Annotated in this window: 89 protein-coding genes and 3 pseudogenes (2 of these 92 running past the window's edge); 53 read left to right on the forward strand and 39 right to left on the reverse strand. The window is 73.1% G+C overall.

The features are described 5' to 3' along the window. Together ACQPW6_RS35390 and ACQPW6_RS35395 are read left to right on the forward strand one after the other, a co-directional pair. Positions 1-2,611, forward strand: partial view of a tetratricopeptide repeat protein gene (locus ACQPW6_RS35390; protein WP_433893812.1) — the 3' portion only. 746 nt of this gene lie to the left of the window's left edge; only the last 2,611 of its 3,357 coding nucleotides appear in the window; its start codon lies beyond the left edge, outside the window; it ends in the stop codon at positions 2,609-2,611. Between the two features lie 126 nt (positions 2,612-2,737). Beyond that, on the forward strand, positions 2,738-3,838 hold the full coding sequence (locus tag ACQPW6_RS35395; protein ID WP_433893813.1) for a hypothetical protein: 1,101 nt from the start codon (positions 2,738-2,740) through the stop codon (positions 3,836-3,838). Between the two features lie 36 nt (positions 3,839-3,874). Here ACQPW6_RS35395 and ACQPW6_RS35400 read toward each other — a convergent pair whose 3' ends face one another. Next, positions 3,875-5,347 (reverse strand): M1 family metallopeptidase, encoded by a 1,473-nt coding sequence (locus ACQPW6_RS35400; RefSeq protein WP_433893814.1) that lies wholly within the window; start codon positions 5,345-5,347, stop codon positions 3,875-3,877. Between the two features lie 336 nt (positions 5,348-5,683). Here ACQPW6_RS35400 and ACQPW6_RS35405 point away from each other — a divergent pair, with 336 nt between their 5' ends. The 3 genes from ACQPW6_RS35405 (at position 5,684) to ACQPW6_RS35415 (ending at position 10,517) form a co-directional block, all read left to right on the forward strand. After that, positions 5,684-7,597 carry a carbohydrate-binding module family 20 domain-containing protein gene (locus ACQPW6_RS35405; protein ID WP_433893815.1) on the forward strand — a complete coding sequence of 638 codons (1,914 nt, stop codon included), beginning with the start codon at positions 5,684-5,686 and terminating at the stop codon, positions 7,595-7,597. Positions 7,598-7,693: 96 nt separating this feature from the next. Beyond that, positions 7,694-9,445, forward strand: coding sequence for a glycoside hydrolase family 13 protein (locus ACQPW6_RS35410; RefSeq protein ID WP_433893816.1), 1,752 nt, complete (start codon positions 7,694-7,696; stop codon positions 9,443-9,445). A 31-nt stretch (positions 9,446-9,476) separates the two neighbouring features. Beyond that, positions 9,477-10,517 (forward strand): LacI family DNA-binding transcriptional regulator, encoded by a 1,041-nt coding sequence (locus ACQPW6_RS35415; protein WP_433894763.1) that lies wholly within the window; start codon positions 9,477-9,479, stop codon positions 10,515-10,517. A 124-nt stretch (positions 10,518-10,641) separates the two neighbouring features. Here ACQPW6_RS35415 and ACQPW6_RS35420 read toward each other — a convergent pair whose 3' ends face one another. The 3 genes from ACQPW6_RS35420 to ACQPW6_RS35430 are packed head-to-tail and all read right to left on the reverse strand — an operon-like array spanning position 10,642 to position 12,602. After that, positions 10,642-11,466, reverse strand: a complete 825-nt coding sequence (locus ACQPW6_RS35420; protein ID WP_433893817.1) for an SAM-dependent methyltransferase — start codon at positions 11,464-11,466, stop codon at positions 10,642-10,644. A gap of 40 nt (positions 11,467-11,506) precedes the next feature. After that, positions 11,507-11,737 carry a DUF397 domain-containing protein gene (locus tag ACQPW6_RS35425; RefSeq protein WP_433893818.1) on the reverse strand — a complete coding sequence of 77 codons (231 nt, stop codon included), beginning with the start codon at positions 11,735-11,737 and terminating at the stop codon, positions 11,507-11,509. Between the two features lie 4 nt (positions 11,738-11,741). Then, positions 11,742-12,602 (reverse strand): helix-turn-helix domain-containing protein, encoded by an 861-nt coding sequence (locus ACQPW6_RS35430; protein ID WP_433893819.1) that lies wholly within the window; start codon positions 12,600-12,602, stop codon positions 11,742-11,744. A 222-nt stretch (positions 12,603-12,824) separates the two neighbouring features. Here ACQPW6_RS35430 and ACQPW6_RS35435 point away from each other — a divergent pair, with 222 nt between their 5' ends. Together ACQPW6_RS35435 and ACQPW6_RS35440 are read left to right on the forward strand one after the other, a co-directional pair. Further along, entirely contained in the window at positions 12,825-13,250 is a 426-nt protein-coding gene (locus tag ACQPW6_RS35435) for an ATP-binding protein (protein ID WP_433893820.1), read from the forward strand. A 169-nt stretch (positions 13,251-13,419) separates the two neighbouring features. After that, positions 13,420-14,310, forward strand: coding sequence for a phosphotransferase enzyme family protein (locus ACQPW6_RS35440; RefSeq protein WP_433893821.1), 891 nt, complete (start codon positions 13,420-13,422; stop codon positions 14,308-14,310). A gap of 290 nt (positions 14,311-14,600) precedes the next feature. On the opposite strand, the gene ACQPW6_RS35445 is transcribed toward ACQPW6_RS35440, so the two are convergent. Next, positions 14,601-15,596 (reverse strand): aldo/keto reductase, encoded by a 996-nt coding sequence (locus tag ACQPW6_RS35445; protein ID WP_433893822.1) that lies wholly within the window; start codon positions 15,594-15,596, stop codon positions 14,601-14,603. 94 nt (positions 15,597-15,690) lie between these two features. On the opposite strand from ACQPW6_RS35445, the gene ACQPW6_RS35450 reads away from it, so the two are divergent. Together ACQPW6_RS35450 and ACQPW6_RS35455 are read left to right on the forward strand one after the other, a co-directional pair. Further along, positions 15,691-16,116, forward strand: a complete 426-nt coding sequence (locus tag ACQPW6_RS35450) for a MarR family winged helix-turn-helix transcriptional regulator (protein WP_433893823.1) — start codon at positions 15,691-15,693, stop codon at positions 16,114-16,116. Between the two features lie 89 nt (positions 16,117-16,205). Then, positions 16,206-17,138 carry an NADP-dependent oxidoreductase gene (locus tag ACQPW6_RS35455; RefSeq protein WP_433893824.1) on the forward strand — a complete coding sequence of 311 codons (933 nt, stop codon included), beginning with the start codon at positions 16,206-16,208 and terminating at the stop codon, positions 17,136-17,138. A gap of 57 nt (positions 17,139-17,195) precedes the next feature. Here ACQPW6_RS35455 and ACQPW6_RS35460 read toward each other — a convergent pair whose 3' ends face one another. Beyond that, on the reverse strand, positions 17,196-17,792 hold the full coding sequence (locus ACQPW6_RS35460; RefSeq protein WP_433893825.1) for an exonuclease domain-containing protein: 597 nt from the start codon (positions 17,790-17,792) through the stop codon (positions 17,196-17,198). After that, a complete protein-coding gene (locus ACQPW6_RS35465; RefSeq protein ID WP_433893826.1) occupies positions 17,789-18,967 on the reverse strand; it encodes a hypothetical protein in 1,179 nt (392 codons plus the stop codon). Before ACQPW6_RS35465 ends, ACQPW6_RS35460 begins: the two co-directional genes overlap by 4 nt. Positions 18,968-19,689: 722 nt before the next feature. Between ACQPW6_RS35465 and ACQPW6_RS35470 the strand changes: the two genes are divergently transcribed. After that, complete coding sequence (locus ACQPW6_RS35470) at positions 19,690-22,251, forward strand: polysaccharide lyase family 8 super-sandwich domain-containing protein (protein ID WP_433893827.1); 2,562 nt, start codon at positions 19,690-19,692, stop codon at positions 22,249-22,251. Positions 22,252-22,309: 58 nt separating this feature from the next. Here the strand turns inward: ACQPW6_RS35470 and ACQPW6_RS35475 are convergent, their stop codons facing one another. Continuing rightward, positions 22,310-22,879, reverse strand: a complete 570-nt coding sequence (locus ACQPW6_RS35475; protein ID WP_433893828.1) for a GNAT family N-acetyltransferase — start codon at positions 22,877-22,879, stop codon at positions 22,310-22,312. 637 nt (positions 22,880-23,516) lie between these two features. Here ACQPW6_RS35475 and ACQPW6_RS35480 point away from each other — a divergent pair. After that, entirely contained in the window at positions 23,517-25,187 is a 1,671-nt protein-coding gene (locus ACQPW6_RS35480; RefSeq protein WP_433893829.1) for a serine/threonine-protein kinase, read from the forward strand. Positions 25,188-25,315: 128 nt separating this feature from the next. Then, positions 25,316-25,612, forward strand: a complete 297-nt coding sequence (locus ACQPW6_RS35485; RefSeq protein ID WP_433893830.1) for a DUF4190 domain-containing protein — start codon at positions 25,316-25,318, stop codon at positions 25,610-25,612. A gap of 143 nt (positions 25,613-25,755) precedes the next feature. On the opposite strand, the gene ACQPW6_RS35490 is transcribed toward ACQPW6_RS35485, so the two are convergent. Next, a complete protein-coding gene (locus tag ACQPW6_RS35490; RefSeq protein WP_433893831.1) occupies positions 25,756-27,000 on the reverse strand; it encodes a hypothetical protein in 1,245 nt (414 codons plus the stop codon). A 195-nt stretch (positions 27,001-27,195) separates the two neighbouring features. Then, complete coding sequence (locus ACQPW6_RS35495) at positions 27,196-27,936, reverse strand: class I SAM-dependent methyltransferase (protein ID WP_433893832.1); 741 nt, start codon at positions 27,934-27,936, stop codon at positions 27,196-27,198. A 249-nt stretch (positions 27,937-28,185) separates the two neighbouring features. On the opposite strand from ACQPW6_RS35495, the gene ACQPW6_RS35500 reads away from it, so the two are divergent. The 10 genes from ACQPW6_RS35500 (at position 28,186) to dhaL (ending at position 37,571) form a co-directional block, all read left to right on the forward strand. Beyond that, the gene (locus ACQPW6_RS35500) at positions 28,186-29,088 is read left to right on the forward strand and encodes a S8 family peptidase (protein ID WP_433893833.1); all 903 of its coding nucleotides are present in this window, start codon (positions 28,186-28,188) and stop codon (positions 29,086-29,088) included. Further along, a complete protein-coding gene (locus ACQPW6_RS35505; protein ID WP_433893834.1) occupies positions 29,085-29,897 on the forward strand; it encodes a GAF domain-containing protein in 813 nt (270 codons plus the stop codon). The genes ACQPW6_RS35500 and ACQPW6_RS35505 overlap by 4 nt, the downstream gene beginning before the upstream one ends. 67 nt (positions 29,898-29,964) lie before the next feature. After that, a complete protein-coding gene (locus tag ACQPW6_RS35510; RefSeq protein WP_433893835.1) occupies positions 29,965-30,120 on the forward strand; it encodes a hypothetical protein in 156 nt (51 codons plus the stop codon). Between the two features lie 245 nt (positions 30,121-30,365). Beyond that, on the forward strand, positions 30,366-30,644 hold the full coding sequence (locus tag ACQPW6_RS35515) for a hypothetical protein (protein ID WP_433893836.1): 279 nt from the start codon (positions 30,366-30,368) through the stop codon (positions 30,642-30,644). Between the two features lie 99 nt (positions 30,645-30,743). Continuing rightward, positions 30,744-31,904: a radical SAM protein gene (locus ACQPW6_RS35520; RefSeq protein WP_433893837.1), complete on the forward strand. Its 1,161-nt coding sequence runs from the start codon at positions 30,744-30,746 to the stop codon at positions 31,902-31,904. Further along, entirely contained in the window at positions 31,901-33,085 is a 1,185-nt protein-coding gene (locus tag ACQPW6_RS35525) for a glycosyltransferase (RefSeq protein WP_433893838.1), read from the forward strand. The genes ACQPW6_RS35520 and ACQPW6_RS35525 overlap by 4 nt, the downstream gene beginning before the upstream one ends. 92 nt (positions 33,086-33,177) lie before the next feature. Next, positions 33,178-33,978, forward strand: coding sequence for a class I SAM-dependent DNA methyltransferase (locus ACQPW6_RS35530; RefSeq protein WP_433893839.1), 801 nt, complete (start codon positions 33,178-33,180; stop codon positions 33,976-33,978). 9 nt (positions 33,979-33,987) lie between these two features. Beyond that, entirely contained in the window at positions 33,988-35,403 is a 1,416-nt protein-coding gene (locus tag ACQPW6_RS35535) for an MFS transporter (RefSeq protein WP_433893840.1), read from the forward strand. Between the two features lie 359 nt (positions 35,404-35,762). Further along, complete coding sequence (locus tag ACQPW6_RS35540; protein WP_433893841.1) at positions 35,763-36,758, forward strand: dihydroxyacetone kinase subunit DhaK; 996 nt, start codon at positions 35,763-35,765, stop codon at positions 36,756-36,758. A 114-nt stretch (positions 36,759-36,872) separates the two neighbouring features. Continuing rightward, positions 36,873-37,571, forward strand: a complete 699-nt coding sequence (dhaL, locus tag ACQPW6_RS35545; RefSeq protein WP_433893842.1) for a dihydroxyacetone kinase subunit DhaL — start codon at positions 36,873-36,875, stop codon at positions 37,569-37,571. A 59-nt stretch (positions 37,572-37,630) separates the two neighbouring features. On the opposite strand, the gene ACQPW6_RS35550 is transcribed toward dhaL, so the two are convergent. Together ACQPW6_RS35550 and ACQPW6_RS35555 are read right to left on the reverse strand one after the other, a co-directional pair. Continuing rightward, entirely contained in the window at positions 37,631-38,323 is a 693-nt protein-coding gene (locus tag ACQPW6_RS35550) for an HAD family hydrolase (protein ID WP_433893843.1), read from the reverse strand. 146 nt (positions 38,324-38,469) lie between these two features. Next, positions 38,470-39,453 carry a ScbA/BarX family gamma-butyrolactone biosynthesis protein gene (locus ACQPW6_RS35555; RefSeq protein WP_433893844.1) on the reverse strand — a complete coding sequence of 328 codons (984 nt, stop codon included), beginning with the start codon at positions 39,451-39,453 and terminating at the stop codon, positions 38,470-38,472. A gap of 122 nt (positions 39,454-39,575) precedes the next feature. On the opposite strand from ACQPW6_RS35555, the gene ACQPW6_RS35560 reads away from it, so the two are divergent. Beyond that, positions 39,576-40,208 carry a ScbR family autoregulator-binding transcription factor gene (locus ACQPW6_RS35560; protein ID WP_433893845.1) on the forward strand — a complete coding sequence of 211 codons (633 nt, stop codon included), beginning with the start codon at positions 39,576-39,578 and terminating at the stop codon, positions 40,206-40,208. Positions 40,209-40,221: 13 nt separating this feature from the next. Here the strand turns inward: ACQPW6_RS35560 and ACQPW6_RS35565 are convergent, their stop codons facing one another. From ACQPW6_RS35565 to ACQPW6_RS35575, 3 genes are all read right to left on the reverse strand, one after another. After that, positions 40,222-41,412 carry an AAA family ATPase gene (locus tag ACQPW6_RS35565; RefSeq protein WP_433893846.1) on the reverse strand — a complete coding sequence of 397 codons (1,191 nt, stop codon included), beginning with the start codon at positions 41,410-41,412 and terminating at the stop codon, positions 40,222-40,224. A 108-nt stretch (positions 41,413-41,520) separates the two neighbouring features. Further along, the gene (locus ACQPW6_RS35570; RefSeq protein ID WP_433893847.1) at positions 41,521-42,792 is read right to left on the reverse strand and encodes an alginate lyase family protein; all 1,272 of its coding nucleotides are present in this window, start codon (positions 42,790-42,792) and stop codon (positions 41,521-41,523) included. Positions 42,793-42,809: 17 nt separating this feature from the next. After that, positions 42,810-44,009, reverse strand: coding sequence for a glycoside hydrolase family 88/105 protein (locus ACQPW6_RS35575; protein ID WP_433893848.1), 1,200 nt, complete (start codon positions 44,007-44,009; stop codon positions 42,810-42,812). 256 nt (positions 44,010-44,265) lie between these two features. On the opposite strand from ACQPW6_RS35575, the gene ACQPW6_RS35580 reads away from it, so the two are divergent. The 3 genes and pseudogenes from ACQPW6_RS35580 (at position 44,266) to ACQPW6_RS35590 (ending at position 54,093) form a co-directional block, all read left to right on the forward strand. Next, entirely contained in the window at positions 44,266-46,533 is a 2,268-nt protein-coding gene (locus tag ACQPW6_RS35580; protein WP_433893849.1) for an FUSC family protein, read from the forward strand. 228 nt (positions 46,534-46,761) lie between these two features. Beyond that, a pseudogene (locus tag ACQPW6_RS35585) lies at positions 46,762-49,116 on the forward strand (GH92 family glycosyl hydrolase); the annotation flags it as partial. A gap of 1,038 nt (positions 49,117-50,154) precedes the next feature. Further along, entirely contained in the window at positions 50,155-54,093 is a 3,939-nt protein-coding gene (locus ACQPW6_RS35590; protein WP_433893850.1) for a GH92 family glycosyl hydrolase, read from the forward strand. A gap of 113 nt (positions 54,094-54,206) precedes the next feature. On the opposite strand, the gene ACQPW6_RS35595 is transcribed toward ACQPW6_RS35590, so the two are convergent. Beyond that, positions 54,207-54,749 carry a hypothetical protein gene (locus ACQPW6_RS35595; protein WP_433893851.1) on the reverse strand — a complete coding sequence of 181 codons (543 nt, stop codon included), beginning with the start codon at positions 54,747-54,749 and terminating at the stop codon, positions 54,207-54,209. Positions 54,750-54,891: 142 nt separating this feature from the next. Here ACQPW6_RS35595 and ACQPW6_RS35600 point away from each other — a divergent pair, with 142 nt between their 5' ends. Continuing rightward, positions 54,892-55,560 carry a response regulator transcription factor gene (locus tag ACQPW6_RS35600; protein WP_433893852.1) on the forward strand — a complete coding sequence of 223 codons (669 nt, stop codon included), beginning with the start codon at positions 54,892-54,894 and terminating at the stop codon, positions 55,558-55,560. A gap of 1 nt (position 55,561) precedes the next feature. Continuing rightward, positions 55,562-56,914, forward strand: a complete 1,353-nt coding sequence (locus tag ACQPW6_RS35605; protein ID WP_433893853.1) for a sensor histidine kinase — start codon at positions 55,562-55,564, stop codon at positions 56,912-56,914. Between the two features lie 32 nt (positions 56,915-56,946). Here the strand turns inward: ACQPW6_RS35605 and ACQPW6_RS35610 are convergent, their stop codons facing one another. The 3 genes and pseudogenes from ACQPW6_RS35610 to ACQPW6_RS35620 form a co-directional block, all read right to left on the reverse strand. Continuing rightward, positions 56,947-57,480: a TerD family protein gene (locus tag ACQPW6_RS35610; RefSeq protein WP_433893854.1), complete on the reverse strand. Its 534-nt coding sequence runs from the start codon at positions 57,478-57,480 to the stop codon at positions 56,947-56,949. A 106-nt stretch (positions 57,481-57,586) separates the two neighbouring features. Continuing rightward, positions 57,587-58,841 (reverse strand): annotated as a pseudogene (locus ACQPW6_RS35615) (DUF692 domain-containing protein). Continuing rightward, the gene (locus ACQPW6_RS35620; RefSeq protein ID WP_433893855.1) at positions 58,838-59,752 is read right to left on the reverse strand and encodes a TIGR04222 domain-containing membrane protein; all 915 of its coding nucleotides are present in this window, start codon (positions 59,750-59,752) and stop codon (positions 58,838-58,840) included. The pseudogene ACQPW6_RS35615 and the gene ACQPW6_RS35620 overlap by 4 nt, the downstream one beginning before the upstream one ends. A 301-nt stretch (positions 59,753-60,053) precedes the next feature. Here ACQPW6_RS35620 and ACQPW6_RS35625 point away from each other — a divergent pair, with 301 nt between their 5' ends. Continuing rightward, positions 60,054-60,827, forward strand: coding sequence for a hypothetical protein (locus tag ACQPW6_RS35625; RefSeq protein ID WP_433893856.1), 774 nt, complete (start codon positions 60,054-60,056; stop codon positions 60,825-60,827). A 217-nt stretch (positions 60,828-61,044) separates the two neighbouring features. After that, on the forward strand, positions 61,045-64,479 hold the full coding sequence (locus tag ACQPW6_RS35630) for a glycoside hydrolase family 3 C-terminal domain-containing protein (RefSeq protein ID WP_433893857.1): 3,435 nt from the start codon (positions 61,045-61,047) through the stop codon (positions 64,477-64,479). A gap of 93 nt (positions 64,480-64,572) precedes the next feature. On the opposite strand, the gene ACQPW6_RS35635 is transcribed toward ACQPW6_RS35630, so the two are convergent. After that, the gene (locus ACQPW6_RS35635) at positions 64,573-65,277 is read right to left on the reverse strand and encodes a type 1 glutamine amidotransferase (RefSeq protein WP_433893858.1); all 705 of its coding nucleotides are present in this window, start codon (positions 65,275-65,277) and stop codon (positions 64,573-64,575) included. 147 nt (positions 65,278-65,424) lie between these two features. Here ACQPW6_RS35635 and ACQPW6_RS35640 point away from each other — a divergent pair, with 147 nt between their 5' ends. Then, a complete protein-coding gene (locus ACQPW6_RS35640; protein ID WP_433893859.1) occupies positions 65,425-66,474 on the forward strand; it encodes a chitinase in 1,050 nt (349 codons plus the stop codon). A gap of 32 nt (positions 66,475-66,506) precedes the next feature. After that, positions 66,507-67,313, forward strand: coding sequence for an alpha/beta fold hydrolase (locus ACQPW6_RS35645; protein WP_433893860.1), 807 nt, complete (start codon positions 66,507-66,509; stop codon positions 67,311-67,313). Between the two features lie 35 nt (positions 67,314-67,348). Here the strand turns inward: ACQPW6_RS35645 and ACQPW6_RS35650 are convergent, their stop codons facing one another. Together ACQPW6_RS35650 and ACQPW6_RS35655 are read right to left on the reverse strand one after the other, a co-directional pair. After that, positions 67,349-68,395: a hypothetical protein gene (locus ACQPW6_RS35650; RefSeq protein WP_433893861.1), complete on the reverse strand. Its 1,047-nt coding sequence runs from the start codon at positions 68,393-68,395 to the stop codon at positions 67,349-67,351. Continuing rightward, entirely contained in the window at positions 68,392-69,891 is a 1,500-nt protein-coding gene (locus tag ACQPW6_RS35655) for a flavin-containing monooxygenase (RefSeq protein ID WP_433893862.1), read from the reverse strand. Before ACQPW6_RS35655 ends, ACQPW6_RS35650 begins: the two co-directional genes overlap by 4 nt. Before the next feature lie 261 nt (positions 69,892-70,152). Here ACQPW6_RS35655 and ACQPW6_RS35660 point away from each other — a divergent pair, with 261 nt between their 5' ends. Continuing rightward, on the forward strand, positions 70,153-72,519 hold the full coding sequence (locus ACQPW6_RS35660) for a chitobiase/beta-hexosaminidase C-terminal domain-containing protein (protein ID WP_433893863.1): 2,367 nt from the start codon (positions 70,153-70,155) through the stop codon (positions 72,517-72,519). A gap of 90 nt (positions 72,520-72,609) precedes the next feature. Here ACQPW6_RS35660 and ACQPW6_RS35665 read toward each other — a convergent pair whose 3' ends face one another. Genes ACQPW6_RS35665 through ACQPW6_RS35675 form a run of 3 tightly spaced genes read right to left on the reverse strand, consistent with a single transcriptional unit; the run spans position 72,610 to position 75,257 of the window. Further along, a complete protein-coding gene (locus ACQPW6_RS35665; RefSeq protein ID WP_433893864.1) occupies positions 72,610-73,623 on the reverse strand; it encodes an NAD(P)/FAD-dependent oxidoreductase in 1,014 nt (337 codons plus the stop codon). After that, entirely contained in the window at positions 73,620-74,159 is a 540-nt protein-coding gene (locus ACQPW6_RS35670; protein ID WP_433893865.1) for an isoprenylcysteine carboxyl methyltransferase family protein, read from the reverse strand. Before ACQPW6_RS35670 ends, ACQPW6_RS35665 begins: the two co-directional genes overlap by 4 nt. Before the next feature lie 36 nt (positions 74,160-74,195). Further along, positions 74,196-75,257: a type III polyketide synthase gene (locus ACQPW6_RS35675; protein ID WP_433893866.1), complete on the reverse strand. Its 1,062-nt coding sequence runs from the start codon at positions 75,255-75,257 to the stop codon at positions 74,196-74,198. Positions 75,258-75,386: 129 nt separating this feature from the next. Here ACQPW6_RS35675 and ACQPW6_RS35680 point away from each other — a divergent pair, with 129 nt between their 5' ends. From ACQPW6_RS35680 to acs, 7 genes are all read left to right on the forward strand, one after another. Continuing rightward, complete coding sequence (locus ACQPW6_RS35680) at positions 75,387-76,253, forward strand: UbiA family prenyltransferase (protein ID WP_433893867.1); 867 nt, start codon at positions 75,387-75,389, stop codon at positions 76,251-76,253. Positions 76,254-76,701: 448 nt separating this feature from the next. Then, entirely contained in the window at positions 76,702-77,892 is a 1,191-nt protein-coding gene (locus ACQPW6_RS35685; RefSeq protein WP_433893868.1) for a sensor histidine kinase, read from the forward strand. Continuing rightward, on the forward strand, positions 77,889-78,656 hold the full coding sequence (locus ACQPW6_RS35690; RefSeq protein ID WP_433893869.1) for a LytR/AlgR family response regulator transcription factor: 768 nt from the start codon (positions 77,889-77,891) through the stop codon (positions 78,654-78,656). Before ACQPW6_RS35685 ends, ACQPW6_RS35690 begins: the two co-directional genes overlap by 4 nt. Continuing rightward, positions 78,653-79,090 (forward strand): hypothetical protein, encoded by a 438-nt coding sequence (locus tag ACQPW6_RS35695; protein WP_433893870.1) that lies wholly within the window; start codon positions 78,653-78,655, stop codon positions 79,088-79,090. Before ACQPW6_RS35690 ends, ACQPW6_RS35695 begins: the two co-directional genes overlap by 4 nt. Continuing rightward, positions 79,087-80,877, forward strand: a complete 1,791-nt coding sequence (locus tag ACQPW6_RS35700; protein WP_433893871.1) for a cation acetate symporter — start codon at positions 79,087-79,089, stop codon at positions 80,875-80,877. Before ACQPW6_RS35695 ends, ACQPW6_RS35700 begins: the two co-directional genes overlap by 4 nt. Positions 80,878-81,088: 211 nt before the next feature. Then, entirely contained in the window at positions 81,089-81,742 is a 654-nt protein-coding gene (locus ACQPW6_RS35705) for an acetate uptake transporter (RefSeq protein ID WP_433893872.1), read from the forward strand. Beyond that, on the forward strand, positions 81,739-83,730 hold the full coding sequence (gene acs, locus ACQPW6_RS35710; protein ID WP_433893873.1) for an acetate--CoA ligase: 1,992 nt from the start codon (positions 81,739-81,741) through the stop codon (positions 83,728-83,730). The genes ACQPW6_RS35705 and acs overlap by 4 nt, the downstream gene beginning before the upstream one ends. A 60-nt stretch (positions 83,731-83,790) precedes the next feature. On the opposite strand, the gene ACQPW6_RS35715 is transcribed toward acs, so the two are convergent. The 8 genes from ACQPW6_RS35715 to ACQPW6_RS35750 all read right to left on the reverse strand — a co-directional run bounded on the left by ACQPW6_RS35715 (position 83,791) and on the right by ACQPW6_RS35750 (position 89,847). Then, positions 83,791-84,738, reverse strand: a complete 948-nt coding sequence (locus tag ACQPW6_RS35715; protein WP_433893874.1) for an alpha/beta fold hydrolase — start codon at positions 84,736-84,738, stop codon at positions 83,791-83,793. Positions 84,739-84,928: 190 nt separating this feature from the next. Next, the gene (locus tag ACQPW6_RS35720) at positions 84,929-85,510 is read right to left on the reverse strand and encodes a DUF3618 domain-containing protein (RefSeq protein ID WP_433893875.1); all 582 of its coding nucleotides are present in this window, start codon (positions 85,508-85,510) and stop codon (positions 84,929-84,931) included. Continuing rightward, positions 85,507-85,935: a phage holin family protein gene (locus tag ACQPW6_RS35725; protein WP_433894764.1), complete on the reverse strand. Its 429-nt coding sequence runs from the start codon at positions 85,933-85,935 to the stop codon at positions 85,507-85,509. Before ACQPW6_RS35725 ends, ACQPW6_RS35720 begins: the two co-directional genes overlap by 4 nt. A 127-nt stretch (positions 85,936-86,062) precedes the next feature. Then, complete coding sequence (locus ACQPW6_RS35730; RefSeq protein WP_433893876.1) at positions 86,063-86,437, reverse strand: hypothetical protein; 375 nt, start codon at positions 86,435-86,437, stop codon at positions 86,063-86,065. A gap of 110 nt (positions 86,438-86,547) precedes the next feature. Then, entirely contained in the window at positions 86,548-86,958 is a 411-nt protein-coding gene (locus ACQPW6_RS35735; RefSeq protein ID WP_433893877.1) for a roadblock/LC7 domain-containing protein, read from the reverse strand. Positions 86,959-87,037: 79 nt separating this feature from the next. Then, positions 87,038-87,790, reverse strand: coding sequence for a transcriptional regulator (locus ACQPW6_RS35740; protein WP_433894765.1), 753 nt, complete (start codon positions 87,788-87,790; stop codon positions 87,038-87,040). A 68-nt stretch (positions 87,791-87,858) separates the two neighbouring features. Further along, entirely contained in the window at positions 87,859-88,260 is a 402-nt protein-coding gene (locus tag ACQPW6_RS35745) for a hypothetical protein (protein WP_433893878.1), read from the reverse strand. Positions 88,261-88,590: 330 nt separating this feature from the next. Next, complete coding sequence (locus ACQPW6_RS35750; RefSeq protein ID WP_433893879.1) at positions 88,591-89,847, reverse strand: kynureninase/PvdN C-terminal domain-containing protein; 1,257 nt, start codon at positions 89,845-89,847, stop codon at positions 88,591-88,593. Positions 89,848-90,457: 610 nt separating this feature from the next. Here ACQPW6_RS35750 and ACQPW6_RS35755 point away from each other — a divergent pair. After that, a complete protein-coding gene (locus ACQPW6_RS35755) occupies positions 90,458-91,459 on the forward strand; it encodes a beta-ketoacyl-ACP synthase III (RefSeq protein ID WP_433893880.1) in 1,002 nt (333 codons plus the stop codon). A gap of 105 nt (positions 91,460-91,564) precedes the next feature. Here the strand turns inward: ACQPW6_RS35755 and ACQPW6_RS35760 are convergent, their stop codons facing one another. The 3 genes from ACQPW6_RS35760 to ACQPW6_RS35770 form a co-directional block, all read right to left on the reverse strand. After that, positions 91,565-92,317 (reverse strand): TetR/AcrR family transcriptional regulator, encoded by a 753-nt coding sequence (locus tag ACQPW6_RS35760; RefSeq protein WP_433893881.1) that lies wholly within the window; start codon positions 92,315-92,317, stop codon positions 91,565-91,567. A gap of 86 nt (positions 92,318-92,403) precedes the next feature. Continuing rightward, positions 92,404-93,057, reverse strand: coding sequence for a hemerythrin domain-containing protein (locus ACQPW6_RS35765; RefSeq protein ID WP_433893882.1), 654 nt, complete (start codon positions 93,055-93,057; stop codon positions 92,404-92,406). A 419-nt stretch (positions 93,058-93,476) separates the two neighbouring features. Further along, positions 93,477-94,484, reverse strand: a complete 1,008-nt coding sequence (locus ACQPW6_RS35770; protein WP_433893883.1) for a phosphotransferase family protein — start codon at positions 94,482-94,484, stop codon at positions 93,477-93,479. 241 nt (positions 94,485-94,725) lie between these two features. Here ACQPW6_RS35770 and ACQPW6_RS35775 point away from each other — a divergent pair, with 241 nt between their 5' ends. The 7 genes from ACQPW6_RS35775 to ACQPW6_RS35805 all read left to right on the forward strand — a co-directional run bounded on the left by ACQPW6_RS35775 (position 94,726) and on the right by ACQPW6_RS35805 (position 103,023). After that, on the forward strand, positions 94,726-95,991 hold the full coding sequence (locus ACQPW6_RS35775) for a phosphodiester glycosidase family protein (protein WP_433893884.1): 1,266 nt from the start codon (positions 94,726-94,728) through the stop codon (positions 95,989-95,991). A 65-nt stretch (positions 95,992-96,056) separates the two neighbouring features. Continuing rightward, positions 96,057-96,476 carry an RNA-binding S4 domain-containing protein gene (locus ACQPW6_RS35780; RefSeq protein WP_433893885.1) on the forward strand — a complete coding sequence of 140 codons (420 nt, stop codon included), beginning with the start codon at positions 96,057-96,059 and terminating at the stop codon, positions 96,474-96,476. 3 nt (positions 96,477-96,479) lie between these two features. Then, a complete protein-coding gene (gene sigJ / locus ACQPW6_RS35785) occupies positions 96,480-97,361 on the forward strand; it encodes an RNA polymerase sigma factor SigJ (RefSeq protein ID WP_433893886.1) in 882 nt (293 codons plus the stop codon). A 109-nt stretch (positions 97,362-97,470) separates the two neighbouring features. Beyond that, positions 97,471-99,735, forward strand: coding sequence for a DEAD/DEAH box helicase (locus ACQPW6_RS35790; protein WP_433893887.1), 2,265 nt, complete (start codon positions 97,471-97,473; stop codon positions 99,733-99,735). Positions 99,736-100,095: 360 nt separating this feature from the next. Then, positions 100,096-101,289 (forward strand): acetyl-CoA C-acyltransferase, encoded by a 1,194-nt coding sequence (locus ACQPW6_RS35795; RefSeq protein ID WP_433893888.1) that lies wholly within the window; start codon positions 100,096-100,098, stop codon positions 101,287-101,289. Between the two features lie 130 nt (positions 101,290-101,419). Further along, positions 101,420-102,283 carry a metallophosphoesterase family protein gene (locus ACQPW6_RS35800; RefSeq protein WP_433893889.1) on the forward strand — a complete coding sequence of 288 codons (864 nt, stop codon included), beginning with the start codon at positions 101,420-101,422 and terminating at the stop codon, positions 102,281-102,283. Then, complete coding sequence (locus ACQPW6_RS35805; RefSeq protein WP_433893890.1) at positions 102,280-103,023, forward strand: 4'-phosphopantetheinyl transferase family protein; 744 nt, start codon at positions 102,280-102,282, stop codon at positions 103,021-103,023. The genes ACQPW6_RS35800 and ACQPW6_RS35805 overlap by 4 nt, the downstream gene beginning before the upstream one ends. Here ACQPW6_RS35805 and ACQPW6_RS35810 read toward each other — a convergent pair. From ACQPW6_RS35810 to ACQPW6_RS35820, 3 genes and pseudogenes are all read right to left on the reverse strand, one after another. Further along, complete coding sequence (locus ACQPW6_RS35810) at positions 102,989-104,041, reverse strand: LacI family DNA-binding transcriptional regulator (protein ID WP_433893891.1); 1,053 nt, start codon at positions 104,039-104,041, stop codon at positions 102,989-102,991. The genes ACQPW6_RS35805 and ACQPW6_RS35810 overlap by 35 nt on opposite strands. 130 nt (positions 104,042-104,171) lie before the next feature. Further along, positions 104,172-105,869: a galactose-binding domain-containing protein gene (locus ACQPW6_RS35815; RefSeq protein ID WP_433894766.1), complete on the reverse strand. Its 1,698-nt coding sequence runs from the start codon at positions 105,867-105,869 to the stop codon at positions 104,172-104,174. Between the two features lie 894 nt (positions 105,870-106,763). Next, positions 106,764-107,246 (reverse strand): annotated as a pseudogene (locus ACQPW6_RS35820) (discoidin domain-containing protein); the annotation flags it as partial. Positions 107,247-107,919: 673 nt separating this feature from the next. Here ACQPW6_RS35820 and ACQPW6_RS35825 point away from each other — a divergent pair. The 5 genes from ACQPW6_RS35825 to ACQPW6_RS35845 all read left to right on the forward strand — a co-directional run. Continuing rightward, positions 107,920-110,484, forward strand: coding sequence for a glycoside hydrolase family 3 C-terminal domain-containing protein (locus tag ACQPW6_RS35825; protein ID WP_433893892.1), 2,565 nt, complete (start codon positions 107,920-107,922; stop codon positions 110,482-110,484). A 253-nt stretch (positions 110,485-110,737) separates the two neighbouring features. After that, entirely contained in the window at positions 110,738-112,015 is a 1,278-nt protein-coding gene (locus ACQPW6_RS35830) for an alpha-L-fucosidase (RefSeq protein ID WP_433893893.1), read from the forward strand. A 330-nt stretch (positions 112,016-112,345) separates the two neighbouring features. Beyond that, complete coding sequence (locus ACQPW6_RS35835) at positions 112,346-113,542, forward strand: ROK family transcriptional regulator (RefSeq protein ID WP_433893894.1); 1,197 nt, start codon at positions 112,346-112,348, stop codon at positions 113,540-113,542. 327 nt (positions 113,543-113,869) lie between these two features. Continuing rightward, positions 113,870-115,306, forward strand: coding sequence for an aldehyde dehydrogenase family protein (locus ACQPW6_RS35840; protein ID WP_433893895.1), 1,437 nt, complete (start codon positions 113,870-113,872; stop codon positions 115,304-115,306). 10 nt (positions 115,307-115,316) lie between these two features. Further along, positions 115,317-115,343, forward strand: partial view of an ABC transporter substrate-binding protein gene (locus ACQPW6_RS35845; RefSeq protein ID WP_433893896.1) — the 5' end (the start) only. It continues 1,314 nt past the right edge of the window; 27 of the gene's 1,341 nt are visible here — the first part of the coding sequence; the start codon lies at positions 115,317-115,319; its stop codon lies beyond the right edge, outside the window.

The following is a 115,343-nucleotide window of genomic DNA, read 5'->3' on the forward strand; positions in this document are numbered from 1 at the left end:
GTTCAGGATCGCCTGGCAGTTCTTCTTCTTCCTGCGCACCGACCTCTACTACATGGTGAGCAGCGTGCTGGGCTGCACCGACCTGCACGAGGCGGCGGTCGCCCGGCTGCGCCGCCGGGCGAGCCGGCTGCTGCCCCGGGTGCGGCCGCCGGCCGCCGCCGAGGACTCCTGGTCGCCGCGGGACCGGGCGGTGGCCCGCTGGTACGCGCCCGCGATGGCCGCGGGTGTCGCCCTGCTGATCGGCTGGGCGGGGCTGGCCATCATCCCGGCGCTGGTGGAGTTCGGCCGCCGGATGGCCACCGGGCTGAGCGGCGGCGGCGCCGGCTTCCGGTTCTGGGACTCGGCCGGTTCGGCCACCGTGATCGTCGCGCAATTCGCCCTGCCGTTCCTCCTGCCGTCAGGGAAGAACGCCCACCGAGAGGAACGCCGCATGACCGACCCCGCCCTGCCGACCGCGACGGCCGAGCCCGCCTCCCCGACCGCGACGGCCTCCGCCGCCGCCCCGCACATCTGGCTCAGCGGCCCCGACCGCGGCGCACGCGCGAGCGCCGCCGCCGCGCTGCCGGGCGGGCGGCTGACCACCGTCGCCTGCCACCGGCGGCTGCGCGGGCCGTACACCGGGGCGGGCAACCTGCTGCGGACGATCGTGCCCGCCGTACCGGCCGCCGGCGCCGGGCTGATCTCCCGGCACGCCATCGAGATCCTGTCGGTGGCACCGGAGTTGCGGGACGTCGTGGACACCCCGCCGCAGACGCTCACCTCGCTCGCGTCACCCGAGGAACGCACCCGCTACTACTCGCCGCTGCGCACCCGCCGCATCGCCCACGGCATCACCGAGTTCCTCAACTCATGGGCCGAGCAGGCGAAAGCGGCCGGCGGCGGCCGGCAGACGCTGTTCTTCGACGACCTGGACGCGGCAGACCCGACCGACCAGGAGTTCCTGACGATCCTGCTGCGCCGGGCCAGGCCCGAGGTGCTGACCCTGGTCGTCGGCACCGGGGAGGCCGCAGAGCTGCCCGCCGAGCAGACCGCCGCATTGGAGCGGTACGCGAGCCGCACCCAACTGCCGCCCGCCGCACCTGAGTCCGACCCGCGCGACCGGCTGGACCTCCTGCGGGCCTTCGTCGCGAGCGACGGAACCAGCGACGACCCGGCGGAGCGCGCCGCCCACCAGGCCGCCGACCCGGCGGCCCGCGCCGAGCTGCACCGGGCCCGCGCGCTGGAGCTGGAGGAGTCGGAGAAGGACGAGCACGGGACGCTGCGGCTCGGCGCGATCCCCTACCACCGCTCGCTGGCGGGGCCGCCGACCGACGACGAGGGCCGCGCGCTGATGAAGGCGGCCGACTACTGCCTGCGGATGGGCTACTACGAGGCCACCGTCGAACTCGGCCGGCAGGGCAGGGCCGCGTTCGACCCGCGGGCGCAGGAGCGGCTGTTCCTGGTGGCCAGCGGCAAGACCGCCCAGGCGCTCGGCGCGCTCGGCCGCACCGACGAGGCCGAGGTGATCTACCGCGAGCAGCGCGTGCGGTTCATCGACCCGGTCGTCCACATGGTCTCCAGCTACGCCCTGTCCATGCTCTACACCCGCAGCCACCCCAAGGAGCTGCAGGACGTCAAGGTGGCCAGGGAGTACGTCAACAACGCGATAGCCATCGCCTCCCAGCTGCCCGACCCGGAAGAGCGCGCCTTCCACACCGTCTTCCAGCAGAACGGCCTCGCGCTGATCGAACTGCGGGAGGGCAACCTGGAGGAGGCGCTGCGGCTGGTCACCGAGGGCATGGCCCGGCTCGACGCCGAACTCGGCCCGGACGCGCGGGCGTTGCACCGCTCGGTGCTGCTGCACAACCGCGCCCAGGTGAACACCGGCCTCGGCCGGCTCGATGACGCGCTCGCCGATTTCGACGCGGTGATCGCCGTCGACCCCTACTTCCCCGAATACCACTGCGACCGGGCCGCGTTGCACCTGCGCCGCGGCGACGCCGCTGCCGCGCTCGCCGACTACGACCGAGCCGCCACCCTGACCCCGCCCATCCACGAGCTGTACTACAACCGGGCCGACGCCCGGCGCGCCGCGGGCGATCCGGACGGGGCGCTGACCGATCTGCGCTACGTACTCGACCTCGAACCCGACTACCTGGCCGCCCGGGTCAACCTGGTGTCGCTGCTGACCGACGCGGGGGAGGTCGCGGAGGCCGCCGAACTGCTCGCCGAGGGACTGCGGTTGCACCCTGGCGACGCGGACCTGCTCTGCGCGCGCGGCCTGATCGCCATGGAACAGGGCGAGTCGCGGGCGGCACGGGCCGACTTCGACGCGGCGCTGGCCGCCGACCCGCTGCGCTCCGCCGTGCTGGCCAACCGGGCCGTCCTGCACTTCGAGGCGGGCCGGCTCGCCGAGGCGATCGGCGACCTGGACCGGGCGCTCGACATCACCGGCGACGACCCCGACCTGCTCTTCAACCGCGCCTTCGTCCACCAGCACGCGGGCGACTGGGCCGCCGCCCGCGCCGACTACCTGCGGGCCGACGCACTGCCCGGGGCTGACCACGAGGAGATCGCCGCGGGGCTGGCCGTGTGCGAGGCCGCGGCGGACCCGGTGGCGGCCACCGGCTGACCCCGCCCGGTCGTGTCGGCCCCGGCCGGCACCGGCCTTCCACCGGACCGGAGTTCACCGCGATGACACCCTGCCGTCGCCCGAAAGGCTTTCGGGCGGCGGCTGTTCGCGGCACAATTCCCCTTCGTGACGATCACCGAGAAGCCACCGGAGACCGATACCGGTCCGGCGGCCATGATCCGCAGCCTCGTGGTCGGCGCCGTGGCCGGCGCGATCATCGCGGGGGTCGTCGTCGGGATCGTGGTGAGGAACGCCGCTCTGGGCGGCGGCGCCGGCGGGGTCTTCGTCCTGCTGGTCGTGGTGCTGACGCTGAGTTCGCGGTGGGACCGGCGGCACAACCCGAAGCCGCCGGCGGCGGAGAAGGTGCGGGCGCTGGCGATGATCGAGAGCCGGCGGGCCACCGACGGCGAGATGGCGGACGTGCCGATCCGCTTCGACCTGACCGTGGCGCCGGACGGACAGCCCGCCTACCGGGTGGAGTTCACCCAGCCGATCAACCTGGTGGACATCCCCGCCTACCAGGAGCGCCGGGTCGTGGTGGTCGAGTACCCCGCCGACAAGCCGTGGTCCGTCAGGATCGTCACCAGTCCGGATCCGGAGTGGGAGCGCCGGGCGGCGGTGGCGTCGATCGACTCGGCGCCGCCCTCCACGCTGGCCGAGGACACCAGCCGCACCGGCTCCTACTGCCTGCTCGGCTTCCTCGGGATCCTGCTCGGCGCGGCGGTCGTCATCGTGCTGTTCCGGGGAGACCTCTTCAAGGACGACGACGGGACCGCCGCCCACCGGCCCCCGTCGGCCGGCGCGCCCGGCTCGACGAGTTCCACCAGTTCGACGAGTTCGACGGTCGCGACGACCAGCGGCTCGCTGCTGGAGAACGGCCTGATGCGCACCACCGCGAACTCGATGATCAAGGCCGCGGGCACCTCCAGCGTCGTCACGTTCCGCATCGAGGAGCACCGCATGTCGGCCGACGGGGTGCCGGCCGGCGAGACGCCCGCCGAGCCGCCGATCGACCTGCGGACGGTGCCGTACGAGCAACTGCCCGGCCTGGTCAGGGATGCCCGGACCGGGCTCGGCCTGCAGGACCCCGGCGGGTGGCACATCGACATCGGCGACGGCGGCCGGACCGGCGGGATGCTGATCCGGGTCACCGTCTCCGACGGCCAGGACTCCGCCTCGCTGGACGCGGACGCGCGGGGCCGGGTCACCGCCCGCCACCCGCACTGAGCCGCGAACTTCCTCCAGCGGCTGCCACGGGCGCGGTCAGCCGTCGATCCGGTGCTGCGCCCAGAACGACGTGAGGTCGACGGGCGTCGCGGCCTGCGCCGCCGCCTTGAACTCGGCGGTGGTGGAGACCCCGTACCAGTGCGACTGGGCGTAGCCGCGCAGCAGTCCGGTCATGGCGGTGTCGCCGATCAGCCGCCGCAGGTCGTGCAGCGCGCACTTGCCGTAGCCGTAGACGACGGTCGAGTAGCGGTTGGGGTGGGCGTCCCAGTAGGCCATCGAGTCGGTGATCTTCTCGGCCGACGAGGCCCAGGAGACGCTGTTCCAGCAGCCGTTGCCGGTCTTGCCCTCGGCGAGGTCGGTGGAGTAGTCGGCGAACGCCTCGTCCAGCCAGGGGCTGTTGTACTCGTCGTCGCCGACGATCCCGTACCACCACTGGTGGCCGAGCTCGTGGGTCAGCGCGTTGGAGTCGACCAGGTCGAGCACGAAGCCGGGGTACTCCATCCCGCCGAACCAGAAGTCGTTGTCCAGCACCGCGTCCACCTCGCCGTACGGGTAGCCGCCGAACCGTCCGGCGTGCGCGTCGATCGCGGACTCGGAGACGTTCAGCATCGAGCGGGAGTCGGCGGCGCTGATGCCGCTCACCGCGTAGACGTTGACCTTGACGCCGGACGGCGAGGTGCCGGAGACCTTGCTGAACGGGCCCGCGGCCCAGGCGAAGTCGCGCACTTTTGCGGCCGTCGCTCGGGTCACCGTGCGTCCCGCGGTTCCCGGGGTGTCCACCGAGGTACCGGTGGCGGGCACCGACAGCGCGGTGGGGTGGTCGAGGGTCACCGAGTAGTCGGCGGCCAGCGAGTAGAACGACTCGCCGTTGTCCGTGTACGGGTCCAGGTGCCAGCCGGCGCCGTCCTTGACCGCGAGGACCGGCAGCGCGTTGCCGATCATGGTGAACTTCCCGTCCCGGCCGAACCGGTCGGCGCCGCTCGGCACCGTGATGGCCACGTCGAAGCCGACCGTGCCGCTCTGGCCCTGAGCCAGCGGCGCAGGCAGCGCGATCCTGAGCGCGGTGCAGCCGACCGACAGCGCGGACGCGGTGCCGCCGGTGACATGGCTGACGGTGATCGGGGTGGTCGGGCAGCTGCCGTGGTAGTTGTCCCACAGCCGCAGGTAGACCTCGGTCAGCGGGGTGGCGGAGGCGTTGGTGAAGGCGGCGCTCTCGTGCCCGGTCCAACTGGAGCCACTGGTATTGCTGGTGAGGCTGACGGTGTACGAGGGCGCGGCCGGTGTACGCGACGGGTCGAGGGCCGCGGCGGCGGCCGGCCCGGGGGCCGGGGGCGTCCGGTGCGTCGACGCGGGCGCGTGGCCGGTCGCGGGCCCATGGGCAGCGGCGGAGCCGCGCACCCCGAAGGCGGAGAGGTCCACGGGGGTCGCGTCCGCCGGTCCCGAGGCGGTGACCGCGGCGACGGCCAGCAGGGCGGCTACGCCGATCAGGGCGCGAAGTCGGTTGGTCATCGGATCCTCTCCGTAGCTTCGTGGCGGCCGCCGTGCGTCCGGGCCGAGGCTGTGCGGGATACGTCCCCTGCGTTCTACCCAGCGTGCGGCGGGGAGCATCCCAGAGTGAGCATCTCATCGCACGGACCGGCCGCCAACTTTGCGCAAGGAGGTGAAAGGCGTTGCGGAGCCCTTGACGCTCGCGCGCGGCGGGGAGGAAGGTCGGTGCGCGCACCGATGCCGCGAACGCGGTGACCGGGGCCGGATCCCAGGCGTGGGTGGTCCGGCCGTCCCGCGGTGCTGCCGTCTGTCCTGTTGTCGCTCCACCCCCCACCAGTCACATCAGGAGTCGCCACGATGCTTCCCCCCAACCCGCCGCCGGCCGGCGACCAGCCGCCGCACCCGTCCCGCCGCTCCCGGGGCTCCCGCCCCGCGGGGCGGCCAGGTCCGTTCCGCCGGATCCGGCCGGGCGGCCTCGTCGTCGCCGCCACGCTCGTCGCCGGCGCGGTGCTGCCGTTCACCCTGGGCGGTACCGCCCACGCCGGCACCGCCCACGCCGGCTCCGCCAACGGCGGCGACGTGATCGCCAACCTCTTCGAGTGGAACTGGAAGTCCGTCGGCACCGAGTGCACCGGTGTGCTCGGCCCGAAGGGCTACGGCGCCGTCCAGGTCTCGCCGCCGCAGGACTCCATCCGGCTGGCCGGCGGCAGCCACCCCTGGTGGGACGTCTACCAGCCGGTCGGCTACGACCTCAACAGCCGGATGGGCGACGAGGCCCAGTTCAAGGCGATGGTGACGGCCTGCCACAGCGCCGGGGTCAAGGTCTACGCCGACGCCGTGATCAACCACATGTCGGGCAACGACCAGCCGAGCACCGACTCCTACGGCGGCGACAGCTTCAACGTCACCGCGAAGAACTACGCCGCCGTCCCGTACGGCCCGGCCGACTTCCACACCTACCCGGCCGACTGCCCCAACTCCGGGATGGCGATCAACGACTGGAACAGCCAGCAGCAGGTGCAGGAGTGCGACCTGTCGAACCTGGCCGACCTCAAGACCGAGAGCGACAACGTACGCGGCAAGATCGCCGGCTACCTCAACAAGCTGATCGGCTACGGCGTCGACGGCTTCCGGGTGGACTCCGCCAAGCACATCAACCAGGCGGACATGGCAAACATCGAGTCCCGGCTGACCGACACCCAGTGGGGCGGGCGCCCGTTCGTGCTCCAGGAGGTGTTCCCCGGCAGCGGCGGCAACCTGGCGCCCGCGGCCTTCGAGAGCAACGGCAGCGTCATCGGCTTCGACTACGCCGACGCGCTGAAGGGCCAGTTCCAGGGCAACATCGCCAACCTCAGGACGTTCGGCCAGAGTTGGGGCCTTGAGCCGAGCAACAAGGACGGCTCCATGGTCACCAACCACGACACCGAGCGGGACGGCAGCACCCTGAACTACAAGGCCGGCACGCAGTACACGCTGGCCACCGAGTTCATGCTCGCGTGGGGCTACGGCACCCCGTCGGTCTACTCCGGCTTCGCCTTCAACAACTCCGACGACTCCCCGCCGGCCGGCTCCAACGGCGTGGTCACCGACACCAACTGCTCCTCCGGAGCCTGGATCTGCACCGACCGGGACCGCGGCGTGGCGAACATGGTCGGCTGGCACAACGCCGCCCAGGGCCAGCAGGTCGCCAACTGGTGGGACAACGGCAACAACGCCATCGCCTTCAGCCGCGGCGGCAAGGCGTGGATCTCGATCAACAACAGCGGCAGCGCCGTCACCCAGACCTTCGCCACCGGCCTGCCGGCCGGCAGCTACTGCGACGTGATCCACGGCGACCCGGCCGCCGGCTCCTGCGGCGGTCCGGCCGTCACCGTGGACGCGGCCGGCAACGCCGCCGTGACGGTGGCCGCGCACGATTCCGTCGCCCTGCGTGCCGGAGCCACCGGCAGCGGCACGACGACACCGCCCACCAACCCGCCCGGCACCGTCACCGGCAGCTTCCACGAGGCGAAGGCGGCGCCGTCGGGCCAGCGCGTCTACCTGGTCGGCTCGATCCCGGCACTGGCGAACTGGAACACCGGCTCGGCGATCCCGTTGAGCCTTTCGGGGCAGTCGGCCTGGTCGGGCACCGTGAACCTGCCGTCGAACACCTACTTCGAGTACAAGTACATCCTCAAGGACGGCGCGGGGAACGTCACCTGGGAGTCCGGCGGCAACCGCACCGCCAACAGCGGGGCCGGCGGGGTGACGCTCAACGACACCTGGAAGTAGCCGTAGGAGCCCGTTCACCAGCACCCTTGCAGTATTCTTCGCAAAGTATTGCAGGGTCAGAGCCGGCGGTACCAAGGGCTGAAGGGAATCCGCTCCATGAGCCAGCACCTCTCCGAGGCGCCTGAATCCGCCGCTCGCACCGAGGAGGGAGTCCGCGCGGAGAGCGAGATCCGCGCGGACTGGTGGCGGGAGGCGGTGATCTACCAGGTCTACCCGCGCAGTTTCGCCGACGGGAACGGCGACGGGATGGGCGACCTGCCGGGGATCACCGTCCGGCTGCCCTACCTGCGGGACCTGGGTGTGGACGCGGTGTGGCTGTCCCCCTTCTACGCGTCCCCGCAGGCCGACGCGGGCTACGACGTGACGGACTACCGGGCCGTCGATCCGATGTTCGGCACCCTCACCGACGCCGACGACCTGGTGCGCGAGGCGCACGCGCTCGGCCTGCGGGTGATCGTGGACGTGGTCCCCAACCACTGCTCTGACCAGCACGAGTGGTTCAAGCAGGCCCTTCGGGAGGGCCCGGGCTCGCCACTGCGGGAACGCTTCCACTTCCGGCCGGGCCGCGGCGAGCACGGTGAACTGCCGCCGAACGACTGGGAGTCGATCTTCGGCGGTCCGGCCTGGACCCGTACGGTCGGCCCGGACGGCACGGCGGGGGAGTGGTACCTGCACCTGTTCGCGCCCGAGCAGCCGGACTTCAACTGGGAGCACCGGGCGGTGCACGACGAGTTCCGCTCGGTGCTGCGCTTCTGGCTCGACCTGGGGATCGACGGCTTCCGGGTGGACGTGGCGCACGGCCTGGTCAAGGCCGACGGGCTGCCCGACATCGGCCACAGCGAACAGCTCGCGCTGCTCGGCACCGCGCCGATGCCGTACTTCGACCAGGACGGCGTGCACGAGGTCTACCGCGACTGGCGCCGGGTGCTCGACGAGTACCCCGGCGACCGGATCGCGGTGGCCGAGGCGTGGACGCCGACGATCGATCGGGCGGCCCGCTACCTGCGCCCCGACGAGCTGCACCAGGCGTTCAACTTCGAGTACCTGACGACTCCTTGGGACGCCGGGGAGCTGCGCGCGGTGGTGGACAGGTCGCTGCGGGCGATGGGCGCGGTCGGGGCACCGGCGACCTGGGTCCTCTCCAACCACGACGTGACCCGGCACGCGACGAGGTTCGGCAACCCGCCGGGCGCGGGCACCCAGTTGCGTGAGGCGGGCGACCGGGAGCTGGGTCTGCGCCGGGCGCGGGCGGCCACGCTGCTGATGCTGGCGCTGCCCGGCTCCGCGTACCTGTACCAGGGTGAGGAGCTGGGCCTGCCGGACGTCACGGACCTGCCGGACGAGGTGCGGCAGGACCCGTCCTTCTTCCGCGCCTCGGGCCAGGACGGGTTCCGCGACGGCTGCCGGGTGCCGATCCCCTGGTCGGGTACCGAGCCGCCCTACGGCTTCGGGCCCCGGCCCGGCGGCCCGAGCTGGCTGCCGCAGCCTTCGCAGTGGGCCGGGCTGAGCGTCGAGGCGCAGACCGGCGACCCGGCGTCGACCCTGGAGCTGTACCGGGCCGCGCTCGCGCTGCGCCGCTCCCACCCCGCGCTCGGCGCCGGCACCGCCGTGACCTGGCTGGACGCACCCGACGGCGTACTCGCCTTCCGGCGGGACGCCGCCGACGGCAGCGGCGTGGTGTGCGCGGTCAACCTGACCGGCGCTCCGGCGGCGCTGTCGGTGCCAGGACGTATGCTGCTTCGCAGTGACGCGGCGGTGAGCGCGGTGTCCGGCGGACACCGCGTCGAGGGGAGCTTCACCATGGGGGACACGATCGCTGCCGACACCGCCGTCTGGTGGGCGGTCTGAGGTGGCCTTCCGTCCGCTGGGCTCCGGTGGTGTGACCGCGCGGCTCGCCGACATCGCGGCTCAGGCGGGGGTCAGCGAGGCGACGGTCAGCCGGGTGCTCAACGGCAAGGCCGGGGTCTCGGCGGCCACCCGCGAGTCGGTGCTCGCCGCGCTCGACCTGCTGGGCTACGAGCGCCCGGTGCGGCTGCGGCAGCGCAGCGCCGGGCTGGTCGGGCTGATCACCCCGGAGCTGGAGAACCCGATCTTCCCGGCGTTCGCGCAGGTCATCGGCCAGGCGCTGACCCGGCAGGGCTTCACCCCCGTGCTCGCCACCCAGACTCCCGGCGGTTCGTCGGAGGACGAGCTGGTGGAGATGCTGGTGGAGCGCGGGGTGGCCGGGATCCTGTTCGTGTCCGGGCTGCACGCCGACTCCACCGCCGACACCGACCGGTATGCCAGGCTCCAGGGCCAGGGCGTGCCGTTCGTGCTGATCAACGGCTTCTCCGAGCGGATCGACGCCCCGTTCGTGTCGCTCGACGACCGCGGCGCGATGCGGCTGGCGGTGACGCATCTGGCGTCGCTGGGACACCGCAGGATCGGGCTGGCGGTGGGGCAGCGGCGCTTCGTGCCGGTGCTGCGGAAGATCGAGGGCTTCACGGCGGCGATGCGGGACGTGCTGGGGGTGCCCGCCGACGAGGCGGCCGGCCTGGTGCAGCACTCGCTCTTCACGCTGGAGGGCGGCCAGGCGGCGGCCGGAGCACTGATCAGCGCCGGGTGCACGGCGGTGGTCTGCGCGTCGGACATGATGGCGCTGGGAGCGGTCAGGGCGGCCAGGCAGCAGGGCCTGGCGGTGCCCGAGCAGGTGTCGGTGGTGGGGTTCGACGACTCGGCGCTGATCCCGTTCACCGATCCGCCGCTGACCACGATCCGGCAGCCGGTCGCCGCGATGGGGCAGGCCGCGGTCAACGCTCTGCTGGAGGAGATCGGCGGCACGCCCGCCCCGCACAGCGAGTTCGTCTTCCTGCCGGAACTGGTGGTCCGCGGCTCGACCGCGGCCTGCGCCGTACCGGCCGCCCCGCTGGCCTCGCCGTAACCGGCTGATCGGCTGACCGGGGCCCGGACCGGGGGGACCGGCTTGAGACAGAAAGAGGCGGGGACGGCCGGAATCCGGCCGTCCCCGCCCCCGTCCTGCCGCGTACGTCAGGGGAGCCGGCGCCTCAGCGCTTGAACCCCACGCCCCCGTACATCGCCACGTCGGTGTCGAGCACCTCGCCCTCGGTGCCCGGCACCGGACGCCAGCTGTGGACCAGCGTCAGGCCGGGGTCGACCACCTCAAGACCGTCGAAGAGCGGCCCGACCTCGGCCTTGGTGCGGTTCTTCACCGGAATACCGCGCTTGGCGTATTCGGCCAGCACCTTGGCGCCCGGCCTGGGGGTGTCCTCATGGACGACCGTGGAGAGCGCCAGGTAACTGCCGGCGGGCAGCAGCGCGAGATACCGCTTGACCAGGTCCCGCGCCTCCTGCTCGTCCATGATGTACTGGATCGCCGCGATGATCGAAAGCCCCACCGGCCGGCTCATGTCGAGCACCTCGGTGAGCTCCGGATTGGCGACGATCGCCTCCGGCTCGTTCATGTCGGCGTGGATATAGGCGGTACGCCCCTCCGCGCTGCTATGCAGCCGCGCTCCGGCGTGCGCGAGCACGATCGGGTCGTTGTCCACATAGACCACCCGGGCCCGCGGATTCACGTCCTGGACGACCTCGTGCAGATTCGGCGAGGTGGGAATGCCGGTGCCGACGTCGAGGAACTGGTCGACGCCCTGCTTGGCGACGTAACGGGCCGCCCGGTGCATGAACTTCCGGTTCTCGCGCATCGATATCCGCAGGCTCGGCCAGCCGGCCAGCATCTTCTCGGCCGCCGCCCGGTCCGGCGGGTAGTTGTCCTTGCCGCCGAGGATGAAGTCGTAGACCCGTGCCGAGTGGGCGACGCTGGTGTCGATCTCCGGCGGCGCGTGCTCGGCGGTCCGGTGAGTCCAGGCCATGTCGTCATTCATAAGAATTTCCCTCCGGTACAGCACATTGTCAGGAAGCCAACAGAACGGCCCGGCCCTCTTCCCAGCCCTGGGAGAAGACGTCGAGCTCGAATTGCGTGAAGATCAGCGCGGGCCCCTCGGGGTCGGTGGACTGGCGGACCGCGAAGCGCCCGTCCGGCAGCTTCCTGACCTCCACACAGCTACCACCGTTACTCCCGCTCCACGGTTTGTGCCAGCCGTCCGCCCCCAGCGCCCGGACGGCGTTGTCTATGTGCTTCACGGGCCTAGAGCTCCTTGCGAATATCACCGAGAAAATCCCCGGTGCGTTGTACCGGCAGGGCCATCACACACATACGGTCCAGGGCCTCCTGGAAGTTCGTGACGTCGTCGTATTCGTCGAGGTACACCGCGCCGACGAGGTTCTCGACGTAGGCGATGTCCGAGATCTCCTCGTGCGGGAAGCGGAAGACGTGGAACGACCCGTACATGCCTTCGTGCGCGCATACTCCGAACGGGATGATCTGCAGCTTGATGTTCGGCTGCGCGATCTTCTCGATCAGATGGTCGATCTGTGCGCGCATCACGTCGGGCGGCACCATCGGGCGGCGCAGAACCGTTTCGTCCATCACCACCCACAGCTCCGGCGGCTCCGTGCCGGTCAGCAGCTTCTGCCGCTCCATCCGGACGGCGACCCGGCGGGCCAGTTCCTCGTCCGCGTTGTGCAGGCCGGCGCCCAGCACGGTCTGCGCGTACTCCTTGGTCTGGAGCAGGCCCGGCACGTAGTGCGGCTCGTACGCCCGGATGAGGCTGGCCTCCTCCTCCAGGCTCACATACGCACTGAACCAGTTCGGCAGCGCGTCACGGTACCGGTGCCACCAGCCCGGCTGGTTGGCCTCCCGGGCGAGGGCCAGGAACGTCCTGGCCTCCTCCTCGGGAATCCCGTACTCCTCCAGCAGAGTCTTGACGTAGGGCAGCTTCCACTTGCCCTTGGCAAGCTCCATCCGGCGGATGGTCAGCGGGGCGACGTCCAGCGCCACCGCCGCGTCCTCGAACGACATACCGGCGCTCACCCGTAGGTCGCGCAGCCGTCTGCCCAGGACCATCAACCGGACGGTCGCGGCGCTCGACGACTGCGCCGCGGTCACCACCCGGCTCCTCGCACAGCATCCATGGAGAGGAGTGTGCCATCTCGGCGGTGATATCCACACCTCGGCTGCATCGCCGTGAAATTATCAAACTCGCACCCTTGCTCTCTGAGCATGTCGGGAGCATAGTGACTTGGTGACTGAGTTCACTGAGTCCACCGAACCGCGTCAACCGGTAGCAGGGCAGGACCGGGCGCCAGCCCCCACAGCTAGGGATCAGCCGTGTACCTCGCCGACATCAGGTTCCCGCGGGTGCCTTCCGCCGCGTATCTGACCTTCGATCTGCGGGCGGACCATGCGAACGTGGCCCGCGCGCGGCACCGGGTGCGCGCCCACCTGCTGGGCCGGCGGTATGACGAGGACACCTGCGAGACCGCTCTGCTGCTGGTCAGCGAGCTGTTCACCAACGCGGTACTGCACACGGCCAGCGCCACCATCGGCTGCGCGGTGCGGCAGATCGGCAGGCATCTGCGGATAGAGGTACGGGACGAGGGCGGCGCCGCCGTCCCCGAGCCCGGCACGGCCGGCATCGGAGCGGTGCACGGCAGGGGACTGGTATTGGTCGAGGCCCTGTCCGCCACCTGGGGAGTAGCCAGGGACGGCGGCGGCAAGACGGTGTGGTGCGACGTGCGGAACGGGACCGCGTGAGGCGCGGCCGGGCACAGCAGGGCAGGCGCCGGCCGCACGGCGGCCGCCGCAGGCCCGTAAGGCCGCGGAACACGGCGGCAGCAGCAAGGCCCGGGGCCCGACGGCCGCACAGACCGGAGCCTGACTTACCCGCCCAGGCACCGACCACCGCGTCAGAGAAGGCCAGCCGATGACGAGCACCCCGACCGAGACCGTGTACGCGCCGCTCACCGTCCCGCGGGACCTGCGGACCTTCGCACAGCACAACGTCGGCCTGCTCGCCGAGGTGGTGGAGTGCTCGGGACTTGCCGGCCGCTCGCGCGTCTGGCGGCTCACCAACCGGCAGGGCGACCGCTGGTACCTCAAGCAGCACCCCTCGGTGAAGATGCACTCCCGAGAAGTCGCCGCCTACGCCCAGTGGACCATCGCCCTCGGCCCCGGCCGGGCACCCCAACTGCGGGCCGCCGACCCGGCGTTGTCCGCGATCGTGGTCAGCCCGGTGCCCGGTGAGGTCGTGCACGGCCGGAGTCTGCGGGGGGCGGACGAACGCGAGGTCCACCGCCAACTCGGCGCCCTGCTGCGGTCCTTCCACTACGCGGCACCCGGCCGGCCGGCCGTCGCGGGCTGTCCGTCGCTCGGCGAGGTGGAGCGCAAGCTCGCCACCGCCCGGCCGCACCTGCGGCGCGGCGACGAGGTGCTGATCAGGGAGTTCGCCAGCCGGTTGATCACCCTGGTCCCGCTGCCGCACGTCCCCACCCACGGCGACGCGCAACTGCGCAACGCGCTGTGGGACGACCGGCGGCGGCAGTTGGCGCTGATCGACTTCGAACGGGCCGCGTACGCGCCCGCCGTGCGGGACATGATCCGGCTCGAATACGGCTGCTGGGACCACCGCCCGGACCTGCGGGAGGCGTTCTACGAGGGCTACGGCCGGGTCCTGACGGCCATGGAGACCGAGGCGCTGCACGCCATGGCGGCGCTCGACGCGCTCAGCGGCATCGCCTGGGGCCCGGGGGCCGGCGACCGCGAGGTGGTCGAGCGGGCCTACCGGACGCTGACCAGGCTGCGCGTCAACATCTGAGACTCTGATCGGCCGGGGCTGTGGGGGCCCGGCCGATGTTCGGCCTGAGCGGCCGAGCCGGTTCAGGGGGCCGGCTCGGTCGCGGAAGGCAGCCGGGGCCTGGCGCCGAACGCGCCGGGCTCTGCGGATCACGGCCGGTCGCGGGCACTCGCGGCCGGCCGCGGCCGTTCGGGGGCTCTTCTTGGCCGGGGGCTTGCGGGCCGTCCCGCACTTCGGGTCGTCCCGCACTTCGGGTCGGGCGCTTTGGGGTGGGGCGCTTTCGGCGGCTCTCGGGGGGCGGTCAACCGGCGTCAGTTCCAGGGGAGTCGGGACCGGTGCGCCCAGTAGTCGGCCGGCGGCTCGGCGAGTTCGGCGGGCAGCGCGGTGAGCCGGTCCTGCGGCAGGCCGGCGGTCGCGGCCAGCAGGTTGGAGGCCAGCTGGCCGGTGGTCGCGGCGCCGGACAGAACGACACCGGCCCAGGGCTGGGCCAGCGCCGCCGCCAGCGCGAGCGCGTCATAACTCAGCCCGGTGGCCTCGGCCAGCGGGCCGAGCACCCGGTCGAGCCCGGGCCCCGGCGCCGCGAGCCGGCCGTTGGCGAGTGCCTCCTTGACGACGATCCGGCGGCCGTCCCGGTGCGCGTCGGCCAGCGCCGGACCCGCTGACGGCTCCAGCGGATTCCAGGTGGCCTGCACGCTGCGGAAGAGCGGCTCGCCGTCCACGGTGACGGCCAGCGCCGCCCGGATCGCCTCGCCCTGCGCCGGGCCGCTGGTGGTCAGCCCGACGGTGACGCCCTCCGCGGCCAGCGCGGCGAGCCGGTGGTGCAGCGCGGTGTCGGTCAGCGCGCTGCTGTCAGGGGTGACCGAATGCACCTGGTAGACGTCCAGCCGGTCGCCGAACAGGGCGCGGGTCTCGGCGAGTTGCCGGTCGTAGGTGGCGGTGCCGTGGTCCTTGACCTCGTGCACCTCGGCCTGGACGTGCCAGTCGGCGGTGTAGGTGTAGCCCCACTTGCTGGAGACCACCGCGCCGGGGCGGTCGGCCGCGTCGAGCCACTGCGCGAGGAACTCCTCCGCCCGGCCGTAGGAGCGGGCGGCGTCGAAGTAACGCACGCCGTCGGCGTAGGCCAGGTCGAGCAGCTCGTGCGTACGGCGCCGCATCTCGTCCACCCCGCGGCCGGGCGGCAGGTCGCGGTCCCGGCCCAGGTTGATGTAGCCGGGGCGGCCCACGGCGGCCAGGCCGAGGCCGATCCGCCGGACGGCGGGGCCTGCGGAGCCGGTGTCGGCGGGGTCTGCGTGCGGTGAGGAGGTCACGGCGGCTCCCAGTGGTGCGATGGCGGCGATCGTGTTTAGTATAGCGCTAATATAGTAAGTGCTAATGTAGGACGAGGCCGGAAGGGGGCCCGTGGTGGACCTGCGGCGCCTGTTCGACGATCTGGTGCGGTTCGAGACCGACCTGTGGAACGCGCTGGACGCCCGGCTCCAGCAGGACTGCGGGCTGTCCATGGGCACCCTCGACGTGATGTCCGTCGTCGCCCGCACCCCGCTGTGCCGGGTCAACGACATCGCCGCCGCGCTGTCAATCACCGTCGGCGGCGCGAGCCAGGCCGTGGACCGGATATCGGCCCGCGGCCACCTGGAGCGGCGGCCGAACCCGTCCGACCGGCGCTCGTCGGTGGTCGAACTGACCCCGGGGGGAGAGGAGTTGCTGGCAGCGGCCGGGCCGGTCTTCGACCGGGAACTCGCCCGCTGGTTCCGCGGCCCGCTGCCCGAGGCCGAGCTCGACCGGCTCGGCGCGGCGCTCGCGGCGCTGCGGGCGACGCCGCCGGAGTAGGCCCGGCGGCCACCGAGCCCGAAGAGATCACCGGAAGAGATCGCCGGAACAGACCAGAAGGACCAGCAGACCAGAAGGAGAAGCAGCGCATGAACGCAACCACGGCGCGAGCCGTCCGGTACGACAAGTACGGCGGCACCGACGTGCTCTACGTCGCCGATGTGCCGATGCCCGTGCCCCCCGCCGGCGAGGTCGTCGTCGAGGTCAGGGCGGCGGGCATCAACCCGGGGGAGAGCGCGATCAGGTCCGGCGCCTTCCACGACCGGGCGTCCTCGGACTTCCCCTCGGGGCAGGGCAGCGACCTGGCCGGTGTCGTCACCGCGGTCGGCGAGGGGGTGACCGACTTCGCGGTGGGCGACGAGGTGCTCGGATACTCCTGGCGCCGCTCCAGCCACGCCACCCATGTCGCCGTGCCGGCCGGGCAGTTGATCCGCAAGCCGGCGGAGATCGACTGGCCGGTGGCCGGCTGCCTCTACATGGTCGCCGCGACCGGCTACGCCGCCGTCAGGGCGGTGGCCGCGGGCCCCGGCGACACGGTGGCCGTCTCCGCGGCGGCCGGCGGCATCGGCTCGTTCGTCATCCAGCTGCTGCGCGTCCGCGGCGCCCGCGTGATGGGCATCGCCTCGCCCGCCAACGCCGAATGGCTCACCGAGCACGGCGCCACCCCGGTGCCGTACGGTGACGGCCTCGCCGACCGGCTGACGGCCGCGGCGCCGGACGGCATCGACGCGTTCATCGACCTGTTCGGCCCCGAGTACGTGCAGCTCGCCGTCGACCTGGGTATCCCGCGCGACCGGATCGAGACGATCATCTCGTTCGCGAAGGCGAAGGAGCTCGGTACGAAGGCCGAGGGCAGCGGGGACGCGTCCACCCGTGAGGTGATGGCGGAGGTGGCGGGGCTGGTCGCGTCCGGCGAGATCGAGATCCCGATCGCGGCGACGTATCCGCTGGACGAGGTGGCGGAGGCGTTCGACCGGCTGGACCGGCGGCACACGCGGGGCAAGATCGTGCTGATCCCCTGAGGTGTTCCGGTGTTCCGGTGTCCCCGCGGGCCGGGGGCGTGCCGCCGCCGGGCGTCCTCAGCCGTGGGGGCGGGCCTCGGGGGCGTCCGGCCAGCCGCCGCGGTCCAGTACGTGCAGGATGAGCGCGGCGATGTTCCAGGCGTCGTCCTCGCCGCGGTGGTGGCGGCCCTCCAGCGGCAGCCCGGCGATCTCCAGCGCCTGATCCATGCCGGGCCGCTTCCGCAGCCCGTACGCCTCGGTGAACACGGCCTTGGCGTTGGTGTGCAGGCGCTCCGGCGGCTGCCCGAGCGGGTAGTCGACGCCGTCGGCCCGGCACTGCCGGACGAACTGCCGCCGGTCGTAGTCACCCCAGCTCGCCCAGGGGCGTTCCGCCGCCGCGTACTCCTCGACCAGGATCCGGCACGCCTCGGCGAAGCCCACGCCCTGATCCACCTCGGCCTGCGTCAGCCCGGTCAAATCGGTGCAGAATGCGCTGACTTCGGACCGTACCGGCCTGACCAGGACGCGATGCCGGGACACCCGGCGGCGGTCCGCGACGTCCAGGACGGTGAGCCCGATCTCGATGATCTCGCTCACCGCGCCGGGCGGCGGCTCTCCCGTCCAGCAAGTGGCTTCCAGATCAATGACGTTGAGTAGTGCGAGCCCGTCGGTCACTCACGGCAGGTTAGTCCCCTCGGTGCGGGCTCGGGGTCGTGCCGGGCCCGGTAGGGCGGGAACCTCGCCGGGTCGTCGAAGTCCTGGTCGGCGTCGGGCCAGCGCTTGCGCAGGGTGGCGGCGGTGCGGCGGACCCAGCCGGTGAGGTGGGGCAGCGCCCGGTAGGTCTCGGCGGTGCGCGCGGCGGCCTCCAGCGTGGAGACGAGCTGGAGCCGGCTGGGGTCGCCCGGCGGGCGGCCCTCCAGCAGGGCGAACCGGCGCAGCCGCACCAGCGCCCAGGACACGCTGGCGGCGGCGAGGCCGTCCCCGTACCGCCGGTCGTCCTCGGCTTCCGGGATGCCGAGGGCCAGGGCGCGGCGGTACGCGTCGGCGAGGCCGGTGATCGTGGGATCGCCGACGGTCAGCCAGGCCGGCCCCGGCACGTACAGGCACACGGCGTCGGCCAACGCGTGGGTGTAGCCGGCGAACTCGAAGTCGATGAGGCGGGCGTCGGCCGGGCCTGAGGCGTGCAGCATGACGTTGTTGGCTTCGGCGTCCCGGTTGCTCAGCGCGCTGAAGGGGCCGGGGGCGGCCAACTCAGCTGCTGCTTTCGCTAGTTCGCGGTTGACCTGGCCGCTCGGAGGGACGTCGAGCGCCACGGCGTGGTCGATGGCCCCCTGCCAGTCGGCGGCGAGCCGCACCGAGGGGTCCGGTCCTGCCTCGGCCCGGCGGGCGTTGTAGGTCTCGGCCCGCCCGGCGGTGGCCGCGCTCAGTGCGGCGCGGGCGCGGGCGAACGCGGCGAGCCGGTCGGCGTGCGGGGTCGCGCCGTCCCGTCGGAGCAGCTGGTCGAGCGGGACGCGGGGAGCGAGGTCCTCCAGGACGAAGAATCCGGCGGACGCGTCGGCGGCGATCACGCGCGGGGCGAGGCCGGCGCCGATGTCCTGCTCCAGGAAGCGCAGCGCGGCCAGTTCGGTACTCAGCCGCCACGAGGCGGTGCGCGCCTCGCGCTCACCGTGCGGCACCCACTTGACGACGACCGATCCCGGGAGCGCGGAACCGCCGTCCACCCGGACCCGGGCGAGGTCCCAGGGCTCCAGCCGCTCCCACCGGTCGACCCGCACCGCCGGGCCGTGCGGCCCCCTCAAGAGCCCCTGCAACGCGTCGACTTCGGGCTTCCCCCAGAGAGCATCCGGCACGCTCACACCCTACGAGAAATGCGATTGAGCGCTTCCGATACACCCCATCAGTCTCAGGGCCATCTGGCCCCGGTACGCGGCGGTGCCCGGCCTCCGACTCCTGCTTTCGGGGGTCGTCGCGGACGAGGACGAGCTGCTGCTTCTGCGAGAGGCGCTGCTCGGGGCGAAGCTCGCCGCGGGCGACTAGCTTCCCGCAGGGCTTTGCCCCGACTGCCGGTCCGCTGTGGCTTGTCGCGCAGTTCCCCGCGCCCCTTGTTGTGCGCCTCGTTCACGCGCTGCCCGCGCTCCGTTCCGGCCCGGCCCGGTGGGCGCCTGCGCGGCAGCGCCGTTTCCCTGAGGGCTCTCTGCGTCTGCGGCGCCGTCTGGGCTGGTGGCGCAGTTCCCCGCGCCCCTGATTGTGCGCGTCCCGGCGCGGTGCCCGCGCCGCTTCCGCGTTGGTCGTCACTCGGCTGCCGGTCCGCTGTGGCTGGTCGCGCAGTTCCTCGCGCCCCTTGTCGTGCGCGTCCGTCGGTGCCCGCGCCCTCGCGCCACTCCGCCGCGTCCTCCGGCTGCTCGCCGCGCCCCCGTCGCGCGGTGTCCGCGCGGTAGCGCCGGTTGCGTCTCGCGCTGTGGCCGCGGGGCTGTAGGGGATGTGGGGCTTGAAGCCGGGAGTAGTGACAGGCGGGGGCAGTGTTGCTTGAATGCGGTAAGCGCTTGCTGTCGAGGAAAACGGAGCGTTCACCGTGCAGATCTCGCGTCGTGTCCTGCTGTCCGCCGTTCCGGCGTCCGCTCTGCTCGCGGCTGTGGCGCCGCTGCGGGCCTGGGGGGCGGCGCCGCCGTCGGACGGGGGTGGGGGCGGGGATCAGGCGCGGCTGCTCGCGAACACCGTCGCGATCTTCGCCGGGACCGCCGACTCCAACGCCCGCGCCGACGTCGCCGCCAAGGTCGCCGCCATCGCCTCGACCGCGCGCACCCGGCTCACCGCCATGGACGGCGCCGGGGCCGGCGAGCTGTTCCACGGCGTCGCGCTCGGCACCAGCGACCCCAACCTCACCTCCTCGTTCCAGTACCTCTACGAGATCGCCCTCGCCACCCGCACGCCCGGCGACGCCACTGCCGGCCTGCGCGACGACGCGCCCACCCAGCAGCGGGTGATCGACGGCCTCCAGACGCTCTACGACACTTACTACGGCGACCAGTCGAAGGGGTACTACGGCAACTGGTTCAACTGGGAGATCGGCATATCGACGTATGTCAGCAAGACCCTGGTCCTGTTGAAGGACGTCATCGCCGGCTACAAGCCCGACCTCACCGCCACCTACGTCGCCGCGATGGACGCCTACCTCCGCAACGGCAAGGACGGCGACGTCGATCTGGACTCCCGCTTCCACACCGGTGCCAACCTCGCCGACATCACCACCAACCGCGTACTGCAGGGCGCGGTCCTGGACGACGACGCCCGGATCACCAAGGCGATCGCCGACCAGCTCACCGTCATGGCGGCGGTGGACCCGTACCACCTCCAACACGGCGTCACCGACGGCTTCTACGCGGACGGCTCCTTCATCCAGCACGCCTCGGTCGCGTACACCGGCTCCTACGGCACCGGTCTGCTGAGCCGGGTCGTGCAGACCATCAAGATCCTCGACGGCACCAGCTACGTGCAGGGCGACGACCTGGTCGGCGTCGTCCAGGGCTGGGTCGCGAACAGCTTCGCCCCGCTGATCTTCGAGGGCTGGATGCTGGAGAGCGTCAAGGGCCGCGCGGTGTCGCGGACCGGTACCGGGTACGCCGACGCCGCCGTCGTCATCGAGGCGACCGTCGACCTGTCCGGCTACGCGACCGGCGCCGACGCCACCGCGCTCGGCGGCTACGTCAAGTACCTGCGGCAGGTCACGCCGACCCCGCCCAACCCGGCCTCGTTCGTCTCACCGGTGAGCGTCGCCCGCTACGCCGACCTGCTCGCGGACACCGCCGTCCCGGCGCAGGACCTCGGCCCGGCCGCGCAGCACGCCGCGTTCAACGCGATGGACCGCACCGTGCACCGCCGCCCCGGCTACGCCTTCGCGCTGGCCCGCAGCTCGGCACGGATCAGCGGCTACGAGTACATGAGCGGCGAGAACCTGATGCCGTGGTTCCAGGGCGACGGCGCGCACTACCTCTACCTCTCCGGCCAGGACCAGACCCAGGCGTTCGGCGTGGACTACCTCACCACCGTCTCCCCGTACCGGCTCGGCGGCGTCACCGCGCCGGTGGAGGAGCGCAAGACGATCCCCGAGCTGTACGGCACGCAGTGGTACGACAACCCGGCGCTCGGCTTCACCTCGTCGTCGGACTCGCAGAACACCTACGTCTACTTCCCGCGCGCGCTCAACCAGTTCTCCGGTGGCGCGACCCTCGACGCCTACGGCACGGCCGCGTTCGTCCAGTCGAGCGACGTCGCCTACGCCGCCAAGCAGGCCGGCACCCTCCCCGCGGACTTCGTCGCCTACCGCAACGCGGATGCCACCAAGTCGTGGTTCATGCTCGACGACGAGATCGTGGTGCTGGCCGCCGGAGTCGGCGACGGAGCCGGGCGCGCGGTGACCACGACGCTCGACACGCGGATCGCCGCCCCGCAGGACACCGTCACCCTCACCGGGCGGCTGCGCGACGGGGCGCCCTGGTCGGGCGCGGGCCGGCCGCGATCGGCCCCGGCCTGGCTGCGCTACGCCGACGCCGGACAGGGCATCGCGATCGGATACGTCTTCCTCGACCGCCAACAGCCGGTCGCCACACTGGAGTCGGTCACCCGCAGCCGCCGCGTCGTCCGGCTGACCAACCCCGACACCGCCGTCACCAAGCAGGTCTTCTCGCTCGCCGTCGAGCAACCCGCCGGCGCCCGGCACACGTCGATGGCCTACGCGCTCGTACCGGGCGCGAGCGAACGGCAGTTGGCCTCGTACGGCCGCGGCGCGCTGTCGGTGCCCGTCAACACCACGGCCGTGCAGGCCGTACGGCACCACGGCCTCGGGCTGCTCGCCGCGAACGTCTTCGCCCCGGGCATCCACCACGCCGACCGGCTGACGCTCGACGGCCCCGGGTCGGTGATCCTGCGCGACGGCGGCCGGGACCGGGTGACGACGATCGCGGTGTCCGATCCGACGATGGGACGGGACAGGGTCTCGGTCGTGGTGCGGGGCGAGTCGCTGCGGGTGCGGTCGGCCGACGACGGCGTACGGGTCAGCCGGGTGCGCGGCGGGACCCGGATCGACGTCACCACCCGGCAGGCGTACGGGCGCAGCTTCCGGGCCGAACTGCACTGACAGTGGGCGGAGTTCGCGGGTCGGGGCCGACGGGCCCCGGTCCGCGGGCCGCTCAACCTCAGCCGGCGGGGGCCGGCTCCGGCGGTACGGCGAGGGCGGCGTCGGGCCAGGCCATCCGCAGCTTGTACGGGGTCCCGTTCAGCCGCTCCGGTACGCCACCGGGCGGCCCCACCTTCGTCTTCTGCACGCAACTGCCGCCCAGGGACTCGTAGAAGCGCTGGGCGGAGAGGTTCTGTTCGAGCACCCACAGGTACATGGGGCGCGCGGCGCCTCGGGCGGCGACAGCCGTGGCCGCCTGGGCCATCAGCGCGGTGCCCATGCCTGAGCGCCGCAGCGCGTTGCTGACGTGCAGGTTGTCCACGAGGCTGCCCCAGGTCTCGTCGTCGTCGAAGACGACATGGACGAAGCCGACGATTCCTCCGGTGCCCTCCGCGACGACCGTGAGGGTGTCGGCGTCCGCGGCGAGCCTGGCCGACCAGACCGCGCGGCGGTCGGAGAGGACGTCGCCGGCGAGGTAGGCGTCGGAGTAGGCGCCGCGGTAGTGGCGCCGCCAACTGTCCGCGTGCAGTTGCGCGATGCCCTCGGCATCACTCTGGCCCGCCGCCGTCCGAAACCGCGGTGCCGCCATGCGGCCTCCCTCCGCTTCGCGGGCCCGGGGGCCCGCTACGTCCTTTTACGCCGGCACGCTATGTGTGATGCCGGCGCCCCGTCCACGCGATTTCGGCTCACTGCCTGGGGTACGGCCCCCCGGCTGCGGACCCGTCGTGGCGTGTCGCGCAGTTCCCCGCGCCCCCTTCGGGGCCCCGCCGCGCGGGCTTGTGAGTGTTCCCCGGCCGCAGGAGCGTGGTGGCTGCTCGCGCAGTTCCCCGCGCCCCTGATCGGGCTGATCGCCGCCGTCACTGCGCGCCCGCCTTGTTGCGCCCCGTCAGGGTCGCGAGGAGCCACGGCGGACCGTCAGTCGGGAGCGAACCCCTGCCCGCGTGGCGGGTGCCCGTGAGGGGCGCGGGGAACGGCGCGACACGCCACAGCGGACCTGTACTCGGCAGCGAACCTGGAGTCGTACGGTGCGACCCCGAAGGGGCGCGGGGAACTGCGCGGCCAGCCACGGCGGACCGGCAGCCGGGAATGGGCCGCAAGGCGGACGGCGGGGCCCCGAAGGGGGGCGCGGGGAGACGCGGCGGGCTGAGGGAGCGGGGGCGCACAGCGCGAGCGTGTTATCTGGGAGTTGGCCGCTCAACCGGGAGCCGCTGCGGCATGATGACCGCATGGCAAGTGACGGGGGCGAACCCGCCCCCACAGGACCGTCGCGCGAGCTCGTCGCCGAGCGGTACCGCATCACCGCCAGGCTGGGCCGCGGCGGCATGGGCACGGTGTGGCAGGCCACCGACGAGCTGCTGCGCCGGGACGTCGCCGTCAAGGAACTGCATCTGCCCGACACGGGGTTGACGCCACGTCAGATAGCGCTGCGGCGCGAGCGGGCGCTGCGTGAAGCGCGCAGTGCCGCGCTGATCCGGCATCCCCACGTGGTCGTCGTCTACGACGTCGTGGAGCACGGTGGCCACCCCTGGATCGTGATGGAGCTGGTCGACGGCCGCTCCCTCGCGCACGTCCTGGAGGAGGACGGCCCGCTGACCGCCCGGGCCGCCGCCGAGGTCGGCGCCGCCGTCGCCGGCGCGCTCGGAGCCGCGCACGACCAGGGCATCCTGCACCGCGACGTGAAGCCGGCGAACGTTCTCATCGAGCGCGACACCGGCCGGGTGGTCCTCACCGACTTCGGCATCGCGCGGATGCCCGGCGTCGGCACGATCAGCGAGACCGGGGCCTTCGTCGGCTCGCCCGAGTACACCGCCCCGGAGCGGATGTCGGGGGAGGGGTCGGGGCCCGCGTCCGACCTGTGGTCGCTCGGCGCGCTGCTGTGTGCGGCCGTGCACGGCGAGTCCCCGTTCCACCGGGAGTCGATCGGCGAGATCGTGCACGCCGTCGCCTTCGGCCGGATCACCGCGCCGGAGGCGCTCGGCCCGCTGCTGCCGGTCGTCACCGGGCTGCTCGACCGGGACCCGGAGCGCCGGACGGGTGCCGAGGAGGCGCGCCGCAGCCTGCGGCAGATCGCCGGGAACGGCGAGCCGCCGACCCCCGAGCTGACACCGTCGATCGGGAAGGCGCCGACGCCCGCGGAGGGCACGGAACTTCTCCCGGCCGCCGGCGCCCCGGACACCCCGGCCCCTCGGGCGGCAGGCTGGCACCGCGGCCTCCTGCGGACCGCCGCCGTCGGCGCCCTGGTGGTGCTCACGGTGGCCGCCGCCGCGGCCGTCGGCACGCTGGTCAGCCACCGCGACGGGGGGAGCGGGCCCGCGGCGGCCGGCCGTACGACGACCTCGCCGCCCGCGTCCCCGAGCGGCTACGGGCCGCCGCCGGACGGAGCCTGGCCGGGCGGCCCGCCGCCCGGGGGTCCGCCACCGGGCGGTCCGCCGCCGGGAGCGCCCGGCACACCACCGCTGCCGCGCGGCTTCCACGTGGTCGACGACCGGACGGGCTTCTCCACCGTGCTGCCGTACGGCTATGTGCGCGACGCGAGGCCGCCGTGGGTCTACTACTGGTCGTCCGACCGGTCCATCCGGTTCGGCGAACGGGTCCGATCCGCCGACCCGCGCGGTGCGCACGCGGCGCTGAACGACCGGCTCAGGTCCGGCCCCGCCGAGTTCAAGGGCTACCGGGACGGCACCCTCACCGACACCCAGGAGCGCGGACAGGCCGCCACGGTCTGGGAGTTCACCTATGACGGCCTCGGCGACGGCTTCGGCGCCCGGCACGGCTTCGACGTGTACTGGGTGGAGGGCGGCCGGATGTACGACATCACGCTGACCGCGCCGATCGGGCAACTGGACTGGGCCCGGGGCGTGTTCGGCACGGCCCGCGCCACTTACCGGACGAGTTGAGGCAGCGCCCGGCTGGTGTGCGCGGGCCGTCCGCGGGCAGGCGGCCTGTGACGAGCTACCGCCGGCGGCAGCTTCGACTGGAGCTCACAGAAGGGCACTTGTGGCCGCCGAGCAAGGAAGGAAGCGGCATGACCACGGGCTACGGCAACTCGACGGATCCGGTCACCCGTACGCGGACCGGCACGAACGGTCTCGCGGTGGCCGGCCTGGTGTGCGGCATCGTAGGTGTCTTCATCGCGAACTTCATCCTCGGCCCGCTGGCCATCATCTTCGGCGGCATCGGCCTGAGCAGGTCCAAGCGCGGCGCCGGCGGCCACGGCATGGCGCTGGCCGGCGTGATCCTCGGCATCGTCGACATCGTGCTCTACGTCGTACTGATCGCGGTGGTCTCCACGCACGGCGGCTTCAGCTGGCACGCCGGCTGACCGACCGCGCCGCCGGACCCGCGTGACGCGCGAGCCGGCCGTTCGGGGCCCGGCCGGAACTCCGGCCGGGCCCTCGGCCGCTCCGGTGACGGTCCGGGTCGGTCCGGGTCGGTCCGGGTCGGGTCGGGTCGGGTCGGGTCGGGTCAGTCCAGCGTGGAGCCCGACACCTCGGGCTTGCCGGCGCCCAGGAAGAAGATGCCCGGGTAGCCGGCGGTGGCGAAGCCGTGGCTGGGGTTGCCGGTCAGGGACGAGGACGCGATGTCCAGGCTGCCGGTGCGGTCGTTGCTGACGAAGAAGAGCGCGCCGCCGCCCTCCTTGGCGTCGTTGTGGCTGATGACCGAACCGGCCACGCTCACCGTGTACTTGTTGCCGTCGGTGTAGACCGCGCCGCCGCTGCCGCCGCCCGGGGTGCCGCCGCGAGCCGGGTTGGCGCCGCTGCCCACGGCCGAGTTGTACGTCATGACGTCGTTGAGCAGCACCCACGACACCCCGATGCTGCTCAGCGCGCCGCCGTTCGAGCAGGAGCCGCCCTGGCCGGGGGCTCCGCCGAAGGTGCTGCCGGTGACGTAGACGGGCAGGCCCTGGTACTGGTCGAGCACCCGGATCGCCGCGCCGCCGAGGTCGGGTCCGGTGCGGTCGCAACGGTTGCGCACGAAACGGGAGTTGACGACCTTGAACCGGCCGCCGCGGACCAGGATCGCGCCGCCTCCGCCGCCCTCGGCCCGGTCGCCGGTGGAGTCGCCGTCGGCGAAGGTCAGGTTCTGCACGGTGAGTTCGGGTGTGCTCTGGTTCTGGCAGTGCGAGGTGGTCCAGCCCTGCGCCTGGTCGCAGGTGTCCATGTACAGGATCCGCCGCCGGCCCGCGCCGCTGAGCGTCACCTTGCCGCCGCCGTCGAGCACGACCCGCGGCCCGGCGGCGTTGCGCACCTTGGCGGTGGCGGTCATGGTGATCACGACGGGCCGCGGGCCGCAGGAGAACGTGATGACGCCGCCGGCCGCGACCGCGGCCACCACGGCGGCCGAAGTACAGCTCGCGGGCGTGCCGTTGCCTATGGTGCGGGTCGGATGCGCGGTGTCCACGGCCCGTGCGGCGGCCGGCACCTGCGCGTGCCCGCCGGGGTTGCCGGCGGCCGGTACGGGCGCGGCCGGGGTGACCCGCGGCTTGGCGGCGGGCCGGCGCGACGGCGTACGGCTCGGCCGGGCCGAGGCCGGCGCGGTCGAGGCGGCGGCCTCCCGGCTGGCCGGCGGCGCGGTCCAGGCGCTCGGCGTCCCGCCGGTCGGCGAGGCAGCGGCGTCGTGGGTGTCCTTGCCGGCCCCGCCGCACCCGGAGACCAGAGCGCCGGCGAGCAGCCCGGCGAGAACGGCAAGAAGGGGACGGGAGTTCGGCATCGCCCGATGCTAGTGCCTCTCCGGCAGACTCCACCCACTGCACCCGGCCCCCGGGGGCCGCCCCGCGCACGCTTGCTCGCCGGGTTGCCGAACGGCCCCTCGCGGCGTCCCGCGACCGGGGACGCCCCGGGCGGCCGGGCGCGGGGCCCGCGCCTCCTGGCGGTCGCGGTTCGCCGGGTTGTCGCCCAGGACCGTTCAGGCCAGCACCAGCAGGTCCATCCAACTGGTCGCGGGCCGCGCCGGATCGGCCTCGGCGGCGGCCCGCAGGCGGCGCATGCCGTCCGCGAACTCCTCGTCGGTGAGGCCCTTGAGCTTGGAGTCGGCGGCACGGCGGATGCCGGCGGCGAACTTCGCGAGCGTGGGGGCGTTGTCCTGGGGCAGCGAGTGCAGCGCCACCCGGCTGAACCCGGCGGCGGCGAACGCGGCGCAGACCTCGTCCACGGTCGGGTATGTCCGGATCGCGCGCCCGGTCTCGGGGAAGAACCGCACCCGCAGGTCGCCCTCGCCCCGGCCGGGGAACACATTGCGCACCAGCACCCGGCTGCCGGGCCGCAGCGCCCGGCGCAACTCCCGTGCGGCAGCCGCCAGATCGGGGATGTGGTGGATGACGGAGCCGAGCCAGGCCGCGTCCGCGGACCCGTCGGGCACCGGGAGCGCGTCGGCCCGGCCGTCGAGCACCTCGATGCCGGGGCCCGCCGGGATCAGGTCGCGCATCGCCGCGGCCGGTTCGACGGCCACCACCCGTACGCCGAACCAGTCGTGGAGGGCGGTGGCGAACGACCCGGTGCCGGCGCCGACGTCCAGCACCGTCATGCCCGGTTCGAGTGCGGCCTCCACGGCGATCGCGTCCCGCCAGGCCGTCAGGCCCTCGCGCGGGATCTCCCGTGCCGCCCGGTACTCCTCGGCTGTCCGCCGGTCGTACGCGATACCCGCCATGCCGTCGCCTCCCCCTGGTCACGCTGCCGCCCGCCCAGTAGATCATCGTCGCGGGCGCCGGGCGCGCCCGGGTTCCGGCACCGGGGCGTCCGGGGTCGCCAGGTGCCCGCGGCAACGATAAACCGGTCCGCAACCGGCTCTGAACCGGCGCCGAACCGGGCGGCGGCAGACTTCTCGCGCACCGCCGTTCTGCGCAGTCGTGTGCTTCGCGCCTGCTGCCGTCGTCGTCGGAGCCGGAAGGGGCGGCCTATGGACCCCGGCCTGGGGTCGCCCGTTCCGGGCCGTCCGCTCGCCCCGCCGGCCGCCGCCGAGCGTGAACTCCTCGCTCCCCGCCGCCGGGTGCGGTTCGCGCACGCCTCTGCCGGCGACGTGTTCGCCGCCGGGCGGGTCGCCGCACCGCAGCCGCTGGACCGGGAGTGGGCGTGGGGCGGCTCGACCGGCCGCGGCGTACGGGTGTGCGTCATCGACAGCGGCGTCGACCCGGCGCACCCCGCGATCGGCGCGCTCGCCGCCCGGTACGCGGCGGAGCCCGGCAGTTCGGCACCGGACGCGGCATGGGACCTGGTCCCCGACTCGCTCGGCGACGTGGCCGGGCACGGCACCGCCTGCGCCGGCATCATCAAGTCCCTTGCCCCGGCTTGCGAACTGACCAGCGTCCGCATCCTCGGCGCCAAACTCCGTGGCAGCGGCGAGGCGTTGACCCGGGCCCTGGAGTGGGCGGTGAGCGAGCGGTTCGCGCTGGTGAACGTCAGCCTCTCGACCCGCCGCGAGCAGCACAAGGAACGCCTGCACGACCTCGCCGACGAGGCGTACTTCGCCGGTGTGACGCTGGTGTCCGCCGCGCACAACAGCCCGGTGGACAGCTATCCGTGGCGCTTTCCCTCGGTCCTGTCGGTGGGCGCGCACGCGGTGCCCGACCCGGAGTACCTGGAGGCGAACCCGGCGCCGCCGGTCGACCTGTTCGCCCGCGGGGTGGACGTCGAGGCGCCCTGGACCGGCGGCGGGACCAGGCGGCTGTCGGGCAACAGCTTCGCCGCGCCGCACGTGACGGGGCTGTGCGCGCGGATCCTTGCGCGCCATCCGCAGTTCGCGACGGCGGAGTTGAGACATGTGCTGACCGCCACGGCCGACAACCTGGGGAGGCCCGGATGACCGGACCGCAGCCGTCACAGCAGCCGGGACCGTCGCACACCCCGCAGCCCCCCGGGCCGCCGGGGGCGCCGTCGGAACAGCCACCGCCGTCCGGGCCGTCGGACGAGATCCTGCGCTCCACCGTCCGCCTGGCCCGGCTGGCCTTCTCGGCCGCCGCCGCCTCGGTCTTCTTGCGCGACGAGGACCGCGGCCTGCTGGTGTTCGAGGCGTCCTCGGGCGTCGGCGAGGACCACCTGGTGGGCTCGGCGATCCCCGAGGGCCACGGCATCGCGGGCTGGGTGGCGGGCACCGGCGAGACCATGATCGTGCGCGGGGTGACCGAGGACGACCGCTTCGACCGCGAGTTCGCGCTGAGCACCGGGCTGGTGCCGGACGTGGTGATGGCGGTCCCGATGGAGCACGCCGGCGAGGTCATCGGGGTGCTCGAGGTGCTCGACCCGAAGACCGACGGCATCGGCGACCTGGACGCGATGGACCTGCTGGCCGAACTCGCCCACCAGAGCACGGCGGCACTGGTGCTGATCCTTGAACGCCGCCGCGCCGAGGCCGAGTCGGCCGCCCTCGCCGCACCCGCGCCGGCCGGTCCGGCCTCGTCCGATCCGGTCGCCCGGCTCCGGGCCGTCCTGGCCGCCGCGACCGGCCCGCGCGCCGCCACCGCCCGCACGCTCGTCGAAACGCTCGCCGATCTTCTCGAACAGCAGCAGCACGTCGATCACGAACAGCACGTCGATCACGAACAGCACGTCGATCACGAACAGCACGTCGATCACGGACAGCACCTCGATCACGAACAGCGCGACGGCCGCTGACCCCCACGGCCGGTACGGAATTCCGCTCACCGTCCGATTCCGCTTGTCAGAATACGAGGTTTGACCGATGAACTCTCCCGAGAAATTCGACGCGAACTACCCCGAGCTCTGCCCGTTGTGGCTCGACCCGACGGTTTCGGACGTGGAGGCGCACTCCGCGGTGGAGATCGCCACCGAACCGGTGGCCGACGCGCAGCCGCCCGAGGTGCACACCGAGGCGTAATCCCGCAGCACAGGCCGGTGCGGACGGCCGGTAGGAGCCGCCCGCGCCGACCGTGCGAGCGGCCGGTGGATTCCAGTGGCCCGGAAATCGGGCGGGTGCGGAGTGCGGCTCTTCCTATTCCCTTTCCACGGCCTGCCGGCAAGGCCGAAAACTGCCGTGTTGACGGTCTGTCTCACACCGGTTCATTCTCTGAGGGCGGGATGCGCCCGGCCTCCCGTAATTCCGTTCCTGCAATGGAGGATTCCATGGCCAGTGGAGCCGAGAAATACGAGGGCGTCGAGGTCATCTGCGGCGTGTACGACCCGAAGGAGGCCGCCTTCAGCGGTGAGGACGTGGAGGGCCACGCCGCCGAGCGGTTCGAGGGCGTCGAGGTGATCTGCGGGGTGTACGACCCCAAGGAGGCCGCGGTCAGCGACGACGTCCAGGGCCACGACGCCGAGACGTACGAGGCGCCCGGCGTCATCTGCGGGGTCTACGACCCCAAGGAGGCCGCCATGACCGAGGGCGAAGCGAAGGACCTCTAGGCCGCGGTCCCGTGCGTCGGCCGGGCGCGCGCCCGAGTGCCGCGCTCCCGGCCGTGATCGCCGCCCCCGGACCGCCTCTGACAGGAAGCCACGCAGACGATGAGAGTGATCGAAGGAAAGTCCGGCGTCTGGTATCTCGGCCCCGGCGCCACCCTGCTGCTGCCGAGCCGCTTCCACGACACCGCCGGCGCGCTGACCGCCGACGGCCGCGCCGAGCTGGCCCGGTCCGGGATCGAGCAGCCCAAGCCGGCGCGCCGCTACAACCTGACCGTGGTCACCTCGACCGCCTGCAACCTCGGCTGCCCGTACTGCTTCCAGAACACCGGGGCCGCGGCTCCCGGCCGGTTCGATCCGCCGCGGATACCCCGCCAGGTGCTCGACGGCCCGATGATCGACCGGATCGCGGACTTCACCAGGGCCCGGCTGCACACCGCGGGCCTGAACCGGCTGTTCGTCCTGCTCTTCGGCGGCGAGCCCCTTCTCAACCGCCGTGGCTGCCGAGAACTCCTTGTCAGGTTGGGCGAGTTGGCACCGCTCACCGCTTCCATGGTCAGCAACGGCGTACTGCTCACGGCCCGCGCCGCCCGCCAGTTGGAGGAGGTCGGCCTGCGGTCGGTCCAGATCACCCTGGACGGCCCGCGCGACCTGCACGACAGCACCCGCTTCACCCGCTCGGGGCGCGGCACGTTCGACAAGGTGCTCGACAACTGCGCCGCGGCGCAGCAGGCCACCGACCTGACGCTGTCGCTGCGGCTGAACACCACCGCCGACGGACTGCCGCTGCTCGACGGCCTGATCGACAGCCTCGCAGACCGCCTCGACCCCGCCAGGTGCACCCTGGACATCGCCCCGGTGCTCAACTACGCGGGGATGTTCGACTCGGTGATGGACCGGTCGGGCGAGGACGTGCGGACGCTGCTGAGCGCCTACGGCACCGCGCTGGACCGCGGTTTCGTCGTCGGCATGCCGGGCGGCGGCAGTTGCGGCTTCTGCGGCGAGCGGGACGGCGAGACCGGCGCCGTCATCAACGCAGACGGGACGCTCTACAGCTGCTGGGAGACGATCGGCAAGCCCGGCTACGAGGTCGGCAGTATCGACGACGGCTATCACGCCTACCCGGCCGAACGGTGGGTGAGCTGCGGGGAGTTCGCTGTCAGCGAGACCACGGCCGCGCAGTCGCAGGCGTTCGACGACGCGCTCACCGTCGGGCTGCTCGAACTGATCCGCGACCGCCGACGTTCGGCGGTGACCGTGTCGTGAGGGTCCTGCTGTGCCCGCTGAGCAGCCCCGGCTACCTGTACCCGGCGACGGCGGTGGCACTCGAACTCCAGCGAAGGGGCCACGACGTGGCGCTGTTCACCGCCGGCCAGGCGGCGCGGGCGGCCACCGCCGCAGGGGTGGCCGTCCTGCCGGCCGTCACCGAGCGCGATCCGCACGCCTTCGACGTCAGCCGGTGGTTCCGCGTCGGCGAGTCGCAGTACCGGGTGGTGAGGTCGGCCGCCCAGGCGGTGCGCCCCGATGTCGTGGTGACCACCGTGCTCGCGCCCGGCGCGCTGCTCGCGGCCGAGGCCCTCGGCCTGCCGGCCGTCGTGATCGGCCTCGCCTGCCACCTGTGGCCGCACCGGACGCCCGCCGAGGGTGCGGAGGCCGACGCGGAGGCGTCCGACACCGAGGACCGGCGGTGGCGGCTGGCGCAGACGCTCAAGCACCACCAGGACCTGCGCCGCCGGATCGGCCTGCCCCCGCACTCCCGCGGCGACGCCGTACGGCACCTGCGCGGCCGGGCCCTGCTCCTGCGCGGCCACCCGCGGCTCGAACCCAAGGGCGCCGAACTGCCCGACGGCGTACGGCACATCGGCCCGCTGTGGTGGGAGCCGCCGGCCGGCAGCGCCGAGCAGAAGGCCCGTGACGCGCTGGACCGGCGGCTGGACCAGGTCGGCAAGCCGGTCGTCTACATCCACCTTGGCCGCACGTTCGGCGGCGAGAGCCTGTGGGACTGGATCGACGCGGCCTTCACCGGCACCGGCCACCAGGCGGTGGTCGAGCTCGGCCGCACCGAACCGCGCGAACCCGCCCCGGAATCCAACGTGCTGGCGATCCGCCGGCCCGCGATGGCGCACCTGCTCCGCAGGGCCGAGGCCGTCGTCAGCAACGGCACCAGCGCGCCGGTACTCGGCGCGCTGCTGCACTCCCGGCCGCTGCTGCTGCGGCCGAACGGCGGGGAGCAGCGGCTGCTGTCCGCGGCCTGCCTGCGTGCCGGGGTGGCCGTGCCGCTGGACATCTCGCGGCCCGCCGCGGCCGGGCCGGGTTCGGCGGCCTCGCTCGACGCGCTGCTCACGGACGCCCGATCACGGTGCCGGGCGCGGTCGTTCGGTGCCGCGCTCGCCCAGACCAAGAGCGCCGCGCTGGCGGCGCAGGAGGTCGAGGACGCCGGCCGCTGACCCCCGCCCGGTCGCCCGGACGCGGCCGCCCCGCCGAAATCCGCGGCAGAAACCCGCCGCCGACACCCTGCCGCCGGACCGAGGAGAGCCACATGACCACCGCCGTCCCGCCGGACCACGCGGCCATCGCCTACGACGCCACCGCGCCCTTCTACGACGCCCTGTCCAAAGGCGACGACTACACCGTCTTCGGCGACATCCTGGAGGGCCTGATCAAACGGGCCGACCCGCCCGGCCGCCGGCTGCTGGACGCGGGCTGCGGCACCGGCCGCAGCACCGCCGCGTTCGCCGCCCGCGGCTTCGAGACCACCGGCACCGACATCAGCCCGGCGATGATCGCGATAGCCCGGCAGAAGCACCCCGGCATCGGCTTCCACGTCCACGACGTCAGGCTGCCGTTCACCGCGGCGGGCAGCCACGACGTGGTGCTGTGCATGAGCGACATCGCCAACTACCTCGCGGACTCCGGCCACTTGGCCTCGGCGCTGGCCGGCTTCGGGCAGGTCACCCGGCCCGGCGGAGTGCTGGTCTACGACGCCAACACCGCCTACGGCTATGCGCTGATGACCTCGCCGCACGTCTACGAGGACGACGGCCTGTACGTCACCATGCGCGGGCGGTTCCTGCCGGAGGAGGGCGACCCGGAGCGCTTCCGGATGGTGATGAACGCCTTCCGGCAGGACGGGGAACGGCCCGACCGGTGGACCAGGGACCGCATCGTCCACCTGCAACGGCACCACAGCCTGGCGGAGTTCACCGAGTACCTGGACGCGGCGGGCTTCGACCTGGCCGGTGCGCACGGCCTGGAGCGGGACGGCACCCTCGCCGACCACGTCGACGAGGACGCGCACACCAAGGGCCTCTACGTCGCCGTGCGGCGCGCCGGTGGCTGAGGAACCGACGTGATCAACCGTAACTTCACGCTGATCTGGGTCAGCCAGGCGCTCTCGGACGTGGCCAGCGAGATGACCTCGCTGGCGCTGCCGCTCGCCGTTCTCGCCGCGACCCGCTCGCCGGTGGACGCGGCGCTGGTCGCCACCGTCGTCGGCATCGCCCAACTGGTCGCCAGGCTGCCCAGCGGGCTGATCGCCGACACGTTCGACCGGCGGATGCTGATGCTGCTGTGCGACGGCGGGCGGGCCGTCATCGCCGTCCTGCTCGCCGCCGCGCTGGCCACGGGCCACCTGACGACCGCGCTGGCCGCCGGAGCGGCGGCGGCCACCGCGCTGTTCTCCGCGGTCTTCGCCCCGGCGGAGTCGGGGGTGATGCGGGCGTCGGTGCCGCCGGAGCGGCGGCGGGAGGCGATCACCCGGAACATCGTGCGCAGCAACATGGCGATCGCGGTCGGGCCGCCGCTCGGCGGGCTGCTGCTCGCGCTGGGCGCGCCGCTGGCGTTCCTGGTGGACGCGGGTTCGTATCTGGTGTCGCTGGCGCTGGTCTGGAAGGTGGTCTACCGGCATGTGGCGCGGCCGCGCAGCACCGAGAAGGCTTCGCCGCGGCAGCAGTTGCGGCTCACCGCGAGCGAACTGACCCTGGGATTCGGGTGGGTGTTCCGGCGGGCCGAGATGGTGATGCTGATCGTCTTCGCGGCGTACCTGAATCTGCTCGGCCGGGCGATCGAACTGCTCGCGGCGATCGGGGTGTCGGACGACGGGGCGCATCCGGTGTCGGCCGGTCTGGTGCTCACCGCCGCGGGCGTCGGGGGGATCGGGGGCGGGTTGTGCACGGGGTGGGTGCTGCGGCACTTGAAGCCTTCGGCGATTTTGGGGGGGATCGCGGGGGCGTGGCTGCTTTTGATGCCGCTGGCATCGTCGGGGGATCAGCTGATCAGTGCGGTGGCGGTGGGGCTGGTGGTGTTCTCGCTGCCGCCGATCGGCTCGCTGGTGTTCCTGACGATCACGGTGGAGACGCCGGCGCATCTTCAGGGGCGGGTGACGGCGGCGGTCACGCTGCTCGCGGTGAGCATCGCGTGGGCCGGGCCGGGGATCGCCGGCTTCCTGATCGCCGGGGTGGGTCCGCTGGCGGCGTCGATCGCGCTCGCGGCGCCGATGGCGATTCCGCTCCTGGCGTTGACCTTGAGTTCGAGGCTTCGCACGTCCGTGAACAAGGCGGGATCGTCGCCGCCCCCGGTTCCGGACCCGGCGCCCACGCCGGCGCCGGCGCCGGACGACGTGATGGCCCACGCCTACGCGGACGAGGCCGCGCCCCCGTTGCCGCCGGAAGAGACCAAGGAGTCCCTCCTCGCGGCACCCGAGCGCCGCACCCTGACCCCCTGGGCCACAGCTTTATCCCTGACGTCCCCCCACCCGCGCACCTGATCTTTTCCGCGCGCCGCCGTCGTGGCTGGTCGCGCAGTTCCCCGCGCCCCTTCGGGGCCCGTCCGTCGGTGGGTCGGCGCGGCGCCGTCGTGGTTGGTGGCGCAGTTCCCCGCGCCCCTGATGGGTTCCGGCCGTCACTATCGCGCGGCGCCGTCGTGGCTTGTCGCGCCGTTCCCCGCGCCCCTGACGGGGCCCCTCCGACCTCCGGCTACGGTCCTGCGCCCGCGCCCCCCGCAGGGGGAACGCGCTTGCGTTCGCGCCGCGGGAGCCGTGGCCAGGACTTGCCTCGGTCGGGGGGACCGCTCAGCATGAGGGCAGGAGATCGCCCCGCCGCTCTCCGGAGAGGTCTGGCACTGGACATGGGCCCCTACTTCGCGAACGGGATCGACGACCTCGTCGGTGAGGCCTTGGCGGGCTTCGCCAAGGCGCATGGCGGGATCGTCGACTGGGACGCCTCCGACGGGTTCGTCCGCGCGCTGCACCCCGCCCCCACCCGCCGGGTGGGCCTCGTGTCCGGGGGCGGGTCGGGGCACGAGCCCCTGCACGCCGGGTACGTCGGCGCGGGCATGCTCGACGCCGCCTGCCCGGGCCGGATCTTCGCCTCCCCGCACAACCGGCAGATCTTCGCCGCCTCCCGCGCGGTGGCCCGCGAGGACGGCGTCCTGCACCTGGTGAAGAACTACACCGGCGACAAGATCAACTTCGGCATCGCGGCCGAACGTCTGGCCCGCGAGGGCATCCCCTGCGAGCGCGTGCTGATCGACGACGACTTCGCCTCGGAGTCCGCCGAGGTCGCGACCGGCCGGCGCGGCACCGGGGCCACCGTCCTGGTGGAGAAGATCCTCGGCGCCGCCGCCGACACCGGCATGGGCCTGGCCGAACTGGTGGCCCTGGGCAACGACCTGGTGAGCCGCTGCCGCAGCCTGGCGGTGGCCTCCGCCGCGCACACCGCCCCGACCACCGGGCAGCCCGCGTTCGACCTGCCGGCCGGCGACATCGAGTACGGCGTCGGCATCCACGGCGAACGCGCCCGCCGCACCCTGGGCCGGATGCCACTGCACGAGCTTGTCGCCGAGATGACCGGCACCCTGGCCCGGGCGCTGAGCCTGGCCTCCGGCTCGCGGGTCGTCGTGCTGGTCAACGGACTCGGTGCCGTCACCCGTTTGGAGCTGTACGCGGTGCTGAACGAGGTCACCGCGCTGCTCGACCGCGACGGCACGGTCATCGAACGCTCACTGGTCGGCGACTTCGTCACGGCCCTCGACATGCGCGGCTTCTCGCTGACCCTGCTGGCGGCGGACGACCCGACACTGAAGCTGTTCGACGCGCCGGCCGCCACCCCGGCCTGGACCTGAGCCCCCGCCGCGACCACCTGCCGGAAGACCACCTGCCGGAAGACCACGCGCCGGAAGACCACCCGCCCGAGCCGTCCACCGCAACGTCAGAACCGCCGTCCGGGAGGCGAACCCATGCCCCAGCCATCCGCCACCGCCTTCACCGAAGCCTGGATCCGCCGGTTCGCGGCCTCCGCGTCGGCCACCGAGGCCGAACTGACCGCGCTCGACCAGCAGGTCGGCGACGGCGACTTCGGCACCAACCTGGTGGCGGGCCTGGACGCGACGCTGCGCCGGCTCGACGGGCAGGGCGAGCCGGCCGGGCGCAGCCCGCTGGAGTGCGCCGCCGACGCGTTCCTCGACGAGGTCGGCGGCACCAGCGGGCCGCTGTTCGGCCTGCTGCTCCAGGAGCTGGCCGCCGCCGTGGCTGAGGGCGGCGACCGGCTCGACCCGGCCGCGCTGGCGGCGGGCGCGGGCGGCGGGCTGGCCGCCATCCAGCGGGTGGGCGAGGCGCGGGTCGGGGACAAGACCCTGGTGGACGCGCTCGCCCCGGCCTGCGACGCGCTGGCCTCGTACGCGCGGGGTCAGGGGACGGACCCGGCCGAGGCGCTGGCGCGGGCGGCACAGGCGGCCTGGACGGGCGTGGGGGACACTGCCCGGCTGACCGCCCGCCGCGGCCGCGCCAGCTACGTCGGCGACCGCGCGGCCGGCGTGCCGGACCCCGGCGCGGTCGGCATCGGCCTGCTGTTCTCCGCCGCGGAGGAAACAGTCACCCGACTGGCCCCGTTTCTCACCGACGGCCCGGAGAACCCCCCGGAGCGCCGAACGGCCTGAGGGGGACGCCAGGCCGCGGCACCGGGACCACGCGGCCCGGACGCCGCCCGTCAGCCACCTCACACCGCCAGCCGCCTCGCGACCCGTTCCCCCGCCCACTCGAAGACGTGCGGCTCGTCCAGCGAGCCGACCCACAGGTCCACCCGCGCCGCCACCTCCTCGCCGGGCCAGGGGCCGACGCCCATCACCCGCATGCCGGCCGCCACAGCCGCCGACACACCGCACTCGGAGTCCTCCACGGCCAGCGTCTCGGCCGGGGCCGCGTGGCAGTAGCGGGCGGCGGTCAGGTAGACGTCGGGGTGCGGCTTGGGGCGGTTGCTCTCGTCGGGGACCACGATGTGGTCGAAGTGGTCCCGCAGGCCGGCCGTGCCCAGGCAGGACTCGACGACCTCGCGCGGGCAGTTGCTCGCGACGGCGAGCGGGGCGAACTTCGCCGCGTTCTCGACCAGTTCACGGGCACCCGGCATGGTCTGCGGGTGCCGTGCCACCAGGTCGAGGAAGTGGCCGAGCAGCGCCGTCGTCAGCCGCTCGCCGAGCTCCGGCCGGCCGGCCTCCGCGGCCATCAGCCGCCCGCATTCGGTGTAGTGCAGCCCTTTGCTGCGTTCGGCGAATTCGGCGCCCGGCCGTACGCCGTAATCGTCCATCGCGAGTTCGCGGGCGTCCTGCCAATGACGCTCGGTGTCCATGAGGGTGCCGTCGCAGTCGAACACGATGGCGGCCGGGGTCCAGGAGAGAATGCGATGAGAATTCATCGGGGGAGAGGTCCGTTCGGGAAATGACGGAAAGCGCCGGTGAGGCAGGCGCGTGCGCCCGGCGGACGGCATCGTCGAAAACACGTTTCGCCGGTGTCCGCCGAGAACATAACGAGCGTTACGTTATGAGTGGTCACGGAAGGTGGTCAAGCAAGCACGCCGTGTGATGTCGCGTGTCGCGGATAACCCAGCACCCCGTACGCGGTGCACTCACCGCCCTGCCGGATCCGGAAGACGCAGGTCATGTCGTGCGGGACGGACTCGACGCGGGCCGCCGGGGCGAACTCGGTGAAGCGCCCGGCCACCAGCCGGCCGGCCGTCGGGCGCAGCAGCCGGCCGTCGCTGGCCTCGGAGGCGGCCTGCCGGGCGGCTTCGAGCAGCACCATGCCCGGCACGTGGTCGGTGGCGTGGTCGAAGAAGAACGGATGCAGCGGGTCGGCCGGCGCCACCGACCACATGCCCGGTCCGGGGGCGGCCGCCATGTCCCGAGGGCCGCCGGCCTCGCGGGCGATCACCACGTCCCGCGGCCCGCCGACCGCCAGGCCGCCCGGATCCGGCCGGCCCGCGCCGTCGAGCGGAGGTCCGGTGAGCCGGGCGGAGAGCCGGTCCCCGCGCAGCGCGCCGTACCGGGACTCGCTCAGGAAGCGGGCGCCGCCGCCGGCCCGCGCGAAGGTCCGCCCGGCGGCCAGGTACCTGACGTCCAGCCGCATGCCGGTGGCGCCGCCGCCGGCGCCCCTGCGGACCTCGCTCACCGCGATCCGGCAGGTCACATCGGTGCAGCCGCTCTCGGCGCGCGGTTCGGCGCCGGGTTCGAGGGTGAAGTACAGATCGGTGATGAGCAGATGGGCGGTCGGCGACACGCCGAAATACCGCAGTGGAACGTAGATCCCCAGCTGCCGTAGCGTCTCCACCACCACGAGGGGGCTGTGCAGGTCCGCGCCGTCCCGCGGGAAGGTGACGTGCGAGCGCGGCCAGCTCGCCGCGGCCTGGAACCTGTCGGCGCCGTCCCGCCGGACATCGGTCAGCAGCACCTCGGCCACCGACGAGCGGTGCACCATCTCCCGGGCGACGGTGCGGGACCAGTTCAGCGGCCTGGCGGGCCAGGCGACATCTCCGACCGAAGATCTCATACGACAAGAAGAACTCACGGCGCGGAGATGCGCACGCGCATTGCCTTCGTGAATGCGGCCAGGAGGCACCTGGAGGCAGTAGATTTCCTGCCGTTGGCGACGATGGCGACCCCGGAGTGAACGTGCAGGTGCGAGCGGAGACAACACGCAGGTTTCTCTTGGAGACCGCGGCTCAATTGTTCGACGAACGGGGATATGCCGGCACCAGCATCAGCGATATCAGTACGCTGTCCGGCCGTACCAGCGGGGCGATCTACTTCCACTTCGCCAACAAGGAGAAGCTCGCGCTGGCCGTGGTCGAGGAGCACTTCGCCACCTGGCCGGAGCTGATCGGGCAGGCCAAGGCGGCGGAAGTGCCCGCGCTCGACCGGCTGGTGCTGCTCAGCTTCATCGTGGCCGAGGCGTTCCGGGAGAACGTGGTGGTCCGGGCCGGCGCCAGGCTGTGGATGGAGCGCAAGGCCATCGACACCGAGCTGCCGCCGCCGTTCGTCGGCTGGATCGAGACGGTCACCGAGCTGATGGAGGAGGCCCGCACCCAGGGCACGCTGGCCGCCGGGATCGACCCCGGCTCCGCCGCCCTCAGCGTGGTCTACGCGTTCTTCGGGCTGCACACCGTCTCCGACGCCCTGGAGCGGCGCCGGCACATCGAGTCCCGGCTGCACAACCTGTGGCTGCTGCTGCTCCCGGCACTCCAGGCGGAGCCCGGCCCGGCGGCACTGCTCGAACGGGTCGGGCTCGTCCGCGACCGCCTCTAGGCCGCGCGGCCTGTCACGGCGACTCGAACACCCGCGGTCCCGGCTGCGGGTGCAGCCGCCCGGTCCGCAGCAGCTCGCCGGGCGTGTCGAGGCCGGCCCGCAGCGCGAAGGCGGCGGGCTCGTCCAGCGGGCCGATGGTGGTCAGGCCGCCGGCCGACCGGACGGCGAGCAGCTCGGTGCCGCCGATCTCCTCGTGGTCCAGCAGGTCGGGGCTGTGGCTGGTGGCGATGACCTGCCGCCGGTCGCTGGCGTCGCGCAGCGCCTGGAGCAGTACCCGGGTGCCGGCGGGGTGCAGCGCGGTCTCCGGCTCCTCGATCGCCAGCGGGCCGTAGGCGCCGTCGGCGGCGGTGAACAGGCAGGCGAGCACGCCCAGCGCGCGCAGCGTGCCGTCGGAGACCGACTGCGCGGTGAACCGCCACGGCTTCGCCGACCCGGGCACGTCCTGGACGAACTCCACGGTCTCCCGGTCGCCGGTCCTCGTCCGGCTGACGCTGTGGACGCCGGGCACGATCTCCCGCAGATAGCTCTCGATCCTGGCCCGGTCCTCCCGGCCCGCCTTGCTCCGGCCGAGCCGGAGCAGCACGGCGGGCAGGTTCGAGCCGTCCCGGCGGACCGAGGTGCCGGGGTCGGGAGGCTGCGGCAGCCGCATCGCCTGCGGGCTGAGGTTGACCACGTTCATCGAGGCCAGGCCGCGCAGCACCGGGCCGAAGGCGGCCGACTCCCGGGCGCCGGACAGCAGCAGGTGCCGCCGGTCGGGCGCGGGCAGCCCGGCGGCGCCGGTGCTCTCCTTCAGCACGCCGTCGGCCACCCTGAAGGAGGCGTCCGCCCTGCCCGTCCCGTCGCCGGTCCACACCGAGCACTGCTCGCGTGTCACCCGGAAGCCGCCGCCGCGCACCGCCGCGACCTGGATCCCGTACTCGCCGCGCCGCCCCGCGCCCTGGAAGGACAGGTCGACGGTGAAGCGGGTCGGGTGCCCGGTGGACTTCCTGCGCACCTCGCCGATGCCGCCGCGGGCGGCCAGCGCCTCGTCCAGCGAGCCGCCGAGCGCGTCCGCGACCAGCCGCAGCGCGTCGAGGAAGTTGCTCTTGCCCGATCCGTTGGGCCCGACGAGGAAGGTGAGCCGGCCGAGCCGCACGTCGGCCGCGGCGATGCTGCGGTACTGCCGGAGCCGGACCCGGGTCAGCGAGAGGTAGTCGTCCTGCATGCGGCCAGTCTGTCAGGACGGCGGCCCGGATCGGCGGGAGGACCCACCGGCGGCCGGGTCACGGTGCGGGACCGTGACGGCGCGGCCCGGCCGCCGGCTGACCGCAGGTCAGTTCGGGTTCTCCGCGTTGGTCAGGGTCTCCCAGGCCACGAAGAGGTTGTTGGACCCGGCCGGCCGGTTGTTCTGGGTCAGCGTCTGGGTGTTGGTCATGGCCACCCCGCGGCGGGTGTGCAGCGCGTTGAAGCCGGTCTCGGTGATCGGGCCGAGTCCCTTGTTCACATGGCCGCCGCACAGCCAGCTCGGCGGCGCGGTGCCCAGCTCGTACTTGGACTGGAAGCCGAGCGCCTGCCGCAGCCGCTCGCCGACGTCGGTGCCGTACAGGTCGTCGCCCTGGATCCGGCTGGTCTCGGCGATGTGCGAGATGGCCGAGATGCCGTAGCCGGTGTGCGTGAAGTCGCGGCAGGTCTCCTGGGTGACGCCGTCCACGAAGGTGGACTGGCCCTGCCAGTACGAGATGATCTTCGCGGTGGTGTCCAGGTGCTGGCTCGGCACGGTCTTGGGCAGCGCGCCGTCCGCGGAGATGTAGACGTACGCGGCGGCCCGGGTGCGGAAGGTGGCCATCGCCTTGTCGTAGTCGGCCTTGTCGTCGAGGAAGACCGAGATGCCGACCGCCGCCTCCATCATCGACAGCTCCCAGTTGCCGTTGGAGTTGGAGCCGTTGATGATCTCGGGCAGGTAGACGTTGCGCAGCATGGTGGCGAACCGGCCGGAGTTGGCCCAGCCGCCGGTGTACGTGTACTTGATGATCTCGGCGGCCTTGGGCCAGGACGAGCCGGCCCAGCCGGTCTGCAGCGGCGCGTTGCTGTTGGTGTGCGACGTGATGGTGGCCGACCAGGCGTCCATCAGGGCGATGGACTTCTGCGCGTAGCGCGCGTCGCGGGTGACGTACCAGGCGAGCGCGTCGGTGTAGGCGGCGATCGCGTCCTCGCGCTCGTCGGTGCAGCCGTAGTTGGGGTTGGAGTACGAGCCGCACTCGACGGTGGCGCGCGGCTTGGGGGTGCGGGACAGCGAGGCGTAGCTGCTGCCCATCATCTGGTTGTACGCGCTCTTCCAGGGCTCGGCGCCCGCCTGCACCTTGGAGCGCATGAAGTCCAGCTGGGCGGTGTCGAGCACGACGCCCGGGTGGACGAAGGTGGCCGGTGCGGCGTCGGCCCGCTGCTGGCCGCCGGGCCAGCTCAGGAATCCGGTGACCAGGGCCGCCACCGCGCAGGCAGCGGTGGCCAGCAGCGCCGGTCGGCGGCCGCGGCGGTGCCGGGCCTTGGCGGGGGCCTGCGGGGGTATTGCGGGAGGCGTGGGGGAGCCGTCCATGAGGGTGACCATCCGTTCTTGTATGTGAACTACAGCGAAGCCAGCCGGGCGAGTTCGGTGCCGGCGAGGAGGAAGCCCCCCACGCCGAAGTCGGCGGTGCTGTCGTAGGTGACCGGCTGGCTGGAGTCCGGCCGGTCGCCGACCTTCTGGATGTAGCCGAGCACGCCGTCGGGGTGGACGGCGGTGGCCACCAGCCCGTTCCAGGCCCGCGCCGCCACCGGCAGGTAGGTCGCGCGGTCGGCCAGGCCGGCGCCGACCGCGTACGAGGTGGCGTAGCAGAAGAAGACCGTGCCGCTGGTCTCCGGGCCGGGGAAGTGCTGCGGGTCGGCGAGGTTGACGTTCCAGAACCCGTCGGAGCGCTGCACGGCGGCTACCGCCGTCACCAGCTTCTGCAGCGTGGAACGGTATTCGGCCGTGTCGGACCAGCCGGCCGGCAGCACCTTGAGGATCTTGGTGTGCGCGGCGGCCACCCAGCCGTTGCCGCGCGACCACAGCACCGGCTTGCCGGACGGCGACATGATCCCGCCGGGCAGGAAGTTCTTGTCCCGGTACCACAGGCCACGCGCCGGGTCGTAGAGCCCGGGGCCGCCCTCGGCGCTCTTGGTGTGCTGGTAGAGGCGGTGCATCTTGGCGTAGTAGCCGGTGTCGCCGCGCAGCGCGCCGAGCCGCGCGAAGCCCGGCATCGCCATGTGCAGCGCGTCGTCCCACCACCAGTCGTCGTTCTTGCCGACCTGGTCGGTGTACGTCATCCGGTGCAGGCAGCTCTCGATGGCGGTGAGCGCCGCCGGGTCGGACTCGGCCTCGTACAGGTCGAGGTACGCCTGCCCCGCGCACTGGTTGTCGGCGTCGCGGGTGCTGGTGCCGCCGTTGAGGCCGTAGCCGTGGTTCTGCGCCCAGGTGCGGGTGTAGGACAGGTAGCGGGTGTCGGCGGTCAGCCGGTACAGCGCCATCAGGCCGCTCATGAAGGTGGCGTTGGCCCACAGGTCGTCACCGGGGTTGCCGTGCGCGCCGATCCAGTGGTCGGCCACCCGGCGCAGGACGGTGGTGATCGCCGCCCTGGAGGGCAGCGTGGAGGACGGCGGCGCGGCGGCCCGCGCCGTACCGGTCAGCGACGGCAGGCCGGCGGCGGCGAGCGCGGCGGCGCCGGTGAGGAGGCGGCGGCGGCCGATCGGGAGCCGGCCGCCGGTGGGGGGTTGCCGGTCCTGCGGGTACTGGGGAGTGGAGGACATGGGGGGAGTGGGCCTTCCGTTGGGGGCGGGCAGCCGAGCTGGCGTTCAAGGGAGTGAACGCCGAACGCAAGTGTGACCAGAGACGCATCGGCGAAGATAGGACTGGACCAATGCCGAGTCAACCCCCCGCGCAGCCCGCGGAGACCGCCGGCCACGCCCGACCGGCCGCTGAACAGCGGCCGACCAGTCGTTGAACAACGGCACATTCGTGCCATGCTGGGCGTCATCGATCTTGGTGAGGGAACGCGGCAGTGCGATGACAGCGACACGGGCACGAACGGCACTGGCCGGACTCTGGGACCGCTACTCCGCGACCGACCCGGGGCTGCTGCGGCTGATGGCGGGACTGCGGACGGTCGGCTCCATCGGCCTGGCGCTGCTGGTCCTGTCCAGCATGAACACCGCCGTCACCCAACTGGTGGCCGGCGCGATGGCCGCGATGGTGTCCACCTTCGCCATCCGCGACAAGCGGGTGCGCGACCAGGCCGTCACCCTCGCGCTGGCGCTGCCCGCCGCGCTGGCCTCGGTCTCGCTCGGCGCGCTGCTCAACCCGCACATCGTGATCGGCGACATCTTCTTCATCCTGCTGATCTTCAGCGCCGCCTACGCCCGCAGGTTCGGCGACCGCGGCACCGCGCTCGGACTCATCTGCTTCCAGATCTACTTCCTCTCGCTGTTCGTCCACGCCCGCCCCTCCGACCTGCCCGGCCTCTGCCTCACCCTCGTCATCGCGTTCGCCTCCAGCGCCCTGATGCGCTTCGCGCTGGTGCCGGAGACCCCGGAGAGCACCCTCAAGCGGCTCGGCCAGGCGTTCAGGGCCCGCACCGCCCAGCTGATCTCCACCCACATCGAGCTGCTGAAGGCCGAACCCGAGCGGCTGGACGGCGCGGTGGCCGATCTGCGCCGCGACACCGCCCGGCTGCACGAGAGCGCGCTGATGATCCAGGGCAGGCTGGAGGAGGGCGCGCCCGACGAGGCGAGCGCCGACCTGCTGCAACGCCGGATCGCCGCCGCCGAGATCGCCGTCGAGCGGCTCGGCCTGCTGGCGCTGAGCATCCGCAGCGTCGGCCGCGCCGACACCCTGACCCTGCACCTGCCGGGCGTGCCGCTGGAAGTCGCCGAGCGGCGGATCGGCGACGAGGACGACGCCGTGCGGCAACTGCGCAGGGAGCTGCGCGCACTGCGCCGGCTGGTGGCCCGGCTCGCCGACCACGAGCAGACCGCCTCCGCCCGCCAGTTGCGCAACCGGCTGCTCGGCTACCGCGACGAGGAGAACGTGCCGCGCGCCTCGCCCCCGGTGCAGGACGCCTTCCGCGGCGTCGGCGAGGCGGCCCGCGCGGTGCTGGGCCTGCGGATCGCGGTGGACGGGCCGGGCGACGAGTCCGACGACACGCCCGAAACCGTGCGCTCCCGCGAGGAGTTCGAGGCCGAGGACCTGGCGATGACCGCCGAGGAGGCCCCGGCGAGCCGCACCGGCCTTGAGCGGCGCACCACCCGGGCCGCGTTCCAGGTCACCGTGGGCTCCGCGATGGCCGTGATCGGCGGCGAGTTCCTGTCCTCGCAGCGCTGGTACTGGGCCGTGCTGACCTGCTGGGTGGTCTTCCTCAACACCTCCTCCACCGCGGAGATCCTGGTCAAGGGCTACCGCCGGCTGATCGGCACGGTAACCGGGGTTGCGGCCGGGGTGCTGCTGGCCGGCGCCGTCGGCCGGCACACGGTCACCGCGTTCGCGCTGGTCCTGGTGCTGATCTTCGCGATGTTCTTCACCGCCCCGGTGTCCTACGCGCTGATGTCGTTCTTCGTCACCGCGATGCTCGGGCTGCTCTACACCCTGCTGCACACCTACAGCCTGTCCGTGCTGGAGCTGCGGATCGAGGAGACCGCGCTCGGCGCCGCCTGCGGCTTCATCGCGGCGGTGCTGATCCTGCCGGTGCGCACCGACCAGCACACCGACGAGCAGCTGGTCACCGTGCTGTCCCGGCTGCGGGACGTGTCCGGCGCCGCCGTCGCGCAGCTCAGCGGCGGCCCGGCGGTCGACCTGGTGGACATGGCCCGCGAGCTGGACACCGCCCTGGACAACCTGCGCCGCTCGACCAGCCCGCTGACGTACTCGATCACCCCGCTGCGGGACCGCCGCCGCACCGCGCGCTACCTGGTGGCGCTGCTGGAGACCGCCGCCTACCACGCCCGCGCGCTGGCCGCGACGGCCGAACTGGTGCCGTACAGCAAGAGCGTGGCGGCCGACCCGCGTCTTGCGGCGGTGGGGGAGCGCATCGCGCACAATCTCGACGTGCTGATCGAGCACGTGGAGGACGGCAAGGCCACCGCCGAGCTGCGGATCGGACCGAGCATCGCGTCCATGCTGGAGGGCTCGGGCTCGGCCCAGGTGCGCTCGGGCAGCGTCACCTTCCGGGTGCTGCGCCACCTCCAGCGGCTGGACGAGGGCGTGGTGGCGCTGCGCCGCCCGCTGGGAGCCGCGCTCGCCGACGAGGCGCGCCCGGCCACGGCCGCCAAGGCGTCCTGACGGCGCAGGCCGCCGGGGCGTCGTGGCGGTCGCGCTCCCACCGGCCTCGTCTGGGATGTCCGGATTGGGGCGTGAAGTGCGCGCGCCGCGCCGCGAATGGGCATTGACGCTGCGAGTTGTTCGGGCAAGGATGCCTCTCGTCCCCATGGCATGTCCGGTGCTGCCAGGCCCATTTGTACCCCGAATGTGCAGGATGCCTTGACAACGTTGTCAAAGGAGTAGGCCAGTATGGTTCCAAGAACGCAGCGCGGGAGAGCGGCAACGCTCGCGGTGGCCGCGGCCCTCCTCGCCGCCGGTACGGCGATGCTGCCCGCCCAGGCCGCGAGCGCCGCGGGCGGCGGCTCCGGCCCGACGGCGTCGAGCGATCTGACCCACCTGGTCAACCCGTTCATCGGCACTCAGAACGGCGGCAACACCTACCCCGGCGCCGAAGTGCCGTTCGGCATGGTGCAGCTCTCGCCCGACACCGGCCACAACACCGGGTACGACTACGACCAGGACCACATCCGCGGCTTCAGCGCCGTACACCTGTCGGGCGTCGGCTGCGGCCTCGGCGGTGACCTGCCCACGCTGCCCACCACCGGCGCGATCGGCTCCACCGACGACGCGAACTACGCGGCGCCGTTCAGCCACGCCGACGAGAGCGCGTCGCCGGGCTACTACAAGGTCACGCTCGGCACCGGCATCACCGCGGAGCTGAGCGCCACCGCCAGGACCGGCTGGCAGCGCTACACCTTCCCGGCCACCGGCCAGGCCAACGTGCTGCTCAACAGCGGCCAGGCGCTGCACAAGGTGACCAGCAGCAAGGTGACCGTGCTGGACGACCGGACGGTGCTGACCGCCATCACCGGCGAGGGCTTCTGCCAGGACACCACCCCGTACACGCTGTACACCGAGACCCGGTTCGACCGGCCGTTCGCCTCCTACGGCACCTGGAACGGCAGCACGGTCACCGCGGGCAGCCGCAGCTCCACCTCCACCGGGCTCGGCGGCGCCTACGCCCGGTTCGACACCACCAAGGACCAGCAGGTCACCGCGGTCACCTCGCTGTCCTGGACCGGCCCGCAGGGCGCGGCGAAGAACCTGGCGGCCGAGGGCCGCGGCACCTTCGACGGCACCGCCGCCAAGGCCAGGCAGGCATGGCAGGACCGGCTCGGCAAGGTGAAGGTGCAGGGCGGCAGCGACGAGCAGCAGCGCACCTTCTACTCCTCGCTCTACCGCTCCTTCCTCTCGCCGAACATCGGCAGCGACGTGGACGGCCGCTACGCGGGCTGGGACGGCAGGACGCACGCCGGCAACGGCTCGACGTACTACCAGAACTGGTCGCTGTGGGACACCTACCGCACCCAGGAGCAGCTGCTCTCGCTGCTGGCGCCGGCCGAGTCCAGGGACATGGCGCTGTCGCTGCTCGCGGTCGCCCACCAGAGCGGGCAGCTGCCGCGCTGGGGGTACGCCACCGCCGAGACCAACATCATGACCGGCGACCCGGTCACCCCGTTCCTGGTGGACGCCTACCGGCAGGGCCTGCTGAAGGGCCATGAGGAGGAGACCTACCAGGTGCTGAAGAAGCACGTGGACACCGTGCCGCCGGCCTCCTCGCCGGCCGCGGGCCGGCAGGCCGACCAGGAGTACCTGGCCGGCGGCTACGTGCCGTACGACCCCACGCACCCGGGCAAGCCCGGTGACAACGACTTCCAGCACGGCGCCTCCGCCACCCTGGAGTACGCGCTCGCCGACGCCGCCGTCGGCGGCATGGCCGACAGCCTCGGCCACCACGCCGACGCCAAGCGCTATCTGGCCCGCGGCCAGAACTACCGCAACCTGCTCGACCCGAGCACCGGCTTCTTCCGGGCCAGGGACACCGACGGCGCCTTCACCGGTCCTTCCGACCCGGCGGCCGGCGTCGGCTTCCACGAGGGCACCTCGTGGCAGTACATGTGGCTGACCCCGCAGGACATGCCCGGCATGGTGGGCCTGGTCGGCGGCGACAGCGCCGCCAACGCCCGGCTGGACTCGTTCTTCGCCTACGACCAGCTGCTGAAGGACCCGGCGGGCACCGCCAGGGACGTCTGGGTCAACGGCCCGTACTCGTACTACAACCAGGACAAGTACAACCCGCAGAACGAGCCGGACCTGAGCGCCCCGTACACCTACCTCTCCACCGGCCAGCCGTGGAAGACCACCGACGTGGTGCACGCCGCGCTGACCCTGTTCACCAACGCGCCGAACGGCGTGACCGGCAACGACGACCTCGGCACCATGTCGTCCTGGCAGGTGCTCTCCGCGATGGGCATCTACCCGATGGCGCCGGGCACCGACCAGTGGGGCGTGTCCACGCCGACCTTCAGCCGGGTCGATCTGACCCTGGACCGGCGGTACTACCCGCACGGCAAGCTGACCATCAGCGCCCCCGGCAGCAGCGACACCGACCGCTACATCCAGTCCGCCACCCTCGGCGGCCGGAAGCTGACCGACACCTACCTCACCACCGGTGACATCAAGGCCGGCAAGGACCTGGCGCTCGACCTCGGCACCGCGCCGTCCAGTTGGGGCACCGAGAAGTCCGCCGCCCCGCCGGCCCTCGACACGGTCCGCGACACCCAGCGCCGCACCGCGGCGGCGGTCTCGCCGGCCGCGCCCGGCCTGCTGTCCGGCGGATCGGCGGCCGACCTGACGGTCTCGGCGGTGCTCACCGCGCCGGGCCGGGCCTCGGGTTCGGTCTCGGTCAGCGTGCCGAAGCCGCTCACCGCGGACACCACGGGCACCTCGTTCTCGGTGGACTCCGGCACCACACCGGCCACCAAGGAGATCCACGTCCACGTCACCGCCCCGGCCGCCACGCCCGACGGCAGCTACCCGGTCACCGTCCGGGTGAAGCAGAACGGCGGCCCGACGGCGACCAGGACCGTACCGGTCTCCGTGACGACCGCGACCTGCCAGGGCAGCACCGGGTACTGCCCGGTGGACCTGTCCGCGCAGTACACCGTGGACGGGGTCAGCGCGGCCGGCGCCTCCGGCGCCGACTTCGACGGCACCGGCACCAGCTACCCGGCCGAGCAGCTGCCGGCGCCCGGCACCGGCGTGCTCGACGGGCGGGCCTACACCTTCCCCGACACCACCGGCAGCGCACCGAACTTCGCCACCGCGCACGGCCAGACCGTGCCGCTGGCGCAGCGCTCCTACTCGGGCCTGGACCTGCTGCTGGCCGCACACGGCGGCAGCGCCGGCGGCCAGGCCACCGTCCACTACGCCGACGGCAGTTCGGCGCCGGTCACGCTGACCGCCGCCGACTGGGCGGCATCGGGCCCGGCCACCGGCGAGGACACCGCGATCCACGCCGACAGCCGCTATGACTCCAAGGGCGCGCCCGACGGGGTCGCGGTCAACCTGTGGCACCTGACCGTTCCGCTCGACGCGGCCAGGACCGCCGTCTCCCTCACCCTGCCCGACAGTGCCGCACTGGAGCTGTACGCCGTCAGCGGGCACAACTCCTGATCTCCTGACGGGCCGCCACACCGGCCCGTCAGGTCACCCGACGGCGTCCCCGCCCCGTGCCGCCCCCGTGTACGGGGCGGGGACGCCAGGCACCGCGCAGAGCCGCAACCAGAAAGGCAGCACCACATGAGAAGTGGCCGAGCCAACCGCACCCTGGCGAGATCGTTGCTCGCCACCGCGGTTTCACTGGTCCTGACCGTCCCGGCGACGGCCTTCGCGCAGGCCGCCGACCGGCACGGCGGCGGCCCCGACTTCAGCACCTCGTTCGAGTCCGGCCAGACCCAGCCGACCTGGACCGACACCGCCGAGACCGACGCCCACGGCACGCCGAAGGTCTCCGGTGTCACCGCGGGCACCATCCCGGTGCTGCCCGGCAGCTTCAAGGACAAGATCGCGGCGGTCACCGCCAGCTCCGACAACCCGCCGAACGAGGTGGCCAAGAACGTCGCCGACGAGGACCCGGCCAGCAAGTGGCTGTCGTTCGCCGACACCGGCTGGGTGCAGTACCAGCTGAGCGCCGCCGCCACGGTGAAGAAGTACGCCCTCACCTCGGCCAACGACGCCCCCGAGCGCGACCCGAAGAACTTCGAGCTGCAGGGCTCCGCGGACGGCAGCACCTGGACCACGGTCGACACCCGGACGGACCAGAAGTGGAGCGGCCGGCAGAAGTCCAACATCTACGACGTCGCCTCGCCGGGCTCCTACCTCTACTACCGGCTGAACGTGACCGCCACCAGCGGTTCCAGCGGCATCGTCCAGCTGGCCGACCTGATCCTCGGTGACGGCTCCGCCGCCCCCACCCCCGTGCCCGGCATGACCACCTCGGTCGGCGCCGGCCCGGCGTCGGGTCCGAACGTCAAGCCGAGCGTCGGCTTCACCGGCCTGAAGGCCCTGGAGTACGCGGGCACCCACACCAAGTCCGGCGCGGTGCACGCCTGGAACAAGCTCTACCAGGTGCACATCCCGGTGCGGCGCGACACCCAGCTGTCGTACGACATCTTCCCCGAGCTCACCGGCGGGGACCTGAAGTACCCCAGCACGTACGCCTCCATCGACCTGCACTTCACCGACGGCAGCTACCTCAGCCAGCTGCGCAGGACCGCGAAGGACCAGAACGGCGTCGCGCTCACCCCGAGCGGCCAGGGCACGTCCAAGATCCTCTACGCCTCGCAGTGGAACGCCGTCGCCGCCTCGGTCGGCGAGGTCGCCGCGGGCAAGACGATCGACCGGGTGCTGCTCGGCTACGACGACCCGGCCGGCACCGTGGGCACCGACACCACCACGCAGTTCAAGGGCTGGATAGACGACCTCACCATCGGCGCCGCCCCGCGCGACACCGCGGCGACCTACGTGGACCACGTCGACACCCGGCGCGGCAGCAACGCCTCGGGCAACTTCTCCCGCGGCAACAACCTGCCGCTGACGGCCGTCCCGAACGGCTTCAACTTCTACACGCCGGTGACCGACGCGGGTTCGACCAGCTGGGAGTACTCCTACGCGGCGCAGAACAACGCGGACAACCTGCCCACCCTGCAGGCGCTCGGCATCAGCCACGAGCCGAGCCCGTGGATGGGCGACCGGGACCTGTTCCAGGTGATGCCCTCCGCGGCGAGCGGCACCCCTGACCTGGACCGCACCAAGCGCGCGCTGCCGTTCAGCCACGACGACGAGACCGCCCAGCCGGACTACTACGGCGTCACGTTCAAGAACGGCATCAAGGCGGAGATCGCGCCCGCCGACCACTCCGCGGAGTTCCGCTTCACCTTCACCGGTGACAACGGCGACCTGCTGTTCGACAACGCCAACAACAACGGCGGGCTGACCTTCGACGCCGCCAAGGGCACCCTGGACGGCTACTCCGACGTCAACACCGGCGGCGGCGAGGCCGCGACCCGGATGTACGTGCACGCCGAGTTCGACCGCACCCCGGGGACGGCCGCCAAGGTCACCGGGCAGGGCCGGGACAACGTCACCGGCTACGCGCAGTTCGACACCTCGAAGAGCAAGACGGTCACGATGCGGATCGCCACCTCGTTCATCAGCGCCGGCCAGGCGCAGAAGAACCTGGACCTGGAGATCCCGGCCGGCACCTCGTTCGACACCGTCAAGTACCGGGCCGCGCAGGCGTGGAACGCCAAGCTCGGCAAGGTGCAGGTGCAGGGCGCCAGCGACGACCAGCTCACCACGCTGTACTCGAACCTGTACCGGATGAACCTGTACCCCAACTCCGGTTCTGAGAACACCGGTACGGCCGCCAAGCCGGTGTACAAGTACGCCAGCCCGTTCTCCCCGGCGACCGGTCCCACCACGCCCACCGAGACCGGCGCGAAGATCGTGGACGGCAGCGTCTACGTCAACAACGGCTTCTGGGACACCTACCGCACCGAGTGGCCGGCCTACTCGCTGCTGGAGTCCGACACCGCGGGCAAGCTCGCCGACGGCTTCGTGCAGCAGTACAAGGACGGCGGCTGGACCGCCCGCTGGTCCTCGCCGGGCTACGCCGACCTGATGACCGGCACCAGCTCCGACGTGGCCTTCGCCGACGCCTTCGCCAAGGGCGTGGACAACTTCGACGCCAAGGCCGCCTACGAGGCCGCCGTCAAGAACGCCACCGTCCTCCCGACGGCCGGCGGTGTCGGCCGCAAGGGCCTGAACACCTCCGAGTTCAACGGGTACACCAACACCTCGGTGGACGGCAGCGTCTCGTGGTCGCTGGACGGCTACATCAACGACTACGGCATCGGCATGATGGCCGCCAAGCTCGCCAAGGCCCCGCACACCTCCAAGGCCGACAGCGAGCGCTACCAGGAGGAGTCCGCGTACTTCCTCGGGCGGGCGCAGAACTACACCACGCTGTTCAACAAGAACGTCGGCTTCTTCGAGGGCCGCACCGCCGACGGCTCGTGGCGCGTCCCGGACGCCCAGTACGACCCGCAGCAGTGGGGCAACGAGTACACCGAGACCAACGCGTGGAACTACGCCTTCACCGTGCCGCAGGACCCGAACGGCCTCGCCGCGCTCTACGGCGGCCAGAAGGGCCTGGAGAAGAAGCTCGACGCGTTCTTCGGCACCCAGGAGACCGCGGTCGGTGACGCCGGCGGCTACGGCGGCACCATCCACGAGATGATCGAGGCGCGTGACGTCCGGATGGGCGAACTGGGCCTGAGCAACCAGCCGTCGTTCGGCATCCCGTACATGTACGACTACGCGGGCGACCCGGCCAAGACCCAGGCCGCCGTCCGGCAGGTCCAGCAGCGGCTGTTCACCGGCGGCTCGATCGGCCAGGGCTACCCGGGCGACGAGGACAACGGCGCCACCTCGACCTGGCAGATCTTCAGCGCGCTGGGCTTCTACCCGCTCCAGGTCGGCAACGACAACTACGTGATCGGCTCCCCGCTGTTCACCAAGGCCACCGTCCACCTGGACAACGGCCGCAGCATCGTCGTCAACGCGCCGAACAACAGCGGCAGCAACGTCTACGTCCAGTCGCTGAAGGTCAACGGCAAGCCGTGGAACAAGGTCTACCTGACGCAGAGCCAGCTGGCGTCCGGGGCGCGGCTGGACTTCACGATGGGCTCCAAGCCGTCCAAGTGGGGCACCGGCAAGGACGCGCTGCCGCCGTCGCTCACCAAGTCCGGTGACACCCCGCAGGCGCTGGCCGACCTGACCGGTCCCGACCTCGGCACCGCCAGTGCCGGCGACGGCACCGACGTCAAGGGCCTGTTCGACAACACCTCGGACAGCAAGGTGACCTTCCCGACCGCCACTCCGGTGGTGGACTACGCCTTCACCGGCTCGCACGGCCAGAAGGCCACGTTCTACACCCTCACCTCGGGCAGCACCGCGGGCCAGGACCCCAAGAACTGGCAGCTCCAGGGCTCGACGGACGGCACGCACTGGAAGACGCTCGACAGCCGGTCCGGTGAGACGTTCGGCAGCCGGGTACAGACCCGGCCGTTCGAGATCGCCCACCCCGGTTCGTACTCCCACTACCGGCTGGCGGTGACCGCCAACAGCGGCGGCACCTCGACCTCGCTGTCGGAGGTGGAGCTGCTGGGACGCTGACGCAGGAGGAACAGTAGGGGCGGGACGCCGGTCGGCGTCCCGCCCCGCGCCTTTCACCCGAGCGCCTTCAGGGTGCCCCGTTCACCCGGGCCGGGCGGCCGGCGCGCTGGTGGTCAGGCCCGGCTCGACGGGGCCGTGCCCGCCGTGGTCAGGCCGGCGTGGCCGGCCGCGTCGGGAACCTGGACCAGGCCCGACTCGCCGCCGGTCACGACCTTCCCGGGCTTGCCGCCCTTGAGCGGCGGCAGCGGGGGCAGCTCGGGGCACTTGGTGTCGATCTTGCCCTTCGGCGCGAGCTTGCCGTTGATGTAGACCTTGCCGTTCACGATCTTGACGGTGGTCTTCGAGGACTTGCCCTGCGGGGCCTGCGTGCGGTGGAGCTGCGCCTTGCCGGTCACGACCCCGAATCCGAACACGGTCGGCGCGCCGCTGCCCGGGTGGCCCGCCTTGCCGCCCGGGGCCTTGTGGATGACGCAGACGAGGGTCGGGCCCCCGTGCTTCCCGCCCGGTGCCGGCTTGGCGACCGGAGCTGCCTTCGCCTGCTGGACGGGCGCGGGCCGGTCCGGGGCGCTGGTGCCGCTGGCCGACGCGGACGCCGCCCCGGTCAGTCCGAGGCCGGCCGCCACTGCGGCGCTGACGAGGATCCTGCTCTTCTTCATGCTGTGGTCACTCCCGTTGCCGGAACGCCAGGCCGGGCGGCCTGACATCCGGAAGCCTCGCCGGGGCAGGCTGAAGCCCCGCTGAGGACGGCGCGGCGGATCTTCATGTTCGCCTTAGGTGGCCGGCCGCACTCTGGTCGGCGTGCGCATTCTCGTGGTGGAAGACGAACGCAGGCTGGCCAGGCTGCTCAAGGACGGCCTCGGCAGGGAGGGATTCGCCGTCGACCTGGCCCACGACGGCGGCGAGGGGCTGTGGCTGGCCACCGAGCAGCCGTACGACGTGATCGTGCTGGACGTGATGCTGCCGGTCCTGCACGGCTACGCCGTCTGCGAGAAGCTGCGCGCGGCCGGCAACTGGACGCCGATCCTGATGCTCACCGCGAAGGACGGCGAGCAGGACGAGGCCGAGGCGCTCGACACCGGCGCCGACGACTACCTGAGCAAGCCGTTCTCCTACGTCGTGCTGCTGGCCCGGCTGCGGGCCCTGGTCCGCCGCGGGCTGCGGGAGCGCCCCGCGGTGCTGTCGGTGGGCGATCTGCGGGTCGATCCGGCCGGGCTCAGATGCAGCCGCGGCGATGTCCGGATCGCGCTGACGCCCAAGGAGTTCGCGGTGCTGCACTGCCTGGCACGGCGGGCCGGCGAGGTGGTGACCAAGTCCGAACTGCTGGCCTGGGCCTGGGACTTCGCCTACGACGGCGACTCCAACGTGGTCGAGGTCTACATCAGCGCGCTGCGCCGCAAGATCGACCGCCCGTTCGGGCTGACCACGCTGAGCACCGTACGCGGCGCCGGCTACCGGCTGGAGGCATGACATGGGCGTACGGCTTCGGGCCACCCTCGCGGCGACGCTGGCGCTCGCGGTGGCACTCGGACTCGCCTCCGTGGCGCTCTTCGCCGCGCTCGACGCCAGCGTGACCAACTCGACGAAGACCGCCGCGATCCAGAACGCGGACGACAAGGCGGCCCTGCTGGGCGGCCTGCAGGGCGCCGGGCAGGGGAGCGGGAAGCAGGGGGCCGGGCAGCAGGGGAGCGGCCTCGGAGGGAACGGTCTGCAAGGGAACGGCCTGCAAGGGGGCGGTCCGCCGCAGCTGCCGCCCGGTGCCGCAGCCGGTCCCGGCTCCGTGCGGCTGAACGTCGTGGACGGCGCCGGCGGCACCCAGCTGGTCGAGGCGTCCAAGACGGTCATCACCGAAAAGGGCCTCGTCCAGGTCAAGGGGCAGGCGTCCATGGCCCCGGCCAGGGCGGCCATGAACACCCTCACCGGGCTGCTGATACCCGGTGTTCCCGCGCTGCTCGCCCTGGTCGCGCTGTTCACCTGGCTGGCGGTCGGCCGGGCGCTGCGGCCGGTCGCCGCGATCCAGGCCAAGGTCGCCGACATCACCGCGCACGGCCTGCACGAACGGGTGCCGGAGCCGGACACGCGGGACGAGATCGGGGCACTGGCCCGTACCGTCAACGCCACCCTGGACCGGTTGCAGACCGCGGTCGGCGCGCACCGGCAGTTCGTCGCCGACGCGGCGCACGAGCTGCGCAGCCCGATGACGATCCTGCGCACCCGGCTGGAACTGGCCGGCACCGCCGACCGGCAGCTGGTCGACGGCGCGCTGGACGACGTACGGCGGCTCCAGTCGCTGACCGCCGACCTGCTGCTGCTCGCCCGGTTGGACGCCGGCGAGCCCGTCAGGGCCACCGAACTCGACCTGGCCCAGCTCGTCGCCGAGGAGGCCGACCGCCGGCGGCCGCGCCCGGAGATCAGGATCAGGCTGCGGCTGACCCCCGACCTGCTGGTCGACGGCTCCCCCGAACGGCTGCGCAGGCTGGTCGGCAACCTGCTGGACAACGCCGTCCGGCACGCGGCGGGCACCGTGGCCGTCACGCTCGCCGAGGAGGACGGCCACGCACTGCTCGACGTCGCGGACGATGGGCCCGGTATCCCAGCGGAGCACCACGACACCGTCTTCGACCGCTTCACCCGCCTCGACCACGCCCGGGCCCGCGACTCCGGCGGCTCAGGACTCGGCCTGCCGATCGCCCGCGACATCGCCCGCGCGCACCGGGCGAGCCTGCGGGTGGTGCCGGGGGAGAGCGGCGCCCGGCTGCGGGCGGTGTTCCCGCTGCGGTGCGCGGTGAGAGGTGGGCGGCAAGCCGCCGGCAAGGGCGGGTGAACCCGCTTCCCGGGGCCGGACCGGCGGTGCCGTCAGGAGGGCGCGCCGCCCATGGTGCGGGCGAACGTGTTCGGGTCGGTGTCGAAGCCGCGCAGCAGCGGGTGGAAGGCCCACTCGCCCGCCTCGGAGCGGACGAACTCGCCGACGACCGCCGCCGTGCAGTCGGCGACGGCGCTGAAGTCGTCGGCGGACAGCTCCTTGTAGCCGGCCACCACCTGGACGCCGGTGGCCGCGACGTCGCCGAACACCATCCGGCCGCCGCCCTGCTGGATCGCCACGCCGACCACCACCCGGCCGTACTCGGCGCTCAGCCGGTCGGGTTCGAAGGTCATCACCTCGTCGGAGCCCAGCCCCTTGCCGTCCTTGCTGTCCCGGTTCAGGGTGATCGTGCCGTCCGGTGCCAGCCGACGGCTGAAATGCACCAGGTACGCGGGCGCGCCGTGCGGGTCGTCCGCCGGGTAGGTCCCGGCGATCAGGTCGAGATCGCTGTCGGGCGCGCCCAGCGGGCTCGGATCCCAGCTCAGCCGCACCTCGACCTTGCCGATGTCCTTGTTGACGCCGCTCATCGGACCTCTCTCCTCACCGGGCCGTCCGCCGGCCCACTCCACCGACCCGTCCCGACCGCCGGTGCCGCCCACGTTGCCGCGCCCGGCGCCCGCTGTCCAGGCAGGTTCAGGCTGTTTCCGGCGCGGAGCGGCGCCGGCGGCCGAACAGCGCGGCCCGGGGCCTGCGGGGGAGCGCCTCGCGGTCGCGCAGATACGTCTCGAAGGCGGCGGCGTCGGCGCGGCTGCCGCTGCCGGCGGGCAGCGGGCGGGACCGGGCGTACGGGGTGAAGGCGGCCGGATAGCCGGCGCCGAGCGCGTCTGCCAGCCACCGGTGGTGCGCGGCGGCGGACCTGGCGCGCTTGGCGAGCAGCGCCTCCGCCTGCACGGCGAGCCGGCCCGCGTCGAACCCGGCCGGCGGCGGCGCCTGCGCGACCAGGGCGGCCAGCAACTCCCGCTGCGCGGCGGCCAGTTCGGCCCGCGGGTCAGCCGGCGGCACGGTCGGCCCGTTCGGTCCGGTCTCCCTGTTTCACGGCTGCCCGGCCTCCCCGCTCCACCGCCGCCCGGATCGCGGCCAGTTCGGCGGCGAGCTCGGTGTCCGGCGGGTAGTCGCCGTCCCGTTCGAGCAGCACTCCCGGCAGCCGGGCCCTGGCCGCGAGCTCGGCCAGCAGGTCGAGCACCGGCTCGGTCAGCGGGTGGGTGTGCGTGTCGTGCCAGACGCCGTCGCGCTCGATACCGCCCGCCACGTGGACGTAGCCGAGCCGCTCAAGCGGCAGCGCGTCCAGCACCTGATGCGGTTCGGTGCCCAGGTTGACCCGCGCGGTGTGCAGGTTGGCGACGTCCACCAGCAGCAACGCGCCGGTGCGCGCGGCCAGTTCGGTCAGGAACTCGCCCTCGGTCAGCTCGTCGCCGGGCCAGCCGAACAGCGGCGCGATGTTCTCCAGCGCCAGCGGCACCGGCAGCTGGTCCTGGGCGATCCTGACGTTCTCCGCGATCACCGCCAGCGCCTCCCGGGTGCGCGGCACCGGCAGCAGGTGCCCGGCGTCCAGGTCGGCCGCCCTGGTGAACGCGATGTGCTCGCTGACCAGCGGCGAGTCCAACGCCTGCGCGCAGGAGGCCAGATGGGCCAGCCGGGCCCGGTCGGGGCGCTCGGCGCCGCCCAGCGACAGCGAGACGCCGTGCGGGACCACCGGCTTCCCCGCGGCCCGCAGCACCGCCAGGGAGGCGGGCAGCCGGCGCGGGTCGAGGTTCTCCGCGACGACCTCGGCGAAGTCCACGCCGGGCAGCCGCTCCACCGTCAGGTCGATCTGCGGGCGCCAGCCGATGCCGTAACCCAGCGTCGGGGCAGGGGAGTTCGCGGGTCCTTCGAACGGCTGGGCGGTCATCCGCCGCACCCCCCGCAGCCGCCGCCGCACCCGCCGCCTCCGCCGTCGCCGCCACCACTGCCGCAGCTCGAACCGCCGCCGCCCGAGCCGCCGCCCATGGCCCCGTACAGCGCCGCCCGCAGGTCCGCGTCCGCCACACCCGTGGCGCCGAGCGCGGCCACGCTGAGCACCGCGGCCGGTACCACCGCGGCGGTCAGACCGCTCGCTCCGTGGCCGGGCCGGCCGCCGTGGGGGTCGTACCAGCCGTACGAGCCGAACGCCCGCGGGTCGGGGCCGTCCTGGTGCCTGGCCCGGTCGAGCAGCGCCTCGCCGGCCGGGGTGAGCCGCGGGGTGCCGGCCGCCAGCAGGACCACCGCCACCGCGCTGACGATCAGCGCGGCCACCAGCAGGCCCACCGGCCGGCCGAGCCGGACCCCGTTGACCAGCCGGGCGATCCCGACGGCGACCACGACCAGCGCCGGCACGATCGCACTGACCGCCGTCCTCCTGCGCTCCTCGGGGCCGACCAGCAGTCCCCTGGTGACGGCCGTGCGGGCGATGTGCTGGACGGGATCGGTGTAGCGGCCGAGCCTGCGCGCCTCGGTCAGGTTGACCGGGCCGGCCCGGTGCAGCTCGTCGAGCACGGCCCGCTGCACCGGCTCCTCCGGCGGGCCGCCGCAGACGGTGAGCTTGTGGTCGCGGCTGGCCCGCAGCCTGCCGTCCTCGATGAGGGCGTGCACCGCGGTGTCCACCACCCGCGGGTCGCCGCCGCCGACCACGGCGAGCGTGTAGACGTCCGCGGTGCCGGGACCGTCCGGCCGGCCGCCGCGCCGCACGGTCCTGACGATCGCGGGCGCCGCCGCGGCGAGAACGAAGGCGCAGGCGTAGAGCCCGAGGAACTCCGGGCCGCTGAGGCCCCATGGCTGGTTCATCCCGACCTCCGAGACAGGGCGGTCCGCTGGGTCCGTGCCGAGCACGTGTGTCTGTGCCAAGCACGCCGGTCCGCGCCCACCCGGTTCCCTGCCCCGCCGCCGGGCGGTGAATGTCGCCGATACGCCACCAGTCGGCAAGGAAAGAGGAGGGGCAGCGTCCGCTGAAGTGGGCATCCGATAAGTACGCTCACCTGGAGCACCCGGCGCCGTGCTCCAGACCGTCTGCGTATCGGTTTCGACGCGGCGGCGGCCGGCGGCAGGCGCCACCACGCGGTGTGGACGAGGACGAGGTGAAGCGGGCGTGATATCAGAACCCGAGCTTTCCGACGGGGGCGACGGCGACCGGCCGGTCGACGTGGTCAGCGACTTCGACGACCGGCCGCGGCGGGTGCGGACCGGGCGCCGCCCGTGGACCTGGGCGGTGGGCGGCATCGTGCTGGCGTCGGCGGTGTGGGGCGGGGTGCTCGCGGTCAGCCACGCCTGGCCGGACCACCATCCCGACCTGCACGGATACCAGCTGACCGGCAGCCCGTGCGAGAGCACGGCGGTGCAGCCGCTCACCGAGGCGGTCAAGGCGTCCGCGACCGCGCAGAGCCCGAAGACCGTCACGGTGACCAGCGGCCCGGGCCCCGCGGAGTTCCACCGGGGCACCGCGGTGGACGAGGTCAAGTGCTCGGTGATCACCACGGCGCCGTTCAACCAGGGCGGCTCGGTGCAGTATTCGGCGGACATCGCGGTGGTGCTGCACAAGAAGACCGACCCGCGCGCCGAGTTCGAGGACGAGCGCCAGCTGTACGACTCCAGCCTGGTGCCGGTGGACTCGATCGCCTTCATCCCGCACCTCGGCGACTCGGCCTACCTGCTGACCCCCAGCGAGCAGACCAAGCAGCTCAAGGTGCTCCAGGGCGGCGCGGTGATCACCATCTCGCTGACCGCCGACGACGGCTACAACGTCTCGGCCGACGACATGAACGCCCTGCACACCCCCTCCCACCCGGCCACCGACCTGATGGAGTTCCACTCCGCGCTGATCCAGACCGCCCGGGACCTGATGACGACGATGCGGCAGCGGTGACCGCCTGGCGGTCTGGCGGTCTGGCGGTGCTGGGGGTCTGACGGCTGGTCAGGCCGGTGGTCCAGTGGCTGATCAGGGGCGGTCGGAGGGGGCGGATGTTCACATCGGGGATTCGTGTTCATGTTCTTGACGCTCGATATCGGTGAGCGCAGACTTCCAGTCGCTTGCGTACATCCTCTGAACCCCGAGCCGCGGACCCCCGTTTGGAGACACACGTATGCGCATGGCCCGACTCGCGGTCGCAGCCGCTGCCGCCGCCGCACTGGCCGTACCCCTGTCCGTGCCCGCCGTCGCCGGGACGACCACCGCCGTAAACGGTTCCGCCGACTCCGCCAGGCCCTGGCTCAACTCCCGGCTGCCGCTGGAGAAGCGGGTGGACCTGCTGCTCGCGCAGCTGACCAACGACGAGAAGGCCGGCCTGATGACGTCGGTCGGCGTGCCGAGTGGCTCGCACGCCACCGGCTACACCCCGGGCGTGGAGCGCCTCGGCGTGCCCGGCCTGCAGTTCACCGACGGGCCCGGCGGCGTGCGCGACGGCCAGCCGGCCACCGCGATGCCCTCACCGGTCTCGCTCGCCGCCTCCTTCGACACCGAACTGGCCGAGCAGTACGGCACGGTGCTCGGCAGCGAGGCCAAGTCCCGCGGCTACCAGGTGATCTACGGGCCGATGGTCAACATCGTCCGCACCCCGCTGGGCGGCCGGGACTTCGAGACGCTCGGCGAGGACCCGGCGCTGGCCGGCGGCATCGCCGCGTCGGAGATCACCGGCATCCAGAAGCAGGGCGTCGCCGCGCAGGTCAAGCACTACGCGGGCAACAACCAGGAGAACGCCCGGATGACGTCCAGCTCCGACATCGACGAGCGGACACTGCACGAGATCTATCTGCCCGCCTTCGAGAAGGCCGTCAAGGACGCCCACGTGTGGTCCCTGATGTGCGCCTACAACAAGGTCAACGGCACCTACGCCTGCGAGAACGCGCAGATCCTGCGGGACGTGCTGATCGACACCTGGAAGTACGACGGCGTCGTCGGCACCGACTACCCGGCCAACCACAGCACCGTCGCCTCCGCACTGGCGGGCCTGGACCAGGAGTTCAGCGGCACCACCTACTTCAAGCAGCTGCCCGCCGCGGTGGCGGCCGGCCAGGTCCCGCAGTCCGTGCTCGACGACGCGGCCCGCCGCATCCTGCGGCTGGAGTTCCGCACCGGCGTGCTCGACCCGAAGCCGGCGCCGTCGGTGGACCTGGAGGCCGACAGCCTGGTGGCCCGCAAGGCCGCCGAGGACGGCAGCGTGCTGCTGAAGAACAGCGGCTCGCTGCTCCCGCTGAATCCGGCCGGGCTCAAGTCGCTCGCCGTGATCGGCCCGAACGCCGACACCGCCGTGACCGGCGGCGGTGGCAGCTCCGCCGTCACCCCGTACAAGAAGGTCGATCCGGTGTCCGGCCTGAAGGCCCGGCTCGGCAGCGGGGTGGACGTCACCTCGGTCAAGGCCGGGCAGGGCAGCGGCTTCCCGGTGATCCCGGCCTCCGCGCTGACGGGTCTGAAGGGCGACTACTTCGCCAACAAGACCCTCACCGGCACCCCCGCGGTCACCCGGGACGATCCGAACATCGACTTCGACTGGGTGCTCGGCTCGCCCGACCCGGCGCTGCCGGTCGACGGCTTCTCGGCCCGCTGGACCGGCACCCTGACCGCGCCGTCCACCGCCGCGTACACCTTCTCCGCCACCAGCGACGACGGCAGCCGGATCTACCTGGACGACAAGCTGATCGTGGACAACTGGAGCGACCACGGCTCCGCCACCGTCAAGAGCGCCCCGGTGCAGCTGACCGCGGGGGAGCCGCACGCGCTGCGGGTGGAGTACTACGACAACGCGCAGAACGCCTCGGTCTCCATCGGCTGGTCGGCGCCCGGCGTGCCAGACCCGTCCCTCCAGGCCGCCGCCGACGCCGCGGCCAAGGCGGACGCGGCCGTGCTGGTCGTCGGCGACTCCTCCAGCGAGGGCTCCGACCGGACCACGCTGGCACTGCCCGGCAACGAGGACCAGCTGATCCAGACCGTCGCCGCGGCCAACCCGCACACCGTCGTGGTGGTCAGGGCCGGCGCCCCGGTGCTGATGCCGTGGCTGTCCGACGTCCCCGCCGTGCTCGACATGTGGTACCCGGGCCAGGAGGACGGCAACGCGCTCGCCGCGCTGCTCACCGGCGACGCGGAGCCGGGCGGCCGGCTGCCGGTCAGCTTCCCGAAGACCGACACCCAGACCGCGGTCGCCGCGGCGCCCGGCCGCTACCCGGCGGTGAACGGGGTCTACGACTACAGCGAGGGCCTGGAGGTCGGCTACCGCTGGTACCAGCAGGAGAACCAGACCCCGCTGTTCCCGTTCGGCTACGGCCTGTCGTACACCAGCTTCAAGGTGTCCCACCTCAGGACGAGCACGGACCGGGTGCAGGCGACGGGCAAGGGCACCCAGCAGGTCAGGCTGTCGGTCGACGTGACCAACACCGGCCACCGCACCGGCTCCGACGTGGTGCAGGTCTACCTCGGCTACCCCAAGGGCTCGGGCGAGCCGCCCAAGTCGCTCAAGGCGTTCGCCAAGGTGCAGCTGCGGCCCGGCCAGACCAGGGCCGTCACACTCACGCTGCCGGCGGACGCGCTGCGGGTGTGGGACAGCAGCGCCCACGACTGGACCTACCTCGACGGCCGCTACCCGCTCTACGTCGGGCAGTCCTCGGCCGACACCCCGCTGACCGGTGCCGTGACGGTCACCAGGAGCACCGGCACCCAGTACACCGCCCTGTCGGTGCCCAAGGCCACCGACGCGGGCACCTCGTTCACCGTCCGGCAGACGTTCACCAACACTGGTGACTCCACCGCCCGCGACCTGCGGCTCGGCGTGAGCCTGCCGCAGGGCTGGACGGCGAGGGCCGCCCACGGCAGCCGCACCACGTTCGGCTCGGTCCGCCCGCACTCCTCGGTCAGCGCCGACTGGACGGTCACGGTGCCCGCGGGCGCCACGGCAGGACCGGCCACGCTGACCGGCAAGGCGTCCTTCGAGCTGAACGGCCGGCAGACCCGCAGCGCCGACGCTTCGACCACCGTGCCGTACGCGAACGTGCCCGCCGCGTACGACAACGCGGGCATCAGCGCCGACAGCGACCCGTCGACCGGCAAGCTCGACCCGGGCGGCTACAGCCTGTCGGCCACCCAGCTGGCGGCGGTCGGCTACACGCCCGGCGCCACGGTGACGGCGAACGGCCTCGACTACGCCTGGCCGGACACCCAGCCGGGGCAGCCGGACAACATCGCCGCGGCCGGACAGGTGATCCGGGTGCAGGGGCAGGGCAGCCGGCTCGGGCTGCTCGGCACCGGCATCAGCTCCGCGCACACCGGGACCGCCACGGTGACCTACACCGACGGCAGCACCGCCGACGTGGCCGTGGAGTTCCCCGACTGGTACAGCAACAAGGCCGGTACGAACTCGCAGCTCGCAGTGACCACCGCGAAGTGGAACCGGCCGCCCGGCGACACCCTGGGCGACCACGCCGTCAGCCTCTACACCACCGGAGGGGCACTGGACCCGGCAAAGACGGTGGCCACGGTGACGCTGCCCGACGACAGCGGCATCCACGTCTTCGCCATCTCGGTGGGCTGACCTCCCCCTGGTCCCATCGGACGGCGACGAACGCCCGTGCCCCGTACCGGAGTCGGCTTCCGGTGCGGGGCACGGGCGCGTCGCGGGACGCGCTCAGCCGGTGGCCAGTGCCGCGAAACGCAGGGCCACCTCGTGCCAGACGGGCGCGGCGGCGGGGTCGTCGAGCAGGGCGGCCCGGTGCAGCTCGTCCCGGTCGGCGCCGTGCGGCGCCAGCCGCTCCGGGTTCCAGCCGCGGATCCGGTCCGGGTCGCACTCCGGGTGGAACTGCACGCCCCACGCGGGCAGTTCACCGAGCCGGAACGCCTGGTACGGGCAGCGGTCGCTGCGCGCGAGCCAGCGCGCGCCGGCCGGGAGTGCCACGATCCGGTCCAGGTGGTTCTCGATCGCCGTCGGCCGCGCGGGCAGGTCGCGGAACAGCGGGTCGGAGTCCGCCTCCGGCCGCAGCGTCAGCGCGGTGCTGCCGAACTCCGGTTCCCCGTACGCCCCGCGGACCTCGCCGCCGGCCAGCTGGGCGAGCATCTGGCCGCCCAGGCAGATCCCGAACACCGGCACCCCGGCCGCCAGCGCCTCGCCCACCAGGCCCCGGGTGCGCGGCAGCCAGGGCGCGCGCAGGTCGTCGTCCGGCAGGTAGCCGCCGCCGAGCACCACCAGCGCCTGGTGGTTCAGCCGCGCGGGCAGTTCCGCCCCGTCGTAGGCGGCCACGAGGTCCAGCGCGAGCCCGCCCTCGCGCAGCGGCCGCGCCCACCGCCCCGGGCCGCCGGCCGGAGTGTGCTGTACCACCAACGCCGTAGCGCCCATCCGCTTCCCGCCTCTCCGCGATCACCACCGGCAGATCACCCGCACCGGCCGGCGGTCTATTGGTCCAGACCTATTGACGGCCGCCGGGGCCGACCCTACGATCCGGAAAAACCGTGCGCGATGTCCCCACAACATCAGGAGCACACCATGATCGGTCGCAGAATACGACTGCTCGGCACCGGCCTCGTACTGGCCTTCCTCGCCCAACTCCCCATCGCCGGCGCCTCGCACGCGGCAGGCGACACCTGCGCGGCCAAGCCGAAACCGGCCGGCAAGGTGCTCCAGGGCTACTGGGAGAACTGGGACGGCGCCGCCAACGGCGTGCATCCCGGCCTCGGTTGGATCCCGATCACCGACAGCAGGCTGGCCGCCCACGGCTACAACGTGCTCAACGCGGCCTTCCCGGTGATCCTCTCCGACGGCACCGTGGAGTGGCAGGACGGCATGGACTCCGGCGTCAAGGTCGCCACCCCCGCCGAGATGTGCCAGGCCAAGGCGGCCGGTTCGACGATCCTGATGTCGATCGGCGGCGCTGCGGCCGGCATCGACCTCAGTTCGAGCGCGGTCGCCGACCGCTTCGTCGCCACCGTCGTGCCGATCCTGAAGAAGTACAACTTCGACGGCATCGACATCGACATCGAGACCGGCCTCGTCGGCAGCGGGAACATCAACACGCTGTCCGCCTCGCAGGCCAACCTGGAGCGGATCATCGACGGCGTGCTCTCCCAGATGCCGGCCGGCTTCGGCCTGACCATGGCACCCGAGACGGCGTACGTCACCGGCGGCAGCATCACCTACGGCTCGATCTGGGGCGCCTACCTGCCGATCGTCAAGAAGTACGCCGACAACGGCAAGCTGTGGTGGCTCAACATGCAGTACTACAACGGCAGCATGTACGGCTGCTCCGGCGACTCCTACGAGGCCGGCACGGTGACCGGCTTCACCCAGCAGACCGACTGCCTCAACTCAGGACTGGTCGTGCAGGGCACCACGGTCAAGGTCCCGTTCGACAAGCAGGTGCCGGGGCTGCCCGCCCAACCGGGCGCGGGCGGCGGCTACATGGCGCCCAGCCTGGTCTCGCAGGCGTGGAACCACTACGGCGGCGCCCTCAAGGGCCTGATGACCTGGTCGGCCAACTGGGACGGCTCGAAGAACTGGACGTTCGGCTCCAACGTCAAGGCGCTGCAAGGCCGCTGACCCCGGCAGGCAGCCCCGGTAGCCTGCCGGGCATGGCAGAAGACGCGACACACGTGGCCACCCACGTGACCACGTGGACCGACGCCGGCCCGGAGGCTGCGCGGGCCGTCCTGGTGCACGGCACCATGAGCTGGGGCACCGAGTGCTTCGCCCACCAGCGCCCGCTGGCCGACCGCTTCCGGCTGGACCTGATGGACCGGCGCGGATACGGCCAGAGCCCCGGCACCGGGCGCAGCGACTACGAGGCCGACGCCGAGGACATCGCGGCGCTGCTGGCCCAGACCTCGGGCGGCGCCCACCTGGTGGGGCACTCCTACGGGGCGGTCGCCGCGATGGTCGCCGCCGCCCGGCACCCGGGGTCGGTGCGCTCCCTGGTCCTGATCGAGCCCTCCGCGCTGGGTTCGGCCGCCGGTCAGCCGGTGGTCGCGGCGGCGCTGGCCCGGATGCGGGCGTCCTTCGGCACGGCACGTCCTGAGATGTCCCCCGAGCAGTACCTGACGATGTCCACCCAGCCCTACGGCATGCCGATCCCCGACTTCAGCGCCGAGATGCTGCGGGCCACCCGTACCGCGATGGACGAACGGCCCTGCTGGACCGACGACGTGCCGCTGGCCCCCCTCGCCGCGGCCCCGTTCCGCAAGGTCGTGGTCAACGGGACCTGGGAGAGCGCCCACCCGGAGCTGCGGGCCTTCAACGGCGAGGCGCTGGCCGCCTGCGGCGCGTACATCGCCGACCGGACCGGCGCCCGGCACGTGACCGTCGAGGGCACCGACCACTTCCCGCACCGGGACCGGCCCGAGACCGTCAACCGGCTGCTCGCGGAGACCTGGTCGGCCTGACGGGGCCGGCGGGCGTCACGCGGTCCTGGCCGGCGTCACGGTGATCCGGCGGGCTCGCCCTCCGCGATCATCGCCTCCGCTGTCTGCCAGAGCCGGGGCAGGAACGCCCGCACCCGGTCGGCCCGCGGCTGGAAGTCGTCCGTGCCGGTGATGCCGAGGTCCGCGACGGCGGACCGCAGGGCCGGGGCGAGCGCGTCGCCGAGGCCGGGGGAGTCCGCGGCCAGGATGGTGTGGCAGCGGGCGAAGGTCGCGACGATCCAGAAGACGGCCTCCCGGTGCAGGCCGCTGTCGATCAGCTCCTGGCTGCCGTCGATCGCGACCGACCGCGCCCCCGCGCTGATGTCGCCGCTGAAGAAGAACGGTGTCCTGGCGACCTCGGCCGTGGCGTCGAACGTGACGGCCAGCGCGTCGAGTTGCCGCTGCACGCGGGCGGCCGGCAGGTCGCGGCAGCCCAACAGGTCCAGCAGTTCGGGGTAGATGGCCGACTGCCCCACGTCCGCCAGGAGTTCGCGCACCCTGGCGTAGCGCAGCCGGACCGTGGGGTTGCGCAGCCCCGCCACCAGCAGCACATGGGTGGTGACCGCGGTCGGGAACAGCCAGGACGTGACCTGCTGGTGGAACGGAGCCGCGGGATCGATCGACGCGAGCCCGCGCACGACCCTGCGGCGGGCGTCCAGGCAGCGGCGGCGCACCCAGGACGGCTCGGCGAAGCGCGCGGCCACCTCGCCCTGCAGCATGCGGAGCCGGCCGGTCGGATCGTCGATGACGGTGTCGCGGCGGAAGCTGCCCGCCAGGTGGTACGAGCCGAGTACGGCCTCGGGCGAGCCGAGCTCCGCCCAGGGCTGGTAGCCGACCTCGATGAGCACCCCGTTGCGGCGGAACTTGCCCGGTTTGACCGGGGGTTGCCGGTCGGCGGTGACCACGGCGACATCCACGTCGGAGGCCGCCGGCAGTTCGGCGCCGGCCGGCAGGCCGACCGTCGATCCGGTGAAGAACGCGCCCCGGTAGCCGGGTTGTTCGCCGGCGTGCTCGGCCACCCAGCCGGCCGCCTCGGCGCGGGCCCGCCCCACCGTGACCGTCACCGCAGCTCCAACTCGGGGTCCGCCAGCGGGTCGCCGAACAGCGCCGAGTCCTTGGCGTAGTGCTGCCGCAGCCGCCACGGCGACCGGTCGCCCTGCGAGGGCAGGGAGTCCAGCGAGCGCACCAGATAGCCGGAGGTCATGTCGGTGAACGGCACCTTCGCCATCGGCTCGGCCGGCAGCCGCGGGGTGGCGACCGCGAACCGGCCGTGGCTCATCGCGTCGAGCAGCCTGGCCAGGTAGGAGGAGACGAGGTCGACCTTCAGTGTCCAGGACGCGTTGGTGTAGCCGATCGCGAAGGCCAGGTTGGGCACCCCGTCGAGCATCATCCCCTTGTACGCCACCCGGTCGGCGAGCTCGACCTCCCGGCCGTCCACGGTGAACTCGACGCCGCCCAGCGCCAGGAGGTTCAGACCTGTGGCGGTGACCACCACGTCGGCCGCCAGCTCCGTCCCCGAGCGCAGCCGCAGGCCCTTGGCGGTGAACGACTCGATGTGGTCGGTGACCACCCGCGCCGCGCCCGACCTGATCGCCCGGAACAGGTCGCCGTCAGGCACCACGCACAGCCGCTGGTCCCACGGGTCGTAGGCCGGGTCGAAGTGCGTGCGCACGTCGTAGCCCGACGGCAGCCGGCGCTTGACGCCCTGCCGCAGCAACGCCCGCATCCGCGCCGGGTACTTGCGGCACAGGCGGTAGAACGCGGTGGCCAGCGTGATGTTCTTCCACCGCACCACCGCGTACGCCCGCCGGGCGGGCAGTATCCGGCGCAGCGCCCTGGCGAGGAGGTCGGCGGTCGGCAGCGACAGGACGAAGGACGGCGAGCGCTGGAGCATCGTCACCCGGGCGCCCGCCTGCGCCAGCGCGGGCACCAGCGTGACGGCGGTGGCGCCGCTGCCGATGACGACGACCTCCCGGCCGGACACGTCGAGTCCGGCCGGCCACAGCTGCGGGTGCACCACCGTGCCGGCGAACTCCTCGCGGCCCGGCCACGCCGGGGTGTAGCCCTGGTCGTAGCGGTAGTAGCCGGCGCACAGGTAGAGGAACCGGCAGGTCGTGGTGGTGAGTTCGCCGGTGCCGGTGTCCTGCGCGGTGACCGTCCAGCGGGCGTCCGGGGTCGACCACCGCGCCCGCAGCACCCGGCGGTGGTAGGTGATCTTCTCGTCCACGCCGTAGGCCGCCGCTGTCTCCCGGACATAGCGCAGGATGTCGTCGCCGACCGCGATCGACTTCGGCTGCCGCCACGGCCGGAAGGCGTAGCCGAGAGTGAACATGTCGGAGTCCGACCGGACTCCGGGGTAGCGGAACAGGTCCCAGGTGCCGCCGCTGGCGCCGCGCGCCTCCAGGATCGCGTAACTGCTGCCGGGCGCCTCCCGCTGCAGATGGCAGGCCGCGCCGATACCGGAGAGACCGGCCCCGACGATCAGCACGTCCACCTCGGCGGCGGCGCCGGAGGGCTCGCCGGCGGCCGGCTGCGCGGTGTGATCGCGTGACGAGGTCATGGGGTCCTCCGGGCGGTGGCGCGGTCGTCTCACAAGGTGAAGTCTGCGCATCTTCTTGACGGTTGGCTATCGCCCCCAGAGACTGCCTTACGGATCCCAAGCTTCCGTGATCCGCAGATTGAGAGCGTTTTCAACTCGATAAATCAAAGGCTGTAGTTCGACATACAGCCCACATACGTGGCTTCGAGCGCGATCCCCCTTCATTCCTCCGCGCTGTCCTGGTGTTCACTTCGCGAAGCCAGGCGAAAGGACCCCCCACTCATGCGAAGCATCAACCCCCCACATCGCATGCGCCCCCGGTGGCGCCCGCGCCGACGCGCCCTCGCCGGGCTCAGCGCGCTGCTGCTCGCTCTGGTCGGCCTGCTCGGCCTCACCCAGATCGCCGGCACCGCCTCGGCGGACGCCTCCGACTACACCCAGAGCGTCACCCAGCTCAGCGCCACCCAGGCGCAGATCAACTTCACGCCGACCACCACCGCCCGCTACGTGGACGCGCACTACCTGGTCAGCGGCGTCAACCAGCAGAACGTCCGGATGACCAACAGCGGCTCCACCTGGAGCTGGACGGTCAGCTCGCTGACCAACGGCTCGGTGATCGACTACTGGTTCACCTACGAGAAGGGCGGCCCGCAGTACGACACGCCGCACTTCACGTACACCCAGGGCGGCGGCAGCACCACCCCGCCGCCGGGCACCGTGGCCACGCCGTCGTTCAGCCCGGCCGGCGGCACCTTCAGCGTCGCGCAGAGCGTGACCATCTCCGACGCCACGGCCGGCGCGGCCATCCACTACACCCGTGACGGCTCCACGCCGACCGCGTCCTCGCCGACCTACAGCAGCGCCGTCAGCGTCACCGCCACCACCACGCTCAAGGCCATCGCCACCAAGTCCGGATCCACCAACTCCGCCGTGGCCAGCGCCACGTACACCATCGGCGGCTCCGCGACGGGCTGCACGAACCAGTCGGACACCCCCGACTTCGGGCCGAACGTGCACATCTACGACCCGTCGATGTCGGCCGCGACGATCCAGTCGCAGCTGGACGCGCAGTTCAACCAGATGAAGGACACCAACACCGCGCAGTTCAGCAACAACCGGGTGGCGCAGCTGTTCAAGCCCGGCACGTACAACGTGAACGACAACGTCGGCTACTACACCTCGGTGGCGGGCCTCGGCCAGAACCCGGACGACGTCACGTTCAACGGCAACATCACCGTGGACGCCTTCAACGCCTCCGACGCCGGCAACGCCACCCAGAACTTCTGGCGTTCCGCGGAGAACCTGGCGATCAACCCCGGCGGCGGCAGCGACCGGTGGGCCGTGGCCCAGGCCGCGCCCTTCCGCCGGATCGACGTGCACGGCAACCTCCAGCTCTACCCGGCCAGCTACGGCTACGCCAGCGGCGGCTACATCGCCGACACCAAGGTCAGCGGCCAGACCGCGTCGATCTCCCAGCAGCAGTGGTACACCCGCGACAGCAGCCTCGGCAGCTGGGACGGCGGCGTGTGGAACATGGTCTTCTCCGGCGTCACCGGCGCCCCGGGCAACACCTTCCCCAACCCGCCCGAGACCACCCTGGCCACCACCCCGGTCTCCCGTGACGTGCCGTACCTGTACGTCGACGGCACCGGCAAGTACCGGGTGTTCCTGCCCTCGCTGCGGACCAACGCCTCCGGCCCGAGCTGGGCGAGCGGCTCGACCCCGGGCAGCTCGCTGCCGATGAGCCAGTTCTACGTCGTCAAGGCCGGCGACACCGCCACCACCATCAACAACGCGCTCGCGCAGGGCTGCAACCTGTTCGTCACCCCGGGCGTGTACCACCTGAACCAGACGCTCAACATCACCCGGGCCAACACCACCGTGCTGGGCATCGGCTACCCGACGCTCGTCCCGGACAACGGGGTCAACGCGATGCAGGTCGCCGACGTCGACGGGGTGCGCCTCAAGGGCCTGCTGTTCGACGCGGGCACCACCAACTCGCAGGCCCTGCTCACCGTCGGGCCGACCGGCTCGACCGCGAGCCACGCGAGCAACCCGACCACCATCCAGGACGTGTTCTTCCGGATCGGCGGCCAGGTCGCGGGCAAGGCCACCAACAGCCTGATCGTCAACAGCAACAACGCGATCATCGACCACATCTGGGCCTGGCGGGCCGACCACGGCAGCGGCGTCGGCTGGACGTCCAACACCGCCGACAACGGCCTGACCGTCAACGGCAACAACGTGCTGGCCACCGGCCTGTTCGTCGAGCACTACCAGAAGTACGAGGTGGTGTGGAACGGCCAGGGCGGCAAGACGATCTTCTTCCAGAACGAGAACCCGTACGATCCGCCCAACCAGGCGGCCTGGAAGAACCCATCGGGGCAGAACGGCTACGCCGCCTACAAGGTGGGGGCGAACGTCACCACCCATGAGGCATGGGGGCTCGGCAGTTACTGCTACTTCAACGTCAATCCGGCGGTGAACAACTACCACGCCTTCGAAGTGCCCAACACACCAGGCGTGAAGTTCCACAGCGCGCTCACCGTGTCGCTCGGCGGCGTGGGCACCATCACCCACGTCATCAACGACACCGGAGCGGTCACGGCGTCCAACACCACACCGAGCAACGTGGTGAACTTCCCGTGATCACAGGCTGATTCCAGCTGAGCGAACCGGGGCTCCCCGCACGTGCGGGGAGCCCCGTCCCGTCCCCGCCCGTCCCCGCGCGGCCGCGGGCTATTGAAGGGCGTGCACCGCGGCGGCGAACACCCGGGGCAGCCGGGCCGCGGCCGGCACGATCAGCCGGGCCGTCGCCGGGCGGCCGCCCGCCGCCAGCAGACCGGCCGTCAGCAGCCGGTGCCGCCGGGTGAGCCGCACCCAGCGGCGCTCGTAGTCCTCCGGGCGGCCGGCGGCCAGGCAGCCCACGGCGGCCCCCGCTGTCGCGAGTGCCAGCGCCACCCCCTCGCCGGTCAGCGCGTCCACATAGCCGGCCGCGTCCCCCACGAGCAGCACCCGTCCCGCCACCCGGCGGCGCACCCGCTGCCGCAGCGGCCCCGCGCCGCGCACCGACGTGGCGGCCGGGCCGCGCAGCGCCGCGGTCAACTCGGGGAAGTCGGCGAGGTGCTCGTCGTAGCCCCGCCGCCGGCGGCTCAGCACGGCGACGCCCACCAGATCGTCGCCGACCGGCGTCACATACGCCTCGCCGTGCGGCGACCAGTGCACCTCCACCAGGTCGGTCCACGGCTCGGCGGCGTAGTGCCGGCGCAGCCCGTAGCGGCCGGGGGAGCGGTCGGGCAGGTCCAGGCCGAGCGCCCGGCGCAGCGGCGAGTGCAGCCCGTCGGCGGCGATCAGCCAGCGCGCGGTGAAGCCGGCGGCGGTGACGCTGTCGGCGCTCTGCCCGACCTCGCCGACCTTGCCCGGCACGATCCGCACGCCCAGCTCGCGGGCCCGGTCGTGCAGCGCCGCGTGCAGTGCCGTGCGGCGGATGCCGAGGCCGGTCGCGCCGCGGAACGGGGCCTCGACCCGCGTGCCGCCGGCCACGTAGCGGATCCCGCGCAGCGGCCGGCCGCCGGCCCGCACCCCCAGCTCGCGCAGCGCCGCCACCCCGCCGGGCATCACGCCCTCCCCGCACGCCTTGTCCACCGGCGTCTCACGCGGCTCGACGACCACCGCCCGCATCCCGCCGCGTGCCGCGTGGATGGCCGCGGCAAGGCCGGCCGGACCGCCGCCGGCCACCAGCAGGTCGATCACGGCACCAGGCCGGGCGCGGGCTCCCGGGACGGCAGCGCCTCCAGAGCGGTGTTCTCACACCGGATCCGGACGGTCAGCAGGGCAGCGTCGAGCACGGTGAACACCGTCGCCGTCAGCCACGCGGTGTGCACCAGCGGCAGCGCCAGGCCCTCGACGACCACCGCCACGTAGTTCGGGTGCCGCAGCCACCGGTACGGGCCGCCGGCCACCAGCGGCAGGCCGGGCACGACGACGACCCGGGTGTTCCAGCGCGGCCCCAGGGTGCGGATGCACCACCAGCGCAGGCCCTGCGCAGCGACCACCAGCGCCAGCATCGGCCAGCCCAGTGCGGGCGTGAACGGCCGGTCGCCGAGCGAGACTTCGGCCAGGCAGCCGGCCAGCAGCCCGGTGTGCAGCGCGACCATCACCGGGTAGTGGCCCTGCCCCGAGACCACCGCCCCGCGGGCCGCGCTCCACCGCTCGTTGCGGCGGGACACCACGAGTTCGGCGACCCGCTCCAGCGCGACGGCGCCGACCAGCAGCGTGTACCAGATCATTCGTTCCTCCGAGTCGGTCCGCGGCGGCCGGCCGGACTACCAGCGCAGCAGGACCAGTTCGCAGCAGAAGCCGGGGCCCATCGCCAGCAGCAGCCCCGGGGTGCCGGGCGCCGGGCGGCGCCGGGCCAGCGTGTCGCGCAGCACGTGCAGCACCGACGACGAGGACAGGTTGCCGACCTCCGACAGGTGCTGCCAGGTCACGTCCAGCGCCCCGGCCGGGAGTTCGAGGCTCTCCTCGACCGCCTCCAGCACCTTCGGGCCGCCGGGGTGGCACACCCACGCGGTCACGTCCTTCGGCTTCAGGCCGTGGTCGGCGAGGAACCCCGTGACGTCGTCGGCGAGATGCTGCCTGACCACGTCGGGCACCCGCGGGTCGAGCACCACCTTGAAGCCGGAGTCCTTGATGTCCCAGCCCATCACGCGCTCGGTGTCGGGGTACAGGCGGCTGCGGCTGTCCACCACCGTCGGCCCCGCGGGCTCGCCGCCGGCCCGGGCCGCGCCGGTCCCGACCACCGCGGCGGCGCCGTCGCCGAACAGGCCCGCGGCGACCAGGTTGGCGACCGAGGGGTCGTCGCGCTGGAAGGTCAGCGAGCACAGCTCCACCGACAGCAGCACCGCCACGTCGTCCGGCCGGCCGAGCAGGTAGTCGTGCATCCGGGCCAGGCCGGCGGCGCCGCCCACGCAGCCCAGGCCGAACAGCGGCAGCCGCTTGACGTCCTGGCGCATGCCGAGCCGGCCGATCAGCCGGGCGTCGATCGAGGGGGTGGCGATGCCGGTGACCGAGGTGAAGATCAGCAGGTCCACATCCGACGGCGACAGGCCCGCCTCGCTCAGCGCGCCCCGCACCGCGCTGCGGCCGAGCTCGGTCGCGGTGGCGATGAACGCGTCGTTGGCGTCGCCGAAGCCGCTCAGCGAGCCGTAGCGCTCCAGTGGCAGCGCCATCGTCCGGGACCGGACCCGGGTACTGGCGTGCAGCCGGTCGAGCAGCCGGCGGTCGCCGCCGGCCGGCAGGCAGGTGCGGGCGACCATGTCCGTGATCTCGCCCTGGTCGTGGCGGTGACGTGCCAGAACACCGTGTACGGCTGCGATCCGGGTCATAGGGTTTCCCGCCTCGAGGGGTGACCGGCTCTGCATTCCTGCCCCGGACCGAGGGCATCCGACACTCCTGTCGCCCATCCGGCCCTTCGCGGCGAACGTACGGTGCGGCCGAGCGCCTACGATCGGCCGGTGGGAGTTCCCGAACAGGCTACAGCGGGCGGCACGCTGACACGCCGTGGCACGGCGGCGGCCCTCGCCGGGTGCTGCCACCCCGGCCCGGTGGCGGCGGTCACCGCGCTGATGACCGCGCTCGCGGTGATCGCCGGGCAGAGCGGCGGGCGGGCGGCGGTCACCGCGGCGGCGGTACTGACCGGGCAGCTCTCGGTCGGCTGGGCCAACGACGCCTATGACGCGCCGCGGGACCTGGCCGCCGGGCGGCGCGGCAAGCCCGTCGTGGACGGGGCGATCGGGGTGAGGGCGGTGTGGACGGCGGCCCTCGTGGCCCTCGTGCTGTGCGTGCCGCTGTCGCTGGGCTGCGGGTGGCGGGCCGGGGCCGTGCACGTCACCGGCGTGGCCGCCGCGTGGGGGTACGACCTGTGGCTGAAGGCCACGGTCTGGTCGTGGCTGCCGTACGCGGTCGGGTTCGCGTCGCTGCCGGCGTTCGTGGTGCTCGGCACGGAGGGGCATCCGTGGCCGCCTTGGTGGCTGGTCGCGGCGGGGGCGCTGCTCGGCGTGGGCGCGCACCTGGGCGACGTCCTCCCGGACATCGGCGGCGACCTCGCGCTCGGCGTCCGCGGCTGGCCCCAGCGGCTGGGCCCCACCCGCGCCCGCCTCCTCCTCCCGGCCCCGCTGGTAGCGGCCACCGCGGCCCTGACGCTCGGCCCGCGGGGACACCCCGGCTCCCTGGCCCTGGCGGGCCTGGCAGCCGCACTCCTGATCGCCCTGACAGGCACGGCGATGGGCCGCAAAACCCCCCGGGCGGCCTTCGCGGCAGCGGTAGCGGTAGCAACCCTGGACGTCACCCTCCTCCTGACCCACGGCTCCACCCTGACCTGACCGCCGTCCTCATCCGCAGCGCCGTCGTGGCTGGTCGCGCAGTTCCCCGCGCCCCTTTGGGGCACCCAACCGGGGCATGTCGCGCCCACGCGGCGGAGCCGCCTGTCGAATGCAGCCCCGCGCCCCTTTGGGCACTCAACCGGGGGGCTTGAGATGGCGACGGCGAGCCACCACAACAGGGGCGCGGGGAACGGCGCGAACGGCCACAGCGGCGCCGCGGCCGGGTGCGGAGGGAACCTCTACGGCGGGTGGCCGTCAGGGGCGCGGGGAACTGCGCGAACAGCCACGACGGCGGCGCGGTCGGCAGCGTGCCGTAGCCCCCACGGCGGTGGCCGTCAGCCACGACGGCGGCGCGGGCGGGTGCGGAGGGAACCCCTGCGGCGGGTCGCCGTCAGCCGCAGCCGGCAGCATGCCGTAACCCTTACGGCGGGTGGCCGTTCAGAACATAATGCAAAGCATGAGCTCGGTGATCAGCGTCGCGTCCGGCGCCCTCCTGATCGCCGGGGCGGCAGCCGCCCTGTTCTGGGTGGTCCGCGGGCGCCGCGGCTTCGGCACCCCCGCCGACCGCGCTGCGTTCGCCACGCTGCACTCCGCCTCCCTCGCCGCCCCGCTGCTGCGCGACGGCCTCACCGAGGAGTCCGCCCGCCGAGCGGCCAGGCATCTGCGCGCCCTCCTCGGCACCCCCGCCCTCGCCGTGATCGGCGACAACGTCCTGCTCGCCTGGGAGGGCCCGGGCCGCAAGCACGCCCCGCAGGCCGTCGCGCACGCGCAGGACGCGATCCGCGCCGGACGCCCCTGGGTGGTGCCCGCCGAGGTGATCGACTGCGGGCACGTCGACTGCCCGGTGCGGAGCGCCGTCGTGGTGCCCCTGGTCGTGGACGGCCTCGTCGTCGGCGCGCTGTCGGTGTACGTCCGGCAGGTCTCCGCGGGCCTGGTGCGCGCCGCGGGCGAGGTCGCGCACTGGATGATCTCGCAGCTCGAACTCGCCGAGCTCGACCGCTCCCGCACCCGGATGATGGAGGCCGAACTGCGCGCGCTGCGCGCCCAGATCTCCCCGCACTTCGTCTACAACTCGCTGACCGCCATAGCCTCGTTCGTCCGTACCGACCCCGACCAGGCCCGCGAACTGCTGCTGGAGTTCGCCGAGCTGACCCGCTACAGCCTGCGCAGGCACGGCCAGTTCAGTACCCTCGCCGAGGAACTGCGCTCGGTGGACCGCTACTTGCGGCTTGAGCGGGCCAGGTTCGGCGACCGGCTGCGGGTCGATCTGCTGATCGCCCCCGAGGTCCTGCCGGTGGCCGTGCCGTTCCTGTGCCTGCAGCCGATCGTGGAGAACGCCGTGCGGCACGGCCTCGGCCCCAAGTCGACTCCCGGGAGGATCACGATCAGAGCCGAGGACGCCGGCGCGGAGTGCCGGATCAGTGTGGAGGACGACGGGGTGGGCATGGACCCGGAGGAGGTGCGGGTGCGGCTGGCCGGTGAGGCCGAGGACGACTCGCTCGGCCTCGGCAACGTGGACGAGCGGCTGCGCGCGGTGTTCGGCGACGAGTACGGCCTCGTCGTGGAGACCGCGCTCGGCGCCGGCACCAAGGTCAACGTCCGGGTGCCCAAGTACCACAGCGGAGTGCGCGCCTCATGAAACCCCTTGCCGTACTGGCGGTCGACGACGAGCCGCCCGCGCTGGAGGACCTGACGTACCTGCTGCGCGGCGACCGCCGGATCGGCCAGGTGCTGGCGGCGGGCAGCAGCGACGCGGCGCTGCGGCTGCTGGAGGTCGAGACGGTCGACGCGGTGTTCCTCGACATCCGGATGCCGGGCCTCGACGGACTCGACCTGGTACGGGTGCTGAGCCGGTTCGCCCGGCCGCCGGCCGTCGTCTTCGTCACCGCCTACGAGGACTTCGCGGTGGACGCCTTCGCCCTCAAGGCGTGCGACTACCTGCTCAAACCGGTGGGCCGGGACCGGCTCGCCGAGGCGGTGCGCCGGGTCGCGGCACTGATCGACGCCGGCGGGGCGGTCGCGGCGGCCGAACGCGGCGCCGCCCCGGCCCCGGTGGAGCGGATCCCGGTCGACCTCGGCGGGGTGACCCGGTTCGTCTCGCGCGACGAGGTGGCGTACGTCGAGGCGCAGGGCGACTACGTCAGGCTGCACACCGGCGGCAACTCCCCGCTGGTGCGGATCTCGCTGGCGGTGCTGGAAGAGCGCTGGGTGCCGCACGGATTCCTGCGCATCCACCGGCGGTTCCTGGTCTCGCTGCCGCACGTGGAGGAGCTGCGCTCGGACGCCGGGCACTGGACGGTACGGGTGGCGGGCAGCGAACTCCCGGTCAGCCGCCGCCACTCGCGCGAGCTGCGGGACGTCCTGGTGCGCTGGACCCCGGCCGCCGGCCAGGGGCCGTCATGAGCGGCGAGCCGGGCGTCCCGCCGCCGCGCCGGGTCACCGTCTCCGGGCCGCGCCGCAACCGTACCGGCGGCTACTCCGCGCGGGCCGGCGCGGCCGACCTGCACGCGCAGCCGCGCCTCGGCCAGGTCTACGTACGCTCCCTGGTGCGCGACCAACTCCGGCTCTCACTCGGCGTGTTGACCGTCCTCGTGGTGGTGCTCGGCGGCCTGCCGGCCGCGTTCGCGCTGGCCCCCTCGCTGCGCACCACCGAGGTCTTCGGCATCCGGCTGGCCTGGCTGCTGCTCGGCGTCGTCGCCTACCCGCTGCTGGTGGGCACCGCGTGGTTCCACGTCCGGCACGCCGAGCGGGTGGAGCGGGACTTCACCGACCTGCTGGGCGACGCCAAGGCGGACGACGGCTCCGCGCGGACCGAGCCCGGCAGCGGAGCCGGATGAACCCCGCGCTCGGCCTGGCCGCACTCGCCGTCGTGATCGTCGCCACCATCGCCTTCGGCGTGTACGGGCTGCGGCTGTCCCGGGCCACCTCGGACTTCTACGTCGCCTCCCGGGAGATCTCCCCGCTGTGGAACGCCTCCGCGATCGGCGGCGAGTACCTGTCGGCGGCGTCCTTCCTCGGCGTGGCCGGCCTGGTCATGGCCTACGGCGTGGACATGCTGGCCTATCCGGTCGGCTACACCGCCGGCTACCTGGTGCTCCTGCTGCTGGTGGCCGCCCCGCTGCGCCGCTCCGGCGCCTACACGCTGCCGGACTTCGCCGAGGAGCGGCTCGGCTCGACCGCCGTGCGGCGGGTGGCCGGCGTGCTCGTCGCCGTCATCGCCTGGCTGTACCTGGTGCCGCAGCTGCAAGGCGCGGGCCTGACCCTCCAGACGGTGACCGGCGCGCCGCGCTGGACCGGCGCGGTGGTCGTGGCGGTGGTGGTGACCGGGGTGGCGGCGACCGGCGGGATGCGCAGCGTCACGCTCGTCCAGGGCTTCCAGTTCTGGCTGAAGCTGACCGCCATCGCGGTGCCCGCGGTCTTCCTGGTGCTGGCCTGGCGCTCGGCCGGCGCCCCCGCGCTGACCGGCCAGGACGTGCCGCGGTTCAGCCACAGCACGGTGGTACGCATCCAGGACCCGGTCCGGTTCGACGTGACCGAGCCGGTGACCGTCCGGGTGCGCGGCGGCCTCGACGGCACCGACTACCGCGGCCGGCCGGAGCAGGCCGTGCGGCTCGCCGACGGCGAACACTCCGTCAAGGGCGGGGCCAGCCTGACCTTCCCGGCCGGCGTGCCGGTGCCGCACCAGGTGGGCCTGGCGCCGGCCTCCGGCGCGAAGTGGGCGGCGCCGCTGTCCGGCGCGGGCGGGCGCTCGCATCCGCTCTACGCGGTGTACTCGATCCTGCTGGCCACCTTCCTCGGCACCATGGGCCTGCCGCACGTCCTGGTGCGCTTCTACACCAACCCCGACGGCCGGGCCGCCCGCCGTACGACGCTGCTCGTCCTGGTGCTGCTCAGCGTCTTCTACCTGATCCCCACGGTGTACGGGGCGCTCGGCCGGGTGCTCGCGCCGCAACTGCTGCTGACCGGGCAGACCGACACCGCCGTGCTCGTGCTGCCGCAGCTCACCCAGGCGGGCGAGGGCGGCAAGCTGCTCGCGGCGCTCGCCACCGCAGGAGCGTTCGCCGCTTTCGTGTCCACCGCCTCGGGGCTGACCGTCTCGGTGGCCGGCGTGGTCGCCCAGGACCTGCTGCGCGGCTCCACCCGCGGCTTTCGCTGGGCGTCGCTCGCGGCCGGGGTGCCGCCGCTCGTGATGGCCACCGCCACCGACGGGCTGCCGGTGGCCGACGCGATCGGGCTGGCGTTCGCGGTCGCCGCCTCGTCCTTCTGCCCGCTGCTCGTGCTCGGCATCTGGTGGCGGGGTCTGACGGACCTGGGTGCGCTGGCCGGACTGGTGGCGGGCGGCGGGCTCGCCGCGGTGGCGGTGGTGCTCACCAGCGTGCGCGGGCCCGGCCGCGGCTGGTCGGCCGCGCTGCTCGAACAGCCCGCCGCCTGGACCGTGCCGGTGGCCTTCGCCGTCATGGTGACGGTCTCGCTGCTGACCAGGCACCGGCTCTCGGCGCCCGACGTCGACCGGGTCATGCTGCGCATGCACCTGCCCGAGGAGGTCGGCGCCCAGCCGGCCGCCCCGGCCGTCCCCGTGCCCGCCGCGCGCCGCACCGGAATCCGGCGGCCGTCCGCTCCCTGACCGGCGGGAAACGGCCGGCAGCCGGTCGAACGGCCGTCCTGCCGTCGAACCGCTGGGCGTACCGCGCCGACCGTCCGGCGAACGGACCGTACCGCTCACCGACAGCCGCTGTACGCCGCTGGCCGGGCGGTGACCGTTTTCCTACCTTGGCGCGGGGGCCGGCAGCGGCCCCCGGCAGTCGCAGTACCTCAATGAGGAGGGAAACCCGCAGATGAGTACCAGCACCGCAGCCGGTCCCGCGCCCGTCGCCGCGGACACCATCGCAGACCCCGGGCCGCTCGGCCTGGCCGGATTCGCGTCCACCACCTTCGTACTCAGCTCGTTCAACGCCCACTTGATCGACCAGAACCTCCTCACCGTGGTACTGCCGCTCGCGCTGTTCTACGGCGGCCTGGCCCAACTCCTCGCCGGCATGTGGGAGTTCCGCAAGGGCAACACCTTCGGGGCGACCGCCTTCGTGTCGTACGGCGCCTTCTGGCTGTCCTACGCGGCCTATGTGAAGTTCGTGGTCGGCACCCTGCCGCCGGACACCGCGAACCAGGCGACCGGCCTCTACCTGGTGGTGTGGGCGGTGTTCACCGTCTACATGACGGTGGCCGCGCTGCGCACCAACGCGGCACTGCTCGCGGTGTTCGCCGCGCTGGCGGTGACCTTCATCGTGCTGGCCATCGGCGAGTTCGACACCTCCGTCGGCATCACCAAGGTCGGCGGCTGGATCGGCCTGGTCACCGCGGTCTTCGCCTGGTACGCCTCGTTCGCCGTCGTCACCAACTCGACCTGGAAGCGGCCGGTCGTGCCGCTCTTCCCGCTCACCGGTGCGGCTCTCGGCCGGCGCGGCGGACCGATCGAGGGACCGCACGAATGAGCGACGAAACACTCTCCAACCTGCTGCGGGAGGAACGCCGCTTCCCGCCGCCCGCCGAGCTGGCCGCGTCGGCCAACGTCACGGCGGCGGCGTACGAGGAGGCGGCGGCCGACCCCGACGCGTTCTGGGCGGCGGCGGCGAACAGGCTGGAGTGGGCGGAGCCCTGGACGCAGGTGAGCGACTGGAGCGGGGCGCCGTTCGCCCGCTGGTTCATCGGCGGCCGGCTCAACGTCGCGGACAACTGCGTCGACCGGCACGTACGGGCCGGGCACGGCGACCGGGTCGCCTTCCACTGGGAGGGCGAGCCCGGCGACACCAGGACGCTGACCTACGCCGACCTCAAGGACGAGGTCAGCCGGGCGGCCAACGCGCTGACCGGGCTCGGGGTCGGGGCCGGCGACCGGGTGGCGATCTACATGCCGATGATCCCGGAGACCGTGGTCGCGATGCTGGCCTGCGCCCGGATCGGCGCCCCGCACACGGTGGTGTTCGGCGGCTTCTCCGCCGACGCGCTGCGCGGCCGGATCCTGGACTGCGACGCCCATGTGGTGATCACCGCCGACGGCGGCTACCGCAAGGGCAGCGCCTCGGCGCTCAAGCCCGCGGTGGACGAGGCCGTGGCGCAGTGCCCCGACGTGCGCAGCGTGCTGGTGGTCCGCAGGACCGGCCAGGACGTGGCGTGGACTCCAGGCCGGGACGTGTGGTGGCACGACGTGGTGGACGGCCAGTCGGCCGAGCACCGGCCGGAGGCGTTCGACAGCGAGCACCCGCTCTACATCATGTACACCTCCGGCACCACCGCCCGCCCCAAGGGCATCCTGCACACCACCGGCGGCTACCTCACCCAGGCCGCCTGGACGCACTGGGCGGTCTTCGACGTCAAGCCCGAGCAGGACGTCTACTGGACGGCCGCCGACATCGGCTGGGTCACCGGCCACTCCTACATCGTCTACGGACCGCTGGCCAACGGGGTGACCTCGGTGCTCTACGAGGGCACCCCCGACACCCCGCACCAGGGCCGCTGGTGGGAGATCGTGCAGAAGTACAAGGTGTCGATCCTGTACTGCGCGCCCACCGCGATCCGCACCTTCATGAAGTGGGGCGACGAGATCCCGGGCCGCTACGACCTGTCGTCGCTGCGGCTGCTCGGCTCGGTCGGCGAGCCGATCAACCCCGAGGCGTGGATGTGGTATCGGCAGGCGATCGGCGGTGACCGCTGCCCGGTGATGGACACCTGGTGGCAGACCGAGACCGGCGCCCAGATGATCAGCCCGCTCCCCGGGGTGAGCACCTGCAAGCCGGGCTCCGCGCTGCGACCGCTGCCGGGCATCTCCGCCGAGGTCGTGGACGACCGCGGCAACCCGGTGCCCAACGGCTCGGGCGGCTACCTGGTGCTGACCCAGCCGTGGCCCGGGATGCTGCGCACCATCTGGGGTGACGAGAAGCGGTACATCGAGACCTACTGGTCCCGCTTCCCCGGCTGGTACTTCGCGGGCGACGGCGCCAAGAAGGACGACGACGGCGACATCTGGCTGCTCGGCCGGGTGGACGACGTGATGAACGTGTCGGGGCACCGGATCTCCACCACGGAGGTGGAGTCCGCACTGGTGTCCCACCCGCTGGTCGCCGAGGCGGCCGTGGTCGGCGCCGCCGACCCGACCACCGGGCAGGGCATCGTCGCGTTCGTGATCCTGCGGGCGAACGGCGAGCAGGCCGCGGCCGACGCCGGCGGGGACGAGGTGGCCAGGCAGCTGCGGGCACACGTGTCCAAGGAGATCGGGCCGATCGCCAGGCCGCGGCAGATCCTGGTGGTGGCCGAACTGCCCAAGACCCGCTCCGGCAAGATCATGCGCAGGCTGCTGCGGGACATCGCGGAGAAGCGGGTGCTCGGCGATGTCACCACGCTGACCGACTCCACCGTGATGGACGCGATCCGCGAGCGGCTGCCGGCCAGTTCACCGTCCGCCGGCGGGGGAGACGAGGAGTAGCGCACCCCCCGGCACCCCGCACTGCCCGCAGGGCCCGCATCCCGTCCGGGGATGCGGGCCCTACCTCTGGGCCGGCACCGGCTCCCGCCGCCTGACCCGCTCCACCCCGCGGCAGTACGACAGGCCCTCCAGCGGCAGCCCGGCGAAGAACCGGGTGACCAGGTCGGCGAGTTCGACCGTCCGCTCCAGGAACAGCATGTGGTCGGCGCCCGCCACCTCCACGAACCAGCTCTCCGTGCACGCCTCGGCGACCTGCCGGCACAGCTCGGGAGTGGTGAAGGAGTCGTACTCACCGGTCGCCACCAGCACCGGCGGCAGCGGCGGCCGGGTGGCGTCCACCATCTCGTGGTTCAGCAGCCGGTAGGTGTTCGCGCAGGTCTGCGCGGCCTCGCCCTCCGGCAGGTTGGCCAGCCTGCGCAGCAGGAAGCGACGGACCCGGGCGCCGGACTCGATGCCGGCCAGCCGGTCGCGGTTCATCAGGATGTCCACCGCGCCCTGCGCGTACTCCTCCATCCGGCGCGCCTCCAGATGCTCGATGGTGCGGCGCATGGCGGCCCTGGCGTGCGCCGGGATCGACGTCATGGTGCCGATCAGCGCCACCCGCAGCACCCGGCCGGGATGCCGCTGGGCGATCCGGTAGGCGATGGCGGTGCCGTACGAGCCGCCGATGATGTTGACCTCGCGCAGCCCGTTCTCGTCGAGCATCTGGCAGACGGCGTCGGCCAGCGAGTCCACGCCGTGGTGGTCGGGCAGCAGGTCGCCGGCCCCCCAGCCCGGCGGATCGACCGTCAGCACGTCCATATGGGCCAGGAACTCGCGTTCGATCCGGCCCCAGGTCTCCTTGCGCTGGAACGCGCCGCCGATCATCAGCAGCGGGGCCATGCGCGGGGCGGAGGTGCGCACGAGCCGGGACTCGCAGTGGTAGCCCTCCCAGACGTGGGAGCGCACGACCGCCGGCTGCGGTACGGACGGTGCGCCAGGGTGCGGGACGGAGGTGAACGACGTCATCCTCTTCCTTCGGTTACGGCGGCACAGCCACGGGTGGCGGCACCCGTGCGTCCCGCCGCCGAAGGAGGGCCGCCGGGGGTCCCGCGGCACTTGCTCGGTGCTAACGCCGAGATCACCTCAATGGATGCGCGCCGCGGACTCGCTCACCCGTTTGCGACACCCGGGACCGCCCGCACCGTGACGGCCGCCGTCAGCTCTCGCTCCGGTGTTTGATCCACAGCACCGCGCCCGCGGCGGCCGCGGTGACGCCGATCGCCACCGGCACGTAGCTGCGCCACTGGTCCTGCGAGACGCGGTTCAGCCGGGCGCCGACCTGGGCGCCGGACTCCTGGGTCGCCTCGGCGACCTCACCGACCCTGGCCCTGGCCCTGTCGGGCGTTCTGACCGCCGTCTCCCGCAGCCGCTCCACCGCCTTGGCTGCCACGGCCTTGGCCTCGGTGGCCTTCTCCGCGGCCACCGCCTTCGCCTCCGTCGCCTTCTCCACGGCTGCCGCCTTCGCCTCGGTGGCCTTCTCGGCCGCCACCGCCTTCGCCTCCGTCGCCTTCTCCACGGCGGCCGCCTTCGCCTCGGTCGTCTTCTCGCTCGCCTTGGCCTTCGTCTGCGCGGCCTTGGCCTTCACCCGCGCGGGCACGTCCGCCCTGGCCGCGAGCTCCTCCACGGTCTCGCCCAACTGCTCGCGGGTGTCCTCGATGCCGTCCCGGAGCCCGTCAAGGCCCGGATCACTGGGGCCGGCCTGCTGCTCGCCGCCGGTGCCACCGTCGCCGTGGGTCATCGCTTCGCCCTTTCCTTGATGGTTTCCAGGTCGTCCTTCACGCTCTCGACCGCCTCGCCGGGCACGGGCGGAACCGCCCGGGACAGCTGGCGCCTGCCCAGCAGCCCCAGCACCCCGGCCAGTACCAGCAGCGCGCCCGCCACCACGAGCGAGGCCGCCCACACCGACAGCGGCAAGGCGGCGATCACGGTCACCACCAGCGCCGCGGCGCCGAAGAAGGCGGCCAGCGCGGCCGCGCCGAACAAGCCGCCGCCGATACCCGCCCGCTTGCCCTTCTGCGCCAACTCCGCCTGGGCGAGCTGCATCTCCTGCCGGACGAGCTGTGAGATCTGCTCGGTTCCCTGCTTCACCAGGGCGCTCACCGACTTCTCGGCCGGCTCGCTCCCGGTGGCAGCCGGCTGCCTGTGATCCACGCCTTCGCTCAATTCGGCCACCGCCTGTGCCTTCCCGCACGAATGTCTCCTACCGGGCGGGTGTCCCGAGGCGGCGAATGAAAACCGGTCAGTGGGGGGCGGGCGGCCTCATTCGCCTCCGTCGGGCGGTGGCGGACCGTCACACCTCCAGGTCGTCCTCGATCCTGCCGAGCTGGTGGCGGGCCATGGCGAGGTTCGCGCGGGACCGGTCGAGGGCCAGGTAGAGGAACAGGGCGCTCTTGCCGCGGCCCTTGAGCAGCCGGATGAGGTGGTACTGCGAGCCGAGCGTGATCAGGATGTCCTCGATGCCGTCCTTGAGGCCGAGCAGTTCCATGGTGCGGGCCTTGGCCCGCACCACGTCGGTGTTGCCGGCCGCGGCCACGGTCAGGTCCAGATCCTTTCCGCCGCCCAGCGTGCCGAGCGCCATACCGCTGCTGTAGTCGACGAGGGCGACGCCGATGACTCCCTCGATGGAGGTCATCGCGTCCTTGAGTGCGGTCTCGGTGTTGGCCATGGTGGGGTGGTTTCCTTCCGTTCGGTTCTCTCGATGTGCGGTGGGTGCTTGTCGGTGTGCTGTGTGCGCGGTTCGCACCTGGGCGGTACGGGGCCGCGCCGGTCGGGCGGTCATGACGGCCTGGCGTCCTCCAGCCGGTCCTGGGTGCCGTCGATCAGCTGGGCGATCCGGGCCCCGGCCCTGCGGGCCTCCAGGTGCAGCCGCCCCACGTTGACCCGCGGCCCGGCGAGCACGGTGAGGGCGCAGACCGGGCCGGCGGCGTAGATCGCCACGCAGCCGTCCTCGCCGCGGACCAGCAGTTCGCGGAAGGCGGCCCGGCCGGTGGCGTCGGTCAGCCGCAGCCCGATGCCGAGCGCGGCGGCGGTGAGCGCGGCCACGCCGGCGGCGGCCTCGGGGCCGGCCGCGGGAATGTCCTCGGCCAGCACCATGCCGTCCACACCGGCGGCGAGCGCCCCGCTGACCTCCGGCACCTGGGTCCGCAGCCGTTCCAACTCGGCCCGTATGTCCGCCTCGTGGGCCATCGCCCTTCTCCTTCCGGCGCGCTGCCTGACGGTCCGCCTCATGACGGCCCGGGTCGTGCCGCTCCAGGTGGCGTGACCCTCACAGATGTGCCTCCAATGCGTCCCGCAGCCGGCGCAGCATGGTGACGTCGGCGCCGCCGGTGATGTCGCTGAGCCAACTGGTCTGCGGTGCGGGGAGGCCGGCGGCCCGGTCGGCACCGGTGACCGGGATCTCCAGCCGGCCGGCCAGCGCCAGCCGGCGTACGTCCACCAGCGTGTGGAACGCCGGCCGGCCGAGCAGCACGGCGATCTCCGCGGCGGTCCTGGTGCCGTCGGCCAGGTCGAGCACCGCCCGCTGCCTGCGGGTGGCCGGCGGCAGCCGGCCGGTCCGGCGGCGCAGCAGCGGCGCGGTGTCCAGTCGCGGGCACGGCCAGACCTCTTCGAGGAAGCGCCTGCGGCGGCGCGTCTCGCGCTCCACCTCGGTCACCGGCACCGGGCGCACCGCGCCGAACCAGTGCACCGCGCCGTGCCGGAACCGGCTCGGCCCGCCGCCGGGCGCCAGCACGAAGAACGCCGCGTCGAACAGCGCGCCGAGGTGGCTGATCTCCAACTCGCCCTCGGACAGCAGGTGGTGGTCGATCAGCTGGCGGGAGACAGCGGTCTTCGGGCCGGCCCGGTCCAGCGCGTCGAGCCACGCCTCGGCCGACAGCCGGCCACCACCGGTCAGCAGCACCTCGATGCCCGGCGCCCGCGGGCTCTCCGCGTGCACCACCGCGCCGTCGGCCAGATACAGCACGCCGGTGTCGCGCAGCAGCGCGCCGGTCGCCCGCTCCCCGGCGAGCCTGGCCAGCATCGGCGACAGCGCCGGGGGCGCGACGGGATCGCGGGGCGGCGCCGCCGGCGCCGGCGGCGAGGTGGCGCTCACGCCAGCACCAGCCGTTCGGCCAGTTCGCGCAGCCGCAGCATGGCCAGCGCCAGGTTGGCCTGCGCCCGGTCCAGCCAGAGGTGCAGGAAGACGCCGTCGCCGTATGGCACCGGGACGAACCGCAGTACGTGGTATCCGGCGCCGGTGACGACGATGACGTCCTCGACCGGCGGCTGCGTCGGCGTTCCGTCCGGGGCCTGCTCCGCCGCCGCGAAGACCGGGTGTTCGGCCGCCGCCCGGGCGAACTCGGCGGTCTCCGCCGCCATGCCCTCGTGGTCGCCGCCCGGCGCGTCCCCGGCCTGCCCGAGTGCGAGCCCGCTGACCCACTCCACCAGGGCGGCCCCGCGCGCCCCCGGCACGGCCATGGCTTCGACCAGACACTCGTCGATCCCTGACACCCGACTCCCCTCGCCCCACCACCAGCCGCTCCGCGCGGCTCCCCGGTGACTGCGAAGTTACGCAACGTGGCACTCGTCTCGGGGAGTTCGGGCATTTTCCTGCGGTACATGCACCGCCGTGCCCTAGAATCCGCCCCTCCGGGGTGATGGGGTGGTCGGGAGCCGGGCGGTCGGGGGCGGGGAGGCGGGCGCGCTTGGCCGGTCAGCTCACCCGGCGGCCGTGGCGGGCTGCGGCCTTGCGGTCCGCAGCCGGGTGGGCCCGGCGTCCAGCGGGCTGCCGGGACAGAGGCGGGGACCCCGACCTGCGTCCGCAGCCGGGCGAACCGGCGCTCAGCGGCCGGCCGGGACCGACGCGGAGGCCCCCGCCGGAGCCGGGTCGTGCCGCCGGCCCGCTTCGTGCCGGCCGGCCTCCCGCAACGCCGCCGCGCGTAGTGCTTCGACCGCGTCGAACACGTCGCAGTACGTGACGTGCAGCGCGTTGTAGCCGAAGCGCAGCAGGTCGGGCGCGGGCACGTCGCCGATCACTCCGCGGTCGCGTAGGGCGCGCATCAGCCGGGGGGCGGCGCAGTGCCGCAGGAGCAGTTGGCTGGCCCGTCGCTCGGCGGACCGCGGGGTGGCCAGTTCGAAGCCGAGGCCGTCGAGCAGTTCGTCGACGCAGTCGATGAAGAAGGCGCCCAACTCCACGCTCTTCGCCCGGATCTCGTACGGGTCGAGGCCGTCGTACGCGTCGAGGGCCGCGTCCAGGGCGACCAGCGACAGCAGCGGCGGCGAGCCGATCCGCAGCCGCGCGATGCCGTCGTCCGCCGCGGTCGTGGAGGCGGCCGGGTCCTGGCAGCCGGTGAGCGGCAGGTCGAGCGCGCCATGGTGCCGGGCGGCCGCGTAGATGTACGCGGGCGCGCCCGGCCCGCCGGACAGGAACGCCTCGCCGCAGCCGACCGCCAGGTCGACCAGGTCCGCGTCCAGCGCCAGCGGCACCGCGCCGGTGACCTGGCACAGGTCCCACACCGCGACCGCGCCCGCCCGGTGCGCGGCGGCGGTCAGTGCGCGGATGCCGAACAGTTCGCCGGTGCGGAGGTCCACCGGGCCCGCCGCCGTGACCGCGACCTGCTCGCCGTACTCCGCCAGTGCCTCCGGGAACCGGGCCGCCGGCACCTGGCGCAGTTCGAGGCCGAGCATCCGGGCCGCCGAGCCGGCCAGATACCGGTCGGTGCGGAAGCCGCACGAGTCGACCATGATCAGCCGCCGGTCCGGCCGCAGCCGGGCGGCGGCGCCGACCGCGTTGAACAGCTGTACCGAGATGGAGTCGCCGACCAGCGTCTGGCCGGGCGCGGCCCCCAGCAGCCGGCCGATCCGGTCGCCGACCAGCCGTGGCGCCGCCGACCAGCACTCGCCGCTGCGGCCGCGCACCAGATCGTCACCCCACTGCTGGGCGATCGTCCGGCCGACGGTGTCCCGCACCCCCGCCGGCGGCACCCCCAGCGAGTGGCCGTTCAGATAGACCTGGCCGTCGCCGAGCGCGAAATCCTTCCGTACCCACGCGAGCGGATCCGCACGGTCGAGCCGCTCCGCCGTGCCCCTGCTGGTCATCTGCGGCACCTCCCGCGATGGGATACGGATTCCGACGGGTTGCCAGGAATGTGCGTTTTCACTGAGCCTGCCGCCCGGGCCGCGTCACGTGGACACCCCCGTGGCCCGCGCCGAGGACCGGGCGGCAGGCCGCCATTACTTGGAGAATGGTTACTTCGGATTACCCGTGAGACATACCCGTTCAACCCCTGACGGGGCGGATGGCATATTCACCTGAGGTTGAATTTCATCGAGGTGGGAGCCGGGTTTGCGGGGCACTCTGTTCCGTTGGTTCATTTCGCTCTTCCCCCGTTCGCAGAGCTCCGATCCATAGGAAACCGTAGTGGCAGGCGATTTCGGCTGTCAAACGTTCTCCGGGCGGAACCTCTCGGCCCCATATGATTTCCCCGGGCGTATCGACCGCTGGGGCAACCCGCGGTAACAGTGCCGGCCGGCCCGGCCCGCCGCCCGGCGGCGACTCCCGGACGGGGGTACGGGCTGTGACTGGCGCGGCCGCGCAGCGTACCGTCGAACCTCGGCCGCTTCCCGTGGGGGCGCGCCATCCGTCAACTTTCCCGGGAGATCGGAGAGATCATGGATCCGTACCCGGCCGATGGCCCGAAAGGCTCCCATGAAAGCTGAGATCGCCGTGCCCGACGGTGCACGGCACACCCGGATCCTCGGTGTGGGCGCGTACCGCCCGAGGCGGGTCGTCGACAACGCCGAGGTCTGCCGGCACATCGACTCCTCCGACGAGTGGATCCGCTCCAGGTCGGGCATCGTGACCCGGCGCTGGGCGTCCCCCGACGAGACGCTGGGTGTGATGGCGGAGCAGGCCGCGATAAAGGCGATCGCGGCGGCCGGGCTGACCCCCGACCAGATCGGGTGTGTCATCGCGGCGACCTTCACGCACCTGATGCAGACCCCGGCGATCGCCACCGAGATCGCCGACCGGATCGGCGCCGTCGGGGCCGCGGGCTTCGACATCTCGGCGGGCTGCGCGGGCTTCGTGCACGGCGTGGTGCTGGCCTCGGACTCGGTGCGCGCCCGCGGCGGCCATGTGCTGGTGGTCGGGGTGGAGCGGATGACCGACCTGCTGGACCTGACGGACCGTTCGACGGCGTTCATCTTCGGTGACGGCGCGGGCGCGGTCGTCGTCGGCCCGTCCGACACGCCCGGCATCGGCCCGGCCGTGTGGGGCGCCGACGGCTCGCAGGCCGACGCGATCACCCAGAGCGCGCCGTGGGACGCGCTCAAGGACGATCCGGGGCGGGACTTCCCGGTGCTGCGGCAGGACGGCCAGCGGGTGTTCCGCTGGGCGGTCTACGAGATGTCCAAGGTGGCCAGGCAGGCGCTCGACGCGGCCGGCATCGGCCCCGAGGACCTGGACGCGTTCGTCCCGCACCAGGCCAACGAGCGGATCATCGACAGCATGACCAGGTCGATGGGGCTGCCGGCCCGGGTCGCGGTGGCCAAGGACATCATCACCACGGGCAACACCTCGGGCGCCTCGGTGCCGCTGGCGATGGACCAGCTGCTCAACTCCGGCACCGCGCACTCCGGCGACACCGCGCTGCTGCTCGGCTACGGCGCGGGCCTGTCGTACGCGGCGGTGGTGGCCACCCTGCCGTAGACCCCGCCGTGGCCGGGCGGGCTCCCCGCGGGCGCGGCAGGCCCGGGGAGCCACGGCGCCAGGGCGCCCCGGGCGGCGGGCTCGTCCCGCCGCGCGCGGGGCGCGTCAGCCGCAGCGGTCGGCGGCTAAGTCCGCGGCCCGCTGCGGGTCGCGGACGGCCTCCTGGCCCGTGCTGAGGCCGGGTTCGCGCACCGCGTCCGCGCCCTCCTCGGCGAGCAGCGCGTCGAGCTGGGCGGCGCAGTCGGACGGCTCGATCGAGTAGCCGGCCAGGAAGCCGTCCACCACCGCGCTGACGAAGTCAGGGCCGAAGTCGCGGCCGGCCATCAGCCTGCGGTAGACCAGCGGCCCCGCCAACTGGTCTATGGCCAGGTCCAGATCCAGGTCGGCGGCCAGCTCACCGCGGTCCACCGCCTCGCCGAGCACCTTGCGGGATATCGCGGAGCCGGCCTCGTACAGCGCGCTCTTCATCTGGCCGAACTTCGGGTCCACACCGGCCCGTTCGATCACCGCCCGGATGCCGTTGTCGGCCACCGGGTCGTGCAGCAGCACGCGCAGCGTGTCCAGTTCCTGGATCAGGTCCTCGCGCAGGCTCCCGGTGGGCGCCGAATGCGCGGCCTGTATCCGGCTCAGGATGGCGTCCTTGAGCATGCTCGTGGTGTCCGCCCAGTGCCGGTAGAGCGTGGTGCGGCCGACCCCGCTGCGGGCCGCCACGGCGACATGGGTCACCGCCGACCAGCCGTGCTCGACCAGCAGTTCCTGCGCGGCCACCAGCGCCGCCGCGCGGCTGCGCGCCGCCCGCGGATCGGATCCGCGCGGCGCGGCCTCCCACGCGTCGTCCGGCTCTTTGGACGTCGACATCGCGTCTCCCCCTTCGTGTCCGTGCCGCCGTACGAGGCGGAACCTGCGCTCCGGCCCCGGACCGGTGGGTCCGGGGCCGGTCCCCGTCAGGCGCGGGACGCCTGCCCCCACGGCGAACGCTTCTGGTAACGGGGGCGCCAGGTCTTACGGTAAAGGAACCGGATCGGCGGCGGCACGAGGGCGAGCACCTTCTGCTCGGTGCCCGCGGAGGCCTCGTCCAGCAGCCACGGGAAGAACTGCGCGGTGCCGGCGGTGCCGACCTGCCTGCGCTGCTCCTCGCCGAAAGCGTCCCAGTCCTTTTCGTTCAGCACCGCGTCGATCAGCGGCAACCCGTCGTTCTCCTCATGGGCCAGGTGATCGGTGAGCACCTGGTCCAACTGCTCGGCGTCCGCCCGCAGTCCGCCGGTGTCGCCGCTCGTCAGCCGGGAGCCGATCCGGGCCATCAGCGGGTCGAGCGAGGCGTGTTCGGCCTCCATCGCGTCCAGCAGCGCCAGCCGTTCGGGGGCGGTGCCCATCTTGGCCCGCAGCGGCGGCCACAGCACGCTGTCCTCGGCGGAGTGGTGCACATGCAGGTAGTAGGTGAACGTCGTCCAGCCCGCCCGGAACGCGCGGAGGTCGCCCGTGGTGCTGTCGGCGGCCCGGGCCAGCCGGGCCGTGTCGCGCCGGAAAGCGTCGTGCGCCGCATACATCATGGTGAAGTCAAGCCTGGACTGCGCACCGATGCCGGTGTTGGTACTCATGCGTTGCCTCCTTGTGGTGTGTGTGCGGAGTGCGTGCTCGGCAGGCGGGTCGGGTCAGCCGGAGAAACCGGCAGATATTTCTACGGAAACCATTGTTGAACCCCCCGTCGCCAAAGGTGTATACCGGTTGCGCCATTACCCGTCGACTCGCGTGGGACACCTTGTACCGGAATTCCGGCCGGACCGTCCAGCCGGAGCGCCGGGCGAATTCGGCGGACAGAACAGAGTGACCCCATGAATGATCCCAGACGAAGCGTGACAGTCGGAGAGATCAAGCCATTGGGCGGACTTTATTCAGCGGTCGGTGAAACTCGGAATGGCCGCCGTCGTGCCAGCTCAAAGGGAAGTACGCCGCCGAGCGCCGCGAAACTGCCGGGAGCGGTACTGGCTGAAAGTCGCGGGACCGGTGACGGGCGGTGTCACCCCCGCGGTCCGGCCGCCGCCCGCAGCGCCGCCACCAGCCGGTCGGCGACTTCGGTGCGCACCCAGGCCAGGGTCTCGCCCCCGGTGCGCCGCGGCACCGTCTCGATCAGCATGATCAGGCACAGGTAGCAGCGGTAGAGCGCGATCCGCCGCAGGGCCGGGCCGTCGAAGTCGCCCCGGCCGCCGCCGGCCGCGTAGCCGGACAGGAAGGCCGAGTCCCGCTCGGCGTCGCCGAGCAGCAGCGACAGCGAGGCGAAGTCCGCCAGCGGATCGCCCCACATCATCCGCTCGCCGTCGATCAGCGCGCTGATCCGGCGCTCGCCGGCCGGCCCGTCCAGCAGGATGTTGCCGGGCCACAGGTCGAAGTGCACCAGCGCCGGCACGGTGACCTCCGCCAGCACCGGCGCTGCGGCGGCCAGCTGCTCCCGGATCGAGTCCACCGGCAGCGGCAGCCAGGCGTCGTACCTGACCGCGTCGTCGAGCACCGCGTCGGTCATCGCGCCGAAGGCCGCCGCCCACCGGTCGGTGAGCGGTCCGGTGCTCTGCGCCGGATAGCCGAAGGCCGGTCCGCGTACCGCGTGCAACCGGGCCATCAGCGAGCCGAGTTCGCAGCGCAGCCGGTCCCGTTCGAGGCAGGCCATCGTGCCGGCCACGCCGTACCAGGGCACTCCGGGGCGGTGGCTCATCAGCAGGTACGGGTCGGCCGCCTCCGCGCACTCCGCGGCCAGCAGCGCCGGCGCCGGCACCTCGGCCTCGGCGGCGTGCCGGTAGAACAGCGCCTCGCCGTAGAGCAGTTCGGCCTCGTAGCGCAGCCGGGGCAGGTCGGGGGACGGCGGCACCTTGAGCACGAGGCGCTCGCCGCCGGTCAGCTCGACCACGTACAGCCCGTTGTACGTGCCGCCGGTCAGCGGCGCGTGCCGGACGATCCGGCCGGCCGGTATGCCGGCCCGCCCCAGCAGCGCGGTGACCCGCTCGCCGGTCCGCTCCTGCGCCTCCGCCGTCATCGTGGTCCCCGTCCCCGTGCTGCCACCTGGATACGAACGTGTGTCCGTACCGCCTGGCACCTTACGCCGCCGCGGGGCGGGTTCGCGGCAGGCAACGCCGGTGCCGCCGGGGGAGTAGCGGTGCTGCGGCGGGCGGGTGCTTCTGCGGCCGGCGGCGATTAGCGCGGTCGGCGGCCGGTCATACAGACGTGCGGAGCATAAACGTCGGAAAATATGACAAATCATTCGCACGAGGAGTGGCATGACCCAGCAGACGGACGGGCCGATCGCCGAGCTGACGGCCGGCGACGCCGCCGGCGACCCCGCGGGCGGCGGGCCCCGCCGCCGCAGAAGGCTGCTGCCGTGGAAGCACAAGCGCGACCTGACCCCCGATCAGCGCCGCCGCCGGCGGCTGGCCACCCGCGGCGCGCTCGGAGTGTGCGTGATCTGCGTCGGGACGGTGGGCTGGTCGGTCGGAAAGGCACTCACCTACCCGGGCAAGGACAGCAACCAGGCCAGGCTCGCCGAGTGGGCCCGCGACCACGAGCTGGGCTTCGTGGTGAACAAGCTGGAGGACGTGCAGTACAAGATGAACCCGCCCAAGGTCGGCGGCAGCCTCTCCGCCGAGGCGCTGGCCCGGATGAACGCCACCGCCCCCGCGGCGGCCGCCCCGGCCCCCGCCCAGGTACCGGCCAAGGCGCTGGTGCCGCTGCGCGCCCCGATGCGCCCGCTGGTCAGCCCCGGCCTGCCCGGCGAGGGCGTCTACCGCACGCTGGCCAGCGCCCACGGCCAGCCGATCGTGCAGGGCACCTACGTACGCCCCGACGACGAGCACACCTCCTACGAGGCCGCCGTCGCCTGGATCAGCGGCAAGTACTCGCGCTTCCAGCTGCACCCCGGCGCCCGCGAGCCCGGCGGCAGCTTCTCGGTGCCGCCGACCATCCCCAAGGGACAGCGCACCGGCCTGGTCGCCACCTGGAACGGCGGCTTCCGGGTCACCGACGGCGGCTCCCGCGGCGGCTTCTACCTCAACGGCCAGACGGCCGGCGAGCTGCGTGACGGCACCGCGTCCGAGGTGTTCTACCGCGACGGCTCGATCAAGATCGGGGAGTGGGGCCGCGACGTGCACATGACGCCGGATGTCGTCGGCGTCAGGCAGTGCCTCGAGCTGATGGTGGACGGCGGCCGTGTCGTGCCCGACATCGGCGACGACTCCAAGTGGGGCGTCACCGACCAGAGCAAGATGTACGTCCAGCGGTCCGGCGTCGGCATCACCGCGCAGGGCGACATCATCATGGTCGTCGGCCAGGCGCTCACCGCCCAGACGCTGGCCGACCTGCTCCAGCGGGCCGGCGCCGTACGCGCGATGCCGCTGGACATGAACCGGGCCTGGCCGTCGTTCATGTCCTACGACGGCAGCCACGACCCGTCGAACCCGAAGCCCACCAACATCCTGGACTTCGAGGACCCGCCGGACCGCTACTACGTCGAGGCCACCCGCGACTTCGTGGCGGTCTACGGCCGCTGACCCCGGCACGGGCCGCCGCGCCCCCGAAGGTCCCCGTCCGGCGGAAAAGCTCTACCCTCGGAGCCATGGCTGAACAGGACAAGCCCACGGGGACCGGCCCCAGCGTGCGGGTGGACAGCTGGATCTGGTGCGTACGGCTCACCCGGTCCCGGTCGCTGGCCGCCGCGGCCTGCCGGGCCGGGCACGTACGGGTCAACGGGGAACGGGTCAAGCCCGCGCAGGCGGTGCGCGCCGGCGACGAGGTGCGGCTGCTGCACGCCGGCCGGGAGCGGGTCGTGGTGGTCTCCAAGGTGCTCAGCAAACGGGTCGGGGCGCCCGCCGCCGTCGAGGCGTACGTGGACAACAGCCCGCCCCCGCCGCCGCGCGAGGACGTACTCGCGCTCGGCATGCGCGACCGCGGCGCCGGCCGGCCGACCAAGCGCGACCGGCGCGAGATGGAACGGCTGCGGCTGCACGGCTCCGCCCGCCGCCCCCCGGCGGGCTGAGCCGTGGACACGGCCGGCACCAGGTCGCCCGAGCAGCTCTTCGAGGAGCACCGCCCGCTGCTGACCGGCCTGGCCTACCGGATGCTCGGCAGCATGTGGGACGCGGAGGACACCGTCCAGGAGGCGTATCTGCGCTGGACGCGGGCCGACCGCGACGGGATCCGCGAACCGCGCGCCTACCTGGTCACCGTCGTGTCCCGGCTCGCGCTCGACCAGCTGCGCTCGGCGCGCGCCACCCGGGAGGCGTACCCGGGGCCGTGGCTGCCCGAGCCGGTGGACACCGCGGCGGTCGGACCGCTCGACACCGCCGAACTGCGCGACACCCTGTCCTACGCCACCCTGCACCTGATGGAGCGGCTGACCCCGCCCGAGCGCGCGGTCTTCGTGCTGCGCGAGGCGTTCGAGCTGCCCTACGACGCCGTCGCCGACATCGTCGGCATGCCGGCCGCCACCTGCCGCCAGCTGCGGCACCGGGCCTCCGCCCGGCTCAGCGACGCCCGCGGCGGCGACCGTTTCCAGCCGTCAGGCGAGGAGCACACTCGGCTGCTGAACCGGCTGATCGACGCCGCCGGGGGCGGCGACATGGCGGCGCTCGCCGACCTGTTCAGCCAGGACGTGGTGGCCTGGAACGACGGCGGCGGCAAGACCCGCGCGGCGCTGCGCCCGGTGATAGGGCGCGAGCACGTCATCGCCTTCGTGGCCGGCCTGCTGGAGCGCTACCAGGTGGACGAGATCCGGCTCACCGAGGCCAACGGCGGCCCCGCGCTGCGGCTGACGATCGACGGCCGCCCGCAGATCACCCTGCTCGACGTGCGGGACGGCCTGATCCAGGGCGTGTTCGTGGTACTCAACCCGGACAAGCTGACGCACCTGGCGGAGGACTGAGGCGGGCCCGGCCGGCGCGGGACCGGGCTGTCAGAGGGCGCCGCTAGTGTGGTGAACCGGACTCAGGCGGGGCGACGGAACCGGATGGCCGGCGGAGGGGGGAAAGCGGATGGGCAGGCCCGCGGACGTACTCGCCCGAGCCGACCGGCTGCGCGGCGCCGCCGCGACCCTGATCGCCGACCACGACCTCGCGAAGGCCGCCGTGGCCGCCGCGGTCGAGCCGCTGCTCGACGAGCGGGTGGCCCGGGAGCTCGACGGCATGCCCGTCGCCCGGCTGCGGGACGCCACCCGGGGCACGCTGGCCGTCACCGCGCTCGAACAGGCCGGAATCGGCAGCGTCGGACAGGTGGCCGCCGCCACCGCCTACCAACTGCGCGCGCTGCCCGGCATCGGAGCGGCCACCGCCGCCCAACTGCTCACCGCCGCCGAGCAGATCGCCAGAGCCGCGCGGGACGGCGTCACCGTACGCATCGACGTCGAACGGCAGGACCCGCGGGATGACGCGCTGATCGCCGCGCTCGGCCGGCTGCTCACCGCAGGACCCGAACTCAGTCGGCACCGCAGGGCCGCCGAGCAGACCGTCGGCGACCTCGACGCGCTGCTGCCCGGCGCCCGCCCGGCCCGCAGCAGGATGCGGATGCTCGCCATGGGCGGCCGGCGGCGCGAGCAGGTGATGGCGGCGGTCGCCGGACTCGACGCGCTGCTCACCGCCGCCGACCGCGCCGACGTGCTGGAACAGCTCACCCAGTCCATCGTCGACCTGCTGCGCAGCCCGCCGCCGGCCGCCGAGGCCCGGATCGACTTCGAGCTGCGCGCGGCCGACTACTACAGCGTGCTGGACACCCTCGCCGGGCCCGCGCCGGCCGCCGCCGAGGGCCACCTGCCGTCCGACCTCGTCCAACGGGTGCGCGCCCAGCCGCTCGACGACGCGTACCTGCGGGTGTCGCTGCGCGGCTACCAGGAGTTCGGCGCGCGCTTCGCGCTCGTCCAGGAACGGGTGGTGCTCGGTGACGAGATGGGGCTCGGCAAGACCGTCGAGGCCATCGCCGTCCTCGCCCACCTCGCGGCCGGCGGCGAGCGCCGCTTCCTGGTGGTCTGCCCGCCGGGGCTGCTGGTCAACTGGACCCGCGAGATCACCGCGCGCAGCACCCTGACGCCGGTGCGGGTGCACGGGCCCGGCCGGCAGCGCGCCTATCGCGACTGGCTGCGGGACGGCGGGGTCGCCGTCACCACCTTCGACACCCTGCACACCCTGGAACCGCCGGTCGCGGAACCACCGCCGGCGCCGCCGGGCGGGAGCGGCGGCTCCCGGCGCAGGGCCGAACGCGCGGAGCGGGCCGCCCGCGCCGCCCGGATCGCCTCGGCCGGGCGCGTGCGGCCCGGCACGCTCGACCTGCTGGTGGTCGACGAGGCGCACTTCGCGAAGAACCCCGCCACCCGGCGGTCCCGGTCGGTCGCCAACTGGACCGGCGGGGCCCGGCGCGCGCTCTACCTCACCGGCACCCCGATGGAGAACCGGCTCGAGGAGTTCCGCACGCTGGTGGAGTACCTGCGGCCCCGGCTGACGGACATGGTCAGCAAGGCGGACGCGGCGGCCGACCCGGCGGCGTTCCGGGCCGCCATCGCCCCGGCGTACCTGCGGCGCAACCGGCAGGACGTGCTGACCGAGCTGCCGGAGCTCGTACACACCGACGAGTGGGCGGAGTTCAGCACCGCCGATCTCGCCGCGTACCGGGCGGCGGTCGAGGCCGGCAACTTCGCGGCGATGCGGCGCGCGGCCTACGCGGACCCCGCGCACTCCGCCAAACTGCGCCGGCTGCGCGACCTGGTGGCGGAGGCGGCGACCAACGGGCTCAAGGTGGTGGTCTTCTCCTGCTACCGCGAGGTGCTCGCCGCCGTGCACGGCGCGCTCGGCGGCAGCCGCGAGGGGGCGGCGCTGCACGGCCCGCTGACCGGGGCGGTGCCGGCCGACGGACGGCAGCAGCTGGTCGACGAGTTCAGCGCGGCACCCGGCCACGCGGTGCTCGTCGCGCAGATCCAGGCAGGCGGGATCGGCCTCAACCTGCAGGCCGCGTCGGTGGTCGTGCTGTGCGAGCCGCAGCTCACGCCGGCGACCGAGAGCCAGGCGGTCTCCCGGGCGCACCGGATGGGCCAGATACGCGGGGTCCGCGTGCACCGGCTGCTCGCGGCGGACAGCGTGGACCAGCGGTTGGTCGACCTGCTGGGCGCGAAGTCACGCCTTTTCGACGAGTACGCGCGGCGGAGCGACGTCGCGGAGGCGGCGCCCGAGGCGCTGGACATCTCGGAACAGTCCCTGGCCCGCCAGGTGGTGGCCCACGAACAGCTCCGCCTGGCGCTTCCCGCTTCGCGCTGAGCCGAAGCAACGGTGACGGGCAGTGGGCCAGGCGCGGGCCGGCGGTGGCTGGTCGCGCAGTTTCGCGCGCCCCTGAAAAGCCCCGCCGGTTGCGCCTGGCCGGCCTCCCGCGGGCGCGTCCTGGCTGGTGGCGCAGTTCCCCGCGCCCCTGAAAACCCCCGCCGATTGCGCCTGGCCGGTCTCCCGCGGGCGCGTCCTGGCTGGTGGCGCAGTTCCCCGCGCCCCTCCGGGGCACGTCTCGTGGCCGCGGGGCGGGGGTCCGGCCGGGTGGGCCCCGTCACCGTCGCGGCGGGTGGTACCGTCCGGGCGGTCCCGTAAACTTGCGGTGCTAGTTTACGCCGCCACCCCGAGGAGTAACCGATGCGCCCCGTCCACTTCGCCGCCGCCCGTCGGACCCCGATCGGAAGGCTGCGCGGCGCCCTCTCCACCGTCCGGCCGGACGACCTCGCCGCGACCGTCCTGCGCGGCCTCCTCGCCGACGCGCCCGCGCTCGATCCCGCGCGGATCGACGACGTCTACTGGGGCGCCGCCAACCAGGCCGGCGAGGACAACCGGAACGTCGCGCGGATGGCCGTCCTGCTCGCCGGGCTGCCGGACTCCGTGCCCGGGGCCACCGTCAACCGGCTCTGCGCGTCAGGGCTCGAAGCCGTCACCGCCGCCGCCCGGATGATCGCCGCTGGCGAAGCCGACATCGTGCTGGCCGGCGGCTCCGAGTCGATGAGCCGGGCCCCGTTCGTACTGCCCCGCCCCGACGAGGCGCTGCCGCAGGCCATGCAGACCTACGACACCCGCCTCGGCTGGCGGCTCACCAATGCGCGGATGCGCGAACTGCACGGCGTGCTGCCGATGGGGGAGACCGCCGAGGAGGTCGCCAACCGCTACCGGATCAGCCGCACCGACCAGGACGCCTTCGCCCTGCGCTCGCACCGCGCGGCCGCCGCGGCCCGCAAGAACGGCCTCTTCGACGCCGAGATCCTCCCCGTCACCCGGCCGGACGGCGTCACCGTCACGCAGGACGAGAGCATCCGCGAGGACACCACCGCCGAGCGGCTCGCCGCGCTCAAGCCGGTCTTCCGCAAGGACGGCACCGGCACCGTCACGGCCGGCAACTCCTCCCCGATGAACGACGGCGCGGCCGGCCTGCTGCTGGTCAGCGAGGAGGCGCTGAACGACCTCGGCCTGACCTCCCTCGGCCGGTACGCCGCCGGCGCCAGCGCGGGCGTGCACCCCGACGTGATGGGCATCGGCCCGGTCCCCGCCACCCAGCGCGTCCTGCGACGGCTCGGCCGGGACATCGGCTCCGTCGAGGAGGCCGAGCTGAACGAGGCGTTCGCCGCCCAGGCGCTCGCCGTCGTCCGCGAACTCGCCCTCGACCCGGCCCTGGTGAACCCCGACGGCGGCGCCATCGCCCTCGGCCACCCGCTCGGCGCGTCCGGCGCCCGCATCCTCACCACCCTGCTGCACCGGATGAACCGCACCGGCGCCCGCCGCGGCCTGGCCACCATGTGCGTCGGCGTCGGCCAGGGCACCGCGCTCCTGGTGGACCGCGACTAGCGGATGGCGGTGAGCGGGCCGGACACCCCCGTCAACTCGCCACGGCGAACTCGGGGTTGGCCGCACGGGGGCGGTCTGAAAGAATCTTCGTCGTGCCCACACCGACGATCCGCCAGCGGCCGGAGACACCGTGACAGCACCGGGCGGGGCGCACCTCCTCGCGATCAGTGACCTGCACGTCGGATATGCCGAGAACCACGAGATCGTGGAGGCGCTGCGGCCCGAGACGGACGGCGACTGGCTGATCGTGGCCGGCGACGTCGCCGAGCGCTTCGCCGACATCACCTGGGCGCTGCGCACCCTCAAGCAGCAGTTCGACACCGTGATCTGGCTGCCCGGCAACCACGAGCTGTGGACGCACCCCTCCGACCCCGTCCAGCTGCGCGGCGAGGAGCGCTACCGGCGGCTGGTCGAGGAGGTCCGGGCGCTCGGGGTGATCACCCCTGAGGACCCGTACCCGCTGTGGGAGGGGCCGCGCGGGCCGGTGGCCGTCGTCCCGATGTTCCTGCTGTACGACTACACCTGGCGGGCCGGCACCCCCGGGGCCACCACCAAGGAGGCGGCGCTCGCGCAGTCCCAGGACCTCGGCGTCGTCTGCACCGACGAGCACTTCCTGCACCCCGACCCGCTGCCCGGCCTGGACGACTGGTGCCGGGCCCGGGTGGCCGCGACCGAGCTGCGGCTCGAAGCGCTGGACCCGGAGCTGCCCACCGTGCTCGCCAACCACTGGCCGCTGCACCCCGAGCCGACCGAGATCCTGCGCTACCCGTCGTTCGCCCTGTGGTGCGGCACCGAGCAGACCGAGCAGTGGCACACCAGGTTCCGGGCCACCGAGGTCGTCTACGGCCATCTGCACATCCCGCGGACCATCTGGCGCGACGGGGTCCGCTTCACCGAGGTCTCGCTCGGCTACCCGCGCGAGTGGGGCAGCCGGCAGAAGCCGCCGGAGGGCCCGCGGCGGATCCTCGCGGGACCGGCGGGTACCGCGGGATGATCGAGCAGCTGGTGCCCGCGGCCGTGAAGTCCCGGGCCGCCTACGGCGACGAGCTCGACCACGAGCCGCTGTACGCGGAGGAGACGGCCGCCGTCGCCCGCGCGGTGCAGCGCCGCCGGGCCGAGTACGCGGCCGGCCGGGCCTGCGCCCGTGCCGCGCTCGCCGCCCTGGGCTGCCCGCCGGGTCCGATCACGCGCGACCCGGAACGCGGTGCTCCGGTCTGGCCGGCCGGGGTCGTCGGCAGCATCACGCACTGCGACGGCTACCGGGCCGCGGCCGTGGCCCGCGCCGCCGACATCCTCGCCCTCGGTATCGACGCCGAGCCGCACGGCCCGCTGCCCGAGGGCGTGCTGAAGGTGATCACCGCCACCGCGGCGGAGACCGACTCGCTGGCCGAACTCGGCGAGCAGGCACCCGGCATCCACTGGGACCGGCTGATGTTCAGCGCCAAGGAGACCGTCTACAAGGCGTGGTATCCCTACCACCGCCGGATGCTGGACTTCACCGAGGCCGAACTCCTGCTGGCCGCCGACGCCGGCGCGGCCGACCGCGGCACCTACACCGCCCGGCTGCTGGTCCCCGGCCCGCTGCTCGCCGAGGGCGTCGGCCCCGATGTCTTCAGCGGCCGGTGGATCGTCCGCGACGGCCTGGTCGCCACCGCCATCGTCGTACCGAACACGGAGGCGGAGATCCCCGAGGGGCCGGCTACGCCGACTCCCGGCGCACCAGCGTCGTCTTGAAGATCACCGAACGGGTCTGCTGAGCCGGGTCGTCGATCAGCGCGAGCAGCAGCTTGGCCATCTCCGCGGCCATGTCCTCGACCGGCTGCCGGATCGTGGTGAGCAGCGGCCGGGAGGAGAGCGCGGCGCTGCTGTCGTCGAAGCCGACCACCGCCACGTCGTCGGGCACCCGGCGGCCCTGGTCGCGCAGCACCAGCAGCGAGCCCTGGGCCATCAGGTCGTTGGCGACGAACACGCCGTCGGTGTCGGGGTGTTCGAGCAGCAGCCGGCGCATCGCGCGCTCGCCGCCCGCCTGGGTGAAGCTGCCCTCGACGCTCGGCACGTAGGCGTAGCCGTGCTCGGCCATCGCCTCCCGGAAGCCGGCCAGCCGGTCCACACCGGCCGGCGAGTCGAACGGGCCGGCGATGGTGGTGATCCGCTGGCAGCCGCGGGCCAGCAGGTGTTCGGCCGCCAGCTTCGCGCCGGCCTGCTGCGCCACGTCCACGTAGCTGATCGGCAGCGGCGTGGCCGGCCGGGCGAACAGCACCGTCGGCACGCCCGACTCGGTGAGCAGCGCCGGCAGCGAGTCGGCGGGGGCGATGGAGACCAGCACCACGCCGTCGATGTGCTCCTGGCGCAGGTTGGTGACCATGGCGCGGCGGGCGTCCGCGGAGTCGGCGAGCATCAGCACCGGGTGGACGCCGCGCGGGCGCAGCACGGTGAGCAGCCCGCCCACTATCCGGCCGAAGAACGGGTCGCTGAACACCTGGCCGAGGAACGGGTCGTCGGCCGCGTGGTGGTCGGGCACCGAGAAGACCAGCGCGACGGAGTCGGTGCGCCGGGTGACCAGCGACCTGGCCGCGCGGTTGGGGATGTAGCCGGTGGCGGCGACCGCCTGCTGGACGATCTTCTGGATCTCCGGATCGACGTTCCGCGTCCCGTTGACCACCCGCGAGACCGTCGCCCGCGACACCCCCGCGGACCGTGCGACGTCTTCCAGGGTGGGGAGTCGGGGCCCAGCAGGACGGCTGCTCGTCATGGTGCAGTTATACCACGCAAGGAGAGCGCTCTCCTTGCGGTTCGGGGCGGACAACGCCCTGATGGGGCGGGGTACGACGGCCCCCCACAGGCCCGCCGCACCCCGCCCCGGTCTCACCGGCGCGGACGCCTCACGCGTACACGCCGAACTCGTAGAGCGAGTCGCCGTAGGCCGTGCCGCGCTGTGCGATGTTCACCCGCACGTAGCGCCCCGACCCGTTGACGTCCAGCGTCTCCACTCCGCCGGTGCCGGTCGTCGTGGAGTACACGGTGGTCCACGTGTTCCCGTCCGGCGACACCTGCACCTGGTAGGACTTGCCGTACGCGGCCTCCCAGCCGAGCTGGACGTGCCTGACCGCCGTGGTCTGGCCCAGGTCGACCTGGATCCACTGCGGATCGCTCCAGTCGGTGGCCCACCGGGTGTCCCACTTGCCGTCCGTCGCGTTCGACGGCGGATACGGCGCCCCGTTGCCGGTCTGCTGGTAGGACGAGGCGGTGGTCGGCTTGCCGACCGCCAGGTTCGTGCCGCCCACCGGAGGGGCCACCACCCGGAACGACCGGGTCTCCACGCCGACGTTGCCGTGCCCGTCGTAGGCGTAGACGTAGACCTTCCACACCCCGAGCGTCTTGGGCGCGGTCACCGAGAACTGGCCGTCCCCGGTCTGGGTGAAGTCCACCTGCTTCAGACCGGTGGCACCGTCCACGTACTTGCTGGTGTACATCAGCTGGTAGCGGATCGCGTCACCGTTGGGGTCGCTCGCCGACGCCGAGACGTCGAACGTCCCGCCGGCCGGCACCGAGCCGCTGTTCGCCACCGTCATCGAGCTGATCACCGGCGGGGTGTTCGCCTGCGGCGTGCCGCCGTAGTCCTTGGCCACCGAGTAGTACATCAGCCGCTTCCAGCCGGCCGGGCGGACGTTGAACCAGATGCCGCCGAAGTCGTTCTCCTCGCCGTAGTTGAACATCGTGGCGCCCAGCGCCACGCCGGTGTGCCCGGCGATGCAGTTCCACGCCGAGACGTAGCCGTCCCGCTTCTGGACGTCGGTCGGCTCGGTCGGCACCCCGTTGGCGTCGTTGGGCACCTCCCACTCGCCGGCCTCACCGGACTCGGTGACGATGTACGGCTTGGTGTAACCGCCGCTGTTCCAGTCGCCCTTGACGTTGCACACCGCGCCGTAGGAGTTGACCGCGTACAGGTCCAGCGACGGGGTGTACTGCTTGTAGTACGGCCAGGCGCCGGTCCAGGCGTCGGTGGACGTCACCGGGTGGTTCGGGTCGATCGCGTGGATCGCCTGCACCACCTGCTCCACGAACTTCGCGTACGCGATCCGCTGCTGCTCCACGGCCGCGCCGGTGTAGTGGTCCTGGGTGGTGAGGATGACCTCGTTGCCGACGTCCCACATCAGCACGCCGGGATGGTTCTTGTAGGTGGTCACCCAGTTCTTGATGTCGGCCAGGGTGCTGTTCTTGTACGCGGTGTCGTTGACGTAGTCCGCGCCCTGGTTGAGCCAGAAGCCGTTGATCACCTTCAGCCCGTAGGCCGCCGCCGAGTCCAGCAGCGGCTTGCTGGTCGCGTCGGTGCCCCAGGTGCGCAGGGTGTTGACGCCCATCGACTTCAGGTCGCGCATGTGCGCGTCGGCGGTGCTGGTGGCCGGGCCCCACGTCATGCCCTTGACCTGCCAGGGCTTGCCGTCCACGGTCAGCGCCCAGTTGCCCTGGCTGCCGGTGACGTGCACGTTGCTCGCGGCGGTCGGCACCGGCGGGTCGGTGAGCGGGGCCGGCGCGTTGCCGGTGGTCTGCGACACCGTGACGTTGTCCAGGCTCAGCACGCCGCCGGAGGAGGTGTCGGCGCCGGGCGAGGTGCAGCCGCAGACCGCGTTCGGGTAGGAGCCGCCGATCCGCAGGCTGAAGTCCAGGTACAGGCCGTGGTGCACGGCCGCGTTCCAGGTGGACACGCCGACCTGAGACTCGCTGACCTGCCAGACCTGCTTGCCGTCCAGGTACCAGCGGATCTGCTCGTCGGAGGTGGTGCGGTCGATGATCTCCGAGTACGTGTGGTAGCCGGTCTGGCAGCCGGTGCAGGTGGCCAGGCCGCTGGTCAGGCCGTTGTACTCGGCGCAGTTGCCGCCGGGCGCGGTGCCGCAGTGCAGGGTGGCCGACAGCTGGCTGCGGCCGTTGACGTCCTCCATGATGTCGCTCTCACCGACGGCCGGCCACGACGCGGTGTTGCCCCGGTAGGCCGCGCCCATCGCGCGGAAGGACGGCCAGTAGCCCAGCGCCTTGGAGACGTTCGGCTGCTTGATCGTCGCGGCGATCTGCAGCTGGCCCCCGGCCGGCGCGGTGAAGTCGCTGCGCTTGGTCTCGATCCGGCCGGAGGTCCAGTCGGAACCGGACTTCAGCGCCGTCAGGTTGAGGTGGCCGCCGCCGTCCAGGCTGACGTTGGCGGGGGAGTTGGTCGCGGTCTCGACCTCGCCGGTGCCCCACTGGGCGGCGCCGCCCGGGTAGCTGGTGCCGGTGTCGGTGATCCAGTTGTCGCCGCTGGGGGAGCTGCCCGCCGAGCCGTTGAAGTCGTCGCTCCACAGGGTGCTCCAGTTGCCGGGCGGCGGGGTACCGGTGCCGCCGTCACCGCCGCCGTCCTGGCCGCCGGTGGTGCCGCCGCCGGTGTCCGTGCCGCCGGGACCGCCGGTCGCGGCGGCGCCGTAGACCTGGAACTCCCACAGCGAGTAGCCGTAGCCGTTGACCCGCTTGGTGCCGTACATCCGCACGTAGCGGCCGGTGCCGGTGACGTTCAGCGTCTGGGTGCCGCCGGTGCCCGCGGTGGTGCTGTAGACCGGCGACCAGTCGGTCCCGTTGCCGGAGACCTGGATCTGGTACGAGGTCGCGTAGTTCTCCCAGGTGAGCACGACCTTGCTGATCGTGGAGCTGGTGCCCAGGTCGATCTGGAGCCACTGCGGGTCGCTCCAGGCGCTGGCCCAGCGGGTGCCGGCGTCGCCGTCCACGGCGGCCGAGGCGGCGTATCCGGCGCCCTCGGTGCTGGAGGTGGTGGCCGGCTTGCCCTGCGAGATCAGCGAGTCGGCGGCGTGCGCGGACGTACCGGGCGCGGCCAGCGCGTAGAGGGCCAGGCCGAGCGCGAGCGCCATCAGCAGGGCGACGCGCAGCGGTGGGGGAAGAGATCTCAGCCGGGTGCTGGTGGGTGACGCTCTCATGCCGGGCTCCTGCGGTGGAGGGGGGAGGGAGACGAGGGCGCGGTCCGCTGACGACGACGGAGTTGGGAGAGCGCTCTCTCACTGCGCCCTGATAGTTGCCGCTGGATTTCCGGGGTGTCAAGGGATCCGACACGAGAGGGTCGTGAGGTGTGTACTGATTGCCGGATAAGCCGCAAATCCCGTGCCGCTGTGGCTGATTCGACGGCCCGATCGGGCCTCAGGGGTTGACACGCAGCCGCGATGAGCGTGAATGTACGGGTATTGGGAGAGCGCTCTCCCTTATGTTTCCCGACCGCGGCGCCCTCACGGGCGCCGCTCGCCGGCCGCCCGAGAAGCCGAGGAATCCGCCCATGCGCGACACCTGCGGCACGGTACCGGTGGCGGAGCCGGGGTGCGCCCCCGCCGGCGCTCCGGAAGCCGTCTTTCCGGCAGCCGGCGGGCAGACCGGCCGGCGGCCACCGCCGAGTCCCGTCGGCGGTGGCCGCCGCGACCGTCCCACGTGCCGGCGGGGCCGTACGGTCCGCTCAAGTCCCCGCGCCGCAACCGCGCGGTCCCGCCGGCCGGCCTCCCGCAGGCCGCGCCGGGGCGCTCGTCTCCAGCTGCCGATCACCGCGGTATTCCCACTGATGGGCCGTCACGTCCTGGACGGCATCACGCAGGGAGCCATGAAGGGATGACCATGATCACCCCCGCGTCCGTGTCCTCTCCCGCACCGGATCCCGAACCCGGGGCACCGGAGGCGCCGCCGCTGCCGGCCGCGGAGCTGGACGAGCTGGCCGGCCGGCTCGACCTGGCCGCCAAGATCCGGCTGCTGTCCGGCGCCTCCACCTTCCGTACCCAGGCCGAACCGGCCGTCGGGCTGCGGGAGATGGGCGTGTCCGACGGTCCCGCGGGCGTCCGCGGCGAGCGCTGGGACGAGCGCGACACCTCGCTCGTGGTGCCCTCGCCGACCGCGCTCGCCGCGGCCTGGGACGACGACCTGGTGTTCGAGGTCGGCGGGCTGCTGGCCGCCGAGGCGCGCCGCAAGCAGATCGACATCCTGCTCGCGCCCACCCTCAACCTGCACAGGACCCCGGCCGCCGGCCGGCACTTCGAGTGCTACTCCGAGGACCCGCTGCTGACCGCGAGGACCGGCGCCGCCTACATCCGTGGCGTCCAGGCCGGCGGGGTCGCCGCCACCGCCAAGCACTACGTGGCCAACGACTCCGAGACGGAGCGGCTCACCCTGGACGCCCGGCTGGACGAGCGGACGCTGCACGAGGTCTACCTCGCGCCCTTCGAGGCGGCGGTGCGGGCCGGCGCGTGGGTGGTGATGTCCGCCTACAACCGGGTCAACGGCCTGAGCATGTCGGAGAGCCCGCTGCTGGCAGAACCGCTCAAAGGCAGCTGGGGCTTCGACGGGGTGGTGGTCTCCGACTGGGGCGCGATCAGGTCCACGGAGGAGTCGGCCGGCGCCGCCCAGGACCTGGCCATGCCCGGCCCGCACCCGCTGTGGGGGCAGGCACTGCTGGCCGCGGTGCGCGAGGGCCGGGTCCCCGAGGCGGTGATCGACGCGAAGATCCGCCGGATCCTGCTGCTCGCCGCCCGGGTCGGCGCGCTCGACGGACTGCCCGGCTACCGCAAGCCGGCCGGTCCCGGCACCCGCCCGGTGCCGCCGGTGCCCGCCGACGCCGCCGCGCTGCTGCGCCGGGCGGTGTCGGCCGGATGCGTACTGCTGCGCAACGAGGGCGGGTTGCTGCCGCTGGCCGCCGCCGGCGCCGCGGCGCCGCGCTCGGTCGCGGTGATCGGCCCCAACGCTTCCGCCGCCCGGGTGCAGGGCGGCGGCAGCGCGGGGGTCTTCCCGGCCGCGGTCGTCTCGCCGCTCGAAGGCGTCAGGGAGGCGCTGGCCGGGACCGGGGCGCGGGTCGCGCACGCCGAGGGGGTGTACCTCAGCACCCGGCCGACCCCGCTGCACCCGCGCATCGCCCGCGACCCGCGTTCCGGCGAGCCCGGCGTGCTGGTCCGCTATCTGGCCGCCGACGGCACCGAGATCCACGCCGAGCACCGGCTCAGCGGCCGGATCCTGGAGTCGGGGGACGCACCGGAACTGGCCGCGACCGCGGCCTGTGTGGAGGTCAGCGCGCTGGTCACGCCGGACGTGACCGGGCAGTGGCGGTTCGCGGTGGTCGGCCTCGGCGCGGTCACGCTGAGCGCCGGCTCGCAGACCCTGGTGGACACCTACGTGACGCCCGAGTCGCAGGACCCCACCTATGTGCACGTCACCCCGTCCTACCGGGTCGCCGACCGGCAGGTGACCGCGGGCGAGGAGGTGCTGCTGGTCGCCACCCGGCACTGGGAGGCCGAGCACGGCTTCGCGGTGGCGCTCGCCGCCGACCCGCCGCGGCCCGACGAGGACGCGGCGATCCGTGCGGCCGTCGAACTGGCCCGCGCCGCCGAGGTGGCGGTCGTCGTGGTCGGCACCACCGACGAGATCGAGAGCGAGGGCTTCGACCGTACGACGCTGGCGCTGCCCGGCCGGCAGGACGAACTCGTCGCCGCGGTGGCCGCCGCCAACCCCAGGACCGTGGTGATCGTCAACTCCGGCGGCCCGGTCGAACTGCCGTGGCGGGAAAGCGTCCGCGCGGTGCTGCTCAGCTGGTTCCCCGGCCAGGAGACCGGACACGGCCTGGCCGACGTGCTGTTCGGCCACACGGAGCCGGGCGGCCGGCTGCCCACCACCTGGGCCGCGGCCGCCGAGGGGGCCCCGGTGCCCGGCACCGAACCGGCCGGCGGGGTGCTGCGCTACACCGAGGGCCCCTACCTCGGCCACCGGGCCTGGCGCCGGGCGGGCGCCGAGCCCGCCTACTGGTTCGGGCACGGCCTGGGCTACACCAGCTGGGCCTACGAGGAGTTGGAGGCGGAGCCCGAGCCGGCGGGGGAGGGCGACGGCGAACCCGGCGGCGCCCGGGTGCGAGTGCGGGTCCGCAACACCGGTACGCGGGCCGGACGCGAGGTGGTGCAGGTCTATCTGACCACCGGCGCCGACGGCTACGACGACGGCGGACCCCGGCTGGCCGGCTACGCGGCCGTCAGGGCCGAACCGGGCGAGCAGGCGGTGGCCGAGGTCGTCGTCGCCGCGCGGGCGTTCCAGCAGTGGTCGGCGCCGGACGGACGCTGGGCCGCCCGTCCCGGCCCGTACACCCTGCACGCCGGCCCCTCCGCGGCCCGGCAACCGCTCTCCGGGCCGCTCGTCCTCTGACCGGCCCGGCCGCCGGGCCGCTCATCCGCACCACGGGGGCGCGGATGGCGGGCCGGCCACCAGACCGGGGCGCCCCCTACCCTGACCGGGGGGCGCCCCACCTGGTGTCCGATGCGCGGGGCCGGAGCCCGCGCCGCCGCGGAGGTCCGCACGACTAGGCCGCGGCCGGCGGGATTGATCGCCGCTCGACACGGATCGTAGGGTGGACCGGACTCCGTAAGAGATCCGATGAATCGTCGCGAGGACACGGTCCATGCCCATGCAGCCCTGGTTCGCCGACGCCAAGCTCGGCATCTTCGTGCACTACGGGATCTACGCCGTGGACGGCGTGCCCGAATCCTGGTCCTTCTACGACGGCCGGCTCACCCGCGAGCGGTACATGGAGCAGCTCGGCGGATTCACCGCCGCCCGGTACGACCCGGACGCCTGGGCCCGGCTGTTCGCCCGGGCCGGCGCCCGCTACGCGGTGCTGACCGCCCGGCACCACGACGGGGTGGCGCTGTGGGACACCGGGCAGAAGGGCCTGTCCGTCGTCCGCGACACCCCGGCCGGCCGGGACCTGCTGGCCGGCTACGCCGGGGCGCTGCGCGAGCACGGCCTGAAGGTCGGCCTCTACTACTCGCACTCGGACTGGTCGCACCCCGACTACCCGACCGTGCGGCGCCCGCACCCGGCCCCGGAGCACGCCGGCCTCAACGACAACCCGTTCAGCGCCCCGCCGCCCGGCGCCGAGGACCCGGCCGCCTGGCGCCGCTTCCTGGACTACCGCAACGCCCAGGTCGGCGAGCTGACCACCCGCTACCGCCCCGACCTGCTGTGGTTCGACGGCGAGTGGGAGCGTACCGAGGAGCAGTGGGGCATCGACGAGCTGGCCGACCAGATCTTGGCGGTCAACCCCGACACCGTGCTCAACGCGCGGATGCTCAGCCGCGGCGACTACCCCACCCCCGAGCAGGGCGTGCCGCTGGTCCCGCCGGCCGGACCGTGGGAGCTGTGCCTGACCGTCAACGACTCCTGGGGCTACCAGGGCCACGACGACCGCCACAAGTCGGTGTCCCAGCTGGTGCGCTACTTCACCGAGACCATCGGCGCCGGCGGCAACCTGCTGCTGGACGTCGGCCCGCGCGAGGACGGCACCATCACCGGCGAGCAGACCGCCAGGCTCGAAGGGCTCGGCGACTGGATCGCCCGGCACTCCGACGCGGTGTACGGCACCACGGCCGGTCTGCCGGCCGGCCACCACTACGGCCCGAGCACGCTGTCGGCCGACCGCCGTACGCTCTACCTGACCTGCTTCGATCCGCCGCGCGAGACGGTGTCGGTACGCGGGCTGCGCAACGCGGTGCGGCGCGTCACGGTGGTCGGCACCGGCGCGGCCCTCGGCCACCAGGTCACCGGCGGGCTGCACGACGTGCCCGGCGTGCTGTGGATCGACGCCCCGGCCGCCGGCGGCACCGACCCGCACGCCACGGTGCTCGCGGTGGAGCTGGACGGCGAACTCGACCTGTACCGCGGCACCGGACGTGGCTGACCCCCCGTCAGGGCTCGCGCCCTGCCCGAGCCCGGCAGGCATCCGACCTCTGGGCCCCCGCGCGGCGCGAAGCGGCCGTGAGAGCGCTCCCTCGGTACCGACGGGAGAGCGCAGGTCTGGCAATATGTGCAATGTACTGCGATCTCCCGGGGGTGCCGTGTCTGCTACTGCCGTGGCCGTGATGGCCTGCGGGGCGGGACCCGGCGGGCCGGCGGCCGCGCGCCGCGGCGCCGTCCGTGCCCTCGCCATCGGCCGGTTCCGGTGACCGCGCCGGCGAGCCGCCCGGACCCCGCGAGCGGACACCGGCCCGGCGTCGTGAGGGGGAACCCGGTGAAGCGCGATGTGGGCCAGACGACCAGGGACCTGCGCCGGCACAACCGCACGTCCGTACTGACCAGGCTCTACCTGCACGGCCCCGCCAGCCGGTTCGACCTGATGCGGGCCACCGGGCTCAGCTCGGCCACCGTCAGCAACGTGGTCACCGACCTGGTGTCCGACGGCCTGGTCGCCGAGGCCGGGCTGCTCGACTCCGACGGCGGACGCCCCCGCACGCTGCTCGAAGTGCGGCCCGGCTACGCCCAGGTGGTCGGGGTGGACATCGGCGAGACGCACGTCCAGGTGGGGCTGTTCGACTGGACGCTGGAGACGGTCGCCACCGCCACCTACCCGATGGAGGAGGGCCGGCCCGACCCCGCCGTGCTGGCCGCGCTGGTCACCGCGGGCATCGACGAGGTGACCGTCAAGGCGGGCGCCGACGCCTCGGCGGTACTCGGCGTCGGCGTGGGCGTCCCCGGCGTGGTGCTGCCCGACGGACTGGTGCACGCGCCCACCCTCGGCTGGTCGGGGGTGCCGTTCGACGCGCTGCTGCGCCCGCATGTGCAGGCCCCGCTGCACCTGGACAACTGCGCCCGCACGCTGGGCCAGGCCGAGGTGTGGCGCGGGGCGGGCCGCGGCGCGCAGCGCGCGATCGTCGGGCTGCTCGCGGTCGGCGTGGGCGCCGCGGTGGCCACCGGTTCGCCCAGCGGCGTGACGAGCACGACCAGCGAGTGGGGCCACACCGTGGTCGAGGCCGGCGGCGCGGCCTGCCGCTGCGGTTCGCGCGGCTGCCTCGAGGCGTACGTCGGCGCGGACGCGATCCTGGCGCACTACGGGCAGATCCCGGGCGCGCCCGAGCTGTCGGGCACCGGCACCGAGGCCCGGCTCGGCGCACTGGTCGCCGACTCGGCCCGGCCGGGCGCCGCGGCCGAGACGGTCCGCAGGACAGCCGAGTACCTGGGCATCGGGATCGCCAACCTGATCAACCTGCTCAGCCCGGACCGGGTGATCCTGTCCGGCTGGGTGAGCGCGGCGATGGGCCCGTCGATGCTGCCGGCCGTCCGGGACGCGATGGGCCGGCACACCCTGGACTACCTCTCGGGCAGCACCGCGCTCGAACTCGGCCGGCTGGGCCCCGAGCAGGTGGCGATGGGCGCGGCGACGCTGCCGGTGCACGAACTGCTGCGCCCGGGCAGCCGCAGCAGAATCTGACCCCCCGGCCTGCCGCCGCGGCCTGCCTGCCGGCGGCATCCGCCCCGCCGGTCGTCCCCGGCCGCCTGCCGATCGGCGGTGCCGGCGGTACCCGCCGCCGGTAGGGCGGCGCTGACTGCCCGTTGGGCCACGATGCCGGTGGCACCCCCTGGCCACGCTCAAGCGGCGCCGCTCGCCGGCCGTTCACGCCTGCCGCGCCGCGCACGGTTGACCGGCCCGCTCGGAAATTCCTCGTGCACGACGATTGACCCCCCATCCGTAGCTACTTAGTTTAAGTCTCGGAAAAAGACCTCCACCGTCTCACTCCTCCCGTTCCCTGGAGCCCGTATGCCCTCCCACCCCGGCGACGGCCGGCTGTACATCGACGGCGCCTTCCGGCCCGCCGCCTCCGGACGCACCGCGCCCGTCGAGGAGAAGGCCACCGGCAAGGTGATCGGCAGCTACGCGCTCGGCGCGGCCGCCGACATCGACCGCGCCGTGGCCGCCGCCCGTGCCGCCCAGCCCGGCTGGGCCGCGCTGTCCGCGCCCACCCGCGCCGACTACCTGCGCCGCTTCGCCGGCTACCTGGAGGACAACTACCCGCTGCTGGTCGAGCAGAGCATGCGCGAGACCGGCGGGGTACGCGCCAAGGCCGAGGACGAGGTCGGCACCAGCATCCGCCAACTCGCCCTGTCCGCCGTGCAGGTGAGCGAGAACGCCGGTGACATCCTGCCGCCGTACAAGGCCGGCAAGCTGTCGCTGTCGCGGGCGGTGCCGCTCGGCGTGCTCGGCCTGATCACCCCGTGGAACTACCCGATGAACCTGGCCATGCGGGCGGTCGCGCCCGGCCTCGCCTTCGGCAACACGGTGGTGCTCAAGCCCGCCGAGCTCACCCCGGTCATCGGCGGCCAGGTGCTGGCCGCCGCCGCCGACCACGCGGGACTGCCGCCGGGCGTGTTCAACGTCGTCACCGGCGACGGTCCCGACGCCGGCTGGCCGCTCGCCCGCCACCAGGGCGTGGACATGCTGGACTTCACCGGCTCGCGGGAGGTCGGCCTCGCCATCGACCGCGCCGCGGCCGGCGAGCTGCGGACCATCCGGCTCGAACTCGGCGGCAGCAACGCCTTCGTGGTGCTCGACGACGCCGACACCGAACTGGCCGCGAGCTGCGCCATGATCGCCTCGCTGGAGTTCCAGGGCCAGACCTGCATCAGCGCCAGCCGGCACATCGTGCAGCGGCCGGCCGCCGACGCCTATCTGGCCGCGGTGACCCGGCGGGTGGCGGCGCTGCGGGTCGGCGACCCGTTCGACCCCGGCACCGCGCTCGGCCCGCTGATCAGCGCCGCGCAGCGCGACCGGCTGCACCGCACGATCGTCGAACCGTCGCTGGCGATGGGCGCCAGGCTGGTCACCGGCGGCGAATACGACGGCCTGTTCTACCGGCCCACCGTGCTCGCCGACGTCACCCCCGAGATGCCCGCCTTCCGCGAGGAGATCTTTGGCCCGGTGATCCCGGTGACCGTGGTGGACACCGAGGCGGAGGCCGTCGCGCTGACCAACGGCCTGCCGATGCTCATGAACTCGGTCTTCACCCGCGACCTGATCCGCGGGCTCGGCGTCGCGGAGCAGCTCCAGGCCGGCGAGGTGCACGTCAACGACGCGCACGCCCGGCACGGCGCGGAGGACCAGATGCCCGGCTTCACCCGGCGCCAGTGGATCGGCCTCCAGCGAGGCCCGCTGAACCTTCCCGACTGGGCCACCGGGCCCGCCACCGAAGAGAACTGAGGAACACCCCATGACCGTGACCACGAGCAGACGGCGG

It is taken from the genome of Streptomyces sp. CA-111067 (genome assembly GCF_050956065.1).
Lineage (GTDB): Bacteria > Actinomycetota > Actinomycetes > Streptomycetales > Streptomycetaceae > Actinacidiphila.

Excerpts from the sequence above, each read along its gene's own strand:
- ACQPW6_RS35675 (WP_433893866.1), bottom strand. The coding sequence starts at position 75,257 with ATGACCCGGATCGCAGCCGTACACGGTGTTCTGGCACGTCACCGCCAC.
- ACQPW6_RS35595 (WP_433893851.1), bottom strand. The coding sequence starts at position 54,749 with ATGAAGAAGAGCAGGATCCTCGTCAGCGCCGCAGTGGCGGCCGGCCTC.
- ACQPW6_RS35780 (WP_433893885.1), top strand. The coding sequence starts at position 96,057 with ATGGCTGAACAGGACAAGCCCACGGGGACCGGCCCCAGCGTGCGGGTG.
- ACQPW6_RS35685 (WP_433893868.1), top strand. The coding sequence starts at position 76,702 with ATGCAAAGCATGAGCTCGGTGATCAGCGTCGCGTCCGGCGCCCTCCTG.
- ACQPW6_RS35760 (WP_433893881.1), bottom strand. The coding sequence starts at position 92,317 with ATGTCGACGTCCAAAGAGCCGGACGACGCGTGGGAGGCCGCGCCGCGC.
- ACQPW6_RS35630 (WP_433893857.1), top strand. The coding sequence starts at position 61,045 with ATGCGCATGGCCCGACTCGCGGTCGCAGCCGCTGCCGCCGCCGCACTG.
- ACQPW6_RS35700 (WP_433893871.1), top strand. The coding sequence starts at position 79,087 with ATGAACCCCGCGCTCGGCCTGGCCGCACTCGCCGTCGTGATCGTCGCC.
- ACQPW6_RS35750 (WP_433893879.1), bottom strand. The coding sequence starts at position 89,847 with ATGACCAGCAGGGGCACGGCGGAGCGGCTCGACCGTGCGGATCCGCTC.
- ACQPW6_RS35690 (WP_433893869.1), top strand. The coding sequence starts at position 77,889 with ATGAAACCCCTTGCCGTACTGGCGGTCGACGACGAGCCGCCCGCGCTG.
- ACQPW6_RS35755 (WP_433893880.1), top strand. The coding sequence starts at position 90,458 with ATGAAAGCTGAGATCGCCGTGCCCGACGGTGCACGGCACACCCGGATC.
- ACQPW6_RS35775 (WP_433893884.1), top strand. The coding sequence starts at position 94,726 with ATGACCCAGCAGACGGACGGGCCGATCGCCGAGCTGACGGCCGGCGAC.
- ACQPW6_RS35400 (WP_433893814.1), bottom strand. The coding sequence starts at position 5,347 with ATGACCAACCGACTTCGCGCCCTGATCGGCGTAGCCGCCCTGCTGGCC.
- ACQPW6_RS35455 (WP_433893824.1), top strand. The coding sequence starts at position 16,206 with ATGAACGCAACCACGGCGCGAGCCGTCCGGTACGACAAGTACGGCGGC.
- ACQPW6_RS35540 (WP_433893841.1), top strand. The coding sequence starts at position 35,763 with ATGGGCCCCTACTTCGCGAACGGGATCGACGACCTCGTCGGTGAGGCC.
- ACQPW6_RS35480 (WP_433893829.1), top strand. The coding sequence starts at position 23,517 with ATGGCAAGTGACGGGGGCGAACCCGCCCCCACAGGACCGTCGCGCGAG.
- ACQPW6_RS35420 (WP_433893817.1), bottom strand. The coding sequence starts at position 11,466 with ATGGCCTGGACTCACCGGACCGCCGAGCACGCGCCGCCGGAGATCGAC.
- ACQPW6_RS35520 (WP_433893837.1), top strand. The coding sequence starts at position 30,744 with ATGAGAGTGATCGAAGGAAAGTCCGGCGTCTGGTATCTCGGCCCCGGC.
- ACQPW6_RS35705 (WP_433893872.1), top strand. The coding sequence starts at position 81,089 with ATGAGTACCAGCACCGCAGCCGGTCCCGCGCCCGTCGCCGCGGACACC.
- ACQPW6_RS35440 (WP_433893821.1), top strand. The coding sequence starts at position 13,420 with ATGACGAGCACCCCGACCGAGACCGTGTACGCGCCGCTCACCGTCCCG.
- ACQPW6_RS35605 (WP_433893853.1), top strand. The coding sequence starts at position 55,562 with ATGGGCGTACGGCTTCGGGCCACCCTCGCGGCGACGCTGGCGCTCGCG.
- ACQPW6_RS35475 (WP_433893828.1), bottom strand. The coding sequence starts at position 22,879 with ATGGCGGCACCGCGGTTTCGGACGGCGGCGGGCCAGAGTGATGCCGAG.
- ACQPW6_RS35565 (WP_433893846.1), bottom strand. The coding sequence starts at position 41,412 with ATGCAGGACGACTACCTCTCGCTGACCCGGGTCCGGCTCCGGCAGTAC.
- ACQPW6_RS35590 (WP_433893850.1), top strand. The coding sequence starts at position 50,155 with ATGAGAAGTGGCCGAGCCAACCGCACCCTGGCGAGATCGTTGCTCGCC.
- ACQPW6_RS35530 (WP_433893839.1), top strand. The coding sequence starts at position 33,178 with ATGACCACCGCCGTCCCGCCGGACCACGCGGCCATCGCCTACGACGCC.
- dhaL (WP_433893842.1), top strand. The coding sequence starts at position 36,873 with ATGCCCCAGCCATCCGCCACCGCCTTCACCGAAGCCTGGATCCGCCGG.
- ACQPW6_RS35610 (WP_433893854.1), bottom strand. The coding sequence starts at position 57,480 with ATGAGCGGCGTCAACAAGGACATCGGCAAGGTCGAGGTGCGGCTGAGC.
- ACQPW6_RS35825 (WP_433893892.1), top strand. The coding sequence starts at position 107,920 with ATGACCATGATCACCCCCGCGTCCGTGTCCTCTCCCGCACCGGATCCC.
- ACQPW6_RS35510 (WP_433893835.1), top strand. The coding sequence starts at position 29,965 with ATGAACTCTCCCGAGAAATTCGACGCGAACTACCCCGAGCTCTGCCCG.
- ACQPW6_RS35555 (WP_433893844.1), bottom strand. The coding sequence starts at position 39,453 with ATGAGATCTTCGGTCGGAGATGTCGCCTGGCCCGCCAGGCCGCTGAAC.
- ACQPW6_RS35515 (WP_433893836.1), top strand. The coding sequence starts at position 30,366 with ATGGCCAGTGGAGCCGAGAAATACGAGGGCGTCGAGGTCATCTGCGGC.
- ACQPW6_RS35405 (WP_433893815.1), top strand. The coding sequence starts at position 5,684 with ATGCTTCCCCCCAACCCGCCGCCGGCCGGCGACCAGCCGCCGCACCCG.
- ACQPW6_RS35575 (WP_433893848.1), bottom strand. The coding sequence starts at position 44,009 with ATGTCCTCCACTCCCCAGTACCCGCAGGACCGGCAACCCCCCACCGGC.
- acs (WP_433893873.1), top strand. The coding sequence starts at position 81,739 with ATGAGCGACGAAACACTCTCCAACCTGCTGCGGGAGGAACGCCGCTTC.
- ACQPW6_RS35660 (WP_433893863.1), top strand. The coding sequence starts at position 70,153 with ATGCGAAGCATCAACCCCCCACATCGCATGCGCCCCCGGTGGCGCCCG.
- ACQPW6_RS35570 (WP_433893847.1), bottom strand. The coding sequence starts at position 42,792 with ATGGTCACCCTCATGGACGGCTCCCCCACGCCTCCCGCAATACCCCCG.
- ACQPW6_RS35670 (WP_433893865.1), bottom strand. The coding sequence starts at position 74,159 with ATGATCTGGTACACGCTGCTGGTCGGCGCCGTCGCGCTGGAGCGGGTC.
- ACQPW6_RS35765 (WP_433893882.1), bottom strand. The coding sequence starts at position 93,057 with ATGAGTACCAACACCGGCATCGGTGCGCAGTCCAGGCTTGACTTCACC.
- ACQPW6_RS35695 (WP_433893870.1), top strand. The coding sequence starts at position 78,653 with ATGAGCGGCGAGCCGGGCGTCCCGCCGCCGCGCCGGGTCACCGTCTCC.
- ACQPW6_RS35790 (WP_433893887.1), top strand. The coding sequence starts at position 97,471 with ATGGGCAGGCCCGCGGACGTACTCGCCCGAGCCGACCGGCTGCGCGGC.
- ACQPW6_RS35795 (WP_433893888.1), top strand. The coding sequence starts at position 100,096 with ATGCGCCCCGTCCACTTCGCCGCCGCCCGTCGGACCCCGATCGGAAGG.
- ACQPW6_RS35645 (WP_433893860.1), top strand. The coding sequence starts at position 66,507 with ATGGCAGAAGACGCGACACACGTGGCCACCCACGTGACCACGTGGACC.
- ACQPW6_RS35620 (WP_433893855.1), bottom strand. The coding sequence starts at position 59,752 with ATGAACCAGCCATGGGGCCTCAGCGGCCCGGAGTTCCTCGGGCTCTAC.
- ACQPW6_RS35655 (WP_433893862.1), bottom strand. The coding sequence starts at position 69,891 with ATGACCTCGTCACGCGATCACACCGCGCAGCCGGCCGCCGGCGAGCCC.
- ACQPW6_RS35580 (WP_433893849.1), top strand. The coding sequence starts at position 44,266 with ATGACAGCGACACGGGCACGAACGGCACTGGCCGGACTCTGGGACCGC.
- ACQPW6_RS35495 (WP_433893832.1), bottom strand. The coding sequence starts at position 27,936 with ATGGCGGGTATCGCGTACGACCGGCGGACAGCCGAGGAGTACCGGGCG.
- ACQPW6_RS35720 (WP_433893875.1), bottom strand. The coding sequence starts at position 85,510 with ATGACCCACGGCGACGGTGGCACCGGCGGCGAGCAGCAGGCCGGCCCC.
- ACQPW6_RS35740 (WP_433894765.1), bottom strand. The coding sequence starts at position 87,790 with ATGCTGGCCAGGCTCGCCGGGGAGCGGGCGACCGGCGCGCTGCTGCGC.
- ACQPW6_RS35485 (WP_433893830.1), top strand. The coding sequence starts at position 25,316 with ATGACCACGGGCTACGGCAACTCGACGGATCCGGTCACCCGTACGCGG.
- ACQPW6_RS35715 (WP_433893874.1), bottom strand. The coding sequence starts at position 84,738 with ATGACGTCGTTCACCTCCGTCCCGCACCCTGGCGCACCGTCCGTACCG.
- ACQPW6_RS35490 (WP_433893831.1), bottom strand. The coding sequence starts at position 27,000 with ATGCCGAACTCCCGTCCCCTTCTTGCCGTTCTCGCCGGGCTGCTCGCC.
- ACQPW6_RS35410 (WP_433893816.1), top strand. The coding sequence starts at position 7,694 with ATGAGCCAGCACCTCTCCGAGGCGCCTGAATCCGCCGCTCGCACCGAG.
- ACQPW6_RS35730 (WP_433893876.1), bottom strand. The coding sequence starts at position 86,437 with ATGGCCAACACCGAGACCGCACTCAAGGACGCGATGACCTCCATCGAG.
- ACQPW6_RS35810 (WP_433893891.1), bottom strand. The coding sequence starts at position 104,041 with ATGACGAGCAGCCGTCCTGCTGGGCCCCGACTCCCCACCCTGGAAGAC.
- ACQPW6_RS35550 (WP_433893843.1), bottom strand. The coding sequence starts at position 38,323 with ATGAATTCTCATCGCATTCTCTCCTGGACCCCGGCCGCCATCGTGTTC.
- ACQPW6_RS35840 (WP_433893895.1), top strand. The coding sequence starts at position 113,870 with ATGCCCTCCCACCCCGGCGACGGCCGGCTGTACATCGACGGCGCCTTC.
- ACQPW6_RS35635 (WP_433893858.1), bottom strand. The coding sequence starts at position 65,277 with ATGGGCGCTACGGCGTTGGTGGTACAGCACACTCCGGCCGGCGGCCCG.
- ACQPW6_RS35805 (WP_433893890.1), top strand. The coding sequence starts at position 102,280 with ATGATCGAGCAGCTGGTGCCCGCGGCCGTGAAGTCCCGGGCCGCCTAC.
- ACQPW6_RS35735 (WP_433893877.1), bottom strand. The coding sequence starts at position 86,958 with ATGGCCCACGAGGCGGACATACGGGCCGAGTTGGAACGGCTGCGGACC.
- ACQPW6_RS35640 (WP_433893859.1), top strand. The coding sequence starts at position 65,425 with ATGATCGGTCGCAGAATACGACTGCTCGGCACCGGCCTCGTACTGGCC.
- ACQPW6_RS35830 (WP_433893893.1), top strand. The coding sequence starts at position 110,738 with ATGCCCATGCAGCCCTGGTTCGCCGACGCCAAGCTCGGCATCTTCGTG.
- ACQPW6_RS35505 (WP_433893834.1), top strand. The coding sequence starts at position 29,085 with ATGACCGGACCGCAGCCGTCACAGCAGCCGGGACCGTCGCACACCCCG.
- ACQPW6_RS35770 (WP_433893883.1), bottom strand. The coding sequence starts at position 94,484 with ATGACGGCGGAGGCGCAGGAGCGGACCGGCGAGCGGGTCACCGCGCTG.
- ACQPW6_RS35500 (WP_433893833.1), top strand. The coding sequence starts at position 28,186 with ATGGACCCCGGCCTGGGGTCGCCCGTTCCGGGCCGTCCGCTCGCCCCG.